Here is a 95,294-nt window from a genome sequence, read left to right on the forward strand (position 1 = left end):
CAGAATTTAATGTAATAAACCGTGGTGGTAAAGGTGTTAAAGTAGCTAAAGTAACTAAGAAAACAGGAAAAATAGTTGCAGTAAAATCAGTATCAGGAAATGAAGATTTAATGATAATGACTGATCAAGGAATAATAATAAGAATTGATGTATCTGCAATTAGTACATTAGGTAGAACAGCTACAGGAGTAAAAGTAATTAATTTAGTTGATGACCAAAAAGTAGCGACAGTTACACTAGCAGCTAAAGAAGAAATATACGAAGAATAATTTAAAGACAGCCATTTTATATGGCTGTTTTTTTGTGAATTAAAAGTGAAAAATTAATGTTTATTTGAAAATGAATTGTTTTATTGCAAAAAAAAATATATAATGGAATATGTAGTATTATTAATATTAAATTTTAGTTTATACTAATTAACTACATGTATATTAAATTATATACAAAATAAAAATAAAGAGGTATATCTTAATGCAAAGTATGAGATTAGAGAGTAACATAAATCAGAATATTGTAGAAGAAGAAATACAATTATTAACAGATATGTTACTTGAAGCAACTAAGAAAATAACTTCAACAGTTACATTTAATAAAATAGTTGAGTTAAAAAAATTAGCTGATAGTAAAAAATACGATGAGTTAAATGAAATTATAAAAACATTGAATCAAGAGGAAATGGAAATAATAGCAAATTTCTTCTCAACACTACCATTGCTTATTAATATTTCAGAAGATGTTGATTTAGCATTTGAAGTTAATTATAAAAATAATTCAGAAGAGTCATATGTTGGGAAACTATCTGATTCAATTAAGAATTTAAAGGATACTAATATTCTAAATAATATTAATGTAGTTCCAGTACTAACAGCTCATCCAACACAAGTACAAAGAAAAACTACATTGGATTTAACTGAAAATATACATAATTTATTAAGAAAACACAGAGATGTTAAAAATGGATTAATAAATAAGAGCAAATGGAAAGAAGATTTACAAAAACATATTGAAATATTGCTTCAAAGTGATATAATTCGTGAGAAAAAATTAAAAGTTGCTAATGAAATTACAAATGTATTAGAGTATTATAATAGATCATTTATTAAAGCAATAACAAAATTAATGATAGAATACAAGAAATTATTAAGAGAAAACTCTATTGATTTAGTAAATGAAACACCCATTACGATGGGTATGTGGATTGGTGGAGATCGTGATGGGAATCCATTTGTTACAGCAGATACATTAAAATTATCTGCAATGAAACAATGTGAGTTAATAATTACTTACTATATGAATCAATTAAACATTTTATATAGAACTTTTTCTATGTCGTCTCAGTTAATTAAAGAAAGTGAAGACTTAAGACAATTGGCTGACAAATCTAATGATTCATCAGTTTATAGAGAAAAGGAATACTATAGAAAAGCAATTTATTACATAAGAGAAAAATTATTAAACACTAAAAAATACTTACTTAATAATGAAGATAATGATGAAAAATATCTAACCGCAGAAGAGTTAGAACAAGATTTACTAATTATTAAAAATTCATTATTAGAAAATAACGGTGAAACATTAATAAAAGGTGATTTTGAAGAATTATTAAGTGCTGTAAAAATATTTGGTTTTTATTTAGCTAGTATAGATATGAGACAAGATTCAAGTGTTTATGAGGCTTGTGTAGCAGAATTACTTAAAAGTGCTAACATAGAAAATAATTATAGTGAGCTATCAGAAAGTGAAAAATGTGATTTATTATTAAATATACTAAAAAAAGATCCAAGACCATTAAGCATAAATGATGAAAGTAAACAATCTGAAGAATTAAAAAAAGAATTGTTAATTTTTAAAACAGCAAGAGAACTTAAGGATAAACTAGGAAATAATATAATAAAACAAAATATTATTTCACATACGACTAGTATTTCTGATTTATTAGAATTGGCAATTATGTTAAAAGAAGTAGGTTTAGTTGGAAGTGATTTTGCGAGATTACAACTAGTTCCATTATTTGAGACAATTGAGGACTTAGAAAATTCATATGAAATAATGGATAATTACTTGGCTTTAGATATTGTTAAAAAATGGGTAAAAGATAATAAAGATTATCAAGAAATAATGCTTGGTTATTCGGATAGTAACAAAGATGGTGGGTATTTATCATCAGGCTGGTCATTATATAAAGCTCAACAAGACCTTTCATCATTAGGAAATATACATGGTATAAAAATAACATTTTTCCATGGTCGCGGAGGAACAGTAGGTCGTGGTGGTGGACCAAGTTATGATGCCATAATTTCTCAACCTTTAGGAAGTGTTCAAGACAGAATTCGCTTAACTGAACAAGGAGAAATAATAGCTGCTAAATATGGTAATAAAGATGCCGCTTATTATAATTTAGAAACATTATTCTCAGCAGTAATCGAAAGAATGAATGCAGATATGGTTAATATAGATATTAGAGATATCCCAGAGATTAAGGAAATGATGGATGAAATTGTGGAAGATAGTTATAAAACATATAGAAAACTAGTTTTTGAAAATCCTAATTTTTATAATTATTTCTTCGAAGCAACACCAATTAAAGAAGTATCAAGCTTAAATATTGGCTCACGTCCTGCATCACGTAAGAAAATTACAGATATTGGTGGCTTAAGAGCTATTCCTTGGGTATTTTCTTGGTCACAAAGTAGAATTATGCTTCCTGGATGGTATGGTGTAGGTACTGCATTTTCTAATTTCATAAATAAAGAAAGTGGCAATATAGATAAATTACGTACTATGTATAAAGATTGGCCATTCTTTACTTCATTACTATCTAATGTTGATATGGTAATGTCTAAATCAGATATGGAAATAGCAAAAGAGTATGCTAATTTATGTAAAGATGATGAAACAAAAGAAGTTTATAATGAAATTTTAAGAGAATGGAAATTAACTAAACAAGTTGTATTAGATATTTCTGAGCATAAAGAGTTTTTAGAAGATAATACATATTTAACTAAGAGTTTAGAGAATAGATTACAATATTTCAATACGTTGAATCTATTACAAATAGAGCTTATAAGAAGAGCAAGAGAAGCAGAAACACTTGAATCTCAAATAAACACAATTCATATTACTATAAATGGAGTAGCGACAGGACTTAGAAACTCTGGATAAGTATAAAATAAAATTCTTATTAAAAAAAAGTGGAAATTATTTTTATAATTTCCACTTTTTTTACAATCTAAATAATTTTAATAGCTGAATATGAGTTTGGCGGCACTATCATTCCAAATGGTGTAGAGTAAATATCATTATTACCGAATAATTTTTCTCCATGATAATTTTCAATAAAGTGAGCTTTAGTATCAAGATTAATTACACAAAGTATATTATTTCTTTTGTATGCAACACAATTATCTTTTGTATAAACCCATTCAAAGTTTGTGACAAATTCAGATTTATTTTTATTACGGAATGAAGATAATTCAATATAATGATTTAGTAAATCTTTATCAATATTATCGTGAGTAAAACCTAATCTATTATAAGGATCTCTAAAACCGTACATACCAATTTCATCCCCATAATATATACAAGGAACACCAGGTAGTGTAAATTGAATAAAACTAGCAAATTTTAAAAGAGATTTAGCTCTTTGATATTGCTCTGTAGATAATTTATAAGTTGGACGTTGCTCCACTGGTACACTTTCTGGATTATTAAAAGCAAGTAATGTTAAAACACGTTCAGTATCATGACTATCTAGTAGGTTCATTATACAGTCAAGAGCAGGACGAGGGTAATTTTCTACTAATTTTAAAATTTCTGTTGTAAAACTAACTGCATCCTTATTTTTTACAAAGTTTATAATAGCATCCTTCCAAGGATAGTTCATAACACTATCGAGTTGTTTACCTAAAAAATATCTACGACGAGTATTGTAAGAAAATTTATTTGTTGCATCTTCCCATACTTCACCTATGATAAGTGCATCTTTATCATAATATTTGGCACTTTCCCTAATTCTATCTAGGAATTCATCAGGGAATTCGTCTGCAACATCTAGACGCCATCCAGAAATCCCTAGTTTTTGCCAGTAATTAACAACTCCTGTATCTTTGTTGTTGATAAAATCACTGTATTCTTTATTTTCTTTTTTTACTGTTGGTAAATTATCGAATCCCCACCATGAATGATATCCATGAGGAAAGTTATTAAAATCAAACCAAGGATAGTAAGGTGAATTTTGAGAGTTATAAGCTCCAACACTATTATAGTTATTGTATTTATTAAAGTAAATACTATCAGAACCGGTGTGACTAAAGACACCATCTAAAATTATTCTAATGTTATCTTTTTTGAAATCTGAACAAAATTTTTCAAATTGCTCATTTGTACCGAAATACGGATCAACATTAAAATAATCTGCTGTAGAATATCTGTGATTTTCAGGGCTTTCCATAATAGGATTTAAGTATATACTTTCTATATTTAGTTTTTTAAAATAATCTTTTTCTTCTTCAATACCTAAAAGGTTACCCATATAGAAATCTTTTGCACCATAATTTTCATGTGTAATAGAAGAGTGAGGAATGTCATTCCAATTATCATGGCGGATTCTTGTTTCTTCGTTTTTCGCAATAGTTGCTTTGTATTTATCACTGCGCTTGAACCTATCTGGGAAAATTTGATACATTATAGTACCTTTATACCAATCTGGGGTAGTGAAGTTATAATCATAAACTGTAAGTTGCCAATCAGGAAGTTCGTCAGAATTTTGAACCAATTTAGAATTTAAATTATCATTTTTTAGATAAGCTGTGAAACTATCAAAATGAACTTCAAAATGATAGTAATATAAACCTATATCAAAAGGATCTAATTTTATAGAATATTTAAGATAATCATTCTCAGTTTTTTCGACGAATTTCAAACTTTCTGATATATAGTTTCCAGTAAATTCATTTTTTAAAATAATACGTAAGTCATTAAAATAAAAATTCTCTTTAATAAAAATATCAAAATTTACAAAGTCTTTATTAGTGACTGCACCACTAGGTTTTTTGTTGTGAATAGGGTTATAGATTAACATAGCTATCTCCTAAATAATTATTATATAAATTAATTTCATATACATTGTATAATAAAAAAAGACGAATGTAAAACTTTTGAAATGTTAATATTTAATTTTATTATTATAGTGTTAATGTAAAGAATATAAAAAATTTTAATGTAAGTTAAGAAATTAATTTACTAAATATACTATGTATGTTATAATGAAAATGTATAAAGATAAAAGAAATGTTTTTATTTTTTTATATTTGATTTTTTTTTGAACGAAAAGAAAGCGTTCACAAAAAAAGAACTTTTATTTAATTTAGAGGGGGTTATACAATGAATAGTATGGCAGAATATCTATTTCACGAAGGAACAAATTATCATTCTTATGATTTTTTAGGTTCATTCTTGGTAGATGATAAATGTACATTTAGAGTTTGGGCACCAAATGCAAAAAAAGTATATGTGACAGGTGATTTTTGTGATTGGGATGCCAGAAAATATGAAATGTCACCAATAAATGATAAAGGTATTTATGAAGTTACTATTGAAAATATAAAGGAGTTTGACGCATACAAGTATGTAATAATATCTAGTTATGGACAGGAAATTTGGAAAGCTGATCCATATGCTGTACATGCTGAAACAAGACCGAAAACAGCTTCAAAAGTCTATTCTTTACCTGATTATACATGGAATGATGAGAAGTGGATGACTAAAAGAAGAGTTCCATATCATGAAGCTATGAATATATATGAAGTTCACATAGGCTCATGGCGTTATGATGAAAATGGAAATCCTTTAAGCTACCGCCAATTAGCAGAGGAACTTATTCCATATGTAAAAGATATGAGTTATACTCATGTTGAATTATTACCAGTTACAGAATATCCTTATGATAAATCGTGGGGTTACCAAGCTACAGGTTATTTTGCACCAACATCAAGATATGGTACACCAGAAGATTTTATGTACTTTGTAGATAAGTGTCATCAAAACAATATAGGGGTTATTTTAGACTGGGTTCCAGGGCATTTTACAAAAGATGCACATGGTCTTTATGAATTTGATGGTACATGCTGTTATGAATATTCTGATACTAGAAAAATGGAGCATAAAGGTTGGGGTACAAGAGTATTCGATTATGGAAGAAATGAAGTTATGTCATTTTTAACTTCTAGTGCTGTATACTGGTTAGAAAAATATCATATAGATGGTTTAAGAGTTGATGCTGTTAGCTCAATGATATTCTTAAATTATTGCCGTGAGGAACATGAATCAGCAAGAAATATACATGGAGGTTTTGAAAATCTAGAAGCAATAGAATTCTTAAAGAATTTAAATCTTTATGTGAAAGAAAAATATCCGGGTGTATCAATGATTGCTGAGGAATCAACAAGTTATCCAAAAGTAACTGCAGGTGTAGACCAGGGTGGACTAGGTTTTGACTTCAAGTGGAATATGGGATGGATGAATGATAGTCTTGATTATATAGAAGTGGATCCTTTCTTTAGAAAAGATTCACACAATAAATTTACGTTTTCTATGATGTATGCTTTTTCAGAAAACTATATTTTACCAATTTCTCATGATGAAGTAGTTCATGGAAAAAAATCATTAATTGATAAAAACCCAGTAGCGTACGAAGATAAATTCTCAAGCTTAAAAGCATTCTTAGGATATATGTATGCTCATCCTGGGAAAAAACTAGCATTTATGGGGATTGATATAGCTCAGTTTATTGAATGGGATGAAGAAAGACAATTAGATTGGTTCTTGCTACAATATCCTAAACATGGATTTACACACCGCTATGTGAAAGAATTAAATAAATATTATAAGAATACTGCAGCACTTTGGCAAAATGATTGTAACTGGCATGGATTCAGATGGCATGTAGTGGATGATAATGTTAATAATATATTTGCATTTTCTAGAATTGATAACAGCGGTAAAGAAGTTTTAGTAATTAGTAATTTCTCAGGTCAAAGCTTGCATTCTTATCCAATAGGAGTAAATACTTGGGGGAGTTATAAAATAGCATTAAATTCAGATGCTAAGAAATTTGATGGAAGTGCATTACAAAATAGGAATTTAAAAACAATTAATAAGAAAACTAAAGACTTTGAATATACATTAAATGTTAACATACCAGCATTTTCGACTATGTATATTGAGAAAAAATAAGAAATTTATAGAATGGGGGTCTAATTTATGGGACGTAAAAAAGAAATCGTAGCTATGTTATTGGCAGGAGGTCAAGGGACAAGACTTCAAGTTTTAACAAAGGATATGGCAAAACCAGCAGTTCCATTTGGAGGAAAGTATAGAATTATTGATTTTCCTCTTTCAAACTGTGCAAACTCAGGAATTTCAACAGTAGGAGTTCTAACTCAGTTTATGCCTTTAGAGTTAAACTCATATATGGGAAATGGTTCACCTTGGGACCTTGATAGAATGGATGGTGGGTTATCAATACTACCTCCTTATACAGCTGGAAAAACAGGTGAATGGTATAAAGGAACAGCTAATGCAATTTACCAAAATATTAAATATATTGAACAATATGATCCTGAATACGTACTTATATTATCTGGTGACCATATTTACAAAATGAATTATAAGGAAATGCTAAATTTCCATAAGGAAAAGGGCGCTGATTTAACTATTGCACATATTAATGTACCAATTGAAGAAGCAAGTCGTTTTGGAATTTTAAATACTGATGACAATTTAAAAGTTACTGAATTTTTAGAAAAACCAGAAAATCCAATCTCTACTAAAGCATCAATGGGAATTTATATCTTTAGTTGGAAACAACTTAAAGAATATTTAATTAGGGACGAAGAAAATGAATTAAGTGAAAAAGATTTTGGTAAAAATATTATTCCGATGATGTTAAATGAAAATAAAAATATTTATGCATACCCATTCTATGGATATTGGAAAGATGTTGGTACAATTGAAAGTTTATGGGAAGCTAATATGGATTTAATTAAAGCTAAAGAAAGTTTTAATATCGATGATAAATTATGGAGAATCTACTATCGTCATGCTGGTGTTATGCCACAATACTTAAGTGAAAATGCTAATGTTAAACGATCAATGATTTCTGATGGAACTAGTGTTTCTGGTACAGTTTTAGATTCTATTATTTCTTCTGGAGTTGTTATTGAAGATGGAGCAGAAGTAATAGGGAGTATTATAATGCAAGATGCTGTAGTTAAAAAAGGTGCAAAAGTTTACAATTCTATTATTGCAGAAGGTGCAATAATAAATGAGAATATAGAAGTTGGTAATAAAGAAATTACATTAGGGAAAGAACAAATTACAGTTATCGGAAAAGACGAGGTTGTTTCTAATAATATAAGAGTGGAGGGAAAATAATATGGTAAATGCTTTTTGTGTATTATTTGCAGATAATTATAGAAATGATGATTTACAAGGATTAGTGAGAAATAGAACATTAGCTTCATTATCAGTAGCCTCAAGATATAGAATGGTTGACTTTATGTTATCTTCACTAGTTAAAGCAGAGGTATCTAATATAGCAGTTGTAACAAACCATCATTATAAATCTTTAATGGATCACTTAAGTTGGGGGAAAGACTGGGATTTAAATAGAAAAAATAGTGGATTAAAATTTATAACGCCAATGTCAAATCACCTTTCTAACAGAGTAAATCATAATAAGATAGAGGCTTTGGAAGACACATTACTTTATGCAGATGGTTTATTAGAAGAATATTGTATATTAGCAGATGGAAATATCGTAGGGAACGTTGATTTTAAAGATATGTTAAGATATCATAAAGAAACACATGCAGATGTAACATTAGCATATACTTATAGAAAACCTCAAGCTTATGAATCACAAATTATTTTTGATGAAAATGGAAAAGTTTATGATTCAATGTACCATCCACAAGGATATAATGAAACATGTGCAACTCAAGTAAAAATTTATATTATGTCTAAAGAACTATTTAAAGAGGTTGCAAAAAAAGGAATTTCTTTAGGATGGGAAGATATATTAAAAGATTTTATTTCTAAAAATTTACATGGTTTAAATGTTTTCTCATATGAAATTAAAAATTATAATAGAACTATAAATAGTGTACAAGAATACTATAATTTTAATAGAGATCTTTTAAAACCTGAAATTTTAAGAGAACTATTCTTATCAGGAACAGATATACTTACAAGGGTTCAAGATAGTGTACCAACAACTTATGGAGAAAATGCTATTGTAAAAAATTCAATACTGGGAGATGGCTGTGAAATTAATGGTATTGTTGAAAATAGTATTCTATTTAGAGATGTTGTAATTGAAGAAGGTGCAGTTGTAAGAAATTCAATAATAATGCCTAATACTGTAATTAAAAAGGCTGCATATATAGATTATGTTATTTCTGACAAAGCAGCAGTAGTATCAGAAAAAGTTGAATTAAAAGGGACAGAAAATTGTCAAGTTATTATAGAAAAAAATAAAGTAGTAGAATAATAATTAGAGTTAGAGTAATAGGGAGCTTATAAATCTTCGATTTTATTATAAAAATACAGTATAATAAAAGAAGTAGTAATTTCGATTACTCTAACTCTAAATTTTTTAGGTAAAATATAAATAACGAATAAGGAGAAATTAAAATGAAAGTATTATTCGTAGCAGCAGAGGCAGCACCTTTTGTCAAAGTTGGAGGATTAGGTGATGTTATTGGATCTCTACCAAAAGCGTTACAAGATGAAAATGTAGAAGCAAGGGTTGTACTGCCATTGTACTCATCAATTGATAGAGAAAAATATAATCTTCAATACAAACAACATATATTTATTGATTTAGGTTGGAGACATATTTATTGTGGTATATTTGAAACAGAAGTTAATGGTGTAAAATATTATTTTATTGATAATGAACATTATTTTAATAGAAGTAGTGTATACGGACAAGATGATGATGGTGAAAGATTTGCATTCTTTTCAAAAGCAGCATTAGAAATACTACCATTTATAGACTATAAACCAGATATTTTAAATGCTAATGATTGGCACACAGCATTATCTATTATTTATTTAGATGATTTTAAATCAAGAGGATTAGATTTCTATAAAGATATTAAGAGTGTCATTTCTATTCATAATATAGAATTCCAAGGTAGATTTAATCCATATGAAATGGGTAATTTATTTGGACTAGATAATAAATATTTTGATGCACTTATTTATAATGGTGATTTGAACTTGCTAAAAGGTGCAATCCAATTATCAAATAGAATAAGTACTGTTAGTGAAACTTATGCACATGAAATATTAGATCCATATTTCTCTTATGGATTAGATAGCATTCTAAAAATTGAACAAGGAAAACTACATGGTATTGTTAATGGTTTAGATATAGATAAATTTAATTCAGAAACTGATGAGCATATATATAAAAACTTCAGTATAAGTACTTTAAAAGACAAAGTAGAAAACAAATTAAAATTTCAAGAAGAACTTGCCCTTGAAGTTAATGAGAATATACCGATGATTGGTATGGTTACACGTTTAACACATCAAAAAGGAATTGATTTAGTTTTACATGTTGCAGATGAAATATTAAAAACAGGTGCGCAGTTAGTAATTTTAGGAACTGGAGATAGTCATTATGAAGATGCACTTCGTGCATTAGAATATAGACGTCATGATAAAGTTCGTAGCTTAATAATGTTCTCATCAGCAATGTCGTCGAAAGTTTATAGTTCATGTGATATGTTCTTAATGCCGTCTAAGACAGAACCATGTGGTTTATCTCAGTTAATTTCAATGAGGTACGCTACTGTTCCTATCGTCCATAGAGTAGGTGGATTACGTGATACTGTAGAACCATTCGATGGTAAGAATGGAACAGGATTTACATTTGAAAGCTTTGATGCATATGATATGTTAGATGCAGTTTATAGAGCAACATATTGTTATTATCAAGAAAGACATAATTGGAACAAGATAATGAAAAACACAATGAAACAGGATGTAAGTTGGAAAAAATCTGCACTAAAATATATAAATATGTATAATGAAATAGTATAATTGTGGTACAATAAACGATAAAAAAATTATAGGAGAGAATTTTAATGAAGAATAAAAAATTCGTAGAAAAACTAGAGAAGTATCTTAAAAGACAATTTGGGGTAACTATCTCAAATGCAAGTAAACGTCAAGTCTATGAAGCATTAATGAGCACAGTAAGAGATGATCTATCAGAAAAGAAATTTTCTTATGAACAAGAGTTAAAAAAAACAAAACAAAAAAGAGCTTACTATATGTCAATGGAGTTTCTTGTTGGTAGAACATTAAGAAATAATTTATTTAATCTAGGATTAGAAAATGATGTTAAAGAATATCTTGATAAAAATAAATTTAATTTAGATGAGATTTATGACATCGAGCCAGATCCAGGATTAGGGAATGGAGGTTTAGGTCGTCTTGCTTCATGTTATTTAGATGCTTTAACTAGCAGTGATTATCCAGTGACTGGATTTTCTATATTATACGAATATGGTATTTTCAAACAAGTAATAAATAATGGTTGGCAACAAGAATTTCCAGATTATTGGTTAGATTTAGGTAAATATGGACTTGTATATCGTAATGATGAAGAGGTAGAAGTAAGGTTTTATGGAAGAGTAGAAGAAAAATTAACAGAAAATGGATTTGTAGTTGAACATAAAGATTATACTTCTATTCAAGCTGAACCTTATGATTTACTAATTTCAGGCTACAAAACTGATACAGTAAATACTCTTCGTTTATGGGAAGCAAAAGCAAAAACTGGTTTTAATATGAAATTATTTGAACGTGGTGAGTATTCAAAATCTTCTGAAGCGGAAGCAATTGCTTCATCAATTTCAAAATTATTATATCCAGCAGACAGTACAAATGAAGGTAAAGAATTACGTATTAAGCAACAATACTTCTTTATAAGTGCATCTTTACAACAACTTCTTAAAAATCATTATAATGAGTTTGGAACACTTGAAAACTTATCAGATCATGTTGCTCTTCATATAAATGACACACATCCAGCTATGGGTGTACCTGAACTTATGCGTTTATTACTAGACGAATATGGTTATTCATGGGATAAAGCGTGGGATATTACAACAAAAACATTCGCATACACTAATCACACAATTATGGCTGAAGCATTAGAAAAATGGTCAGTAGATCTATTTAGACCTTTATTACCACGTATTTACTCAATTATTGAGGAAATTAATAAGAGATTCTGTCAATGGGTAATAGATCAAGGTAAAGATTATACATTAGCAGAAACAGCAATTATTTATGATAATCAAATAAGAATGGCTAACCTTTCGATAGTAGGTAGTCACCATGTCAATGGAGTATCTAAGCTACACAGTGAAATATTAGTTGAATCTACTTTTAAAGCATTTTGTGAGTTATATCCTACTAGATTTGGAAATGTTACAAACGGTATTGCACATAGAAGATGGTTAGGTCAAGCAAACCCAGAGCTTGCTGAATATTTAGAAGAACTTATTGGAAATGATTTTATTAAAGATTTATCTAAAATAGATAAATTAAATAAATATAAAGATGATAAAAAAGTAACTAAAAAATTATTAGAAATTAAGAAAATTAAAAAAGAACAATTAGCTAAGTATATACAGAATACCACTGGTATAACTGTGAATACTGATTCAATATTTGATGTTCAAGTTAAGAGACTTCATGAATATAAACGTCAACTATTAAATGCATTACACATCGTTTATTTATACCGAGAAATTAAGTATAATGGACTACGTCCAGTGCCAAGAACATTTATATTTGCGGCAAAAGCCTCTTCAGGTTATCAAATGGCTAAAAATATAATTAAATTTATTCATTCAATATCACAAATGATAGAAGCTGATGAATTAGTACGTGAATACATAAAAGTTGTGTTCCTACCAGACTATAAAGTTACTCTAGCAGAAAAAATTATTCCTGCAGCTGATGTTAGTGAACAAATTTCTCAAGCAGGGAAAGAAGCAAGTGGAACTGGTAATATGAAACTTATGTTAAATGGAGCATTAACTCTCGGAACTCTTGATGGAGCGAATGTTGAGATACATGAAGCGGTTGGAGATGAAAATATATTTATCTTTGGTTTAGAAACTCCTCAAGTTGAAGAATTAAATCGTCAAGGATATAAACCTTGGGAATACTATATGAATTCAGAAAAAATTAAAAATACGTTAGATTTCATTAGAACAATGACTGTAGGCGGAATGAATTTTAGTTTCATTGTAGATTACTTATTAACTAAAGATAATTATATGTGTTTAGCTGACTTTGAGAGCTATGTAGCAGCACAAGAACGAGTTGCAGAAACTTATAGTAATAAAGAAAAATGGGGACGTATGAGTCTTATTAATACAGCTAATGCAGGTATATTCTCTGCAGACCGTTCAGTTGAAGAATATGCAAAAGATATTTGGAACATAAAAAAAGTAAAATAGTTATTTATAGAACTTAGTATAGCATTATGTTATACTAAGTTTTATATTTTATTTTATAGGGGTGAAAAAACAATTAAAAATAATAAGATACCTAAAAAAGGTAAAATTAGAAGAAAAAAATCAAAAAATAATAATATAAATCCAAATAAAACAAAAAAATATAATAATAGAGACAATAAGAGCAAGATTACTTTAATATTTACGGCAATCCTGTTGTTATTATGTGGAGCATTTTTGGTAGGGGAATATTATAATGGAAAATCTAAAATTATTATTCAAAGACAGTTAACTGGAAGTAATAATATAGAGAAAGCTTGGAATTTTTATATAGCGGAAGGATTTAGTAAAGAAGCTACAGCAGGAATATTAGGAAATTATATGAGAGAAAGTAAAATGGATCCTACAATTGAGGAGAAAGGAAATAATATAGGTTTTGGACTTGCACAATGGAGTTTTTCTAGAAGAACAGATTTGGAAAAGTGGACAAAAGAAAATGATTTTCTACCATCTAGTTTAGAGGGACAACTTAATTTTAGTCTCATAGAAATGGAAAAAATGAAATTTGGAAAATATAAATATAATGATTTTAAAAGAGTAAATAATGTAAAAGAAGCAACAATTTTATTTGAGAAATATTATGAAAGAGCTGGGGTAGTTGCTTTAGAAGAGCGGATAAAAAATGCTGAGGAAATTTATAAAAAATATTCATAAGTATAAATAAAATTAAAAACTATATGCTAAAATAGTCTTTGAGAAAACTATGATAATAGTAGAATTAACATCTATAAACTATAAATTAAGAAAAGTACACTAAAATTCTTAAATACATTAGAAATTGTAATTAAAAGAGACTAATTTAAAGTACTTTTAAGTTAATATTAATTAGAGATGATAGAATACTCTTATAATGATACGTTAGGAGTGATTACAATAAATATAAATAATATTAACATAAAAAAAAGAGGATTGTTTATAATAACTGCTTTTGTTGTAGCATTAAGTATGATAACGTTTACTAGTCAATATTGTGAAGCTAGAACAAAAGCAACTAATCAAACACAGATAGCAGCAAGTAATAATGTCGAAAAAGCGTGGAATTTTTATATTTCACAAGGATTTAGTAAAGAAGCTACAGCAGGTATATTAGGGAATTATATGAGAGAAAGCAGAATGAATCCATCTATTGTAGAAAGAGGAAATAATATTGGATTTGGAATTGCTCAATGGAGTTTTGCAAGAAGAATAAATCTTGTAACTTGGTTGAATAAAAACAATTATGCTGCATCTAGTCTAGAAGGACAACTTAGATTTAGTATTGTAGAAATGCAGAAAATGTCATTTGGAAAATATAATTATTCTAGTTTTAAACGAATAAATAATGTAAAAGAAGCTACAGCAGTCTTTGAAAAGTATTTCGAAAGAGCTGGGGTAGTAGCAATTGATGAACGAACTAAGTATGCTGAAGAAATTTATAGAAAGTATGCATAAAATAAAAATAGAGAAAACTTATTGTTAAACATATCGCGTTAACGATAAGTTTTTTATTTTAGATAAATTATTTTAAATTTTATTATTAAAATATCTTAACACATAGCGAAAAATATATTAATATGGTAAAATTAAATAGGTAATAATTATAATAATAAATGTAATAGGTAATAATTATAATAATAAATGTATTAGTAATTTAAAGAGGTATTTATGGCAAAAGAAAGAGCAGATGTCCTTTGTGTTAATCAAGGATTGTTTGAATCAAGAGAGAAAGCAAAAAGAGCAATTATGGCAGGGATTGTCTTTAATGATAATATAAGAATAGATAAGGCTGGAGAAAAAGTTGAATCAACAGCGGAATTAAGAATAAAAGGTAAACAAATGCCCTACGTTAGTCGTGGTGGATTAAAACTAGAAAAAGCTATAAATGAATTAGGATTTGATGTTAAAGATAAGGTAATGTTAGATATAGGATCTTCTACTGGTGGCTTTACTGATTGTGCTTTGCAAAATGGAGCAAAGTTTGTTTATGCATTAGATGTTGGAACTAATCAATTAGTTTGGAAATTAAGAACTGATGAGCGTGTGAAAGTAATGGAACAGACTAACTTTAGACATTCTGTGAAAGAAGATTTTGATGTTTTTGATATAGATATAGCATCGATTGATGTTTCTTTTATCTCATTATCACTAATCTTACCCAATCTTTCAGAGATAATTAAAGAAGGTGGAGAAGTTTGCGCATTAGTTAAACCACAATTTGAAGCTGGAAGAGAAAAAGTCGGTAAAGGTGGAATAGTAAGAGACAAAAAAACTCAAATTGAAGTAGTAGAGAAGGTGCTCCTTTTGGCGAACAGTGTAGGGTTTAGTATGATTAATTTTTCGTATTCACCAATTACAGGGGGAGAGGGAAATATTGAGTTTCTTATGATTCTAAAATATAATTCTGAAAAATTAATAGAAAATAAAAATATTAATATTGAGCATATTATCAATAATGCTCATAATCATTTTAAATAGGAGGTTTAGGTGTGCTAATTCAATTAAATATAAAGCAATTTGGAATTATAGAAAATGCTACTATAGAGTTGAAGAATGGATTAACTGTTCTTAGTGGAGAGACTGGTGCAGGGAAATCTATGATTCTAGCAGCTATTTCACAGTTATCAGGTCAAAGGACATCAACTTCTTATATAAGGTATGGTGAGGAAAAAGCAAGTGTAGAAGGAGTTTTTGATTTTCCTAAAAATAAAGCTGTTGTTAATATTTTTAAAGAGTTGGATTTGGATATAGAAGATGAAGTTATTATAATTAGAAGAGATATATATAGTAGCGGGAAAAGTGTCTGTAGAGTAAATGGGACAATAGTTAATTTATCAACCCTAAAAAGAATATCAGCATACTTACTAGATATTCATGAGCAGCATGATAATCAAATTTTACTGGTTGAAAAAAATCATCTTAATTTAATTGATTCATTTAATAAAGAAAATATTAATCCAATTTTTAAGAATTATCAAGAAAAATATAAAGAATACAAGTTAATTAATGAAAAAATAGAAAATTTAAAACAACAAGAAAGTGATGTCTTACAAAAGGTTGATTTTTTAAAATTTCAATATCAAGAATTAGCTCAAATGAAATTAAAGAAAGATGAAGATTTAGTCCTTGAAAAAGATATAGACTATTTGGAAAATTTTGAAAAAGTAAATACCTTGGCTTATAGTATTACTGATGGAATAGATGGAGAATATGGAATACTATCTAAATTAGCAGATATTAGATCTAAGTTAGGTGAATTAAGTAGATACAATTCAAATTTTGAAGAAAAATATGAAGAAATTACTAATTTATACTATATATTAGATGATTTAAAATATGAAGTCTCTAGCTATACAGATGAAATTGAATACGATGAAGAAAAATTAGATCAGTTTATATATCGATTGGATAAAATTAAAACTCTTGAGAAAAAATATTCTAAACCTTTGAATGAATTAATAGTTTTTAAAGAAACTATTAAAGAAGAGTTAGAAGAACTTGAAAATTATGAAGAAAATTTTGAAAATTATTTAGAAGATCGTAAAAGAATAGAAAAAGAATTAAAAGTAATAGCTCAAGATTTAACAAATATTAGAAAAGAAACAGCTCAAAATTTAGAGAAATTAATTCAAGAAGAATTAAAATTTTTATATATGGATAAAAGTACAATAAAAGTAAACTTTAGAGAAAAAGAGTTTTCTAATGACGGTCAAGATGAAGTAAAAATATTGATAAGTGCCAACTTAGGCGAACCATTAAAATCTTTATCTAAGGTTGCATCTGGTGGAGAACTTTCTAGGGTAATGTTAGCATTAAAAATAATTTTTTCTAGAAGTATTGAAGCTACATCTATTATTTTTGATGAAATTGATACAGGAGTTAGTGGTAGAGTATCGCAAAGAATGGCAGAAAAAATGTATCAATTAGGAGTTGATTCTCAAGTATTATGCATATCTCACTTACCACAAACTACTGCACTAGCAGATACCAATTTATTAATAAGTAAATCTGTAACTGATAAGAGAACAATTACTTCGATAAAAGAATTAAATAAAGAACAAAAAATTGAAGAAGTTGCTAGAATGGTTTCGGGTGACTCAATGACAAAAATTTCTGAAGAACATGCAATTGAAATGTTGAAGATAGCGGATAAAATTAAAGCGGAAATTAGAAGTAAAAGTATATAATATATTAAGTATAGGAGGATTAATGACTAAAGAAGGAAAAATATTAAAGGCATTAAGTGGTTTTTATTACGTTCAATGTGAAGAAGGACTTGTGACTTGCCGAGCACGTGGGAATTTTAGAAATGATAATATTACTCCACTAGTTGGTGATAATGTTATAATTCAAATGAGTGATAATAATACAGGTTATGTAATAGAAATTCTAGAGAGAAAAAATGAACTATTGAGACCTAAAGTGGCAAATATCGATTATAGTGTTATTATTGTATCTGTGAAAGATCCAGATTTCTCGAGTAAACTTTTAAATAAGATAATCTGTTTAAATGAAAATAGTAATGTTGAGATAATTATTATATTCACAAAGCTAGATTTATTGTCATCTGAAGAATTTGAAAATATTCAAAGAATAATGAACTATTATAAAGAAATAGGATATAACGTTTTTAGTAATAATGATGAAGATATTGATGAATTTAAAAATCTAGTTTCTCAAAAATATGTTTCAATATCAGGACAATCAGGAGCAGGTAAATCAACATTTATTAATAAAATTTCTAGTAATCTAGATATAGAAACAGGAGAAATCTCAAAACATTTAGGGCGTGGTCGTCATACAACAAGACATACAGAATTTTATAGAATAGATGATTTCTATATTGCTGATACCCCTGGTTTTTCATCGTTAGATTTAACATTTATAGAAAAAGAGGATATTCAATATTTATTTAAAGAATTTTCTAAATATGAATGTAAATTTAAGCCTTGTAATCATATAGAAGAAATACAATGTGGAGTTAAACATGCAGTAGAAGAGCAAGCTATACTACAAAGTCGTTATGATGATTATAAAGCATTATTTAAGGAAAAAGAAACACAAAAAAGAAAATATATAAAGGAGAAATAAAATGAAAAAAATACTACCATCAATTTTATCAGCTGATTTTGCAAATTTAGAAAGAGATATTAGTGAGCTTGAAGAAATAGGAATTGATATGTTTCATATAGATGTTATGGATGGGAATTTTGTTCCCAATATTTCATTTGGTTTTCCAATTATTGAGGCAATAAGACCTAAAACAAATAAAATATTTGATTGTCATTTAATGATTGCTAATCCTGAAAACTATGTTGAAAGATTTTGTCAAGCAGGCTGTGATATGGTCTCATTTCATATAGAGGCAACTAACCATGCTGATAGAGTGATTCAAGTTATTAAAAATTGTGGTAAAAAGGCAGGAATAGTTTTAAATCCACAAACTCCAATAGAGCAAGTTAAATATTTATTACCAAAATTAGATTATGTACTAATAATGACAGTAAATCCAGGATTTGGAGGTCAGAAATTCATCCCTGAAATGTTAGAAAAAATTGAAGAATTAGCTAATATTCGAGTGAAAAATAATTATGACTTTTTAATTCAAGTTGATGGTGGGGTAAATACGGAAACATCAAAACTTTGTCGTGACAAAGGTGCTGACTTATTAGTTTGTGGTTCATTTTTATTTGGAGCTGAAGATAAGAAACATACTTTAAGTGAGTTGTTAAAATAATGGGAAATAATAATGTAATGAACGTAATGTTAGGAGGGCAGTTCCCAGAAGAACTGCCTGAATCTAATTTATGGTGTGGAGTAGATAGAGGAGCTTTGTATTTAATTGAAAATGGAATTAAACCAGATATTAGCTGTGGAGATTTTGATTCTGTTAGCAATGAACAAATAAGTAGTGTAAAAGAATATTCTAAAAATTTTTTTGTAAAAGATAATCAAGACGAAACGGATACAGACTTTGCTTTAAAACAAATAATTAAGCTATATCCTGAAGTATCGAAAATTAATCTATTTGGAGCGACAGGTAAAAGATTAGATCATTTTTTTGGTAATATACTATTATTAAATAATAATTATGATAAATTAGATTTAAGAATAATGGATGATTATAATATTATTTTTGTATCAAAATGTGGAGAAAGTACGTTTTCAAGTAAAAAAAATTATAAATATTTTTCTATTGTTCCAATATATCAAGATACTATTATGACTATCAAAAATTCAAAATATGAAGCAGAGAATATGCTCTTAAGTTTCGATAGACCTAATGCAACGAGTAATGAATTCGTAGAAGGTAAGGATATAGTTTTAAATGTAAATAAAAAAGTATTGGTTATATATTCAAAAGACTAGATAAGTGAGGTTATTATGGTAGAAATTCTACAATTTATGGTTATAGCTATTCTGGCAGGATTTTTGGGATCCCTTGTTGGAATTGGAGGAGGAATGATAATAACTCCAGCTTTAACTATTTTGTTTGGTATAGATATAAAATATGCTATAGGAGCAAGTATTATTGCAGTAATAGCGACAAGTAGTGGATCAGCAATAGCATTTGTTAGAGACCATGTAAGTAATATGAGAGTAGGTATGCTTCTTGAAATATTTACAACTGCAGGAGGAATTGTTGGTGCATTAATGGCAGGAGTCTTTTCTTCAAAATTATTATATATCTTCTTTTCATTGATTTTACTTAATTCATTTTATGGAATGTTGAAGAAAACAGGATTAATTAGTAAGAAGAAAATTAAAGAAGAAGTTGTAAAAAATGATAAATATGCAGATAAATATCGATTAAACTCTGCGTATTACGATAAAGCTACTGGACAAATGGTAGAGTACAATGTAGATAATGTTCCACAGGGTTCATTAGTTATGTTTGGTGCAGGATTTGCCAGTGGTCTACTAGGAATAGGAAGTGGCGCATTTAAAGTAATTGCTTTAGATAATTATATGAAACTCCCAATTAAAGCGAGTACTGCGACAAGTAATTTTATGATGGGTGTTACTGCTACAGCAAGTGCATTAATATATTTTTTTAATGGGACAATTAATCCTATGATTGCTGCTCCTATAGCTGTAGGGACTTTAATAGGTTCAAGAACAGGAGCAAAAGTGATGCAACATTTAGAGGCGAAGTATATTAGATATATATTTTTACCAATTTTATTATTTACTATTGTTAATATGTTTTTAAAAGGAGTGGGGGTATTGTAAATGAAGAAAGAAAAAGATATTACAATTACAATCTCTAATATTTTAAAAGTTGGTGTGTATATTAGTTCGTTTTTAATATTAGTAGGTATTATATTAACATTTATATCAGGTACAGGAGAAAATCTATCGATAGAGAGATATACATTTCAAGAAATGATAACAGGTTTGTTTAAATTTGATCATTATTCATATATGATGTTTGGAATTTTTGTTTTAATACTAACACCAGTATTAAGAATTTTAGGATTACTTGTTGTATATTTAAAAGAAAAAGATTATAAATTTGTGTGTATTTGTATTATAGTGTTACTAATTTTGTGTATTAGTTTAGCCTTAGGTGTTACACATAATTAATTAAAATAATATGATTTAGCCTTAATAATTCAATATTACGACTGTTTGTGTCTAAAATGTGAACAAAAGATGTTAAAATGTAGTTTTATACTATATTTTAGCATTTTTTGTTTTGAAATATTTCATATATATTATACAATGATTATTGTAATATTTACTTAAAATATAATTTAAATCAAAAGGAGGTATGTTCATGTTGGATCCACTATTACTTGCTAGGATACAATTCGCAGCAACAACAGTGTTCCACTTCTTCTTCGTACCTATTACTATAGGTATGGTATTCTTAATCGCGATTTTTGAGAGTATTTATGTTAAAACAGGCGATGAGCATTACAAAAGAATAACTAAGTTTTTTGGGCACCTATTCCTAATTAACTTTGCAGTTGGTGTTGTAACAGGTATCTTGCAAGAGTTCCAATTTGGTATGAACTGGTCAGAATATTCTTCATTCGTAGGAGATGTATTTGGACCATCACTTGCGATAGAAGCATTACTTGCATTCTATCTTGAATCAACATTTATAGGTATTTGGATTTTCTCTTGGGAGAAAATTAATAAAAAACTACATGCAATGTGTATTTGGTTAGTAGGGATTGGTACAGTAATGTCAGCATTCTGGATTTTATCAGCTAACTCATTTATGCAACACCCAGTTGGTGTTAAATATGTAGAAAATAACGTAATTGGTACAAAAGCAGAGATGGTAGACTTCTTTGCAATTATAAAAAACCCATACTTATGGAATCAATTCCCTCACGTTATAACAATGGCAATAACTGTAGGTGCATTTACAATTGCTGGTATTGCAGCATGGAAAATGGTTCGTAAGCATGAAGTTGCAATATTTAGAAAAGCATTTAAAGTTTCAATAGTTGCTGCTTTAATAGGTTCTACAGGTTTACTATGGACAGGGCATTCACAAATGCAATATTTAGTAAGAGAATATCCTATGAAAGTTGCTGCTGCTGAGGCATTATATGAGGATACAGGAAATCCGGCACCATTCTCAGTATTAGCTAAAATTGATCAAAAACAACAAAAAGCTGATCACTATATGGAAGTACCTGGACTATTAAGTTTCTTATCATACGATAAGTTTGAAGGAAGCTTAAAAGGTATGAAAACTCTTCAAAAAGAAATGGATGAAAAATATTATCCAGTAGTTGGAAAGCATATTGATTATACACCACATGTTCCTACTATTTATTATACATTTAGAATAATGTCAGGATCAGCAGGTATTTTATTCTTAGTATCACTTCTTGGAACTATTTTCTCATTTAGAGGTACAGAAATTAAGAAACGTTGGTTCTTAAAATTAATGCCTTGGATGCTTTTAGTTGCTGAAGTTGCAACTGCTTGTGGATGGATTATGGCTGAGATGGGACGTCAACCATTCTTAATCTTCGGTGTAATGACTACTGAATCTGGAGTTTCACCAAACTCAGGAGCATCAGTACTATTCTCATTATCAGTATTCTGTGTATTATATACAATCCTTGGAATAGCACAATATGTTCTATTCAAACACATGATGAAGAAAAAAGAAGTAACTGTAAGGGAGGTAGCATAGTATGGATTGGTCAGTAGCATTACCAAATATATGGTTCTTACTAATTACAGTATTATTCACAGGGTTTTTCGTATTAGAAGGTTATGATTTTGGTGTTGGGGTACTAGCTCAACTACTTGGAAAAGATGATGTTGAAAAACGTGTTTATTTCAATACAATTGGACCTTTCTGGGATGCCAACGAAGTTTGGCTATTAACTGGAGGAGGAGCAATGTTTGCAGCATTCCCTATCTGGTACGGTAAATTATTCAGTGGATACTATATTGCCTTTGTTTTAATGTTAGTAGCATTAATCTTACGAGGTGTATCATTTGAATTTAGAGGTAAATTAGGGGATAATAGAAAATGGATTAAAGCTTGTGACTTCGCAATGTTTATTGGTAGCTTATTACCGCCAGTATTATGGGGTGTAGCTGTAGCTAACTTTATGACTGGTGCAAATCTTGACAAAGGAAAAAATCTTGTTGATGGATTCCTAGGTTTATTATCACCATTTACAATTTTAGGTGGAATAATGATGTTACTATTAATGTTAGTTCATGGAGCTCAATTCTTAGCACTAAAAACTACAGGTGAATTAAGAAATGCAGCTCGTGCTACATCAGCATTATTGTTCCCATTCGCGGCAATTGTAACATTGATATTTGCAATTTGGGCATTATTTAAAACAGATATTTTCACTGGAAATTACTACATTGGATTAATATTAGCTGTTATTGCAGTAGTATTTTTCGTAGTATCATTTGTATTAAACTTCCAAGGGAAAGATCTTAAAGCATTCTTATGTACTTCTGGTACATTAGCGTTCTTAACTTTAAGCGTCTTCGCTGGAATGTTCCCAAGAGCTATCATAAATAGTAATGATGTCACACAATCACTATTTATATATGATGCTGCTAGCGGAATTTATACACTAAGACTTATGACAATAGTTGCTTTATTCTTATTGCCATTTGTTTTAGGATACCAAGTTTGGTCATATTCTATTTTTAGAAAACGACTAACAAAAGAAGATGAATTGGAGTATTAGTCAATGAAAAAAAAGGAAGCAAAATTAAAACTTCCTGTTAAAAAAAGTCTTACATTGACACTATTAATATTATCAATAATGGAAGCAGCTTGTATAATTATACAAGCTGCTTTTTTAGCTAAAGCAATTGTAGGGCTTTTCTATAAAAATTTTGATAATGTTGTACGTGACAGTGTTCTTTTTTTAATAGGTTATACATTTAGAACTGTATTTTTACATTTACAGCAATATTACACAGAGAAACATGCTATTGATTTTGAGAAAGAACTAAGAAAAAAATTACTACAAAGTTATTTTAATTTAGGGCCTGATTTTGCTTCAAGAGAAGGTTCTGGGAAATTAGTTACTTTAGCTATTGATGGTATTGGTAAAGTAAAGCAATATTTTGAACTAAATGTTTCGAAACAAATTAGAGGAGCGATCATACCAACTCTTATAGTAATTTTTATATTCTATACAGATTATGTTTCGGCACTAATGATAATATCTGTTATACCAGTTATAGTAATTTTTATGATTTTATTAGGTATAAATGCCAGAGATATGGCGAATCGACAGTATAAAAAATATAGGGCATTATCTAACAACTTTATAGATACAATTAGAGGTGTTGAAACTCTAAAATTTTTAGGTGTAAGTAAAAACTACCTACCAATTATGGAAAAGAAAAATAAAGAGTATAGACAAAGTACAATGAAGACTTTAAGTGTGGCATTCTTAAATAGTTTTGCACTAGATTTCTTAACAACTATTGCAATTGCTCTTTTAGCTGTTAGATTAGGGATTTTACTTCTTGATGGGAGTACATTCTTATTACCCTCGTTAACCGTATTAATAATTGCGCCTGAGTTTTTCTTACCTATGAAACAGGCTGCAACCGACTATCATGCTACACTTGATGGTCAAATGGCATATGAAGATATTAATAGAATGATTATAGATAATGAAAAAAATATTAAAGAGAAAGTAACAATTGATAATGTAGAAAGCATTAAATTAGTAGATATCACCCTTGAAAAAGACGATAAAAAAATACTTGAAAATATTTCTATGTCTATAAATATGGGTGAGAAAATTTGTTTGGTTGGACAAAGTGGAAGTGGTAAAACTTCATTGATTTCAATATTATCTGGATTTAATGAACAAACTGACGGAGAAATATTAATTAACAATGAAAAAACTAATTTAAAAAATATTAATTGGGCAAATAATATTTCTTATATTTCACAGTTCCCATATATTTTTCCTGATACAATTCGAAATAATATTTTATTTTATTCAAATGAGGAAATAACTAATGAATTTTTAAATGAAGTAACTTCTTTAGTGGGATTAGATGAATTTATTAATAATCTACCTGAAGGTTATGAAACAAAGATAGGAGAAGGTGGTCAAGAATTAAGTGGTGGTCAAGCACAACGTATTGCTATAGCAAGAGCACTAATAAGTAATAGAGAAATTATTATACTTGATGAGCCTACAAGTCACTTAGACATAGAAACAGAATTCGAAATTAAAGAGAAGTTATTAGAATTATTTAAAGGAAGAACAGTTATTATAGCGACGCACAGACTGCATTGGTTGCATAATGTTGATTATGTTTTAAATTTAGAACATGGAAAAGTTGTAGATTTTGAAAAAGTTATAGATTTTAAAAATAGTCCTCGCTTTAAAAAATTAAAAAATAATTTAGTAGGAGGTGGCTACAGTGAAAAATAATTCTATTATTAGAAAAGAGTTAAAAAACAATAAAAATATGATGAGTGCTGTAGTCTTTTTAGGACTGATGTCAGTTGTTAGTGGAGCAGCATTAATGTATGTTTCAGGTTTTCTAATTAGTAAATCTTCTCTTAGAATTGGTAATATACTTATGCTGCAAGTACCAACAGTTCTGACTAGAACATTTTCACTAGCTCAGTCAACATTTGCCTATGTACAGAGGCTGCTAAGCCACAATTTAGTTTTAGGTATTATTGAAAAGATGCGTAGCAGAGTATATAAGATTTTGGAACCTAAGGCTTTAAAACTAAAAAAAGAGTATAAGTCAGGTGATTTATTAGGTTTAATATCTGAAGATATTGAACATATGCAAAATATTTATTTAAAAACTATTTTCCCTAGTATTATCTCATTAATATTATATGTAATTTTTGTCACAGTAATGTTTGGTTACGATATGAACTATGCAATATTAGCACTATTATTTGGATTATTCATTATATTTGTTGTACCATTTGCTTCACTAACTGTAACTAGAAATAATTTCCAATTAATGAAAGAAGCAAAATATAATCTTTACCGTGACTTTACAAGTGCAATTTTTGGATTAAGTGATTGGATTTCTTCTAATAAAGTAAATGAATTTATGGATGATTATCAGCTTAAAGAAGAGAAGTTACTAAAAAGAGAAAGAAAAATTAAAACTTTTGTACACTTAAGAGAAAACTTTGTTAATTTACTAGCAGGTATAACTGCATTTCTAATGATTTACAGTTGTTGGAACATGACTATAAATAATGTAATAGAAAATGTATATATTGCATCATTTTGTATGATGGTGCTTTCGGTATTAAGTGTTTCGGTAATGACTAGTGATGCCGTTTCACATATTCCAGGTTACGAAGTATCTATAAATCGTGTAAAAGATTTCTATGAACAAGAGAGTGATGAAAATAAAGAAATCATTGATTTAAAAAATACAGATGGTAATATTATTGATATAAAAGATTTATCTTTTGAATATGAAGAAGGAAAAAGTATCTTAAATAATATTTCATTAACAATTAAAAAAGGTGAAAAGGTAGCTATTCTTGGAAGAAGTGGAGTAGGTAAATCTACATTAGTCAAACTTCTTACAGGTACCTATTCTGACTATAAAGGTGAGATTATAGTACTAAACAAAAAACCTAATGAATCTATGTTAGGAACTGACATTTCATTATTAAATCAGAAACCATATCTTTTTGATATGACTATTAGAGAAAACCTTAAACTTTCTTTATTAGATTCAGATATCGATGAATCACAAATTGATCAAAAAATTAATGATAGTTTAGAAAAGTCACAGTTAACTAATCTAATTAATAATTTACCAGAAGGAATTGATACAAATGTTTTTGAAACAGGAAGTAGATTTTCTGGGGGAGAACGTCAGCGTATAGCTTTTGCTAGAAGTATTATTCAAAATAATGAATTATTATTATTAGACGAGCCTACTGTTGGACTAGATCCAAAAACAGAGCATGAATTATTAACTACTATTTTTGAATCTAGTAAAGACAAGACTATTGTTTGGATTACACATCATTTAAATTCAATTGAATATATGGATAGAATAATATTCATAAAAGATGGAGAAATTGAAATGGATGGTAGTCATAGAGAATTATATGAGAATAATGAAAAATATAAAAAATTATACGATATGGATAATATAAAATAAAGAGATATCAAGGTGAGACTTTGATGTCTCTTTATTCTTAAATTGGATTTAGTTTACTTATATATAATCTATATTTTGTGTTATAATATTATAGTTAGAATGAAATTTAATAATGTTTGTTAAATATTTACTAATAGTTAGAGGTAGCAAATGAAAAAGAAGAATAAAATAATAATACAAGGTGCAAGAGAAAATAATTTAAAAAATATAAATTTAGAAATACCTCGTGATCAGTTCGTCGTAATTACAGGACTTAGCGGGAGTGGGAAAAGTTCGTTAGCTTTTGATACTATATATGCAGAAGGACAACGTCGATATGTTGAAAGCTTAAGCGCATATGCTAGACAATTTTTAGGTAATATAGAGAAACCTGATGTTGATTTAATAGAAGGATTATCTCCAGCAATATCAATAAATCAAAAAACAACTTCGAAAAATCCAAGATCAACTGTGGCGACTGTCACTGAAATTTATGATTATCTTAGATTATTATATGCAAGAATTGGTGAAATTTATTGTCCTAATCATCATGAAAAAATCGAGAGTAGCTCAATAAGTCAAATAGTAGATTCCATTATGGAAATGCCTGAGAGAAGTAGAATACAAATAGTTTCACCAATTGTAAAAGAGAAAAAAGGAACACATAAAAAATTAATTGATAAACTAATTAAAGAGGGGTATATTAGATTTAAAATTAATGATGATTTGTATGAAGTTGGTGATATTCCGGAATTAGATAAAAATAAAAAGCACTCTATAAGTGTAATTATTGATAGAATAGTTATAAAAGAAGGTATAGAAACAAGACTAGCGGATTCACTAGAAACATCACTTAATTTATCTAACAATGATTTAGTTGAAATAGATGATGTTAAAGAAAATACGACCCAATTATTCTCAACAAAATATAGTTGTAAACATTGTGATTTTACTTTAGGTGATTTAGAACCTAGAATTTTTTCTTTTAATAACCCTCAAGGTGCGTGTCCTGATTGTGATGGTCTAGGAATGCATGAAACAGTTGATGTTAATAAAATTATACAGAAGGATTTATCGATAAATGATGGAGCAATTATAGTATATAATAATGCAACATCAACTTATTATCCTAGTTTAATAAAATGTGTATGTGAACACTTTAAGATAGATATGAATCTTCCTTTTAAAGAATTATCAAAAGAGAAACAAGACATTATTTTGTATGGTAATAAAAATGAGGAAATTAAACATACTTATATAAATGATGATGGTGTACAACGTACAAGATTTGTTTATTTTGAAGGTGTAGCAAATAATATTTTTAGACGCTACAAATCTGGTATGACAAAAGCTACAAGAGAAGCAATGTCTAAATATATAAAAGAAGATTTATGTAATAGCTGTAAAGGTCAACGTTTAAAACCTGAGATATTATCAGTATATGTTTCAGGAAAAAATATTGCAGATATTTGTAAGATGTCAATTCAAGATAGTTATAAATTTTTCAATGAGATTCAATTAAGTGAAAAAGATTATACTATTGCAAAATTAGTATTAAAAGAAATTAAATCAAGGTTGCAATTCCTAAATGATGTAGGACTAGATTATCTAACACTTGACAGAGCTTCAGGAACACTTTCTGGTGGTGAAGCACAGCGAATTCGACTTGCGACACAAATAGGTTCAAAATTAATGGGTGTAACTTATATACTTGATGAACCTTCAATTGGACTTCACCAGAGAGACAATGAAAAGCTTATTAATACTATGTTATCAATGCGTGATTTAGGTAACACTGTATTAGTAGTGGAGCATGATGAAGAAACAATGTTAGCATGTGATTATATAATTGACATAGGACCAAAAGCAGGAGAGCAAGGTGGAGAAGTAGTTGCAGTAGGAACACCAAAAGAAGTTATGAGAAATAAAAAATCTATAACTGGAGCATACTTATCAGGAAGAAAAAAAATTGAAGTTCCTACAGTACGTCGTGAAGGTAACGGAAACTTTATTGAAATTAATAGAGCTAAGAAAAATAATCTAAAAGATATATCAGTAAGATTTCCACTTGGTAAGTTTATTGGAGTAACTGGAGTTTCAGGTAGTGGTAAGTCAACATTAGTAAATGAAATCTTATTTAATTCTGTAAAAAATATTTTAAATAAAGAAAATATTGATTCAACAGTAGTTAAATCAGTTAAGGGTGTTGAGGGGAATATTGATAAAATTATTGATATTGATCAAAGCCCAATAGGAAGAACGCCAAGAAGTAATCCTGCAACATACACTGGAGTTTTTGACGATATTAGAGATTTGTTTGCAAGTACTAACGAATCGAAATTACGTGGATACAAAAAAGGTAGATTTAGTTTTAATGTAAAAGGTGGCCGTTGTGAGGCCTGCACAGGAGATGGTATTCTAAAAATAGAGATGCATTTTCTACCTGATGTTTATGTGCCATGTGAAATATGTAAAGGTAAAAGATACAATAGAGAAACTTTAGAGGTTAAATATAAAGGTAAGAGTATAAGTGACGTTTTAGACATGACTATAAAAGAAGCATATGAATTTTTTGAAAATATACCTAAGATTAAAAATAAGCTTGAAACACTTGTTAATGTTGGTCTAGATTACATAAGGTTAGGGCAAAGTGCTACGACCTTATCTGGAGGAGAAGCACAACGTGTAAAACTTGCAAGTGAATTGTATAAAAAGTCTACGGGAAAAACTCTTTATATACTAGACGAACCAACTACTGGATTACATATAGATGATATTAGCAGATTAATAAAAATTATAGATAAATTAGTTGATGGTGGTAATACGGTAATTGTCATTGAACATAACCTTGATGTAATAAAATGCTGTGATCATTTAATTGATTTAGGTCCTGAAGGTGGAATAGGTGGAGGAACAATTTTAGATGAATGCACACCGGAAAAATTAATTGAAAATAAGCAAAGTTACACCGGAAAATTTTTGAAAAATATATTGTAAAAAATATTAAATAATATTTTTTATTATAGTTTTTAAAGTCATAAATAAGTAAAATATTTTCTTGTTTATTAAAACCTATTTACATAAACAACAAATAATAAACCGAAAATATTTTTGATAAATATAGTATAAAATTAAATAAATTTTGATATTGTCTAAACAACTTAGTTATGGTAAAATATAAGTAACAACTGGAGCACATGTATGACTTGCTATACATTCGGGCCTAACACTTTTTAATAGGGAATGAGAATCGCTTATTAGTATAAAATGCTTCCTTGAGAAGACTTTAGAAGGTAAGGCTATCATACCCACCTGATTATATCAGGACCAATTAAGGCAAGATACTACGGTGCTTTGGTTTTTTTAGACTGGTAGAATAATCCGGTCTTTTTTAATTTTAAATAATATTAATGGAGTAAGAAATGTTACATCAATTTTCAAGAAATGAGTTAATTATAGGAACTCAAGGATTAGAGATATTAAAAGATAAAAGAGTAGGAATCCTTGGAATTGGAGGAGTCGGTTCATTTGCTGCAGAAGCATTAGCGCGTTCTGGGATAGGTTCATTAGTACTTATGGACAAGGATGATATCGATATAACTAATGTGAATAGGCAAATACATGCAACTACAAAAACTGTTGGTTGCAGTAAAGTACAAGAAATGAAAAAAAGAATACTTGATATTAATCCTGATTGTGAAGTTATTGCCATACAAGACTTTTATACTGAAGAAACATTCAATGTATTTTATGAAAAAAAATTAGATTTTGTTATAGATGCTTGTGATACTGTAACTTTTAAAATTCATTTAATCAAGTATTGTTTAAAAAATAATATAAAGTTTATAAGTGTTATGGGTTCAGCAAACAAAATGGATCCTACAAAATTTAAGGTAGCAGATTTACAAAAAACTACAGTTTGTCCACTAGCAAAAGTTATAAGAACAAAATTAAAAAAAGAAAGAGTGACAGGAAAAATACCTGTAGTGTACTCTACAGAAAGTCCAACAAAAGCCAATAAAGAATATTTAAGCAAAATAGGTAAACAGGATTCTGAAATTCGTAAGGCAAAAATACCTCCTGCATCAAATGCGTTTTGTCCATCTGTAGCAGGATTAATTGCAGCAAATTATGTATATGTTAATTTATTAGAAAATATAAAAATATTAACAATAGAAAAACCAGAATAAAAATTAAAAGCAACGCTTTCATTAGCGTTGCTTTTCTTTGGTTAAAGGTTGACATATACATCTTTTCGAGATTTTCTGTAAACTTTACATGAAATTCGAAAATAATATTATTTGCATTTTCATAAAAAAAAATCTCAAAAATTTATAATTTTATTTGATTTTTTATATCAAACATTGTATAATAATTATAGATGAGAAAGGAGGATTACTTTGAAGAATAAAGGAACATTACTGGCACAAAATCTTAAAAAGCTTCGAAAAATGAACAATTACTCTATGTCAGCGGTAGCAGATAAGCTAGAGTTGTCATCTCATGGTGTATATGCTAACTGGGAATACGGCAGAAACGAACCCAATGTTGCTACTCTAGTATCTATTGCGAAATTATATAATGTCACAATAGATGAGTTAGTGGGCTACAAAACTGAAAAAGTAGAACGTTCAGAGTTAGAAGGTACACACTTTGAAGTAATTGATATGATTAAGGCTTTAGATAGCGAAGATTGTAAACTAGTAGAAGAAGTTTTAAGAAGATTTAGGGGATATTCTTTTTCTAGGCACTTGAATCTATAAAATAAATTCAAATTACTTAGGCTATATGGGTTATATGTAGTATATTAAATTAATAGTTTGAGATATAGGCTAGGTTAAAAAAATAACTTAGCCTATATTTTCTTTTTCTTTAAGGATAAAGGGCGTGATAACTATAAATACAAAAAATTTGATGATGAAGATTTTAAATGAAGCCATAGAAAAGAAAGCCAGTGATATCCATATTTATCCGAATATAACAGGATATTCCTTTATAAAACTCAGAGTAATGGGGAATCTGAGTAAATATGAAAAATATTCTAATAGGGAGTTAGAAGCAGTTATTTCATTATTGAAATATAATGCTAATATAGACATTTCAAGAAATAAAGAACCACAAAGTGGTAAGTTTGTTTATAGGCTCTTAGGTAAAGAATATTATCTAAGAGTTTCTACTTTACCTTTAAGTGAATTATTTGAAGGTTGTGTAGTGAGAATTTTTACAAATGAAATTGAAGATGTTAAATATAGTATATTTTCAAAAGATAATATATTTATAGATAGACTTGCTTCAAAAGCAAATGGTCTTATACTCTTTTCAGGACCAACAGGGAGTGGTAAGTCAACATCAATGTATAAATTGGCAAGTAGATGTGCTCAATTAGGGAAACAAGTACTTACAATTGAAGATCCTGTAGAAAAAAATATTAATAATTTGATTCAAATGCAGATTAATGAGAAAGCAGGGATAACCTATGAAAATGCTTTGAAATCAATGTTACGATGTGATCCAGATGTTCTTGTAGTTGGAGAAGTTCGAGATTATAAAACTGCGGGACAAGTTATAACATCTACTTTTTCTGGACATTTAGTTTTGAGTACAATTCATGCAGAAAATTCTATAGGTGTGATAAATAGGTTAAGGGATTTAAATTTATCACATGAAGATATAAAACAAACTATAATCTGTATTGTCTCTCAAAGATTAGTTAGATTAACTAACAATAAAAGGGGATTAATTACCGAAATATTAACAAAAGAAGAAATTCAAAATTATATTGATAATAAAATTAGAAATAATAATTCTTTACAACATAAATTTAATATAGCCTATGAGAAGGAGATAATATCGCTTAATGAAAAAGAAAAATGGGGATATTAGCAAAATTCTTGATGAAGAGAATAAAATCTATTTTATTCAAAGGTTATCTGAATTAATCGAGCATGGTTATATGCTTGAAGATTCAATTGAATTTCTATTGTTTCAATATGATGTTTCTTTAGAAAAAATTGACAGTTTAAAATTAGAGCTCTCTCATGGTAAAAAATTATCGGATTTATTAAGATATCTAGGATATTCTACATTTGTTACAAGCAAAATGAAGTTTGCAGAAGATTATGGTAGCATAGAAGATATGCTTTTAGAAATTGAAAATTATCTAAGAATAAAAAAAGAACAAAAAGAAAAAGTAATAAAAACTTTAAGATATCCTTTAATTCTTACCATTGCATTAATTACTTTAATCATGGTATTTAACTTGTTAGTAATTCCGCAGTTTGAAAATATTTATACATCATCTAGTATAAAAATGGATATTCAAACGATTCTTCTAATAAAAATTATTTATTACACCCCTAAAATTATATCTATTATAGTGATCTTGTCAATAATAGTATTAGTTTATATGATATATATATATAAATATAGGAAGAATATATTTTTAAATACACTTATGTATATTCCAAAAATAAGAGTTTATGCTAGACTATATTATTCATATAAATTCACTTTGGAATTGAGTTTATTTCTAATGAGCGGTTTTTCATTAAAAACTGCATTAGAAGTTATTATAGAAGAAAACTATGACTATTATTTGACCTATTTTTCTAAAAAAATAATGAGAGATTTAGATAAAGGACTTAGCTTTGAAGAAGCAATTGCCAGTATTAAGTTTTTTGATAAATCAGTAGAAAAATTTGTAATTCATGGTATAAATAATGGATTAATTGATAGGGAGTTGAAATTGTTTAGTGAATTAATGTTAGATACTTTTTTAACATCACTAGATAAAATGTTAAGAAAATTTCAGCCAGTGTTATTTGCTATATTAGCATTTGTAATAATAGGTTTATATATGGTTATACTAATGCCTATATTTAATATGGCAAGTTCGCTGAAATAAGGAGAGAAATATGACAAAGAAAGTTCTTAAAATTAAAGGTAAAGAAGCTTTCACGCTTATAGAGATGTTGATAGTCTTATTTATCATAGCAATACTACTTATTTTAATTATTCCTAATATAACAAAAAATATAGATAGTGCTAAAGATAAAAGTTCAGAAGCATATGAAAAGACTGTTCAATCACAAGTTACTGCTTATGAAATTAATGAAAAAGATCCTGATGTAACATTCGATAAGTTAGTAAATAAACATTATTTAGAAGGCCCAGTAGAAAAGGCGAGTAAAGCCCCTAATGGGAAACAAATAATAATTTCAAATGGAAAAGCTACATTACAGAGATAATTCAGCATTTAGTTTAATTGAAATGATGGCTGTATTATTTATAGTAGGTATTTTAATAATCATTTTATCGATGATTACTATATCTAATTATTCTAAGTATAAGGATAGGATGGCGTTAAATGAAGTTATTTCTGATATATACCTCGTTCAAACAGACAGTTTAAAAAGTAACAATTCTTACATTGATTTTTTTACTAGAGATAATGAGTATATTGTTTATTCAAATGGCAAAAAAGTATGGAAAAAAATACCACGTGGTGGTAGGACATTACTTAATGGAAACACAATTAGATTGAAATATAGACATGGTAATTTGGTTTCAAAAGCTAATACTATAGATGTAAAACTATCATCATGTAAATATAGGGTAATAGTTCATTTAGATTCAGGATATATTACTGTAGATGAAGTCTAGAAATAATGGTTTTACATTTATAGAGATAATGGCTGCTTTGTTTATATGTTCATTAATATTTGTTTATTTGATACCAAATATGGTAAAACAATATTCTAATTTATCAAAAGCAGAAAAAGAATTAGAGATGCGAGAACTTCTTTATGAAGAAATAAGTAATCATAAAGGTCAGAAACATTTTAAAGTAAGAAGAGAAAGCTATGTGATAATAGTTAGTGGAAATAGAGCTGAAATATATGATGAGAAAACAAGGAATAAGATTAAGTATGGGTAGAAAAAATGATGGTTTTACTCTAATAGAATTGATAGTATCTTTATTTTTATTAACTATCTTATCAGTGCTTCTTATGTTAATATTAGAAACTACTGTTAAAACATCAAAAAGATTTATGAATTATACAGATTATGAATATGCTTTAGCACATAAAAAAATTTTTGAAATCTATAATGCAAGTAATGTGGTTGATAGGTTTAGCAATCACATCGTTATGGAATCAAAAGATAATAAAGAAGAAGTATTACTAATCTTTAGGGGAGATAGAGTATTCCTAGAAAAAAAGAAAAATACAAATTCGTATGTAGGCAATATTTTACTTTTAAAAAAATTAAAAGGGTATTCTATAAACCAAGATGGAAATTTATTAAAGATAAGTATAATTGATAGAAATAACAAAAAGCGTATTTTACATCTAAAATTAAAAAATAATAAATAAATATTAAACAACAGAATAAATAAGTAAAAATACTATTAAATAGAGAAGATTTAATTTAAGTAAAGTAAAGTGGTGGTACAAAAAACTTAAAAAATCCTCCCTAAATAAAGAACTCCAACACAAGAAAGAGATGTAAATATGAATAAAGAAGGAAATGCTATTATAATTTCAATAATGACATTACTTTTTGTCATAATTGTTATGTTTAGCATAATAGGAATATACATAAATAAATTTTATAGTATAAAAAGTTTAAATGATTATTATGATAAAAATATAGTATTACAATTGAAAATTAATAATTCTAAATAATGGAAAATACGGCTTTAAAAGATATAGGTTTTAAAGCTGTATTTTTTAATGATATCTAACATATATTTATTGCTTTGTTTAGGCAAATAGTTTAAAATGTTATTATATTATGTGTAATAAGTTAAAGGAGAATATTAATGAGTAAAAAATCTATTTTAGCATTGACAGTAGTAGGAATAGGTGCTTTAGCGACAGTAGCTATTTTTACTAAAAATGATCAAATCAATAAAGAAGATGAACAAAAAATAAAAGAATCAAAAGAATATCTTGAATCTAAGGGTTATGTAATTAGTAGAAATGGTTTTCCTATAAATGGATTTGATTTTCTTTCCGTTTCAAGTTTACCAACATATTATAAAGTAGCTAAAACAGTAGCTAAGTATGTATTATAGACTATGTTTATTCCAGAAAAGAATTATTCATTTTATGAAGCGGAACCTAAAGGTAAATTAACAATAAAAAAATTCTGTAAGGAAATGTATTATAGGATAATGTATGATGAAATTTCGTTATTATCAGCAAATTTGAGCTATTATTTTATATTATCTTTATTTCCTATGTTGATAGTTGCAGTGGCATTAACACCTTACTTTAACATAGATCAGAAGTTTTTACTTGATAAAATTCAAAGTTTTGCACCTGGTGAATTAGGTGATTTTATATTTGGAATGATTTCTGAAGTATTAAATAGTAAAAATAATAATACTATTATTACCTTAGGTATTGTATTTACCTTATGGTCTGCATCAAATGGTATTTATGGTATAATTATAGCATTTAACAATGCATTTAGAGTAAGAGACGGAAGGATATGGATAGTAACTAAGTTAATAAGTATATTATTTACTGTATTGTTTTTAGTAGGTATGTTTCTAGTTTTAGCTCTAGTGGTTTTTGGAAAACAACTTACATATTTACTATTTCATAAGTTAAACTTAGATGAAGGTTTTTATAATGTATGGTCATATTTGAGCTATAGTTTTCCAATTATGTTTACTTTTATAGTTTTCGTATTTTTATATATATTAGGTCCTAATTTACGCTTGAAATTAATTAGCATTTTCCCAGGAGCTGTATTTTCTACAATTTCTTGGACACTTGTCAGTAGATTATTTGGATATTACATTGATCATTTTTCAAGTTATATTAAAACCTACGGAACAATTGGAGCATTAATGGCGTTTATTATCTGGCTATATATTACAGGTTATATTTTAATTTTGGGTGCAGAAATTAATGCTATTTTTCATAATTATAAAGTTGAACACAGGGTTTTTGAAGAGACACATACGATCGAATAAAATAATGACAGGGTTGATTATTCAATCCTGTCATTATTCTTAAGGTCAATATTATGTTAAAATTTTTAAACTTATAGTATAATAAATTCATAACTAGTAATTAATTTAGTAATTATGAAAGGTAATATATAATATGATAAAAGAAGTATATTTAGCAGGTGGATGTTTTTGGGGAGTAGAAGGATATTTTGCTCAATTAAATGGTGTAATTGAGACAAAAGTAGGTTATAGTAATGGTCAGACAGAAAAAACAAATTATAATTTAATTAAGTCGACTGACCATGCAGAAGTTATTTACTTAAAATATAATGATGAAATACTACCATTAACTGATGTTTTACGTCATTATTTTAGAATTATTGACCCTACTAGTGTTAACAAGCAAGGGGGGGATGTTGGACGTCAATATAGAACAGGAATATATTATATTGACGAAGATACAGCTGAAATAGCAAGACAGTTTATTGATGAACTGCAGAAAAAAATTGATAAGAAAATAGTTGTTGAAGTTGAAAAAGTAAACAATTATATAGATGCTGAAGAATATCATCAAAAATATCTTGAAAAAAATCCAACAGGTTATTGCCATGTTGATTTAAGCTTAGCTAAGAAAAGTTTATAATTAACAGTTTAAAACTAAGAAATGTTTTGAAAAAAAATAAAAAAAAAGGTAAAATAATAGATAAGTATATTTAATAGAGGAGTTAAAAAATGACAAATATTTTAATTTTTGGACATAAAAATCCAGATACAGACACAATTTGTTCTGCTATCGTTTATAACAATTTAAAAAGACTTCAAGGTATGGATACAGAAGCAGTAAGACTTGGAGAATTAAATGATGAAACTAAATATGCACTAGAATACTTTGGTGTAAGTACACCTCGTCTAGTAGAAAGTCTTAAAGAAGGACAACATGTAATATTAGTCGATCATAACGAATTCCAACAATCAGCTAATGGAATTGAAAATGCAGTAATTCGTGAAGTTATTGATCACCATAGAATTGCTAACTTTGAAACTGCAGCACCATTATATTACAGAGCAGAACCACTTGGATGTACTGCAACTATCTTAAAGAAAATTTATGAAGAACAAAGTGTACATATAAATAAACAAATGGCTGGACTTATGTTATCAGCAATTATCTCTGATTCATTATTACTTAAATCACCAACATGTACATTACGTGATAAAGTTGCAGCAGAAGAATTAGCTGCTATTGCAGAGGTTAATTTAGAAGAATATGGATTAGCAATGCTAAAAGCAGGAGCGTCTACTAAAGATAAAAAAGCTGAAGAATTAATTTCATTAGATGCTAAAGAATTCATCTTAGGAGATGACAAACTGATCGTTGCGCAAATAAATACAGTAGATGAGAAAGAAGTATCTGAACGTAAAGAAGAACTAGTTAGTGCTATAAATAAAGAAATCTCAGAAAAAGGATTATCTGCATTTGTGTTTGTTATTACTAATATCTTAACTTCAAACTCTGAAGTTTTAGTACTAGGAGATAAAAAAGATAAAGTCGCTTCAGCATTTAATAAGGCTTTAAACAATGATTTTATGTTATTAGAGGGAGTAGTTTCACGTAAAAAACAAGTAGTTCCTCAAATTACAGAAGAGTTTACAAAATAATTTAGAATATTTTTGAAAGTGGGACTAGTTTCCACTTTCTGTATTATATGAGCTTAAAAGAATTTTAAGAATGAAAAAGAGGATTATAAATGAAAAATAGTAAATCTTTACTTTGGACTTTTATTAAGAGTACTGTAGTAAATTGCTTAATAGTTATTGCATTTTCAGGTCTATTTAATGGAAGTCTTAGGATTGATAAACCAATATACGGGTTCTATGGTGCATTGCTCTTAACTATATTGTATATGTTCATTAGACCGATAATATTGATGGTAAGTATAGTTCCAATTATTATGACTTTTGGTATTTTTATAGTTATAATTAATGCTTTATTGATTATGCTTGTGTCATATTTATTGTCACCCCATTTTGAAGTGGCGTCATTTGGCTCAGCATTTTTCTTAGCAATATTTATATCTATATTTAATGCATTATTAAATAGTAATGATAGAAAGATAATAATAAAAAAATTCTAAAGGTAGATAGATAACCTTAATATAATCTAAATAAAAAATAGTAAGGAAAACTAAATGAAAATAGTAACAACAAAAGATCTAATTGATAAATTAGATTTAGAAGTAATTAGTGGAGAAAAAGGGCTAGATAGGGAAATAACTACAGGGGAGTTGTCTCGACCTGCATTACAGTTGGCAGGTTACTTTTCACATTATAACCCCCAAAGAGTACAGATTCTTGGTACGAGTGAGTTATCTTTCTTTAAGTTATTAACTGACGCAGAAAAAAGTTCTAGAATGGGTATGTTATGTACAAGGATTACTCCTTGTATAATTGTTTCACGAGGTTTAGATATTCCTCATGAATTAATAGAAGCCTCTAATAAATATGATACTCCAGTACTACGTAGCAACTCTGAAACTACTAAGTTAATGGGATTTATTACATATCATCTGCAAAATATGTTTGCTCCAACTACATCGGTACATGGTGTATTTATTGAGGTTTACGGGATCGGCATACTATTAACTGGAGAAAGTGGTATTGGTAAAAGTGAAATAGCATTAGAACTAATAAAAAGGGGGCACCGCCTAGTAGCAGATGATAGAGTAGATATTAGGGAGCTTCAGAAAGATTACTTAATTGGAACATGCGAATCTCCTTTGATTAAGCACTTATTAGAAATAAGGGGACTAGGGATTATCAATGTAATGACATTATTTGGAACTGGGGCAGTTCGAAATGAGAAACGACTTCAACTAAATATTCATTTAGAAACATGGGATGAGTCTAAACAATATGATCGTATTGGTTTAAATAATGAAAAACAAGAAATATTAAGTTCTAAAATAGAGAAAAAAACTATTCCAGTTAGACCAGGACGAAACGTTGCAATTATTATTGAATCTGCAGCAATGAATTATCGTTTAAATCAAATGGGAACAAATACTGCAGAAGATTTTACTAGCAGGTTAAAAGAGGAAATAAAAAGAAATAACACAGAAAGTAGCAAAGGAGAATAAAAATGAGTTTAGGATATATTAATCCAATTGCATTTCATTTATTTACAAAACCTATTTATTGGTATGGAATTATAATTGCTACGACAGTGTTAGTAGCATATTTAATGGCTGAACGAGAAGCTTCAAAAAGAGGATTACCAAAGGATACGATGTTAGATCTTTTATTAATGGCTCTTCCAGTAGCTTTTATTTTCGCTCGAGCCTATTATGTTGTATTCAGATGGGATTACTATTCAAATCATAAAGATGAAATAATTGCAATATGGGACGGAGGAATAGCTATCTATGGTGGCCTATTAGGTGGCTTTATTGTATTATATTTCTTCGCTAGAAAAAGAAAAATTAAAATAATAAAGCTTTTAGATATTATTGCACCAAGTTTATTAGTAGGTCAAATGCTTGGACGTTGGGGTAATTTCTTTAATCATGAAGCTTTTGGTGGAGAAGTGAGTCGTTCATATTTAGAAGATAGATTTATTCCAAAATTTATAATAGATAATATGTTTATAGATGGAGCATACAGACAACCTACCTTTTTATACGAGAGTTTCTGGTGCTTTATAGCGGTAACTATATTATTAATATTAAGAAATAAATTATCTCAAAGTGAAGTGTTTGCTTCGTATATCATATTATATGGTGTAGAGAGATTTATCGTTGAAGGTATGCGAACAGACTCTTTATATATAGGTAGTTTACGTATTTCACAAGTACTTTCACTGGTATTTGTAGTTGGAAGTTTGATATACTTAATAGTGCTTAATACAAAGTTTAAAGACAAAAAAATATTGTATAAAGAATCATAAAAAGAGGGTGGAAACTATGACAGAAAAAATTTATGACTTAATTATTGTTGGAGCAGGTCCAGCGGGTATGACAGCATCAATTTATGCTTCACGTGCAAATATGTCTGTTCTAATGTTAGAGAGAAAGTATCCAGGTGGACAAATGCAATCTACAGAAGAAATTGAAAACTATACTGGGTATGAGCATATTACAGGACCTGAATTATCAGAAAAAATGTTTGAACATTCTAAGAAATTTGGTACTGAATTTGCATTTGGAAATATTACCAAAATAGAAGTAAAAGAAGATTTAAAATATGTTACTGCAGGATCTACAGTATATATAGCTAAAACAGTTATTGTTGCTACAGGATCTGAACATAGAAATCTTAATGTACCAGGAGAAGAAGAATTCTCAGGTAAAGGAGTAAGCTACTGTGCTGTTTGTGATGGAGCTTTCTTTAGAAATAAAGAAGTAGTAGTAGTTGGTGGAGGTGACTCTGCTGTTGAAGAAGCACTATATCTATCTAATCTTGTCTCTAAAGTTACAATTGTTCATAGACGTGATGAATTAAGAGCACAAAAAATCTTACAAGATAGAGCATTTGCTAAAGATAATATTGAATTTATTTGGGACAGTGTGGTCACTGAAATTAAAGGTGAAAGAAAAGTTTCATCAGTTGAGATTCGTAATGTGAAAACAGAAGAAATCAGTTCTATTCCTGCAGATGGGATATTCATATACGTAGGAATGATACCTCAAACTAATGATTTTACTGAGTTAGGAATTACAAATTCTTCAGGGTATATACCTACTAACGAAAAACTTGAAACGACAATTCCTGGAATTTTTGCAGCTGGTGATGTTAGAGAAAAAGAAATAAGACAAGTAGTAACAGCTACGTCTGACGGTGCAATAGCTGCACAAGGAGCATATAGTTTTGTAGAAAGCTTAAAATAAAAAATGGACTCAAGAATTTCTTGAGTCTATTTTTCTATTATAAATTCTGTTCTTAACGAAGAGTTTATTTCAAGTTTATCGTTAGTTACTGGATGATTAAATACAACCTTTAATGCACCAAGGTACATTTTATCATACTTATAACCATCGTGTGAATAGAGTTTATCTCCAATAATTGCGTTACCGATTGAAGACAAGTGAACTCGAATTTGATGAGTTCTTCCTGTATCTAGCGAAATTGTAACCATAAACTTATTTTGATCTATTTTTTCACAAGAGAGTATATTTGTTATAGCTTTTTTTCCTTTGTTTGTAACTGCCATTTTATTTTTTTCACGGCTATCACGACCTATATTATTTTTTATAGTCTGTGGTTTTATATTATTTTTTGTAAGTGCTGTATAATATCTTTTAATTTCCCGATTTTCTAACATATGATCGAGTTTTGATTTTATTAAGGGAGTTTTAGACAAAATTACCAGTCCACAAGTATCAATATCTAATCGATGAATTGGCTCTAGATATTGATAGTCAGAAATTAAATAATTAACTAATGTGTTATCTTCAGTACTAATATCATTTGGATGAGTTTTAATTCCAAATGGTTTTGAAACTACTAGTAGATATGAATCTTCATATTCTTTTATTATTGATAAGCTTTTATTTATTAAATAGTTTGATTTTGATAATTCTATATTTAGTTTAAGAATATCATTTTTCGATAATGGTGTGTTAAGTTTTGCGATATCATTATTAATTAAAATTGTATTTTTGTCTTGATGTGATTGCATTCTTATAATGTGAAGATTTTTCTTTGAAATTTTTAAAAATTTAACTAAATAATCCTCTACACTTTTATAATCATTTAAAACTTTAAAATGCATAATTGCTCCTTTTATAATTATTAAATATTGAAAATATAGTCGTAGTATGTTTTTAATAATACAATTGAGAATATTTTAGAGAATATTCATAATAACGTAATGTTCTTCTAGTTTTAGTAGCTTTAATTATATAATACTTTAGGTAATCAATAAAGTAAAAAGAGAGAATCATAAAAAGGTTATTTAGTATAATAATTTATATATATTATTATTACCTGTTGTTAAAGTGTAAAAGTTGAAAGTTATAAATTTATAAAAATATAATAAATTTAATTTATCTAAAGTATGATTATAACAATATTATTATAAGGTTAGTAACAGATTGGTCTACAACGGAAGAGGATATAGATAAGGTAATAAAATTATTTTAAAATTAAATTTTTAAGAAGCTAGGCATAAAGAACTAGTTTCTTTTTTTATCTATATATTTATAAATTAATGCATTAAAATTTAAATTTACTGTTGATTTTAAAGCTTATTTATAGTATTATTAAACTTGTATTTAGTAAAAGTAAACTAATAGTTTAATAACAGAATACTTTCAAGACAAAAAGTTTATTAATATTAAACCTTCATAACAAAAAGTAAGATAATAATAAACTTAGTAATAGCAATTTTGTTATTGTTAGGAAAGGAGATAAGATGTACTCAATAGGAGAAAGATTGAAAAGATTGAGAATTCAAAAAAATCTCACCCAAGAAGAATTAGGAGAACGTACAGATTTAAGTAAAGGATATATTTCACAAGTAGAACGTGACTTAGCTTCACCATCTATGGAAACATTTTTTAACATTTTACAGGTTCTAGGTTGTGCTCCAAAAGATTTTTTTGATAAAGAAAGTTCAAGTCAAAAAGTGTACTACTCATTAGAGGATCAAACTAGCTATGAAGAAACTGATGAAGGTTATGAATTAACTTGGTTAGTACCAGAATCTAATGAAAAAGAAATGGAATCATTAATTCTTAAATTAGAGAAAAATAGCAATTATAAAACTTTTTCACCTTCAGAATCAGAAACATTATGTTATGTTTTGCGAGGAAAATGTAAACTAAAACTTGGAGAAGAGGAATATATTGCTTCAGAAAAAGAATCATTTTATTTTTTAGCTACTTCAGAACACAGGTTATCAAATCCATTTGATCAAGAATGTGAAATTTTGATAGTAGCAACTAATTCGTATTTATAAGGAGAAAATAATGGCAAATATTGTTGAATTTAAAGATGTATCAATGTCGTTTGGTAATAATAAAGTTTTAAAAAATATTGATTTAGAAATTGAAAAAGGTAATTTTTATACTTTATTAGGACCAAGTGGTTGTGGTAAAAGTACAATTTTAAAATTAATAGGTGGATTTTTAAGTCCAACTTCAGGAGATGTACTATTAGATAATAAAGTGGTAAATGATTTACCGGCTAATAAACGTCAAGTTAATACTGTTTTCCAGGATTATGCATTATTTCCACACATGAATGTATTTGAAAACGTAGCTTTTGGTTTAAAAATAAAAAATGAAAAAAAAGAAGTTATAAATAAAAAAGTAAAAAAAGCTTTAAAACAAGTTAACCTTGTAGGTTTTGAAAAACGCGATATTAGTGAAATGAGTGGAGGGCAAAAACAACGTGTTGCAATTGCCCGCGCAATTGTAAATGAGCCGGAAATTATTTTACTTGACGAATCATTATCTGCTCTTGATTTAAAATTACGACAAGAGATGCAATATGAACTTCGTGAGTTACAACAACAAACAGGTATAACTTTCATTTACGTGACACATGACCAAGAAGAAGCTTTAGCAATGAGTGATTATATCTTTGTTATGAATAATGGTAAAATTGAACAAAGTGGAACCCCTCTGGATATTTATGATGAACCTGTAAACAGATTTGTTGCTGACTTTATAGGAGAATCTAATATTGTTAATGCAGTAATGATAGATGACTATTTAGTAGAAATTTACGGAAAACAATATGAATGTGTTGATGCTGGTTTAGATAAAAATAAACGAGTAGAAGTAGTAATTAGACCAGAAGATTTAGAAATTACTTCTCTTGAAAAAGGAAAAATCAACGTTGTAGTAGATACACAATTATTCAGAGGTGTACATTATGAAATTTGTTGTTTAGATGATCAGTATAACGAATGGATTGTACATTCTACTAAAGAAGCAAAACCTGGTTCTGCTGTCGGACTAAACTTTGATCCTGAAGCAATACATATCATGGTACCAGGAGAAACAGAAGAAGAATTTGACGCACGTTTAGAATCATATGAAGAGGAGGAATAATAATGTTTAATAAAAAAACACGCTCACTTTTCATGATTCCATATATAATGTGGATGTTACTTTTTGTAGTATTTCCAATTTTACTGATTGTTTATTATTCTTTTAGAGATATTAATGGTAATTTTACCCTTTCAAACTATCAAGTATTTTTTAGTAGCACATATGTATTAATGACGCTTTATAGTTTTTGGTATGCTTTTTTAATTACTCTAATTTGTTTAGTAATAAGTTATCCTTTAGCTTTTATAATTAGTAAAAGCAAATATAGCGAATTGCTACTTTTACTTATTATATTACCGACATGGATTAATATATTGTTAAAAACATACGCGTTCTTAGGATTATTTGGAGAATATGGAACAATTAACAGTTTCTTAGAATATATAGGAATAGGTACGCAAAGTTTATTATTCAACTCATTCAGTTTTGTATTTGTATCTAGTTACATATTCCTACCATTTATGTTATTACCAATTTATAACTCAGTAGTAGGAATTAATAGAAACTTGATAGAAGCTTCATATGATTTAGGGGCAGATTTTAAAACTACATTTAGAAAGATTATATTTCCTTTAAGTATTAATGGTGTAAAAACTGGTATACAGGTTACATTTATTCCAGCATTATCTCTATTTATGATAACAAGGCTTATTGCAGGTAACAAAATTATAAACTTAGGTACTGCCATTGAAGAGCATTTTCTTGTTACACAAAACTGGGGATTAGGATCTACAATAGCTGTGTTCTTAATAGTTGTAATGGGAATTATAATGGTATTAACAAATACTAAAGATAAAGTAACTATAGGAGGAAAAAAATAATGAAATTAACTTCAAAATTATATTTAATAGTTATTTTTGCAATATTATATATACCTCTAGTTTATTTAGCGTACTATTCATTTAACTCTGGAAAAACAATGATAGATTTCGAAGGATTCTCATGGAAACACTATGTAGAATTGTTTGAAAATACTCGTATGATGGTAATTGTTATTAATACTTTAGTAGTTGCTTTACTTTGTGGATTATTTTCAGCTGTTTTAGGAACATTAGGAGCATTAGGTATATACTCACTTAAATCTAACAAAAAGAAAAATAGCTTTTTAATTGGTAACAATATTTTAATTGTGAGTCCAGACGTAATAATTGGGTGTTCATTCTTACTTATGTTCACATTTATAGGAAAACAGTTAGGAATTGATAGTATTCAAGGTTTTTGGTCAGTTCTACTATCGCATATAGCTTTTAGTATACCGATAGTAGTATTGATGGTATTACCAAAATTATATGAGATGCCAAAATCTATAATTGATGCAGCTGTTGACCTTGGGGCAACATATCCACAAGTTTTAAGTAAAATCGTTATTCCGTATATTACTCCTGGAATTCTAGCAGGGTTCTTTATGGGACTAACTTATTCACTTGATGACTTTGCGGTAACTTTCTTCGTTACTGGTAATGGATTCCAAACACTATCAGTAGAAATTTATTCAATGGCAAGACAAGGAATAAACTTACAAATCAATGCATTATCAACAGTCTTAACTCTTTTTGTTGTAATTGCAGCAATTATATACTATATAATTAATACAAGTAAGTTGAAAAGGGAGGTAAGATAGTATGAAAAAATTACTTATTTCTGCTTTATCAATCTTAGTTATTTGTTTAGGATTATTATACAGTAGAGATTTCATTGATAGCTCAAGTAGTGGAGAAAAACAAACTCTTACAATTTTCAACTGGGGTGAATATATTGATCCAGACTTAATTAAAAAATTTGAAGCTGAAACTGGAATAAAAGTTGTTTATGAAACTTTCGATTCAAATGAGGCTATGCTAACAAAAATACAGTCAGGATCTACACCTTATGATTTAGTTGTACCTTCAGATTATATGATTAAAAAAATGAAGAAATTAGATTTATTAAAAAAACTAGATCATAGTAAACTAGAAGGTTTTGATAATATAGATAAACAATTTATAAATCTTTCTTTTGACCCTAACAACGAATACTCTGTTCCATATTTTTGGGGTACATTAGGAATAGTTTATAATAAGACAAAAGTTCCAAGTGATTTGAAATTTGAAAAATGGGATGACTTATGGGACGCTCGTTTAGAAAATAATATTCTTCTTATTGATGGCGCAAGAGAAATGATGGGAATTGCTTTACAATCTGAAGGTAATTCTGTAAATGATACTAATGAAGTTAATCTTAATTTAGCTGAGAAAAAATTAGAATTATTACATAAAAATGTTAAAGCAATAAATGCTGATGAGAAAAAAATGCTAATGATTAATAATGAAGCTTGGGTTTCAGTTGTCTTTTCAGGTGATGCATCAGCAATAATGACAGAAAATGAAAATATGGTATATTCAGTACCTAAAGAAGGAACAAACCTTTGGTTTGATAATATAGTTATACCTAAAACTTCAAAAAACGAAGATGCAGCTTATAAATTTATAAACTTTATGCTTAGACCAGAAAATGCAGCTCAAAATGCAAAATTCATTGGATACGCTACTCCAAATGAGAAAGCTAAAGAATTATTACCAGAAGAAGTTACATCTGATGAACAGTTCTATCCCGATTTAAGTAGTATAGGAAAAGCAGAAGTTTACGAAGATTTATCGCCAGCAATGCTTCAGTTATACAATGACTTATTCTTGAAATTTAAAATAAATAATAGAAATTAATATGAATTAAGATAAAGTAGATTATTTATAAAAAATGAAATCTACTTTATCTTTTTTATAGTTGTAATAACTAATCATCTTGTCATATAATAAATATAAATAGTAGAGAAGGGAGAATTATTATATGAAGAAAAGTACTGCACTATTAATTATAATATTACCAATAGAATTAATGACGTTATTGTTATTTTTTTTACCTGAAAGATATCTAGCAACTGGAACTATGATAATGGTACTATATTTTGGAATAATTTTTTTGATTTTAGGAAAATATATAAAAAGAGGAGATAATGCTCATTTGATTAATGGCATCGATATTAGTTTTGAAGAGGCAAAATTACCAGAAAATATTGAAAAGTATTCTAAAGATAGTAAGATTGTAGGAAATATATGTTTTGGAATGGGTAGTATATGTTTTCTTGTTGTAATAGTGTACTTTATTGTAATCAGTATTTAGTTAAAAGCATAGTGAAAAATTTTTCACTATGCTTTTTTTACTATAAGTAATATATAAAATATGGTATAATTATATAGTTAAGTTTATATAGGAGGATTGTATGTTTCAGGCTTTATATAGAAAATATCGACCACAATCATTTAAAGATATTGTAGGTCAAAATCATATAGTTTCAGTACTAAATAATGCAATTGAAAAGAATCAAATTAGCCATGCGTACTTGTTTTATGGACCTAGAGGAACTGGTAAAACTTCTGTTGCAAAAATATTTGCTAATGAAGTGAATAAAAATGAAGTATATCAAAAAGAAAATGTAGATATAATAGAAATTGACGCTGCAAGTAATAATGGTGTTGATGAAGTTCGTGATATTAAAGAAGCCATTAAATTTTTGCCAAGTGAAGGTAGATATAAGGTTTATATAATCGATGAGGTTCATATGCTTACAACAGCAGCATTTAATGCTCTGCTAAAAACGTTAGAAGAACCTCCAGCACATGTTATTTTTATTTTAGCTACTACTGAGATTCATAAAATACCAGCAACAATTTTATCAAGATGCCAAAGATTTGAGTTTAAAAATTTATCAGTTAAACAATTAGAGGATAGATTAAAATATATCTCAGAAAATGAAAGTCTAGATATAGAAGAAGATGCAATAAAGAAAATTGCAACCTTAGCTAAAGGTGGTTTGAGAGATGCAATAAGCATACTTGATCAAGTATCTAATTATTCTGAAAAAATCACTTTAGAAAATATCTTAGAAGTAACATCATCTATTAGTGAAGACAATATCTTAGAGTTTTATAAATATTTATTACAAGGAGATGTGACAAAATCACTACTTATGTATAATGATTTTGTCGCACAAGCTAAAGACACTAAACTTTTACTTAATGATTTAATAAATATTACAAGGGATATTGTAGTTTATAAAAATTTAAATAACACAAATTATACAAATTATAATGTGAAAATAATTGAGGATGTTGTAAAAGATGTTCCGTTTGATTATTTTTATAAAATAATTGAATATTTATCACAAACAGAGCAATATATAAGATTTTCAACTGAATATATGAGTTATATGCAAATATGTATAGTTAAAATATGTTCAAAAGCTAATTATAGCAATACTAAAGTAGATGTTGTATCAAATGAGGGTAGTAACATAGTTGTTAATACACAGATACAAGAACTAGAAAGTAGAATTATATTATTGGAAAAAAAATTACTACAGATGAAAAATCAAAAAGTAGAATTAAATAATAAGACAGAAAATTCAGATACTACTAAAGATTCATATTTATCTAACAATGTTGAAATAAAAGAGGTTATTATAAAAGATAAAAGTAAAATAGTGGAATTAATTAATAGTTCTAATGATAACTTTACTAATTATGCTTCTAATGTATTTGGTAGAATTATTAATGATAGTTTCTCTACGGATAACAATGAAATGTATGCTATGGGAGAGATATTTAAATCTTGTAAGTTAGTAGCTTCTTCGAAAATAGCAGGGTTACTTGTATTTAATGAAGCAGAAAGTATGATGAAAATGGCTCCAAATTCTAAATATAAGAAATATTTAGAGGAATTATTTAGAAGATATATTGGAGTAGATTATGCTATATATACTTTACAAGATCATCAATATAACACTCTACTAGATGAAATTAAAAATATTTCACCTAAGAAAGATAGTTTAGTTGAAATTAAAGAAGAACAAGAAGAGAAAGAAGACTCAAAAAACAAATCAAAAATTGAACAATTATTTTCAGATATTATAGTTGAAAAATAGAACTGAAATAAAATGAAAGATATTGAAAATTATTGACAATTTATGGGTTTTTAAATAGAATTATAATATAACAAGATATTTAGGAGGAAATAATATGCGTGGAATGGGAAATATGCAACAAATGATGAAAAAAATGCAAAAAATGCAAAAGGATATGTTAGCAGCCCAAGAAGGATTAAAAGATCAAACAGTTGAAGGTACAGTTTCTGGAGGAATGGTTACTGCAATAGCTAATGGAGATGGGAAAATTTTAGATATTAAAATTAAAGAAGAGGTAGTTGATCCAGAAGATATCGAAATGTTACAAGATATGGTTTTAACAGCAGTAAATGACGCATTAGAAAAATCTACTCAACTTAAAGAAGAAACTTTAGGTAAATTTACAAATGGATTAAATATTCCGGGACTATAAGATGCAATATCCAAAACCAATATTAGACTTGATAGATAGTTATTCACTTTTACCTGGAATAGGGAGAAAAACAGCCATTCGTCTTGCGTTTCATACGTTAAAGATGAATGATAATGATATAAATAATTTTGCTAAATCTTTAGTGGAATTAAAAGAAAAACTTACAAATTGTGAAGTTTGTCATAGATTATCTGAAACATCTGTATGTGATATTTGTACAGATAATTCACGTGATAAATCAACAATATGTGTTGTGGCTAACGACAATGATTTAGTTGCTATGGAAAATATGCAACAATATAGAGGAGTCTACCACGTTTTAGATGGCTTGATATCCCCTATGGATGGTATCGGTCCTTTAGACATTAATATTAAATCATTGTTTGAAAGAGCTCAAGATCCAATTGTTAAAGAAATAATTCTTGCGACAAATTCATCTCCAGAAGGAGAAGGGACAGCAAGCTTTATTTCAAAATATTTGAAGAATACGGATATAAAAGTAACTAGAATTGCTCAAGGAATATCATTTGGTAGTGATATAGAATATGTAGATGAGGTAACATTATCTAGAGCAATTTCTGGTCGAATAGAAATATAATTTTAGGAGGGCATAAATATGTCACAAAAATCAGTAAATGCAATTAAAGTTTTGGGTGTAGATGCTATTAACAAAGCAAAATCAGGGCATCCTGGGGTAGTAATGGGAGCTGCACCTATGGCCTACTCACTATTTGTCAATCATTTAAGAGTAAATCCAAAAAAAGAAGATTGGATTAACAGAGATAGATTTGTTTTATCTGCTGGTCATGGTTCAATGTTACTATATTCATTATTACATCTTTCTGGATTTGAAGATGTTTCATTAGAAGAAATTAAAAACTTTCGTCAATGGGGATCAAAAACTCCAGGGCACCCAGAATTTGGACACACAAAAGGTGTAGATGCGACTACAGGTCCATTAGGTCAAGGAGTATCAACAGCTGTAGGAATGGCTTTAGCTGAAAGATATTTAGCAGCTAAGTATAATAAAGAAGGATATAATTTATTTGATCACTACACATATGTAATTTGTGGTGATGGTGATATTATGGAGGGTGTTGCCTCTGAAACAGCAAGTTTTGCAGCAATTCAAAAATTAAATAAATTAGTAGTACTATATGACTCAAATGATATTTGTTTAGATGGTGAAACAAAAGATGCATTTTCTGAAAGTGTTCGTGCAAGATATGAAGCTTATGGTTGGAACACAATTCTAGTAGAAGAAGGATCTAATGTTGATGCTATAAGTAAAGCCTTAGAAGAAGCAAAAAAATCTGATAAACCAACTCTTATTGAAGTTAAAACTATTATAGGTGCGGGTTCACCTAATAAACAAGGAACAAATGGAGTTCATGGTGCTCCATTAGGAGAAGAAGAAACTGCATTATTTAGAAAAGAAATTGGTTGGGAATATGATCCATTTGAAATTCCAACTGAAGTATATGCAGACTTTAAAGAAAAAGTTGCTGATCGTGGAGAAGCTGCTTATAAATCATGGGAAAAATTATATGATGACTATAAAGCTAAATATCCAGAATTAGCATCTGAATTAGAAGAAGTATTATCAAGAAAAGATATTGAGCGCTTATCTAAAGAAAGCTTTGGATTCAAGAATGTTGGAGAAGCTCAAGCGACACGTAATTCATCACAAGATGCAATTAATAGCATAGCTGCAGTTTTACCTACATTCTTTGGAGGATCAGCAGACCTTTCTCACTCAAATATGACATTTATAAAAGGAGAAGGGCTTCAAGATAATGAAAATAGAGTAGCACGAAATGTACAATTTGGTGTACGTGAGTTCGGTATGGCAACTATCCTAAACGGATTAATGTTACACGGTGGAGTTCGTGTATTTGGAGGTACATTCTTCGTATTCTCTGATTACCTAAAAGCTGCACTAAGATTATCAGCTTTACAAGGACTTCCAGTAACATATGTATTTACTCATGATAGTATTGCAGTTGGTGAAGATGGTCCTACACATGAACCAATCGAACACCTAGCTTCATTAAGAACAATTCCAAATACTTATGTATTTAGACCAGCAGATGCAACTGAAACACAAGCTGCATGGTATTTATCACAAAAAGTTAATAATAAACCAACTTCATTAGTATTAACTCGTCAAAATCTTCCAGTTTTAGAAAATACTTCATTTGAAAAAGTATCTAAAGGTGCATATGTTGTTTATGAAACATCTTCAGATTTTGATACAATTTTAATAGCTACAGGATCAGAAGTTGCATTAGCAGTCGATGTAGCTCGTGAACTAGAAAAAGAAGGTTCTAAAGTACGTGTAGTAAGTATGCCATCTGTAGAATTATTTGAAGAACAATCTAAAGAATATAAAGAAGGATTATTACCACGTAATGTCCGTAGACGTGTATCTTTAGAAATGGGTAATACAGCTTTATGGTACAAATATGTTGGATTAGACGGATTAGCTATAGGTATCGACAATTTTGGTGCTTCTGCTCCAGCAAATAAAGTAATTGAAGAATATGGATTTACTGTAGCAAAAGTAGTAGAGAGAATAAAAAATGAGCTATAAAGAGATTGCACCCGGAGATATAATCAAGGTTAAAGTTACTGCTGTAAAACCATATGGAGCATTTATTGAAACTAGAGATGGTCAGGTTGGATTAATTCATATTTCAGAGATAACAAATTGTTTCATTTTTGATATTAGTAGTTATATTAAACAAGATGAAATTTTAGAAGTTAAAGTATTATCAATTAAAGATAACAAAATAAATGCTACTCTAAATTTCAAACAAAAAAAATCATCAAATAAAAAAGAAATAAATAGTCTAGATACTCTTAATTTTGTATATGGATTTGATACAATAAAGAGAAATATGAAGTTTTGGCAGAAAAAAGCAATGATTGAAATGAGAAATTCAAAATAAATCTATTGACAAATTTATTACAAATGTATATAATGAATTTACATATCAAATGAAGTTTAGGAATTGAAAGTAATTAAATATTATTTTCAGAGAGAGTCTAGCGGTGAGAAAGATTCATAATATTACTTTGATGCTACCTATATTTCACTTCATCGGCAGCTAAGCCGTTATAAACACTAATGAGGAGTACAAAAAATACTCGAATTAGGGTGGTAACACGATTAAGGTCGTCCCTTGTGTAATTAATTTTACACAAGGGACTTTTTATTTTTATAATTTAAGGAGAAAAAAATGAAACAATTAACATCAACAGAAATAAGAAGAATGTTTTTAGACTTCTTTGTAGTAAAAGGACATAAAATAGAACCTAGTGCTTCACTAGTTCCAGTGGATGACCCTACATTATTATGGATTAACTCTGGTGTAGCAACTTTAAAGAAATATTTTGATGGACGTGTGATACCTGAAAATCCTAGAATTACAAACTCACAAAAGTCAATACGTACTAATGATATTGAGAATGTAGGTAAAACAGCTCGTCACCATACTTTTTTTGAAATGTTAGGAAACTTTTCAATTGGAGATTACTTTAAACCTGAAGCAGTTGCTTGGGCTTGGGAATTTTTAACATCTGAAAAATGGTTAGGTTTAGAGAAAGAAAAATTATCAGTAACTATACACCCTGAAGATACTGAGGCTTACGATATTTGGCGTAATCAAATTGGATTACCCGAAGAAAGAATTATTCGTATTGAAGGTAACTTCTGGGATATAGGAGAAGGACCATCAGGGCCTAATACTGAAATTTTCTATGACCGTGGTGAAGAAACAGATACAAAATCACCAAAAGAAGAGATGTATCCAGGTGGTGAAAACGAAAGATATCTAGAAGTTTGGAATGTAGTATTTAGTCAATATAACCATAATGCGGATGGTACTTATACAGAACTTCCTGCCAAAAATATTGATACAGGTATGGGACTTGAAAGAATAGCTTCTGTATTACAGGATGTTCCAACAAACTTTGATACTGATTTATTTATGCCTATAATAAATGAAATTGAAAAATTATCTGGGAAAAAATATGGTGTTAATAATGAACAGGATGAAGCATTTAAAGTTATTGCTGACCACATTAGAACAGTTGTATTTGCTATTGCTGATGGAGCACTTCCATCTAATGAAGGTAGAGGATATATTCTAAGAAGATTACTTCGTAGAGCTGTTAGATATGCAAAAGTTTTAGAATTAAATAATTCATTTATGTATAAACTAACTGATGTAGTTGCAGAAATAATGAATGATTATTATCCAAATGTAAAAGAATCAGCTGATTTTGTTAAAGATGTAATTCTAAAAGAAGAAGATAGATTCCATGAAACTCTTAATGAGGGAGAAGCTATTTTAAATGGTATTGTTAGTGAAGTTAAAGATACTACAAAAATCATTTCAGGTAAAGATGCATTTAAGTTATATGATACTTTTGGTTTCCCAATTGAATTAACAGAAGAATATGCTGAAGAATATGGTTTAAAAGTTGATATCGATGGATTTAATGAAGAAATGGAAAAACAAAAAGAACGAGCAAGATCATCAAGACAAGATGATTCATCAATGCAAGTTCAATCAGATTTATATAGCAGAATTATTGGAAATAGTGAATTTATAGGATATACTCAATTTGAAGTATCTTCTAAGCTATTAGCTATAGTTGATAAAGAAGATAATTTATTAGATAAATACTCTGACGAAGAAGTTGTAAAAGTTGTATTTGAAAAAACACCATTTTATGCAGAGAGTGGAGGTCAAATTGCGGACCATGGTGAAATCTTAGCTAATGGATTTAAAGCCAAAGTACTTGATGTTAAAAAACTACCTGATAAACGTCATATTCACTTTGTAAAAGTACTAGAAGGTGAATTTGAAGTTGGAAAAGATTATGAACTAATCGTAAGCAGAGACTTTAGATTGAATGTTGAGAAAAACCATACAGCTACCCACTTATTAAATGAAGCACTACGACATGAAGTAGGTTCACATATAAAACAAGCTGGATCTCTTGTAACTGATGAGAAACTAAGATTTGACATTACTCATTTTGCACCTTTAACAAAAGAAGAAATTGAAAAAGTAGAGCAAGAAGTTAATAAACAAATTTGGAATGCTTTAGAAATTAAAACTGAAGAAATGCCAATTGCTGAAGCAAGAAAATTAGGAGCTCAAGCATTGTTTGGTGAAAAATATGGGGATATAGTTCGAGTTGTCTCAATTGGTGATTATTCAATAGAATTATGTGGTGGTACACATAATTCAAACAGTAGCGAAGTAGGAATTTTCAAAATTGTTTCTGAAACTGGTGTTGCTGCAGGGGTTCGTAGAATAGAAGCTTTAACTGGAAAAGCTGCTTATGAATATTTAAGACAACAAGAAGAGACACTTCGTACAGTTGAAAAATTAACAAAAGCTAATGCTTCAAATGTTGTAGAAAAAGTAACTAATTTACAAACTGAAATTAAAAAACTTTCTAAAGAAAAAGAAAGTTTACAACAAAAAATTGCTAATGCAGAGTTAAATAATTTAGTAAACAATATTAAAGAAGTTAATGGTATAAACGTACTTACAAGCGTTGTAGAATCTGAAAATATGAATCATTTAAAACAACTTGTAGATAATGCTAAATCTAAATTAGAAAATTATGTTATTGCCTTTGCTTCAATTAATGATGATAAAGTTAACTTTGTAGTTGCAGTAGATAAAGCTATTACAGATAAATATAATGCTGGAAAACTTGTAAATGTTTTAGCAACTGTATGTGAAGGTCGAGGCGGTGGACGTCCAGACATGGCACAGGCTGGAGCTAAGAATAAAGACAATATAGATAAAGCATTTGAAGAATTAATAGCTAATATTTAATATTATATTGCCTTACCTTACCTTAAGAACAAGGGTGCTATAGTTTTAATTATAGTACCCCTTGTTCATTTTTTATAATATAAATAAATATGTTATTTTACTCCCTTTTTTTATGAAAATATGGTATAATGGTGTAGATTATTATGGATATAATAATCTTTATAGTAATTTAATTTAACAATAAATTATTATAGTATAGATTATTTAAGATAAATTAGGAGGTTTCTTAATATGGAAAACAAAAAATTAGGAAAAGTAGAAATTAATCCAAGTGCTTTAACTGTTATTGCAAATATTGCAGCAAGTGAAGTTGAAGGTGTATCAAAATTATTAGGAAAAAAAGTATACTCTAAAGGAGTAGAACTAGAATTCGTAGGTGAGGAATTACTTATCGATGTATACTGTAATTTAAAATCAGGATATTCAATTGCTAAAACTGCAAGAAAAATTCAAGAAAATGTGAAAAATTCTATTTTTAATATGACAGAAATCAATACTAAAACTGTTAATGTGAATATTATAGGAATTGATTTTTAATTAGGAGATACTAATGAAAAGTAGACATGAATTAAGAGAATCAGTATTTAAAATTTTATTTCAGGTAGAAAATACAGATTTAGATTATAGAGAATTATTAGAGTTTGAAGTGGACGATGTTTCAGGTAGTGAATATGTAACTAGAACTTTAGATGATATTTTTGAGAAAAAAAATGAAATTGATGAAATAATAACTAATAACTTAAAAGATTGGAAGTTAGAACGTTTATCAAAAATGGATAGACAAATTTTAAGAATATCTACATATGAAATTTTATTTACAGATATTCCTTACAAGGTTTCTATAAATGAAGCTGTAGAACTTTCAAAAAAATATAGTGAAAAAGATGATAGCTATAAATTTATCAATGGAGTATTAAAAGGTATAGTTGAAACTTCAACTAAATAAGAGGTAATATTATTGGAAGAAAAAGCATATTTAACTGTTACGGCATTAAATAAATATATTGAGAAAAAGTTTATTTTAGACCCTTATCTAGGTGAAATAAATATAAAGGGCGAGATATCAAATTTTAAACTACACAATAATAACAATATTTATTTTTCTATTAAAGATGAAAATACAAGAATAAATGCCGTTTGGTTCGGTGCTAAGAGTCGTGAGTTTAAAGACGGTGATACAGTTTTAATTAAGTCTAAAATAAACTTTTACTTTCCAAGAGGTGAACATAACCTAATAGTTATCGATATGAAAAAAGATCGTATTGGTGAACTATATCAGAAGTTTTTAGAATTAAAAGAAAAGCTTGAAAAAGAAGGATTATTCTCGTCAGAGTTTAAAAAGGATATTCCAAAATTTAGTCAAAAAATTGCTTTAATAACAGCAAAAACAGGTGCTGCTATACAAGATATGACTAGAACAATACAAAGAAGATTTCCAATTGCTAAAATTAATGTTTATTCAACGTTAGTTCAAGGAGAAAACTCAGTTGAAGATATTGTAAAAAATATTGTTCTTGCTGATAGTGAAGATAATGATGTAATTATATTAGGACGTGGTGGAGGATCGATTGAAGATTTGTGGAGTTTCAATACTGAAGAAGTTGTCCGAGCAATCTTTAATTGTAAAACTCCTATTGTAACAGGAATTGGCCATGAGACAGATACAACGTTATCAGATTTTGTATCAGATGTTAGGGCATCAACGCCGACTGCTGCTGCAGAATTAGTAACCCCAAATATAATTGATATAAAAAATAGATTATCTTTTAATAGTGATAAATTAAATAGAAGAATGTCTTATATATTGGAAGAATATAGAACTAGGATAGCAAATAGTAATTCAAATCCTTACTTTAGAAATTACACAAATATTTATAATATTTATAAAGAAAAAGTTTGTTTATTAGAGAAAGAATTATCCAAAGGGTTAAATAACTTACTTAAGGAAAAGAAATCTGAATTAACTATTTCTAAAGAAATATTCCAAAAGATAGATGTTATAGGTCCATATAAAGAATATTTCATTAAAAAAGTTGATAGCCTTGAGGCGAATTCTCCTATTAATATATTAAAAAAAGGATACTCAATTACATATTTAAATGATAATAAAATTACATCAGTAAAAAGTGTTAACAAAAATGATAATATATCTGTAAGGCTTTCAGATGGTTTATTAGAATGTAATGTAATTGATACAATAGAAGAAGGAGTAGAGTAATGGCTAAAGAAAGTTTTGAGTCGAATTTAATTAATCTTGAAAAAATTGTTTCTGAATTAGAATCAGGACAACTCTCATTAGAGGAATCGTTAGAAAAATACAAAAAAGGTATAGACCTAGTAAAAAAATGTAATACAATTATAGAAAATGCAGAAAAAGAAGTTCAAAGACTAACTGAGGATATTAAAACAAATGAATAGTTTCGAGCAATTTATAAATGAAAATAGAAATTCTTTAAATATTTATGCAAAAGAATATATTGAAAACCTAGAAATTCCTGAATTATTAAAGGAATCAATTATTTATTCGTTGGTTAATGATGGGAAAAAAATAAGACCATTATCGTTTTTATATTTATTAAAATTTTATAAAATAGATTATAAAGAATATTTTGATGTTGCATTAGCAATAGAATTAGTACATACTTACTCATTGGTTCATGATGATTTACCTGAAATGGATAATGACGATTATCGCTGGGGAAAACCAACTAATCACCGAGTATATGGACAAGATATTGCAGTTCTAACTGGTGATTCAATGCTAACATTAGCATTTGAAGTGTTAAGTAAAGCAAATATAAATGATACTCTTAAAGTTAATCTTATCCAACAATTTGCTAATTATTCTGGAGCAATGGGAATGATTGCTGGTCAAGTGTACGATGTTAAGCAAAAAAACTATCAAGTTGATGCTAATTATCTAAAATTGATGCATAGTTTAAAAACAGGTAGACTAATAGAATTACCGCTTGATTTTGCTTGTAAAATAGCTCGAAAAGAATCGGATTTAGATTATATAAGAAGTTTTGGTAAAGAGCTAGGTATAGCGTATCAAATAAAAGATGATATTTTAGATTATTATGGTGAATTTGAAAAAATAGGTAAATTACCAAGTGATGAAGATATGATTACTTATCTTAGTTTTTATGGAATAGATGAATGTAAAGAGTTACTAGAAAAACACACAACAAATGCAATAGAAATTTCAAGAAAATTAGAAAACAATTTATTGGAAGATTTTGCTAATTATTTATTGAAAAGAGATAAATAAAAATAACCACGGTAGTTTAGGGGTAAACTTCCGTGGTTTTATACAGTAAATATTAACGTAGGGTGGGCACTGGAATTTCTATGTACTATGTTAATATATAATTTTAATCATATAAATTGTAGTTACTGGCACAAACATGAGGATTACTGTTAATTGTAAAACTAAAAGTAGTTTGTTAAACAATATATATAATTAAGACTGTATGTTATTAATCATAATGATTAAATATGTAGTATTTAACTCTATAGTAAGAGTTTTAAATAATTCCAGGTTGTAAGCCCAAATAAAGTCAAACAACTTTACATAAATATTATACTAAAAAAATCATGAAATTTAAAGTATTTGTGTAAAATTAATAAAAGTTTTTTTACTGATTAAGATGGAAATCTAAATTAAATTAATGTATAATAAAAAATTAACGAAGTAAAAATAATTAAGGTGGAAGTTATGAAAATATTGGTAGCTGTAAATGAATTTAAAGGTTCATTGACCTCAAGGGAAATAGCAGATTTAATTTCAAAATTAGCTAATAGTAGGTATAAAAATATAGAAATAGTACCTGAAGTAATTGCGGATGGTGGAGACGGTTTTTTAGATATTTTTAATAATTTTTCTAAAAAAGAAGTACTAGTCACTAATGCTATGGGTGAGAAAATTAAAGCTAGTTATTTAGTTGATTATAATAATAAGAAAGCAGTTATAGAAGTAGCAGAAATAATTGGTCTAAAAAAAGTAAGTGAAAAAAATCCGTACCTAGCAAGTACTTATGGTTTAGGAGAAGTAATAAAATCATTACTCCAGGAAAATATTAGAGATTTTATTATAGGCCTTGGAGGAAGCGCAACTAATGATTGTGGCATAGGCATGCTAAGTGCTTTAGGGTATAAATTCTATGATAAAAATAATAATGAATGTATACACGGTATAAATGCCTTAAGTAAAATAAATAGGATTGATGACTCTTATTTAAATGAAAATCTAAAAAATGCTAAGTTTACACTCATCAGTGATGTTGAAAACATTCTATGCGGCCAAGAAGGAGCTACATATGTCTTTTCTAAACAAAAAGGTTTAAAGGAAGAAAATTTTCAGATTGTAGACGATTATGTTAATAAATTTACAAGAATAGTGTATAATAAGTACAATACAAATTATTCAAATATTTTAGGTAGTGGTGCTGCAGGTGGTTTAGCTTATGGTTTTCTAACTTTTACAAACTCTGAAATAAAAAAAGGTTCTGATTTTATGATAGAATATCTTGAAATAGAAGAGAAAATAAAAGAGATAGATATAGTAATTACTGGAGAAGGTAAATTAGATTTGCAAAGCTTTATGGGAAAAGCACCTATTGAGATAGCTAGAGTAGCAAAAAAATATAAAAAGAATGTAATATTTTTAGCAGGAACTATTGTAGATAAAGAAATAGATACACTTGACACTAATACTAAGAGCATTATAGACGCTTCTTTTTCTATATTGAGAGGGATTTCAACTCTAGATGAAGCTATGAATAAAAAAATTGCAATTTCAAACTTAGAAAATACTGTGTCTCAAGTTTTTAATTTATTGGAGATTTTTAAGAATGAATAATAGTAATATTTTAAAGGGAATATTTTGTATAATAATTGCTGGATTTGGATTTGCATTAATGTCTTTGTTTGTTAAATTATCTGGTGATTTACCATCCATGCAAAAAGGTTTTTTTAGAAATATAATAGCTGTATTTATATCTTCGATACCACTTATTAAACATTGGAAAGTTATAAATATTCCAAAAAATAAGACTGGATGGTTAGTACTAATTTCAAGAAGTGTATTTGGAACTATTGGATTGGTTTTGAATTTTTACGCTATTTCACATATAAGCCTAGCAGATTCTTCGATTATTCAAAAACTGTCTCCTTTTATTATTATAATACTATCATATATATTTTTTAAAGAAGAAATGACTAGATTTCAATTTTTCTCAATAATTATTGCTTTTATTGGGATTATATTAATAATTAAACCAAGTGGTAATGATATTATTAGTATGGGGGCATTAGCTGCATTATTAGGTGCTTTATGTGCGGGTATTGCATATACTTGTGTAAGATACTTAGGAACACATAATATATCGGGTGAGTTTATAATATTTTTCTTTTCTAGTTTATCGTCATTAATGTTATTACCATATCTAATTTTTGATTATAGATCGATGTCATTATATCAATTATCAATGTTATTATTAGCAGGTATTAGTGCTACAATAGGTCAGTATGGTGTAACGTTTGCATATAAATTTGCAGCAGCGAAAAATATTTCAGTTTTTGATTATTCACAAGTATTATTTTCTGGTATTTTTGGATATATGTTTTTTGGAGAATTTCCAGATTTTCAAAGTTTAATAGGATATATTATAGTAATATCAGTAGGTATAGTTTTAGTATTGAGATCTAAGTAAGGAGGTAATATGAAGAAAAAATATTTAATTATCTTAATAAGTATACTAGGAATAATTATTTTTTGTTTTGGCATAAAAAGTATAAATGAATTTTCCGTGAGTAGTAACAAAATAGAAGAAAAAAATAAAAATTCTTTAAAATCGAGAGATGGAATAGTGGGAGTTAAACAACCGTTTCCTTTCTTAAAAAATAGTAAAGAAGTTGAAAATAATCTACTAGAAAATGCTAAATATAGCATAGAAGATCAATTTATCCTTCTACAAAAAGATAAATTACCAGTAGCAGAACAAAAACTTTTTGCTAATAATAAAGATTCAAAACAATATATACTAGGTTATTTAGCAGGAAAGAAATCAAAACCTTATGAGGAAGGAGAAACTGTTGAGTTAAATAGAAAATATCCTTATTATGTTCAGTGGGATAGAAGATGGAGCTATAATAAACTTGGAGACATAAATATAGCAATTGGGGGCTGTGGTCCTGCTACAGTATCTATGGCTATAAGTGGTTTATTAAATGATAATACTATAACTCCAGATAAAATTGCAAAAATTGCTGATGAAAATGGATATTTTACAGATGATGGAATAAAATGGAGTTTCTTCGATTTTATAACAAAAAAATATAATTTGCAGACGAAAAATGTTTCAATAAGTAAAAAGTCAATAGATGATGTTTTACAAAAAAATAATCCTATTATAACTTCAGTAAAACCAGGTAAATTTACAACAGTAGGCCACATTGTACTAATTGTAGGGAAAGATAATGACGGTAATTATATAATAAATGATCCAAATAGCTATGGGAGAACATTAAAAAAATGGAGTTATGATGAGTTGAAAACAGAAATTAAGTCTATGTGGGAAGTATCAAAATAATTTATTAATACAAGCAAAATAAACGAATTATATAGTTTTAATAATTATATAATTTGTTTATTTTTTATTAGTAAAAACTAAAATAATTATAGTTGCTAATAAATGGAAATAGACCAATAATTTGCTAAATATATAGAAAAATATTATAATAAATGGTATGTTAAAGGCTTAATAAAGCGATATTTAAATAATATTAAATAGAAAACCTTAAATAAAATTTATAAATGGAGGAATAATAATGTCTGTTCTAGATATAAAAAATTTAGAAGTATCGATAAATGATAAGAAAATATTAAAAGGTCTTAATTTAGAAATAAAATCTGGGGAAATTCATGCAGTAATGGGGCCTAATGGGGCAGGAAAATCTACATTAGCGTCAGCTATTATGGGACATCCTAAATATGAAGTTGATGGAGGTAGTATTTTACTTGATAATGAGGAAGTGCTAGATATGGAGGTAGATGAGAGAGCTAGAGCTGGATTATTCTTAGCTATGCAATATCCTTCAGAAGTTCCTGGAGTACCAACATCTGAATTTATTAAATCAGCTATAAATGCAGGTAGAGAAGAAAGTATTCCACTTATGCAGTATATTAAAAAGCTTGATAAAACTATGAACTTTTTAGAGATGGATTTAAAAATGTCTCAACGTTATGTGAATGATGGATTCTCAGGTGGTGAGAAAAAACGTAATGAAATATTACAAATGATGATGTTAGAACCAAAATTTGCTATTCTTGACGAGATTGACTCTGGATTAGATATAGATGCATTAAAGATTGTATCAAAAGGAGTTAATAAAATGCGTGGAGAAGATTTTGGTTGTTTAATTATTACTCACTATCAACGTTTATTAGATTACATTGAACCAGATTTTGTTCATGTGTTAATGGATGGGAAAATAGTTAAAACAGGAGGACCAGAATTAGCACTTCGCTTAGAAAAAGAAGGATATGATTGGTTAAAAGAAGAGGTTTAATATGGAAAATAATAAATTAAAACTTAGTATAAAAACATTACAGAATATTTTTTCTGATACTAATGAACCTGAGTGGTATTTAAATACAAGAAAATTGGCTTTATACAAGAGTTATACTTTACCTTTTCCTAAATTAGAATCAATGAATTTAGAAAATTGGAATCTTTTTAATGTTGATTTTAGTAAATTGCGTATTGTAGAAAATACCATTAATATTGAAGAAATATTAGAAAAATATAATGTAAATAGGGATGATTTTGTAGTTATTCAAAAAAATAACACTTTGGTTTATGTGAATATACCGGAAAAATATGAAAATAAAGTAAAAATAAAAAATATATTTTCTGCTATGAATGATGATCATATTAAAGATAGTTTTATGAGCGTTGTAGACTATGCAGAAAGTAAAGTAACGTCAGTACATTATACATTATTAAACGCAGGATTATATGTAGATGTAGTTGATAATTCAGAAATTGATGAACCTTTACAATATATAGTTATTTCAGATGGTGAACAAAGCTTGTTTAATCATGTTACGTTACAAGTTGGAAAGAATGCTAAATTCAACTTTATTGAAAATTATATAAATAATATTGAAAAGGATAGTGAACCATTCAATATCGTTACAGAAGTAGTAGCTCATGATGGAGCAAAGATAAATTATAGTTCAATAACTAATCAGCCTGGAGCAAAGAGAGGAACTATTTTAAGACGTGGTTTAACATATAGAGATGCATTAATTAACTGGAATGTTGCAGCAATGGATGAGGCTAATGTGTATCATGATAATACAACACATATTCTAGGTGATGGTTCAGAAGCAAATCTGAAAATTGTTACATTAGGTGTTAAAGAACAGAAGACATATTTTAATAGTGAAGTTGTAAATCAAGGATTAAATTCAAAAGGAGATATTCTTCAACATGGTGTTCTTCTTGATAGATCACATATAGTATTTAACGGTATTGGTTTTATTGTAAAAGGTGCGACTGGATCTAATGCTTATCAAAGCTCTAGAATGTTAACTTTATCTTCGGATGCTAAAGCTGATGCAAATCCAATGTTATTAATTGATGAAAATGACGTTATGGCAGGACATGGGGCTTCTTTAGGGCGTATCGATGAAGAACAATTATATTATTTACAGAGTAGAGGATTGACTAGAAAAGAGTCTAGTAGACTACTTGTTCATGGATTCTTATCGCCTGTAATTACTGAATTAACTGTTGATAAAATAAAAGACTTAGTAACAATTCTTATTGATGAGAAAATAAATAATAATGAGAGTGAATAAAAATGAAAGATTTAAGCATTTATAGAGATGATTTTCCAATACTAAAAAGAAAAATCAAAAATAATGATTTAATATTTTTTGATAATGGAGCAACAACTCAAAAGCCTATTCAAGTAATTGATGCAATAAGTGATTATTATAAAAACTATAATTCTAATATACATAGATCTGTTTACACTCTTGGAGATGAGTCAGAAAAGATATATGAAGAGTCAAAACATTTAGTTAAAGAATTCATAAATGCTAATAGTCATGAAGAAATTATTTACACTAGCGGAACTACGGAAAGTATGAATTTTATAGCAAGAATAATTGAGCAAGATGTTGAAGATGGAGATGAAATTATTCTTACATATATGGAACATCATGCAAATCTTGTACCATGGCAACAATTAGCGATTAGAAAAAATTTAACTTTAAGATTTTTAGATTTAGATGAGTTAGGAAGAATTAATATTAACCAATTAAAAGAGTTAATAAACGATAAAACAAAAATAGTTTCTATTTGCCATGCATCTAACGTATTAGGAAATATTAATCCAGTATATGAAATAGGTAGTTTATTAAAAGATAAAGATATATATTTTGTAGTTGACGCTGCACAATCAGTTCCTCATATGAAAATTGATGTAGTCAAAATGAATTGTGACTTCCTTGCATTTAGTGCACATAAAATGTGTGGACCAACTGGAATAGGCGTCTTATATGGAAAAAAGAATCTATTAGAAAAATTTGATCCAGTAGAATTTGGAGGAGGAATGATAGGAGTTGTTGAAGAAAAATCATCAACATGGGCAATTCTTCCAGATAAATTTGAAGCAGGTACTCCTTTGTTGGCTGAAGCAGCAGGACTAGGAGCAACGATAAAATACTTAGAAGATATAGGTTTAGAAAATATCGAGAGTTATACTAAAGAATTAACTAAGTATTTATATGATGAGTTATCTAAAATAAGTAATATTAAAATATATGGAACAAATGAGATCAGTGATAGAGTATCATTAGTATCTTTCAATTTAGAAGGAGTTCATCCACATGATTTAACTAGTTTTTTAGATGAAAAAGGAATCTGTATAAGAGCTGGTCATCAGTGTACTCAGCCATTGCTTGGTAAGTTAGGCACATATTCAGTAGCAAGAGCTAGTCTATATTTTTATAACACAAAAGAAGAAATAGACTTCTTTATTCAAGTGTTAAAAGAAACAAAGGAATTTTTTGAAAATGAGTTTTAATGGATTAAAAGATTTATATAAACAAGTTATTTTAGATCACAGCAAATATCCCCGTAATAATGGTGAAGTTGTTGATGGATACAAATTAGAAATGTTAAATCCGTCATGTGGTGATAAAGTTACTGTTAGTATGGATATTGAAGATAATATAATAAAAGATATTAAATTTGTTGGAACAGGATGTTCTATTTCATTAGCATCTGCTTCTATGTTAACTGAGGAACTAAAAGGATTATCTGTTTCAGAAGCAAATTTAAAAATTAAAGATTTCCTTAATATGATAATGGGAAATGATTTTAACGAAGATAATTTAGAAGACAGTCTAGCACTTCAAAATATATCTCAACTACCAGCAAGGGTAAAATGTGCTACACTTGCGTGGAAAATAACTGAAAAAATATTAGAAGAAAACAATAAATAGAAGAAGGAGTGATAGTGTTGAATAAAAACGAAGAAATGTTTACCGAGTATCAGTATGGGTTCTCAGATAAAGATGTATCTATTTTTAAAACTGAAAAAGGACTAACTAAAGAAATAGTTGAAACTATCTCCAAAAGAAAAGAAGAGCCACAATGGATGTTGGATTTCCGCTTAAATGCATTAAAAGAGTTTTATAGAATGCCAATGCCTACATGGGGTGGAGATTTATCAGAAATTGATTTTGAAGACTTAACATACTATGTAAAACCATCAGAAAAGACGGAACGTTCATGGGATGAGGTTCCTACTGAAATAAAAAATACATTTGAAAAATTAGGTATTCCTGAAGCTGAGCAAAAATATCTTGCTGGGGTTTCTGCTCAGTATGAATCTGAAGTTGTTTATCATAACATGCATAAGCAGTTTGAAGAACAAGGAATTATATTTGAGGATACCGATACAGCTTTAAAAAACCATGAAGAAATTTTTAAAAAATATTTTTCTAAAGCAGTCGACTTTAATGATAATAAATTTGCTGCATTAAACTCGGCGGTATGGTCAGGAGGTTCATTTATATATTGCCCTGAAAATGTCTCTATTGAAGCACCGCTTCAAGCATATTTTAGAATTAATAGTGAAAAAATGGGGCAATTTGAGCGTACACTTATCATTATTGAAAAGAATTCTTCTTTACATTATGTTGAAGGATGTACAGCACCTACATATTCTGCAAGTTCCCTTCATGCAGCAGTAGTTGAAATTTTTATTAAAGAAAACGCAAGATTTAGATATACGACAATTCAAAACTGGTCAACTAATGTATACAATTTAGTAACAAAACGTGCAATAGTTGAAAAAAATGGTACTATGGAATGGGTTGATGGAAATCTAGGTTCTAAACTTACTATGAAGTATCCAGCATGTGTATTAGTAGGTGAAGGAGCTAGTGGTAGCACGTTATCTATTGCAATGGCAAGTGAAGGTCAAGTACTAGATGCTGGTTCTAAAATGATTCATTTAGCTCCTCGTACTTCATCGACTGTAGTTTCAAAATCAATGTCAAGACGCGGAGGAAAAGTTAACTATAGAGGTTGGATTAATTTTGGAAAAAATTCAGAAGGTTCTCGTTCGAATATCGAATGTGATACACTAATTTTAGATGAATATTCAACTTCAGATACTATTCCATACAACATTATTAAAAATTCTGATGTTTCTTTAGAACATGAAGCTAAAGTATCTAAAGTTTCTGAAGAGCAATTATTCTATCTTATGAGTCGTGGTTTAGATGAAGGTCAAGCTACAGAAATGATAGTAATGGGATTCATTGAACCATTTACAAAAGAATTACCAATGGAATATGCTGTAGAATTAAATAGATTAATTTCATTTGAGATGGAAGGATCAATTGGGTAAATAATAAGAGCTTTTTATAAGCTCTTATTTTTTATGTAATTCGTTTTCATTACTCTATAGAAATTTTCAATAAAATATGATAATATAGTATGTAATAAATATTGAAGAGGTACATTATGAAAAGAAGAAGAGATTATAAAGAGAATTTTGGAAGTAACAATCAAAATAGTAATTCTAATAATCAACAGTATAATGAAAATTATGAAAACTACAATAATGGAAATTCATATGAAGATAATCAGAATTATGGCAATTATAATAATGGAAATCTATATGAAAATAATCAGAATTATGGCAATTATAACAATGATAATTCATATGTAAATAACCAAAATTATAGTGATAATTCATACAACAACTATGATAACTATAATACTCAACAGTATAATAACTATGGAAATAATGAGTACTCTAATTATGAGAATAACAACTCATACAATAATTATGAAAATTATAATTACGATCCTAACTTATCGGATGAATATTATGATGATACGCAAAATGAGTTTTATGAAGAAGAACCTGAAGAACAGAAACCAAAGAAAAATCTATTTCTAATTTCATTTCTAAGTGCACTTGCTATTTTACTAGTTGCTGGGGGAGCTTATTTCGGTTATACAAAATTTATAAAGGAATCTAAGCAAACTGTCGATTTAAGTCAATATGAAATAGAGTTTTCTCCGTATGGTGAAGATGGTGAGGGAAAACCTTCTGCTGATATTAAAAAAATTCCAAGTGTTGAATCGAGCGATGCATCAGTTAAAGAGTTCTTACAAGATCCAGCAATTACTTATAATAAAAATAACAACTTAAGAAATGGGGACAAAGTTGAAGTTAGCATTACCTTAAGTAAAGCAACTGCTAATTCAAAAAAATTAGAATTAGTAGGAGAATTTAAACGAAGTTATACAGTAAAAGGACTAACGCAAAAACAGAAAGATAATACAGTAGTTAAAGAAGAAAATAATAAGAGCAGTAGTACTAGTACAAATACATTTAGAGAAAATAGCTCTGTAGATACTAAAAAGCTTTCTGAATCTGATTTGGAAACTTGGGCTAAAACAATTTATATTAAAGATAATAACAGGAATTCGACTAGATCAGATTACTCTGCAGATGTATGGTTAGGTAACGATAATCTTGCATATGTAAATGTAAAACGCGGGGATAATACAGTTGCGAAATATCGTGTAAATAGTCGTGGTCAATTGGAGCAAAATTCTAGTGGTTCTAGTTGGAGCGTTGTAAGTAGTGTATATACAGAGTAATTTAAATATTTTCTTATAGTCAAATAATAAAAAAAACTAATAATAGGCAATGTATAGGCATTCAATTATTAGTTTTTTTATTAATTTTTTTATAAAAAACTTTAAATAACTCTTGTAATTAAATAAAAATAATGAGATAATATAATATATAATGTAAAATAGTAAGAGGAGACATACACATATGACAAAGATACTAGCTATTAACTCAGGGAGTTCATCTTTAAAATTCCAATTATTTGAAATGCCTGAAGAAAAAGTTATTACAAAAGGATTAGTAGAAAGAATAGGAATTGAAAATAGTGTGTTCACTATTGAATTTAATGGTGAAAAAAATAAAGAAACTGTAGACATTCCTAACCACGATGTAGCAATTGAAATGTTATTATCAAAATTAACATCATTAGGAATTGTTTCTGATGTAAAAGAAATTGAAGGAGTAGGACACCGAGTTGTTCATGGTGGAGAGTTTTATGATGCATCAGTTTTAGTAACAGATGAAGAATTAGCAAAAGTTGACTCTATTGAAGACTTAGCACCATTACATAACCCTGCTAACATTAAAGGTGTTCGTTCATTCCAAAAAGAATTACCTGGGGTACCTAACGTACTAACATTCGATACTGCCTTCCACCAAAGTATGCCAAAATCAACTTATATGTATGCAGTACCAAGAGAATTCTATGAAAAATATGGAGTTCGTAAATATGGTGCACACGGAACAAGTCACAGATATATTGGTGAAAAAGTTGCTGAAGTATTAGGTAAAGATCCAAAAGAATTAAAAACTATTTCATGTCACATTGGAAATGGTGCTTCAATTTGTGCCATTAAAAATGGTAAATCATTTGATACTTCAATGGGATTCACTCCATTATCAGGTTTAGTAATGGGAACTAGAACAGGGGATATTGATCCAGCTACAATCCCTTATATTGCTGAAAAAACTGGTCTAACTCTAAACGAAATTTTACGTATCTTTAACTTCGAATCAGGATTAAAAGGAGTATCTGGTATTTCTTCTGATTTACGTGATGTTGAGGATGCAAGATTCACAGACCCACACGCAGCTGAAGCTATCGATGTTTATATTAATAGAATTAAACAGTATGTAGGAGCTTATGCGGCAGCAATGAACGGAGTAGATGCTATTGTATTTACTGCGGGTGTTGGTGAAAACGCAACTTGGGTACGTGAAGAAGTATTAGAAGGAGTTTCATTCTTAGGTGTAGAAATTGATAAAGAGAAAAACAATGTTCGTGGAAAACTAACAGAAATCTCAACTCCAAATTCAAAAGTAAAAGCATTTGTAATTCCAACAGATGAGGAAGTTATGATTGCTAGAGATACTTATAACTTATCTAAATAATTTTAAAAAATACAAGGCTGGGGATTAATTCTCCAGCTTTTCTATTTAGAAAGGATTATATGGAAACAAAAAGCTTTAAAGAAAAATTTGGAACAGCAATCGAAGTGCTAGAAATAATAAATAAAGCAGGATTTGAATCATACTTTGTAGGTGGTTGTGTAAGAGACTATATATTAAATAAAAATTTTTCAGATATAGATATTACAACAAATGCATTACCAGAGGAAATAAAAGAAATTTTTTCAAAAACAATTGATACAGGGATTCAACATGGTACGGTTACTGTTTTATACAAAAACAATTCATATGAAATAACGACGTTTAGAACAGAAGACAACTATAGTAACCACAGATCACCTGATAAAGTTGAATTTGTAAATAACTTAAAAGATGATTTAGATAGAAGAGACTTTACTATTAATGCCATGGCCCTTGATATAAAAGGTTGCATTTATGACTTTCATTCAGGAGTTAATGATATAACAAATAAAATTATAAAAACTGTAAATAATCCTAATGAACGATTTTTTGAAGATGCACTTAGGATGATAAGAGCATTTCGCTTTTCTTCTAAATTAGGGTTTAGTATTGAAAATAACACATTTAATGCTATTTGTAAAAATTCAAAATTAATAGAGTATGTATCGATTGAAAGAATTATTACAGAGTTTAAAAAGCTATTTGAAGGAATGGGTAATAAAAAAAGTTTTGAATTACTATTGAAAAGTGGGATAAACATTTATATTCCTTTTTTTAAATATGTAAAAAAATATAATGATTTTTCTAAGTATACATTTTGTCAGATTATGTATTACCTAATGTTTTTTAATAAAATACCAATTTCTGAATTGAAAAAATTAAAATTATCTAATAAAGAAGTTTCAAAAGTTAAAGAATATGACTTAATATACAGTAATTTCAACTTAAATATACCAATAGAAAAAATTCTTTATCAATATAGTTTAGAAGACGTATTATTTATTTCAAGATTATTTAATTTTATGGAAGACAGGAAGATTTTGAATACAAAGCTAAATATAAGAAGTTTTAATGATGTCAATATTACTTCAAAAGAGATTATTGAATTAGTCAATAAGACACCTGGTCCATGGATAAAAGATATAATAAAAAAAATTGAAAACAATATTTTATTAGGTAGACTAAAAAATGATAATAATGAAATCATTAAATTTATTAAAGAATTAAATTAATATTAGTATTTTATAGAAAGTGAGGTGAGAGAATTTGAAAAATAAACCTTTTTGTGTAGTTGATATTGAGTTAACTGAAGATAAAGAAATTATACAATTTTCTGCAACAAAATTATCAATTGATTTTAAAAAGATTTCAAGTATAGATTATTACGTTAAACCCAAAAAAGAAATATCTAGTTTTGTTTCAGAATTTACAGGAATAACACCAGAAATGCTTGAAGATAAACCACTCTTTAAAGAAATTGCTTATGGTATATATGAGTATATAAAAGATTGTACATTGGTTTGTCATGGATTGCAGTCTGATTATCTAGTAATAAAAAAGAACTTTATGAAGGTGGGTATAAAATATATACCTTATAGAACAGTTGATACAGTTGAACTTGCTAGGATATTATTTCCAACTCAAAAGAGTTACAGATTGGTAGATTTGTCTAATTCTTTAAACCTCTACTCTGGTACAGGGTATCATAATGCACTAATTGATGTTGAAGTTACAGTTAACTTGCTAAAAAAAATTGCTGAAAAAATACAATATATAGATGAGAGTAACTATTTGAAAGTTAAAGAGATTTTAAAAAGAAAAGAAACGGGATATTTTGAATTCTTTAATTTATGTAGGAAAGATAAGTTTGAGGATTCAGAGGATAATTATATTATATTTGATGGAATAAAATTCAAAAAAATTAGAAATAATAATCTAAAACCTATAGAAAAAGGTAATATTTTATTCTCATGTATTGATGAGTATGATTATATAAATATTAATAATATAGATAATTATGAAGTTCTTAAGCAAAAAAACGAATATGTCCCATTAAATATATTTTCTATGTTCTCTAAACATAGAAATTCAAATTTAGATAATTTGTTAATTAAACTGTATATTTGGGTGTTAGAAACTGAATCCGGAGATTTATCAGAATTAAATCTATTATCTTCTGAACTAAAATTGTTAGAAGACATTAAAAATCTGATAAATATTAGTTCTAAATCATACTATTTTGAGAAAAAATATATTGCATCTAAGTCTAAAGAGAATATTGTAACAAATCATAAAAATATAGAGTTTCTCTTTAGTAAAGATTATTTTAATAAATATAAACTTATTTTTGATGATAAGAAGATTCTTGGAAGGGAATTAAATATACTTAATGTAGAATATTATCATTATAGACAAGTAATTACAGAGTTGAATATTGTTATTTCTCAAAATCCTGCATTAAAATACTTAAGAGAAATTCAAAATAATTTAAATAGCTTAGTAAAATTTCTTCATGAAATGTATATTTCTGAAAGTTTATATTTATATAATGATAGTTTAGATTTTATTGTTCAAGATATAGATGAAATTATTAAGGTAGTAAAAAAATATTCAAAAAAAATTCCGTTAACAAAAGTATTTTTAAATAACCTTAAAAAAACATTAACTAATGAAAAAAATAGTTATAAATTCGAAATTATTGATCAAGAAAATAGTCTATTTTTAAAAGTTATAAATGAAAAAAATGTAAAGAATATAATTAATACTATCCATACTAGAGATACTAAATATTTAAGAAAAAAAACTAAATTATCAATTTGTTATTTAGATAATTTAAATGAAATAAATACTGCTAAAACATTAGGGAAAATTTTATATGTATTTAAGAGTGATAAATATAGAGACTTATTTTTTAGCAGAAGAGAAAAAAAATCGAATGTTAAATATGTGAATTTCACATCAACAGATTCATTTAGTGAACTATTTACTGATGTTAACAAAAATATAAAACCAAGTTATATATGTTTTGCTACCAAAGATATATTATATTATAAGTATTATTTAAACAAAATTTTTGATAATATAATTGTGCTAAATAATGCAGAACTATAATTATTTAAATACTTATAAATTATTTTGTGACGAATATTTTAAAATATAAGATTTTATGGTATAATTTTAATAGTTTTTATATTATGATTATACTGAATAATAAAGAATAATCAAGGAGGAGTATTAGTTTGAATATTAATAATTTAAAAGAACAACTAGGAAAAACAGTTACTCTTGGTGCTTGGATTGCAAACAAGAGAAGTAGTGGGAAAATAGCATTTTTCCAATTACGTTATGGAACAGGTTTTATACAAGCTGTTGCATTAAAAGAATCTTTAGGGGAAGAACGTTATCAACAACTACGTCATTTACCTCAAGAGTCATCAATTAAGGTGACAGGATTAGTAAAAGAAAATGATCGTGAGTTATCAGGAATTGAATTAGAAATTCAAGATTTTGAAGTAGTTTCTGAAGCTATTGACTATCCAATAACACCAAAAGAACATGGGGTTGAATTTTTAGCTGATAATCGACATATTTGGATTCGATCAAAAAAACAACATGCAATTTTAACTATTCGTAATCAAATAATTAAATCTACGTATGACTTTTTTGAAAAAGAAGGATTTATTAAAACTGATCCACCAATTTTAACATCATCTGCTCCAGAAGGGACAACAGAATTATTTAATACTAAATATTTCGATGAAGAGGCTTATTTATCTCAATCTGGGCAATTATATTTGGAAGCTACAGTAATGTCATTTGGTAAAGTATTCTCGTTTGGTCCGACATTTAGAGCTGAAAAGTCTAAAACTCGTCGTCACCTTATTGAGTTCTGGATGATTGAAGCGGAAATGGCATTCTGTAATCATGACGAAAGTTTAGCGATTCAAGAAGCATATGTTAACTACCTACTAACAGAAGTTATTGAAAAATGTCAAGAACAACTAAAAATCTTAGGACGTGATCTAGAATCTCTTAATGCTGCTCGTGGAGAGTTTCCTCGTATTAAATACAAAGATGCTATTAAACTATTAAAAGACAATGGATTCGATGATATTGAATATGGTGATGATTTTGGATCACCACACGAAACATTTATTGCTAATAGCTATAATAAGCCAGTATTTATTACTCACTGGCCATTGGATATTAAGCCTTTCTACATGATTGAAGACCCTAATGAACCAGGCGTAGTGTTATGTGCTGATTTAATTGCACCAGAAGGATATGGTGAAATTATTGGTGGCTCTCAACGTATAGATGACTATGATAAATTACTTGAAAATATTAAAAAACATGATTTAAATCTTGATGCATATGGATGGTATCTAGATTTAAGAAAATATGGTTCTGTGGAGCACTCAGGATTTGGATTGGGATTAGAAAGAACAGTAGCTTGGATTACAGGAAATGGACATGTTCGTGAAACTGTTCCATTCCCAAGATTATTAAACAGATTAACACCATAGGAGCTTAAAAATGATCAATATCAATACAAATGGATTATTAATTGATACTGATTTTCTTATGAATTATAAAAAGCATAACTTATCTGGAGAAGAGGCTTTGTTTCTTCTTCAGATAAATTATTTAACAGAACAAGGGAAAAAACTCTTCTCTGTAAACTCGTTTTCTGCAGCATTAGATATGGCAGAAAATGAGGTTTTTGACAAGTTAAATATTTTATTAAGAAAAGAAGTAATTAAATTAAGTAAAGACAACAGAATTTACTTTACAATTTTCTCAAATGAAGGATATTATTCACTTAGAGAATTGTTAAAATTAGTAGAAAGAGTTTCTTCTAAAGTTATGACATCTAAGGAGATAGATATTGTAACTTCGTGGTTTGATAAGAAGTATACAAAAGCAGAAATAGATGAAGCATTAAGCATTTCTACTAATATTAATTATGTTAATGGAATATTAAATAATAAAAGTATAAAAGAACAAAATATAAATTATGAAAGTGACGATAATTTAGGATATGACTGGTTTGGTAGATAAAGATTTACAAAATAAAGTTAAATTAATTACACAATATCTTGATAAAAACTTCCCTAATGTAGATTGTGAACTTAATTTTTCAAATAATCTTGAATTAATTATTGCGGTTTTATTATCAGCCCAATGTAAAGATGAGTATGTTAATAGAGCTACAAAAAAATTATTTGAAAAATATAAAACTATTGATGATTATGCTGATGCAAAAGTTGAAGATATTGAAAAATTAATAAAAACATTAGGGTTATATAAGGCAAAATCAAAGAATATTGTTGGTATGGCAAATATGTTAAGAGATGTGTATGATTATAAAATACCTACTACTCGTGAGGAACTTATAAAGCTACCTGGGGTAGGGAGGAAGACGGCAAACGTTGTATTATCAGTTGGTTTTAATATACCGGCAATAGCAGTAGATACTCATGTAGAAAGAGTAGCTAAAATGTTTGGTTTGGCAGATAAAAATGATAATCCGCTTCAGGTTGAAAAAAAATTAATGGAATTATTTCCAATGAAAGACTGGGGAAAAATACATCATCAGTTAATCCATCTAGGACGTTATAAACTTCCTGCGAGGGGAGAAAAAAATTTAGATGCTGAATTAGAAAAACTACTGGTAAAAAATTAGAGGAGAATTATATGTTATTTATATTTATAACTGCATGTTTTTTAATTTTATTGGATCAACTTAGTAAAAATTTTATAGTGAATCATTTTACGTTAGGAGAAAGTAAAGAAATAATTTCAAATTTTTTTAATATTACATCTCATCGTAATAGAGGAGCAGCATGGGGAATCTTACAAGATAGTAGGCTGTTCTTTATTGTAGTAACTTTAATTTTTATGACTATCTTATCTTATTATTTATTTAAACATAAAGGGAAATTAACTAATTTTGATAAAATTACTTTTTCACTAATTTATGCAGGAGCTATAGGTAATTTTATTGACCGTTTAACACGTCATGAGGTTGTTGATTTTCTAGATTTTAGAATTTTTGGATATGACTTTCCTATCTTTAATTTAGCAGATTGTTTTATTTGTGTAGGTGTGTTTTTCCTAATGTTAAAAATTTATAATGAAGAAGATAAAAATGTATAACAGGAATGACTTAAAATGAGTTATTCCTTTTTTTCTTGTAATCTTATATAATAATAATGTATAGTTCTCTAGTTTTAAAGGAGTAAAAAATTATGTATTATCATATATATAAAAGTGAAATAGGTAAAATATATTTAGTTTCAAATGGCCACGCTTTATGTGGATGCTATTTAGAAAATCAAAAAAATTTCCCAAAAGAAATATTAAATTACCAAAAAGATGCTTCATTAAAAATATTTAATGAAGCAACGAATTGGTTAAAAAGGTATTTTAAAGGAGAAAATGTAGAAAATAATGAGATATTATTAGAAGTGAATGGAACAGATTTTAGAAAAAACGTTTGGAATATTATAAAAGGTATTCCTTATGCAAATACAGTTACATATAAACAAATAGCAGATACTATTATTAAAAATAATAAATTAAAATCTATGTCATACCAAGCTATAGGAAGTGCTGTAGGTTATAATCCATTGTTAATCTTCATTCCATGTCACAGGGTAATAAGAAGTGATGGAAATATAGAAGGCTATTCTGCTGGAAACGAAATTAAAAAGTTCTTATTAAACCTAGAGTGTGATAATAATAAGAAATTATAATAATGGCGGTATATAGAAGAAATTTCAAAATTATGGTATAATAATAAGGATTAAATTGTTTATAGGAGAAACAAATGAGTAAGAAGAAAATAGTTTTTATGGGAACACCAAAATTTGCAGTTCCTATTTTAGAGATGTTAATAGAAAATTATGGTGTTGATTTAGTAATTACTCAACCTGATAAAAAAGTTGGTAGAAAAAAAATATTAACACCACCACCAGTTAAAGAAGTTGCTGTAGCTCATGATATAAGAGTTCTACAACCAGAAAATATTTCTAAAGATGAAGATACATTAAATGAATTAAAGCAATTAAACCCTGATATTATTATTACAGCGGCCTATGGACAGTTAGTTCCTGAAAGTATCTTAGAAATTCCAAAGTATAAATGTATTAATGTTCATGGTTCATTGCTACCAAAATTACGAGGAGGAGCACCTATACAGTATTCAATTATTGAAGATCATAAGAAAACTGGAATTACGATAATGTATATGGTGAAAAAACTTGATGCAGGTGATATGATATCGAAGGTTGAAGTAGATATATTAGATAGTGACAACTACGAAACTTTACATGATAAGTTGTCTATTACAGGACGAGATTTATTGAATGAAACACTACCTAATATTTTCTCAGGTAATATTTCACCCGAAAAACAGGATGATAATGAAGCTACGTTTGCTAGTAACATATTACGTGAAGACGAAAAGATTGATTGGAACTGTACAGCAAGAGAAATATTTAATAAGGTTCGTGCTCTTGATCCAATGCCGGGTGCATTTACGCACTTAGATAATAATATATTAAAAATATGGAGTAGCGAAGAAACTTCATTAAATGAAGAAATACCATTTGAAGCTGTTGGTACAATAATCAAACAGGATAAAAAAAATATTTATGTCTTATGTGGTAATAACACGGTTCTAAAAATTAAAGAATTACAAGTATCTGGAAAAAAACGTATGCCAGTAACTAACTTTTTATCAAATAAAAAGAATTATGTAGGTATAACATTAGGAGAAATTAATGAGTAATATAAATGCCAGAAAAGTTGCGTATGATACGTTATATGAGATATTTTATAATGAGGCATATAGTAATATTACACTTAATAAATTTTTTAAACAAAATAGAATTGAAGAGCAAAACAAAAGATTTATTAGTGAAATAGTTTATGGTACATTAAAGAATAAATTATTTTTAGAACATATTTTAAAAACATATAGCAAAGGCAGAGTAAAGCCTAAAGTAAAAGTAATATTATTAATGAGTATTTACCAAATTAAATTTATGGATAAGACTCCTAATTTTGCTGTAATTGATGAAGCGGTAAAACTATCAAAAAAAATTGCTGGTAATATTACAGGAAAATTTGTTAACGGAATATTGAGAAATATTGAAAGAAATATTAATGATTTAGCATTAAAGTACAAAAATAATGAAGAACAATTTTGCGTTGAAAATAGTTGTCCATTTGAGTTATATAAAATTTTAGTAGATCAATATGGAAATAATAAAGCAAAAGCTATTATTGAATCTTTTAATAATAAAAGTGAAAATAGTATCAGATATAATCCCATTAAAGTAACTAAGAAGGAATTACTAGACATCCTTGGTAATGAAGCTAAAGAAAGTACTATTTGTGAAGATAGTATAATTATAGATAAATTAGACATTAACGGCAAATATTTTAAAGAAGGATATTATATTATACAAGATGAGGCCAGTGCCTTAGTAGCTTGCTCTATTGGTGAAAATATTGAAGAAAAATATAAGATACTTGATACATGTGCTGCACCTGGAGGAAAAAGTTTACATATTGCAAGTAAATATTTAAATTCTACTTTAATTTCATGTGATAAATATATACATAAATTAGCTTTAATTAAAGATAATATTACAAGACTTGGTATTACTAATATAAATGTAAAAGAACAAGACGCAACTAACATGAATAGTAATTTTATTAATAATTTTGATATAGTAGTTTGTGATGTACCATGTTCGGGTATTGGTGTTATAAAAAACAAACCAGAAATAAAGTATAAAATTACTAATAAATATATAGAGGATATCTCTAAATTACAATATCAAATATTAGAAAATAGTAAAAACTATGTAAAAAAAGGTGGAATACTTATGTATTCTACTTGTACGATAGATAAGAGAGAAAATATTGAAAATATAGAGCGCTTTTTGAAAGAAAATAAAAATTTTGTATTAGATAAAATTAATCTAATAAATAGTGACGTAAAAGTAAACGACAATGGCGTATTAGAAATATTGCCTGATGATTATAATTGTGATGGTTTTTTCATTGCAAAACTTAGAAAACTGGAGGAAAAATGTTAATATCAGATTTTAAAGGTTATAAGAAGTCTAGATGGCTAAAAGATTTTGAAAAAATGTCTATATATTCTATAAGATTAGATCAACTTGAAGAATATATGATAAGCATTGGAGAAAAGAAATTTAGGGCAAAACAAATATTTGATTGGTTATATAAAAAGAGAGTTACTGATTTCTCAGAAATGAAAAATATACCAAAATCATTACAAGAAAAACTAAAAGATGAGTTTGAAATAACAACCCTAAATACTATAATAAAACAAGAATCAGCTGATGGTACTATGAAGTTCCTATTTGAGCTACAAGATAAATTCACAATAGAAAGTGTTTTAATGAGAAATAAATACGGTAATTCTTTATGTGTCACAACACAGGTAGGTTGTCGTATAGGGTGTACATTTTGTGCATCAACACTTGGAGGACTTAAAAGAAACTTAGAGGCTGGAGAAATTGTATCTCAAGTTCTTAAAGTTCAACAAGAATTAGATAAAAAAGGTGAGCGTATTTCAAGTATTGTAATAATGGGAATTGGTGAACCATTTGAAAACTATGATGAAATGATGGATTTCATCAAAATAGTCAATAGTGATGAAAGCTTTAATATTGGAGCAAGACACATTACAGTATCTACATCAGGAATTGTTCCAAGAATTTATGATTTTGCAAATGAGAATATTCAAATTAATTTTGCTGTTTCTTTACACGCACCTACTAATGAATTACGAAGTAAAATAATGCCGGTTAATAGGGCGTATAATATAGATAAATTAATGGAAGCATTAAGATATTATCAAAAAACAACAAATAGACGTATTACTTTTGAATATGGTTTAATGGGGAAAGTAAATGATCAAAAAGAACATGCAGAAAAATTATCTGAAATTATTAAAGGGATAAATTGTCATGTTAACTTAATTCCTATTAACTATGTACCAGAAAGAAACTATGTAAGAACAAGCAAAAATGATATTTTCGCTTTTGAAAAAATTCTTAAAAAGAATAAAGTTAATGTAACTATTAGAAGAACACAAGGTGATGATATTGACGCTGCGTGTGGACAATTAAGAGCAAAAGAACGTAAAGACGAGGTAAAAGGAGGAATTCCAGATGCCACTAGTATATTCGTATAATAGTAATAAAGGTAGAAAAAATAAAAATGAAGATGCGGTAAGTGTCGTAAAAAATAAACAAGCTGAAGCTTTAGCTATAATATGTGATGGAGTTGGAAGTCACAGTAATGCTGCATATTCAAGTAATTATATAGTATCTACTTTAGAAAAAGAGTGGAAAGATATAACTTTTGCTAATTTTAATAATATGAAAAATTGGCTGTATGATAAGATTGAAAAATTAAATAAAGAGTTATTTGAAAAATCACAATCAAGCAATAAAAAAATGGGTACAACTATCGTTGTTTTAGCAACATTTGGTGATAAATTTGTTGTTTATAATATAGGTGATAGTCGTGCGTATGGAATAACTAATGACGATGACATGAAAGTTATTACTGTAGAGGATTCTTTTGTTGGTGCGTTAATAAGTGCAGGAGCTATAACTGAAGATGAAGCTAAAACTCATCCAGAAAAACATGTACTTACTCAAGCACTTGCAACAAAAGAAAAAATTAATTTACATACATTTATAGACGAATTAGAAAGTTATGATTATTTTATAATTTGTTCAGATGGATTAACGAATATGATTGAAAAAGAAGAGATAAAAGATATTATACGTAATGAAGAATTATCTGTTGCTGTTGAAAAGTTAATTGATCTAAGTGTAGAACGTGGAGGAATTGATAATATTTCCGTTGCGATCTTAAATAATTTAAGGGGTGATAGTAATGATAGACAAAATGATATGTAACAGATATAAAATTATAGATCATCTAGGTACAGGAGGGATGGCCACAGTTTGGCTAGGTTATGATACTATCCTAGATAGAAATGTTGCTATAAAAACTTTCAAGATTGATGCAAATGATGAGGATGCGGTAAAAAGATTTAATAGGGAAGCCAAAGCAGTGACAAGCTTATCACATCCTAATATAGTATCAATATATGATGTTGAAAATGAAGGAGATTTCTATTATTTAATTCTTGAATATGTTGAGGGGATGACACTTAAAGATTATATGATGAAAAATCCTAAAATGCCAATTGAAACTATAGTACATATATCTAAACAAATTGCAGACGGATTATGTCACGCTCACCAAAACGGGATTATTCATAGAGATATAAAACCACAGAATATATTAATGAATGAAAATCTTACATGTAAAATTACAGATTTTGGAATAGCAAGAGCTTATGGAGATACTACTCTTACTCAAACTAATCAAATGCTAGGAACAGTTTATTATTTATCACCTGAGCAAGCTAGAGGGAATGTAGCAACAGCACAAAGTGATATTTATTCTTTAGGTATTTTAATTTTTGAAATGATTACAGGACAAATTCCATTTAAAGGAGAATCAGCAGTAGCAATTGCATTAAAACATCTTCAAGAAGAGTTACCTGATATTGATAAATTTAGAGAAAATGTTCCACAAAGTGTAAAAAATATTGTTCTTAAGGCAACAATGAAGAATCCAAATGAGAGATACATTAGTTCTAAAGAATTAGCTGAAGATTTAGAGACAGTATTAAATCCGGAAAGATTATACGAAAATAAATATACTGGCTTTAGAATACCAGAAGAAAATGCCAGTGCTGCATATAATCAAACTCAATATATAGATACTCGTAATATTGAACCATATTATGAGCCTAATTATTCAGAAACTGGTCAGTATAATAACTATCCTGATGAGAATTATAGAAACAATAATAATTATAATAATAACAATAATAATATCCCTAATAACAATAATAATAGTGGGAAAAATCAAAAAAATAGCTATAGTAATTTAGGGAATAAAGAGAAAAAACAACCATCTAAAGTAAAACATGTTATTTTAGCGTTGTTAGCTATTATATTTATTGTAGTTGGAGCTTTCTTCGCATATAACTATATTGTAGGTGCTGATAGTGTTTCTGCTCCTGAAGTTCGTAATAAAACATTAGAAGAAGCTAAAGTAACGATTGTTAAAGCAGGATTAGAAGTAGGGGATGTTACTGAAGTAGCGAGTGATGATGTAAAAGAAAATACTGTTATCGATAGTGATCCTAAAGCAGGTAAAAAGGTTAGAAAAGGTTCTAAAGTGGACCTAAGGGTTTCTTCAGGTAAGAAAACAGTAGATATGCCAAACTATGTTGGATTAGATGAAGATACTGCTAAAAGAAATGCATCAAAATTAGGATTTAAAAATGTTACTGTTGAGAAAGTAGAAAGTAATAATTATGATAGTGGTAAGGTAGTAGCCCAAAACATTTCTGCTGGTTCAGAAATTGTACCAAATGAAAAAGAACTTATTTTACAAGTCTCATCTGGTAAGAAAAAAGTTACTATGCCTAACTTGGTTAATCAATCTAGTCAAGTAGCTCAAAGTACAATAGCATCATACGGCTTTAGAAATGTAACTTATAAAGAAGAGTACTCAGATAAAGAGGCTGGAACAGTAATATCTCAAAGTATTAGAAGCGGAGCAAGTATCGTTCCAGGGGAAGAAAGTTTAGAAATTGTAATTTCTAAAGGTAAGAAACCATCAACTAATACTAATACTAATTCTAATGATAAAGATGATTCATCTAATAACAAGAATACAAACAATTCTACTAACGATAAAAACAGTACTACTAATAATAATTCAAATAGCAATAACAACAGTAGTAATAGTAACAATAATTCAAATAATAAAAATAACAAAGATTAATAATAGTGGAGTAGGGTTATATTATCCTACTCCATAAATTCTAAGAATTTAACGTGGTAATTATATATGAATATGACATTAAAAAAGAAATTAGAGTTTTTACCGGATAGCCCGGGCTGCTATATTTATAGAGATAATATAGGTGAAATTATTTATGTAGGTAAAGCAAAAAATTTAAAAAATAGAGTTAAAAGTTATTTTACAGGAACGCATAATAAAAAAACTCAAGTATTGGTATCTAAAATCGAGGACTTAGAGTATATAATAGTTAACTCTGAAAAGGAAGCATTAATTCTAGAAAATAATTTAATAAAAAAATATAGACCGTATTTTAACATTAGATTAAAGGATGATAAGAGTTATCCATATTTAATGATTACTAAGGAAGAAAATCCTAGACTTCTTATGACTAGAAAATACAAAAAAAGTAATAAGAATATTTATTTTGGGCCATATGTTGATATAAAATCAGCGAATGAAGTGAAAAAAATTTTAGATAAAGTATACCCTTTACGCCGCTGTAACCCTATTGAAAAAAGACCATGTATGTATTATCAAATAGGTGAATGTATAGGTCCTTGTGCAAGAAAAGTATCTCAGGAAGAGTATCGTGAAAGAATAAATAAGATTAAATCTTTTTTAAGCGGTGATACTTCTGAAATTCTTGAAGATTTAAATAAAAAAATGAAAGAGCATATTCAGAATCTTGAATTTGAAGCGGCACAACAAATACATAGTTATATAAAATCTATAGAAATTTCTATTCAAAAACAAGTTATTACCGATAGTAAAAACATAGATAGAGACTATATAGGATTCAGCTATAATAAAGAATATATATGTATTCAAATTTTCTTATCACGTATGGGGAATATTATTGAAAGGAAAGTAGAGTATTTTAACTTATATGATACTCCAGAACAAATACTATATTCATATCTAATTCAATATTATACATTAAATAAATTACCTAAAGAAATATATGTTGATGGTTTAGATATAGATTTATTAAATGAGATTTTTTCTTCAAAAGTAATTTCTCCAAAGCGTGGAAATCATAAAAAAATACTAGATACAGTTGTAGAAAATGCAAATTACTTTTTAAATAATAATTTAGAAGTAGAAGAACTAAAATCTAGGAAATTGCAAGTTACACTTAATAACATTGCAGAGAAATTAGGAGTTAAATCAATAAATAGTATAGATGCATTTGATAACTCAAATATTATGGGAGTGGATGCTGTTTCTGTTAAGGTTAATTTTACAAATGGTAAGAAAAATACGTATAATTATAGAAAATTTAAAATAAAAGAAACTGTTGGTATTAATGATATAGAGACTATGAAAGAAGTTCTTTATAGGAATTATAAAAATAAGAAAACAAATACTGAATTAATCATAGTAGATGGTGGTAAAAATCATCTAAATGCTGCTATAGAAATTGTACACGAGAAACTTGGGTTAAATCATATTAAAATCATTGGATTAGCTAAAAATGATAAACATATTACAGAATATATTATAACTGATGATTATGAAATATTAGAATTTCCAAAAACCTCAGCTGAATATTTGTTTTTAAAACAAATACAAGATGAAGTACATAGATTTGCAATAACATATCATAGAGCGACTAAAACAAAAAATATGTTTAATTCTAGCTTAGATAGTATAGAAGGTATTGGTAAGGTAAGAAAGAATATATTATTAAAATCATTCGCGTCTATTGAAGAAATTAAAAATGCACCAGAAGAAAAATTAATAGCTTTAGGAATTCCTAAAAATACTATAATTAAATTAAAAAATGAATTATAAAAATTAAGTTATCCATATTTATAAATAAAATAATACGGATAACTTAATTTTTTTGTAATAATCTATAGTAATATCATAAAAAGTATGGTATAATAACTTAAAAGATTATAAAAAAGTCGAGGAGGCAACTATGAAATTTTTATCGTTTAGTTATAACAATGAAGAACTATATGGAGTAAAAGTAAAACGTGAAGAAAGTGCATGGAATTTAATTAAAGTATTAGAAGATTTTGATAATGAAAATGTTATCCCTAAAACATTAAGAGAAGCTATTGAAGTATATGGAGTTTCTTTTATTGAAAAAATTAGAAAAGTTTTAAAAGTTGTAGAAGAAAGTGGAAATGCTGAAAAATATAAAGTTTCATTTGATGAAATTATTTGGCGTTCACCTATAACAAGAACACCTAAAAATGTACTTTGTGTTGGACATAATTATGAGGCACATGTTAATGAATTAGGAGATGAGTTGGCAAAAACTCCTAAAGATGTACTTATTTTTACAAAATCACCAACAGCACTAGCTGGTAATAATGAAGTAGTTCCATCTCATAAATCAATAACAGATAGTTTAGATTTTGGTGGGGAGCTAGCTGTTGTTATTGCTAAACCAGGTAAAAATATTCTTAAACCACTTGTATTAGATTATATTTTTGGTTATACAATTATGAATGATATTACAGCTACTGATCTTCAGTACAAACATGGACAATTTTTCTTAGGGAAATCATTAGAAAAATCAGCAGTTGTTGGTCCATATTTAGTTACTAAAGATGAAGTAAGTTCTCCTGAATCTATGAGTATTGTTACAAAAGTAAATGGAGAAATTAGACAAAATGCAATGACTTCTGAGATGTTATTTAGAGTAGATGATGTATTATCAGAAATTAGTAAGATTGTTCCATTAGAAGCAGGTGATATTATTGCTACAGGAACACCAGCAGGAGTTGGTTCTGCACAAAATCCTCCTAAGTTTTTAAAACAAGGAGATGAAATTAAAATAACAGTTGAAGGAATAGGGACTTTAACTACAGTTATTGGCGAATAGAAGAAAGGATAAATCATGGCTAAAAAAGCAAAAGACAAACAAGTTACACATATAGAAAAAGAAGATTTAAAAGCACGTCAGGCTGCAATTAATGAAGCAATTAAAGTTATAGAAAAAGAATATGGTAAAGGTGCTATAATGGATATTTCTTCAGAAAATCCAATTAAAGTAGAGGCAGTTTCTTCTGGTTCTCTAGCTATAGACTCAGCACTAGGAATAGGTGGATATCCAAAAGGAAGAATAGTGGAAGTCTATGGACCAGAGTCTTCTGGGAAAACAACTATAGCTCTACATGCTATCGCAGAAGTTCAAAAAACTGGAGGAATTGCAGCATTTATCGATGCAGAGAATGCACTTGATATTGAATATGCTAAAGCTTTAGGTGTTGACTTTACACCAGGTAAATTCTTCTTATCTCAACCTGATAGTGGTGAGCAAGCATTAGATATTGCTGAAAAATTAATTTTATCAGGTGCAATTGATATTATAGTTATCGACTCAGTAGCTGCATTAGTACCAAAAGCAGAAATTGATGGTGTCATGGGAGCAAATCATATTGGTTTACAAGCTCGTCTTATGTCACAAGCATTAAGAAAATTAACTGGACAAATAAATAAAGCTAATACAATTGCTTTATTTATAAATCAACTACGTGAAAAAGTTGGAGTAATGTTTGGGAGCCCTGAAGTTACAACTGGAGGACGTGCATTAAAATTCTACTCAACAGTAAGAATTGATGTTCGTAAAGGAGAAGCAATAAAAGGTGCTGACAGTGAAATATTAGGAAATAGAACAAAAATTAAGATAGTTAAAAATAAAGTTGCTCCTCCATTTAAAATTGCAGAAGTTGATATTATGTTTGGAGAAGGAATATCAAAAATTGGTGAAACACTTGACTTTGCTGTGGATTTAGATATTATTAATAAATCTGGATCATGGTTCTCATATAACGGAGAAAGACTAGGTCAAGGTAGAGAAAATGTAAAAAAAGTATTTGAAGAAAATGAAGAGTTATATAATGAAATTTATGATTTAGTAAGGGCAGAAATATTGAATAAAACAGGTAATAAAGAAACTTCAACTGAAGATGTTGAAGCTGATGAACTAGATTTAGGGATTGAAAATTTAGGTGAGGTAGAATAATAGATATATGAATAAAAGATTATTTAAAATAGTATTATGGTTGATGATATTTGCAATATTGGCTAGTGGATTTATTTCTGCAATTGCAATATTTCTATAATACAATAAGGTTAATGATAAGAACTCAGAGCTATTCTGAGTTTTTATTTTGAAAATGTGATAGAATATAATTATATAAAAACTAGGAGAAATACAGTGAATTTAGTACAAAATATGAATGAAAATCAATTAAAGGCTATACTAAAAACTGAGGGTGCTGTTATGGTAATAGCAGGAGCTGGAAGTGGAAAAACTCGTGTTCTGACAAATAGGATAGCATACTTAATTTCTGAAAAAAATGTTTTAGAAAGTAATATCTTAGCAATTACATTTACCAATAAAGCAGCAAAAGAAATGAAAGAGAGAATCTATAGTCTTGTTGGAGAAACCTCAAAGTATATTTGGATTAATACTTTCCATTCAATGTGTGTAAGAATTTTAAGACAAAATATAGAATTGCTTGGATACAATAAAAATTTCACAATATTAGATGTAAGTGAGCAAAAATTAATTATTAAAAATATACTAAAAGAGTTAAATCTATCAGAAGATTCATATCAACCAAATAACATATTAAAAATCATATCAAAAGCTAAAAATAATATGACAAGTGTTAGCGATATGCGCAGCCAGTCTAGATTTGGTTTTATGAAAAATGTAGCTGAAATTTATGGACATTATCAAAACTATTTAAAGAAAAATAGTGTATTAGATTTTGATGATTTAATGCTAAAAACAATAGTCCTTTTTGAAAAACATCCTGAAGTACTAAGTATTTATCAAAATAAATTCCAGTATATTCATGTTGATGAGTATCAGGACACTAATGTTATACAATATAAACTTATAAAAATGTTATCAGCAGTACACAAAAATGTTTGTGTAGTTGGTGATGATGATCAAAGTATTTATAGCTGGCGTGGAGCCTGTAGCGATAATATTATAAACTTTGAAAAAGATTATGATAATGTTGAATTAATATTCTTAGATCAAAATTATCGTTCTAATTCAACTATTTTAGATGCCGCTAATGCAGTGATAAAAAATAATACTGAACGAAAAGAAAAAGCATTGTGGTCTGAGAATAAAAGTAATAGAAAAATATCTATTTATGGTGCTTTAAATGATAAAGATGAAACAGATGATATAGCTAGAAAAATATTAGAATTAAATAAAGAAGGCATAAAATTTAGAGATATGGCAATTTTATATCGAGCTAACTTTTTATCGCGTTCAATGGAGAATTCATGTTTATCGTTCGGTATACCATATAAGCTTATAGGGTCATTAAAATTCTTACAACGTCAAGAAATACGTGACTTATTAGCGTATTTAAATGTTATAGTAAATAGAGATGATGAATTTAGTTTAAGAAGAATAATTAATGTTCCTAAAAGAGGAATTGGGGCAACCTCAATGGAAAAAATAGATAAGTATGCTAATGAATATGGACTATCATTATTTGAAGCTCTAGAAAATATTGATATGATTGGAGTTTCTAAAAAGATAACTACTAATGTTCATTTATTAACTAACTTAATAAAAAAATACTCTAATACTGAAAATTATTCAATTGATGAACTTATTATTGGAATTTATAAGGATTCAGGTTATGAAAATATGCTTAAAGAATCATCGGATCCTTACGCAGAAAGTAGAATTGAAAATATATCAGAGTTAGTTTCATCTGCGAAGCAGTTTTCAAGTATGAATGATAGCTTAATAGATTTTATATCAGAAATGTCACTGACTTCTGATGCTGATGATGAAAATATTGAGGATGCTGTAGTTTTATCAACTATACATGCAGCTAAAGGACTTGAATATGATGTAGTATTTATAATGGGACTTGAAGAAAGTTTATTCCCGTCTATAAGAGATGCAGATAGTAGTGAAGATGAAAGGAATAAAATGGAGGAAGAACGTCGATTAGCATATGTTGCAATAACAAGAGCTAAGGAAAGATTATTTATGTCTTTTGCAAACAGACGTATGCAATTTGGTTCAATAAAAATGAATAGGAAATCACGATTTATTGATGAAGTACCAAAGGAACTTACTCATTTCGAGTCCGCTTTTGGCTCAACTTCATCAGATAAAAAAGATTCAAATATTGAACAAGCAAATAGATTTATAAGTAATCTTAGTCCAAAAATTAATATTACTAAAAAAACTAAACTATCAAATGACATGAACTATAGCACTGGTGATATAGTATTACATAAGAAATTTGGTGAAGGAAAAGTATTAGACATAAAAACTGATAGTGTAAAAGTAGAATTTGATGAAGTTGGTGTTAAGATACTTCTTATAGAATATGCTAATTTGACTAGAAAGGACTAGTACTTAAATGAAAGAAATAAAAGAAGAGATTTATAAACTAGTAAAATTATTAAATAAGTATTCTTATGATTATTACGTTGAGGATAATCCTCAAATAAGTGATACTGAATATGATACACTTTATAAGCAACTCGAAAAACTAGAGAAAGAATATCCAGAGTTAATTCAAGAGAATTCACCTACACAAAGAGTAGGAGATGTTGTGTTATCAGAATTTGAGAAGGTCACACACAAAGTCCCTATGTTAAGCTTGTCAAATACTTTCTCTACTGAAGATTTAAGGGACTTTGATAATCGAATAAAAAAAGTAGTAGCAGATAGAAAAATAGAATACATTTGTGAATTAAAAATTGATGGTCTTGCAATTTCAATAAACTATGAAGATGGAAAATTAATAAGTGCAGCAACTCGTGGTGATGGTACAGTTGGTGAAGAAGTTACCGAAAATATTAAGACTATATTTTCTATCCCAAAAGTATTAAAAGACAAAAAAACTTTTGAAGTCAGAGGCGAGGTATATTTACCTAAGAAATCATTTAATCTTTTAAATGAAGAACGTAAAGAGAATAATGAAGTATTATTTGCAAATCCAAGAAATGCAGCAGCAGGTTCATTAAGGCAGTTAGATTCTAAAATTACTGCCCAAAGACGATTATCAGCCTTTATATATTCAGTAGTAGGAGATAATACTATTGAATCACAATTACAAGCATTGAAAACTGCTGAAGAATATGAATTGCCTGTAAATAATAATTATAAGCTTTGTAAAAATATTGATGAAGTAATAAATTATATAGAATATTGGGATTTAAATAGAAAAAATTTACCTTATGAAATTGATGGTATTGTAATAAAAGTAAATTCATACAGTCTTCAAGAAGAGATTGGTTATACTCAAAAAAGTCCTAGATGGGCAACTGCATATAAGTTTCCAGAAGAAGAATTAGCTACAAAGTTATTAGATGTAGAACTAAGCGTGGGACGTACTGGAATTGTTACACCTGTAGCACAACTAGATCCTATTGTAATTTCTGGTTCTACTGTATCTAAAGCATCATTGCATAATAAAGATGTAATAGATGAATTAGATATTCATATTGGAGATATGGTAATTGTAAAAAAAGCAGGGGAAATAATTCCAAAGGTTGTTAGAGTATTAAAAGAATTAAGATTAGAAAATTCAGAGAAATATATAATGCCTAATCGATGCCCTTCTTGTAATAGTGAACTTGTCTCAAAGAAAGATGATCCATTTATTAGGTGTGTTAATCCTGAATGTCCTGAACAAAATATAAGAAAGATTATCCACTTTGCATCGAGAGATGCTTTAAATATTGAAGGATTGGGTGATAAAGTAGTAGCTACTCTTTATGAGCAAGGTATTATTTCTCATACAATAGATTTATTTTATTTAGAGAGAGAAAAATTAATTGATTTGGACAGGATGGGAGAAAAATCTGTAGATAATCTATTAACAGCAATTGAAAACTCAAAGAATAGTTCTTTAGATAAGGTTATTTATGCACTAGGTATATTAAATGTTGGTAAAAAGGCTGCTAAAATACTTGCTGAAAAGTATTTAAACTTAACAACTTTAATGACGGCGACTGTTGATGAATTAATTAATTTACCAGATATTGGTTTAATCACAGCAGAATCAGTTATTGACTTCCTATCTAATGAAATAAATATAAAATTTATAAACGATTTAATTTCAATAGGTATGGATCCTCAATATGAAGTTCAAAAAATTGAAGATGATAATATATTTAGTGGGAAAACAATTGTTTTAACAGGAAAATTGGTTGAATTAACACGAAATGAAGCAAAAGAGTATCTGGAAAAATTAGGAGCAAAAGTAACAGGAAGTGTAACAACAAAAACAGATTTAGTTTTAGCAGGGGAAAAGGCAGGTTCAAAATTAGCAAAGGCAGAACAATTAGGTATTCAAGTAATAAGTGAAGAAGAGTTTATTTCTATGTTAGGAGAGAAGAAAGTAAATGGATAATAAATTACCGTATAAAGTCTTTGGTTTGGTAATAGCATTTGTTTCAATAATTACTTTTTTTATAATGAATTATAATGCTGTTCCCGTATCATTTATATTTTTTACATTAAAACTCCCATTAACACTAGTATTTTTTACATGTTTCTTTTTGGGAGCAATTATAGCAAGTATTTTTTGGTACCAAAGATATAAAACATTAGAGAGAAAATATGAAAGAACATCTAAATTATTATTTAGTAAAGAAAAATTAGAAGATGAATAGTTATTTAATTATTATGATAGATTAGGAGAATAGAGGCGAAAAAATGGGACTTAAATATAATTGGAATTATCCTCAATATGATGAAACTTTTTTGAATGATTTAAAAGAATATAATATATCGGAAAATATTGCTAAAATACTAAATTCTAGAGGTATTAATAAAATTGAAGAAGTAAAGAAATATTTTTCTGATAATTATGAGGAAGGTTATGATCCTTTTTTAATGCATGATATGAAACGAGCAGTTGAAAGAATAAATAATGCTATAGAAAATGAGGAAAAAATCCTTGTTTATGGTGATTATGATGCTGATGGAATTACTTCTACTGTTCTACTAGTAGAAACTTTAGTTTCGCTAGGAGCTAATGTATCTTCATATATTCCAAATCGTTTTGAAGAAGGGTATGGTCCTAATAAAGATGCTTTTTCTAAAATAATTAAATCAGGAATTAGTCTTATAATTACTGTGGATAATGGTATAGCAGGAGTGGATGAAGTAGAATTAGCAAATAACCTTGGTTGTGATGTTATTATTACTGATCACCATAAAATTCAAGATGAAATTCCAAAAGCATATGCAGTTATTCATCCAGAGCATCCAGAGGGGCAATATCCATTTGGTAAATTAGCTGGAGTAGGTGTGGCTTTTAAATTGGCACATGCATTATTAGAAATATATCCAGATTTTTTACTAGATTTAGTAGCTATTGGAACAGTTGCAGATATGGTTTCTCTTACAGATGAAAATAGAATATTTGTAAAGCAAGGAATAGAGTTACTAAATGAAGATCCACGTATTGGAATTAAAATGTTATTAGAATTATCTAATATTACAACCAATATTGATGAACAAACTATCGGATTTTATATTGCACCTAAGCTGAACTCAATAGGAAGAATGGATAGTGCAAAGGTAGGATTGTCATTTTTAATGGCAGAAGATATTTCTGTTGCTAAATCTTTAGCAGAACAAATCGAAGAGTATAATGTTCAAAGAAAAGAGGTAACGGAAAATATTGTTAAGGATGTTATTGAAACAATAGAAAACAACGATATAAAAAATAAGAGTGTAATAATGGTCTCTGGAGATTATCATGAAGGAGTACTAGGTATTGTTGCTTCTAATATTGTTGAGCAATATCAAAGACCTGTACTTATTATGAATAATAAAGAAGGGATTTTAAAAGGCTCAGCAAGAAGTGTATTTGATTTTAATATATACACTGCAATTAATAAAATAGGAGATAAATTTATTGCTTATGGTGGGCATACACTCGCAGCTGGATTTTCTTTTGATGAGCAGAATTTTAAAGAAATAGAAAAAGCATTATGTGATGAGTTTGATGAATATAAGAATAATAATGAACTAAAATCAACCAAAAACATAGATATAGTGAGTAGCTTAGAAGAAGTAAGTTATCAATTTTTAAATTCATTGGAAGTATTAAAACCATTTGGAATGGATTTTGAGAAACCAAATATTTTATTAGAGAATGCAAAGGTAATAGAAAAAGTTTATTTTGGTGCAGATAAACAGTATTTACGTTTAACTATTGCTGATGAAGTAGGAAACTTAGAATGTATTAGTTTTAAGGATAATATGATATTTAAGGATGTAAATGTCAATGATACGATAGATTTACTTTGTACTTTAGATAAAAATTATTTTAATGGTAGAACGAAATTACAAGCACATATCATTGATATGCAAATTAAAGAGTTCCTTTTTGAGGATTTAAGATATACTAACTTTGATGAAACGACAATTAGTATAGATTCATTAAAATTATCTAAAGATATTGATAATAAACAAAGTAATTATTATTGTTATAAAGATTTAGATAATATCGATACAGAATATTCTAATATTTACCTTTTAGATATTCCACATTCACTAGAAGATATTAACAAAATTTTAGAATTAAAACCTAAAAAAATATACTTGATTTGTAATGATAAACAAATTATGTCAGAAGTTTATAAAATTGATAAATCAAGATTAGTGAAGCTGTTTAATATTGTATTAAATGCACCAAATAAACAAGTAAATATTACTCAACAATTAGATTATTTACTAAGTATACTTAAGACAAATATTAATAGTTTAAAGATTATGATTCAAATTTTTCAAGAATTGAATCTTGTAAAAATTGAGAATAATATAATAATATTAAATCCTAATTACGAAACCGTAGATCTTAGAAAATCATCAATGTATGTAAAAATGGAAAATATTTTTGAAGTTGAAAAATTACTTTTAAAAGATAGTATTATTAATATAAATAAAAAGTTTGAAAAATAGCTATTAATGTATAAGAAAAAGGATTAACTAAAATATTTTTAGTTAATCCTCAGATTGTTGACAAAAATACCGAAATATCAAGCTAGTATTGATGTTATGGTATTTTTTTTCAAAAAAAATAAGCCTTAAGGCAAAAATCCAGTAGTATTAAGAGGTTTTATACCTCTCTTAATGCTATTGTTTTCATATTTTGAACGCAACAAGACAGCCAAGCGTACGACTGTACTTTGGCTTTTCCTCTATATTGTGCATACCTGTATCCGTGATTTTGTTTAGAATCCGCAAAGCTACGTTCTATTGTTTCTTTTCTTCTCTTATACAATAGTTTTCCTTCTTTTGATATACGTCTTAACCTAGCTTCATCATAATAATCCGCATTTATATGGCGTCTTATTATTTTCTTCTCGTT

The 95,294-nt window shown here is 28.0% G+C and carries 86 protein-coding genes and 1 other RNA gene (1 of these 87 only partly in view); 84 read left to right on the forward strand and 3 right to left on the reverse strand.

Annotation, left to right across the window (positions count from 1 at the left end; genetic code table 11):
• On the forward strand, positions 1-269 hold the end of the coding sequence (gene gyrA, locus T369_RS0103505; RefSeq protein ID WP_031551786.1) for a DNA gyrase subunit A. 2,176 nt of this gene lie to the left of the window's left edge; the window shows 269 of its 2,445 coding nt (coding positions 2,177-2,445); the start codon falls outside the window, past its left edge; its stop codon occupies positions 267-269.
• A 202-nt stretch (positions 270-471) separates the two neighbouring features.
• The gene (gene ppc, locus T369_RS0103510; RefSeq protein ID WP_031551788.1) at positions 472-3,162 is read left to right on the forward strand and encodes a phosphoenolpyruvate carboxylase; all 2,691 of its coding nucleotides are present in this window, start codon (positions 472-474) and stop codon (positions 3,160-3,162) included.
• 67 nt (positions 3,163-3,229) lie between these two features.
• Here the strand turns inward: ppc and T369_RS0103515 are convergent, their stop codons facing one another.
• Positions 3,230-5,080, reverse strand: coding sequence for a glycoside hydrolase family 13 protein (locus T369_RS0103515; protein ID WP_031551790.1), 1,851 nt, complete (start codon positions 5,078-5,080; stop codon positions 3,230-3,232).
• A gap of 302 nt (positions 5,081-5,382) precedes the next feature.
• Here T369_RS0103515 and glgB point away from each other — a divergent pair, with 302 nt between their 5' ends.
• The 36 genes from glgB (at position 5,383) to trxB (ending at position 42,047) form a co-directional block, all read left to right on the forward strand.
• Positions 5,383-7,233 carry a 1,4-alpha-glucan branching protein GlgB gene (glgB, locus tag T369_RS0103520; protein ID WP_031551792.1) on the forward strand — a complete coding sequence of 617 codons (1,851 nt, stop codon included), beginning with the start codon at positions 5,383-5,385 and terminating at the stop codon, positions 7,231-7,233.
• A 27-nt stretch (positions 7,234-7,260) separates the two neighbouring features.
• Positions 7,261-8,433, forward strand: coding sequence for a glucose-1-phosphate adenylyltransferase (locus tag T369_RS0103525; RefSeq protein ID WP_031551794.1), 1,173 nt, complete (start codon positions 7,261-7,263; stop codon positions 8,431-8,433).
• A gap of 1 nt (position 8,434) precedes the next feature.
• Positions 8,435-9,550: a glucose-1-phosphate adenylyltransferase subunit GlgD gene (glgD, locus tag T369_RS0103530; protein WP_031551796.1), complete on the forward strand. Its 1,116-nt coding sequence runs from the start codon at positions 8,435-8,437 to the stop codon at positions 9,548-9,550.
• 143 nt (positions 9,551-9,693) lie between these two features.
• The gene (glgA, locus tag T369_RS0103535) at positions 9,694-11,112 is read left to right on the forward strand and encodes a glycogen synthase GlgA (RefSeq protein ID WP_031551799.1); all 1,419 of its coding nucleotides are present in this window, start codon (positions 9,694-9,696) and stop codon (positions 11,110-11,112) included.
• 44 nt (positions 11,113-11,156) lie between these two features.
• Complete coding sequence (locus T369_RS0103540; protein ID WP_031551802.1) at positions 11,157-13,550, forward strand: glycogen/starch/alpha-glucan phosphorylase; 2,394 nt, start codon at positions 11,157-11,159, stop codon at positions 13,548-13,550.
• Between the two features lie 234 nt (positions 13,551-13,784).
• The gene (locus T369_RS0103545; RefSeq protein WP_231366917.1) at positions 13,785-14,261 is read left to right on the forward strand and encodes a phage tail tip lysozyme; all 477 of its coding nucleotides are present in this window, start codon (positions 13,785-13,787) and stop codon (positions 14,259-14,261) included.
• A 255-nt stretch (positions 14,262-14,516) separates the two neighbouring features.
• On the forward strand, positions 14,517-15,038 hold the full coding sequence (locus T369_RS0103550; protein ID WP_233417877.1) for a phage tail tip lysozyme: 522 nt from the start codon (positions 14,517-14,519) through the stop codon (positions 15,036-15,038).
• A 213-nt stretch (positions 15,039-15,251) separates the two neighbouring features.
• Positions 15,252-16,061, forward strand: a complete 810-nt coding sequence (locus tag T369_RS0103555) for a TlyA family RNA methyltransferase (RefSeq protein ID WP_031551811.1) — start codon at positions 15,252-15,254, stop codon at positions 16,059-16,061.
• Positions 16,062-16,072: 11 nt separating this feature from the next.
• Positions 16,073-17,770, forward strand: a complete 1,698-nt coding sequence (gene recN / locus T369_RS0103560; protein WP_031551814.1) for a DNA repair protein RecN — start codon at positions 16,073-16,075, stop codon at positions 17,768-17,770.
• A gap of 22 nt (positions 17,771-17,792) precedes the next feature.
• Positions 17,793-18,674, forward strand: a complete 882-nt coding sequence (gene rsgA / locus T369_RS0103565; protein ID WP_031551816.1) for a ribosome small subunit-dependent GTPase A — start codon at positions 17,793-17,795, stop codon at positions 18,672-18,674.
• Position 18,675: 1 nt separating this feature from the next.
• Positions 18,676-19,320 carry a ribulose-phosphate 3-epimerase gene (gene rpe, locus T369_RS0103570; protein ID WP_031551820.1) on the forward strand — a complete coding sequence of 215 codons (645 nt, stop codon included), beginning with the start codon at positions 18,676-18,678 and terminating at the stop codon, positions 19,318-19,320.
• Positions 19,320-19,952, forward strand: a complete 633-nt coding sequence (locus T369_RS0103575) for a thiamine diphosphokinase (protein ID WP_031551823.1) — start codon at positions 19,320-19,322, stop codon at positions 19,950-19,952. Before rpe ends, T369_RS0103575 begins: the two co-directional genes overlap by 1 nt.
• A 15-nt stretch (positions 19,953-19,967) precedes the next feature.
• Complete coding sequence (locus T369_RS0103580) at positions 19,968-20,816, forward strand: sulfite exporter TauE/SafE family protein (protein ID WP_031551826.1); 849 nt, start codon at positions 19,968-19,970, stop codon at positions 20,814-20,816.
• Positions 20,817-21,170, forward strand: coding sequence for a DUF1634 domain-containing protein (locus tag T369_RS0103585; protein WP_031551829.1), 354 nt, complete (start codon positions 20,817-20,819; stop codon positions 21,168-21,170). It abuts the gene before it with no gap.
• Between the two features lie 193 nt (positions 21,171-21,363).
• Complete coding sequence (locus tag T369_RS0103590; RefSeq protein WP_035496344.1) at positions 21,364-22,746, forward strand: cytochrome ubiquinol oxidase subunit I; 1,383 nt, start codon at positions 21,364-21,366, stop codon at positions 22,744-22,746.
• 1 nt (position 22,747) lies between these two features.
• Entirely contained in the window at positions 22,748-23,776 is a 1,029-nt protein-coding gene (cydB, locus tag T369_RS0103595; RefSeq protein WP_031551833.1) for a cytochrome d ubiquinol oxidase subunit II, read from the forward strand.
• A gap of 3 nt (positions 23,777-23,779) precedes the next feature.
• The gene (gene cydD, locus T369_RS0103600) at positions 23,780-25,495 is read left to right on the forward strand and encodes a thiol reductant ABC exporter subunit CydD (RefSeq protein ID WP_031551835.1); all 1,716 of its coding nucleotides are present in this window, start codon (positions 23,780-23,782) and stop codon (positions 25,493-25,495) included.
• Positions 25,485-27,218 (forward strand): thiol reductant ABC exporter subunit CydC, encoded by a 1,734-nt coding sequence (gene cydC / locus T369_RS0103605; protein WP_031551837.1) that lies wholly within the window; start codon positions 25,485-25,487, stop codon positions 27,216-27,218. The genes cydD and cydC overlap by 11 nt, the downstream gene beginning before the upstream one ends.
• A gap of 150 nt (positions 27,219-27,368) precedes the next feature.
• On the forward strand, positions 27,369-30,194 hold the full coding sequence (gene uvrA / locus T369_RS0103610; protein WP_031551839.1) for an excinuclease ABC subunit UvrA: 2,826 nt from the start codon (positions 27,369-27,371) through the stop codon (positions 30,192-30,194).
• Between the two features lie 185 nt (positions 30,195-30,379).
• Positions 30,380-30,562, forward strand: a non-coding RNA gene (gene ssrS, locus T369_RS09085) — 6S RNA.
• A gap of 57 nt (positions 30,563-30,619) precedes the next feature.
• Positions 30,620-31,387, forward strand: a complete 768-nt coding sequence (locus tag T369_RS0103615; RefSeq protein ID WP_031551840.1) for a tRNA threonylcarbamoyladenosine dehydratase — start codon at positions 30,620-30,622, stop codon at positions 31,385-31,387.
• 210 nt (positions 31,388-31,597) lie between these two features.
• On the forward strand, positions 31,598-31,960 hold the full coding sequence (locus T369_RS0103620) for a helix-turn-helix domain-containing protein (protein WP_006364880.1): 363 nt from the start codon (positions 31,598-31,600) through the stop codon (positions 31,958-31,960).
• A 124-nt stretch (positions 31,961-32,084) separates the two neighbouring features.
• Positions 32,085-33,080, forward strand: coding sequence for a competence type IV pilus ATPase ComGA (gene comGA, locus T369_RS0103625; protein ID WP_031551844.1), 996 nt, complete (start codon positions 32,085-32,087; stop codon positions 33,078-33,080).
• On the forward strand, positions 33,055-34,101 hold the full coding sequence (gene comGB / locus T369_RS0103630; RefSeq protein WP_031551847.1) for a competence type IV pilus assembly protein ComGB: 1,047 nt from the start codon (positions 33,055-33,057) through the stop codon (positions 34,099-34,101). The genes comGA and comGB overlap by 26 nt, the downstream gene beginning before the upstream one ends.
• A gap of 10 nt (positions 34,102-34,111) precedes the next feature.
• The gene (comGC, locus tag T369_RS0103635) at positions 34,112-34,444 is read left to right on the forward strand and encodes a competence type IV pilus major pilin ComGC (protein ID WP_031551850.1); all 333 of its coding nucleotides are present in this window, start codon (positions 34,112-34,114) and stop codon (positions 34,442-34,444) included.
• Complete coding sequence (locus tag T369_RS0103640) at positions 34,419-34,859, forward strand: prepilin-type N-terminal cleavage/methylation domain-containing protein (RefSeq protein WP_031551853.1); 441 nt, start codon at positions 34,419-34,421, stop codon at positions 34,857-34,859. The genes comGC and T369_RS0103640 overlap by 26 nt, the downstream gene beginning before the upstream one ends.
• A complete protein-coding gene (locus T369_RS0103645; RefSeq protein WP_031551856.1) occupies positions 34,849-35,133 on the forward strand; it encodes a type II secretion system protein in 285 nt (94 codons plus the stop codon). The genes T369_RS0103640 and T369_RS0103645 overlap by 11 nt, the downstream gene beginning before the upstream one ends.
• Entirely contained in the window at positions 35,126-35,572 is a 447-nt protein-coding gene (locus T369_RS0103650) for a prepilin-type N-terminal cleavage/methylation domain-containing protein (protein WP_233417878.1), read from the forward strand. Before T369_RS0103645 ends, T369_RS0103650 begins: the two co-directional genes overlap by 8 nt.
• Positions 35,573-36,021: 449 nt before the next feature.
• Positions 36,022-36,276 carry a hypothetical protein gene (locus tag T369_RS0103660; RefSeq protein ID WP_031551860.1) on the forward strand — a complete coding sequence of 85 codons (255 nt, stop codon included), beginning with the start codon at positions 36,022-36,024 and terminating at the stop codon, positions 36,274-36,276.
• A 3-nt stretch (positions 36,277-36,279) separates the two neighbouring features.
• Entirely contained in the window at positions 36,280-37,185 is a 906-nt protein-coding gene (locus T369_RS0103665; RefSeq protein WP_031551862.1) for a YihY/virulence factor BrkB family protein, read from the forward strand.
• Between the two features lie 133 nt (positions 37,186-37,318).
• Positions 37,319-37,807 (forward strand): peptide-methionine (S)-S-oxide reductase MsrA, encoded by a 489-nt coding sequence (msrA, locus tag T369_RS0103670; protein WP_031551864.1) that lies wholly within the window; start codon positions 37,319-37,321, stop codon positions 37,805-37,807.
• An 89-nt stretch (positions 37,808-37,896) separates the two neighbouring features.
• On the forward strand, positions 37,897-38,823 hold the full coding sequence (locus tag T369_RS0103675) for a manganese-dependent inorganic pyrophosphatase (protein WP_031551866.1): 927 nt from the start codon (positions 37,897-37,899) through the stop codon (positions 38,821-38,823).
• An 89-nt stretch (positions 38,824-38,912) separates the two neighbouring features.
• On the forward strand, positions 38,913-39,299 hold the full coding sequence (locus T369_RS0103680) for a phage holin family protein (protein ID WP_031551868.1): 387 nt from the start codon (positions 38,913-38,915) through the stop codon (positions 39,297-39,299).
• Positions 39,300-39,353: 54 nt separating this feature from the next.
• Entirely contained in the window at positions 39,354-40,301 is a 948-nt protein-coding gene (gene hprK / locus T369_RS0103685) for an HPr(Ser) kinase/phosphatase (RefSeq protein WP_031551872.1), read from the forward strand.
• 2 nt (positions 40,302-40,303) lie between these two features.
• Positions 40,304-41,107: a prolipoprotein diacylglyceryl transferase gene (gene lgt / locus T369_RS0103690; RefSeq protein WP_031551875.1), complete on the forward strand. Its 804-nt coding sequence runs from the start codon at positions 40,304-40,306 to the stop codon at positions 41,105-41,107.
• Positions 41,108-41,123: 16 nt separating this feature from the next.
• Positions 41,124-42,047: a thioredoxin-disulfide reductase gene (gene trxB, locus T369_RS0103695; protein WP_031551878.1), complete on the forward strand. Its 924-nt coding sequence runs from the start codon at positions 41,124-41,126 to the stop codon at positions 42,045-42,047.
• 26 nt (positions 42,048-42,073) lie between these two features.
• On the opposite strand, the gene T369_RS0103700 is transcribed toward trxB, so the two are convergent.
• Positions 42,074-42,931 carry an RluA family pseudouridine synthase gene (locus tag T369_RS0103700; protein WP_031551880.1) on the reverse strand — a complete coding sequence of 286 codons (858 nt, stop codon included), beginning with the start codon at positions 42,929-42,931 and terminating at the stop codon, positions 42,074-42,076.
• 642 nt (positions 42,932-43,573) lie between these two features.
• Between T369_RS0103700 and T369_RS0103705 the strand changes: the two genes are divergently transcribed.
• The 46 genes from T369_RS0103705 to recJ all read left to right on the forward strand — a co-directional run bounded on the left by T369_RS0103705 (position 43,574) and on the right by recJ (position 94,885).
• On the forward strand, positions 43,574-44,119 hold the full coding sequence (locus tag T369_RS0103705) for a helix-turn-helix domain-containing protein (RefSeq protein ID WP_031551883.1): 546 nt from the start codon (positions 43,574-43,576) through the stop codon (positions 44,117-44,119).
• A 10-nt stretch (positions 44,120-44,129) separates the two neighbouring features.
• Positions 44,130-45,218, forward strand: coding sequence for an ABC transporter ATP-binding protein (locus tag T369_RS0103710; RefSeq protein ID WP_031551885.1), 1,089 nt, complete (start codon positions 44,130-44,132; stop codon positions 45,216-45,218).
• Between the two features lie 2 nt (positions 45,219-45,220).
• The gene (locus tag T369_RS0103715; protein ID WP_031551888.1) at positions 45,221-46,039 is read left to right on the forward strand and encodes an ABC transporter permease; all 819 of its coding nucleotides are present in this window, start codon (positions 45,221-45,223) and stop codon (positions 46,037-46,039) included.
• On the forward strand, positions 46,039-46,839 hold the full coding sequence (locus tag T369_RS0103720) for an ABC transporter permease (RefSeq protein ID WP_031551890.1): 801 nt from the start codon (positions 46,039-46,041) through the stop codon (positions 46,837-46,839). The genes T369_RS0103715 and T369_RS0103720 overlap by 1 nt, the downstream gene beginning before the upstream one ends.
• Position 46,840: 1 nt before the next feature.
• The gene (locus T369_RS0103725) at positions 46,841-47,917 is read left to right on the forward strand and encodes an ABC transporter substrate-binding protein (RefSeq protein ID WP_031551892.1); all 1,077 of its coding nucleotides are present in this window, start codon (positions 46,841-46,843) and stop codon (positions 47,915-47,917) included.
• Positions 47,918-48,041: 124 nt separating this feature from the next.
• Positions 48,042-48,374, forward strand: a complete 333-nt coding sequence (locus T369_RS0103730) for a hypothetical protein (protein ID WP_031551896.1) — start codon at positions 48,042-48,044, stop codon at positions 48,372-48,374.
• Positions 48,375-48,474: 100 nt separating this feature from the next.
• On the forward strand, positions 48,475-50,175 hold the full coding sequence (gene dnaX / locus T369_RS0103735; protein ID WP_031551899.1) for a DNA polymerase III subunit gamma/tau: 1,701 nt from the start codon (positions 48,475-48,477) through the stop codon (positions 50,173-50,175).
• A 94-nt stretch (positions 50,176-50,269) separates the two neighbouring features.
• On the forward strand, positions 50,270-50,587 hold the full coding sequence (locus T369_RS0103740; protein WP_031551902.1) for a YbaB/EbfC family nucleoid-associated protein: 318 nt from the start codon (positions 50,270-50,272) through the stop codon (positions 50,585-50,587).
• A 1-nt stretch (position 50,588) separates the two neighbouring features.
• A complete protein-coding gene (gene recR, locus T369_RS0103745) occupies positions 50,589-51,185 on the forward strand; it encodes a recombination mediator RecR (protein ID WP_006364998.1) in 597 nt (198 codons plus the stop codon).
• Between the two features lie 18 nt (positions 51,186-51,203).
• Positions 51,204-53,180 (forward strand): transketolase, encoded by a 1,977-nt coding sequence (gene tkt / locus T369_RS0103750; protein ID WP_031551907.1) that lies wholly within the window; start codon positions 51,204-51,206, stop codon positions 53,178-53,180.
• Positions 53,170-53,538: a S1 RNA-binding domain-containing protein gene (locus T369_RS0103755; protein WP_006365000.1), complete on the forward strand. Its 369-nt coding sequence runs from the start codon at positions 53,170-53,172 to the stop codon at positions 53,536-53,538. The genes tkt and T369_RS0103755 overlap by 11 nt, the downstream gene beginning before the upstream one ends.
• A gap of 291 nt (positions 53,539-53,829) precedes the next feature.
• Positions 53,830-56,451 carry an alanine--tRNA ligase gene (alaS, locus tag T369_RS0103760; RefSeq protein ID WP_031551909.1) on the forward strand — a complete coding sequence of 874 codons (2,622 nt, stop codon included), beginning with the start codon at positions 53,830-53,832 and terminating at the stop codon, positions 56,449-56,451.
• A 231-nt stretch (positions 56,452-56,682) separates the two neighbouring features.
• A complete protein-coding gene (locus T369_RS0103765) occupies positions 56,683-56,988 on the forward strand; it encodes an Asp23/Gls24 family envelope stress response protein (RefSeq protein ID WP_031551911.1) in 306 nt (101 codons plus the stop codon).
• 13 nt (positions 56,989-57,001) lie between these two features.
• Positions 57,002-57,397, forward strand: a complete 396-nt coding sequence (gene nusB / locus T369_RS0103770; RefSeq protein ID WP_031551913.1) for a transcription antitermination factor NusB — start codon at positions 57,002-57,004, stop codon at positions 57,395-57,397.
• Between the two features lie 12 nt (positions 57,398-57,409).
• Entirely contained in the window at positions 57,410-58,669 is a 1,260-nt protein-coding gene (xseA, locus tag T369_RS0103775; RefSeq protein WP_031551925.1) for an exodeoxyribonuclease VII large subunit, read from the forward strand.
• Entirely contained in the window at positions 58,669-58,869 is a 201-nt protein-coding gene (gene xseB, locus T369_RS0103780) for an exodeoxyribonuclease VII small subunit (RefSeq protein WP_031551928.1), read from the forward strand. The genes xseA and xseB overlap by 1 nt, the downstream gene beginning before the upstream one ends.
• Complete coding sequence (locus T369_RS0103785; protein ID WP_031551931.1) at positions 58,862-59,722, forward strand: polyprenyl synthetase family protein; 861 nt, start codon at positions 58,862-58,864, stop codon at positions 59,720-59,722. Before xseB ends, T369_RS0103785 begins: the two co-directional genes overlap by 8 nt.
• 447 nt (positions 59,723-60,169) lie before the next feature.
• Positions 60,170-61,312 (forward strand): glycerate kinase, encoded by a 1,143-nt coding sequence (locus T369_RS0103790; RefSeq protein WP_031551934.1) that lies wholly within the window; start codon positions 60,170-60,172, stop codon positions 61,310-61,312.
• The gene (locus T369_RS0103795) at positions 61,305-62,165 is read left to right on the forward strand and encodes a DMT family transporter (RefSeq protein WP_031551937.1); all 861 of its coding nucleotides are present in this window, start codon (positions 61,305-61,307) and stop codon (positions 62,163-62,165) included. Before T369_RS0103790 ends, T369_RS0103795 begins: the two co-directional genes overlap by 8 nt.
• 9 nt (positions 62,166-62,174) lie before the next feature.
• Positions 62,175-63,044 (forward strand): C39 family peptidase, encoded by an 870-nt coding sequence (locus T369_RS0103800; protein WP_031551939.1) that lies wholly within the window; start codon positions 62,175-62,177, stop codon positions 63,042-63,044.
• A 238-nt stretch (positions 63,045-63,282) separates the two neighbouring features.
• Complete coding sequence (gene sufC / locus T369_RS0103805) at positions 63,283-64,023, forward strand: Fe-S cluster assembly ATPase SufC (protein WP_031551942.1); 741 nt, start codon at positions 63,283-63,285, stop codon at positions 64,021-64,023.
• Position 64,024: 1 nt separating this feature from the next.
• Positions 64,025-65,320 carry a Fe-S cluster assembly protein SufD gene (sufD, locus tag T369_RS0103810; RefSeq protein ID WP_031551945.1) on the forward strand — a complete coding sequence of 432 codons (1,296 nt, stop codon included), beginning with the start codon at positions 64,025-64,027 and terminating at the stop codon, positions 65,318-65,320.
• A 2-nt stretch (positions 65,321-65,322) separates the two neighbouring features.
• Positions 65,323-66,552, forward strand: coding sequence for an aminotransferase class V-fold PLP-dependent enzyme (locus T369_RS0103815; protein WP_031551949.1), 1,230 nt, complete (start codon positions 65,323-65,325; stop codon positions 66,550-66,552).
• Positions 66,542-66,973 (forward strand): Fe-S cluster assembly sulfur transfer protein SufU, encoded by a 432-nt coding sequence (sufU, locus tag T369_RS0103820; RefSeq protein ID WP_031551952.1) that lies wholly within the window; start codon positions 66,542-66,544, stop codon positions 66,971-66,973. The genes T369_RS0103815 and sufU overlap by 11 nt, the downstream gene beginning before the upstream one ends.
• A gap of 35 nt (positions 66,974-67,008) precedes the next feature.
• Positions 67,009-68,388: a Fe-S cluster assembly protein SufB gene (sufB, locus tag T369_RS0103825; protein WP_031551954.1), complete on the forward strand. Its 1,380-nt coding sequence runs from the start codon at positions 67,009-67,011 to the stop codon at positions 68,386-68,388.
• 116 nt (positions 68,389-68,504) lie between these two features.
• Positions 68,505-69,656 (forward strand): DUF4366 domain-containing protein, encoded by a 1,152-nt coding sequence (locus T369_RS0103830; protein WP_051618961.1) that lies wholly within the window; start codon positions 68,505-68,507, stop codon positions 69,654-69,656.
• A 181-nt stretch (positions 69,657-69,837) separates the two neighbouring features.
• Positions 69,838-71,022: an acetate/propionate family kinase gene (locus T369_RS0103835; protein WP_031551959.1), complete on the forward strand. Its 1,185-nt coding sequence runs from the start codon at positions 69,838-69,840 to the stop codon at positions 71,020-71,022.
• Positions 71,023-71,081: 59 nt separating this feature from the next.
• The gene (locus T369_RS0103840) at positions 71,082-72,233 is read left to right on the forward strand and encodes a CCA tRNA nucleotidyltransferase (protein ID WP_031551962.1); all 1,152 of its coding nucleotides are present in this window, start codon (positions 71,082-71,084) and stop codon (positions 72,231-72,233) included.
• A gap of 34 nt (positions 72,234-72,267) precedes the next feature.
• Positions 72,268-74,112, forward strand: coding sequence for an exonuclease domain-containing protein (locus T369_RS0103845; RefSeq protein WP_031551965.1), 1,845 nt, complete (start codon positions 72,268-72,270; stop codon positions 74,110-74,112).
• Positions 74,113-74,240: 128 nt separating this feature from the next.
• On the forward strand, positions 74,241-75,527 hold the full coding sequence (gene asnS / locus T369_RS0103850) for an asparagine--tRNA ligase (RefSeq protein WP_006365020.1): 1,287 nt from the start codon (positions 74,241-74,243) through the stop codon (positions 75,525-75,527).
• 10 nt (positions 75,528-75,537) lie between these two features.
• Positions 75,538-76,062 carry a DnaD domain-containing protein gene (locus T369_RS0103855; RefSeq protein ID WP_006365021.1) on the forward strand — a complete coding sequence of 175 codons (525 nt, stop codon included), beginning with the start codon at positions 75,538-75,540 and terminating at the stop codon, positions 76,060-76,062.
• Complete coding sequence (gene nth / locus T369_RS0103860; RefSeq protein ID WP_051618962.1) at positions 76,043-76,687, forward strand: endonuclease III; 645 nt, start codon at positions 76,043-76,045, stop codon at positions 76,685-76,687. Before T369_RS0103855 ends, nth begins: the two co-directional genes overlap by 20 nt.
• Before the next feature lie 11 nt (positions 76,688-76,698).
• Complete coding sequence (lspA, locus tag T369_RS0103865; RefSeq protein ID WP_031551973.1) at positions 76,699-77,160, forward strand: signal peptidase II; 462 nt, start codon at positions 76,699-76,701, stop codon at positions 77,158-77,160.
• 92 nt (positions 77,161-77,252) lie between these two features.
• Positions 77,253-77,759 (forward strand): methylated-DNA--[protein]-cysteine S-methyltransferase, encoded by a 507-nt coding sequence (locus tag T369_RS0103870; protein WP_031551976.1) that lies wholly within the window; start codon positions 77,253-77,255, stop codon positions 77,757-77,759.
• Between the two features lie 74 nt (positions 77,760-77,833).
• Positions 77,834-78,796: a methionyl-tRNA formyltransferase gene (gene fmt / locus T369_RS0103875; RefSeq protein WP_031551979.1), complete on the forward strand. Its 963-nt coding sequence runs from the start codon at positions 77,834-77,836 to the stop codon at positions 78,794-78,796.
• On the forward strand, positions 78,789-80,114 hold the full coding sequence (gene rsmB, locus T369_RS0103880; protein ID WP_031551982.1) for a 16S rRNA (cytosine(967)-C(5))-methyltransferase RsmB: 1,326 nt from the start codon (positions 78,789-78,791) through the stop codon (positions 80,112-80,114). Before fmt ends, rsmB begins: the two co-directional genes overlap by 8 nt.
• Entirely contained in the window at positions 80,108-81,241 is a 1,134-nt protein-coding gene (rlmN, locus tag T369_RS0103885) for a dual-specificity RNA methyltransferase RlmN (RefSeq protein WP_031551985.1), read from the forward strand. The genes rsmB and rlmN overlap by 7 nt, the downstream gene beginning before the upstream one ends.
• Positions 81,219-81,977 carry a protein phosphatase 2C domain-containing protein gene (locus T369_RS0103890; RefSeq protein WP_031551988.1) on the forward strand — a complete coding sequence of 253 codons (759 nt, stop codon included), beginning with the start codon at positions 81,219-81,221 and terminating at the stop codon, positions 81,975-81,977. The genes rlmN and T369_RS0103890 overlap by 23 nt, the downstream gene beginning before the upstream one ends.
• Entirely contained in the window at positions 81,955-83,928 is a 1,974-nt protein-coding gene (gene pknB / locus T369_RS0103895) for a Stk1 family PASTA domain-containing Ser/Thr kinase (RefSeq protein WP_035496351.1), read from the forward strand. Before T369_RS0103890 ends, pknB begins: the two co-directional genes overlap by 23 nt.
• Before the next feature lie 66 nt (positions 83,929-83,994).
• On the forward strand, positions 83,995-85,743 hold the full coding sequence (uvrC, locus tag T369_RS0103900) for an excinuclease ABC subunit UvrC (protein WP_031551994.1): 1,749 nt from the start codon (positions 83,995-83,997) through the stop codon (positions 85,741-85,743).
• A gap of 130 nt (positions 85,744-85,873) precedes the next feature.
• Positions 85,874-86,788: a fumarylacetoacetate hydrolase family protein gene (locus T369_RS0103905; RefSeq protein ID WP_031551998.1), complete on the forward strand. Its 915-nt coding sequence runs from the start codon at positions 85,874-85,876 to the stop codon at positions 86,786-86,788.
• 15 nt (positions 86,789-86,803) lie between these two features.
• Entirely contained in the window at positions 86,804-87,931 is a 1,128-nt protein-coding gene (recA, locus tag T369_RS0103910) for a recombinase RecA (RefSeq protein WP_031552001.1), read from the forward strand.
• 195 nt (positions 87,932-88,126) lie between these two features.
• Positions 88,127-90,313 carry an ATP-dependent helicase gene (locus tag T369_RS0103915; RefSeq protein WP_031552004.1) on the forward strand — a complete coding sequence of 729 codons (2,187 nt, stop codon included), beginning with the start codon at positions 88,127-88,129 and terminating at the stop codon, positions 90,311-90,313.
• A gap of 7 nt (positions 90,314-90,320) precedes the next feature.
• Positions 90,321-92,321, forward strand: coding sequence for an NAD-dependent DNA ligase LigA (ligA, locus tag T369_RS0103920; RefSeq protein WP_031552006.1), 2,001 nt, complete (start codon positions 90,321-90,323; stop codon positions 92,319-92,321).
• The gene (locus tag T369_RS0103925) at positions 92,314-92,583 is read left to right on the forward strand and encodes a LapA family protein (RefSeq protein WP_006365036.1); all 270 of its coding nucleotides are present in this window, start codon (positions 92,314-92,316) and stop codon (positions 92,581-92,583) included. Before ligA ends, T369_RS0103925 begins: the two co-directional genes overlap by 8 nt.
• Positions 92,584-92,626: 43 nt before the next feature.
• Positions 92,627-94,885 (forward strand): single-stranded-DNA-specific exonuclease RecJ, encoded by a 2,259-nt coding sequence (recJ, locus tag T369_RS0103930; protein ID WP_031552009.1) that lies wholly within the window; start codon positions 92,627-92,629, stop codon positions 94,883-94,885.
• A 157-nt stretch (positions 94,886-95,042) separates the two neighbouring features.
• Here the strand turns inward: recJ and T369_RS0103935 are convergent.
• A partial coding sequence (locus tag T369_RS0103935; protein WP_031552012.1) for a transposase occupies positions 95,043-95,294 on the reverse strand: 252 nt, incomplete at its 5' end.

This window comes from Gemella sanguinis ATCC 700632, from assembly GCF_000701685.1.
Taxonomy (GTDB): Bacteria; Bacillota; Bacilli; order Staphylococcales; family Gemellaceae; genus Gemella; species Gemella sanguinis.

Excerpts from the sequence above, each read along its gene's own strand:
- hprK (WP_031551872.1), top strand. The coding sequence starts at position 39,354 with ATGAAAATAGTAACAACAAAAGATCTAATTGATAAATTAGATTTAGAA.
- T369_RS0103855 (WP_006365021.1), top strand. The coding sequence starts at position 75,538 with ATGATCAATATCAATACAAATGGATTATTAATTGATACTGATTTTCTT.
- recA (WP_031552001.1), top strand. The coding sequence starts at position 86,804 with ATGGCTAAAAAAGCAAAAGACAAACAAGTTACACATATAGAAAAAGAA.
- T369_RS0103815 (WP_031551949.1), top strand. The coding sequence starts at position 65,323 with ATGAAAGATTTAAGCATTTATAGAGATGATTTTCCAATACTAAAAAGA.
- T369_RS0103680 (WP_031551868.1), top strand. The coding sequence starts at position 38,913 with ATGAAAAATAGTAAATCTTTACTTTGGACTTTTATTAAGAGTACTGTA.
- sufB (WP_031551954.1), top strand. The coding sequence starts at position 67,009 with ATGTTTACCGAGTATCAGTATGGGTTCTCAGATAAAGATGTATCTATT.
- T369_RS0103640 (WP_031551853.1), top strand. The coding sequence starts at position 34,419 with ATGGAAAAGCTACATTACAGAGATAATTCAGCATTTAGTTTAATTGAA.
- T369_RS0103725 (WP_031551892.1), top strand. The coding sequence starts at position 46,841 with ATGAAAAAATTACTTATTTCTGCTTTATCAATCTTAGTTATTTGTTTA.
- sufC (WP_031551942.1), top strand. The coding sequence starts at position 63,283 with ATGTCTGTTCTAGATATAAAAAATTTAGAAGTATCGATAAATGATAAG.
- sufU (WP_031551952.1), top strand. The coding sequence starts at position 66,542 with ATGAGTTTTAATGGATTAAAAGATTTATATAAACAAGTTATTTTAGAT.
- T369_RS0103615 (WP_031551840.1), top strand. The coding sequence starts at position 30,620 with ATGTTACATCAATTTTCAAGAAATGAGTTAATTATAGGAACTCAAGGA.
- ligA (WP_031552006.1), top strand. The coding sequence starts at position 90,321 with ATGAAAGAAATAAAAGAAGAGATTTATAAACTAGTAAAATTATTAAAT.
- recR (WP_006364998.1), top strand. The coding sequence starts at position 50,589 with ATGCAATATCCAAAACCAATATTAGACTTGATAGATAGTTATTCACTT.
- T369_RS0103540 (WP_031551802.1), top strand. The coding sequence starts at position 11,157 with ATGAAGAATAAAAAATTCGTAGAAAAACTAGAGAAGTATCTTAAAAGA.
- T369_RS0103925 (WP_006365036.1), top strand. The coding sequence starts at position 92,314 with ATGGATAATAAATTACCGTATAAAGTCTTTGGTTTGGTAATAGCATTT.
- T369_RS0103585 (WP_031551829.1), top strand. The coding sequence starts at position 20,817 with ATGAAGAAAGAAAAAGATATTACAATTACAATCTCTAATATTTTAAAA.
- ppc (WP_031551788.1), top strand. The coding sequence starts at position 472 with ATGCAAAGTATGAGATTAGAGAGTAACATAAATCAGAATATTGTAGAA.
- rsmB (WP_031551982.1), top strand. The coding sequence starts at position 78,789 with ATGAGTAATATAAATGCCAGAAAAGTTGCGTATGATACGTTATATGAG.
- T369_RS0103790 (WP_031551934.1), top strand. The coding sequence starts at position 60,170 with ATGAAAATATTGGTAGCTGTAAATGAATTTAAAGGTTCATTGACCTCA.
- T369_RS0103835 (WP_031551959.1), top strand. The coding sequence starts at position 69,838 with ATGACAAAGATACTAGCTATTAACTCAGGGAGTTCATCTTTAAAATTC.
- trxB (WP_031551878.1), top strand. The coding sequence starts at position 41,124 with ATGACAGAAAAAATTTATGACTTAATTATTGTTGGAGCAGGTCCAGCG.
- T369_RS0103890 (WP_031551988.1), top strand. The coding sequence starts at position 81,219 with ATGCCACTAGTATATTCGTATAATAGTAATAAAGGTAGAAAAAATAAA.
- T369_RS0103575 (WP_031551823.1), top strand. The coding sequence starts at position 19,320 with ATGGGAAATAATAATGTAATGAACGTAATGTTAGGAGGGCAGTTCCCA.
- T369_RS0103705 (WP_031551883.1), top strand. The coding sequence starts at position 43,574 with ATGTACTCAATAGGAGAAAGATTGAAAAGATTGAGAATTCAAAAAAAT.
- lspA (WP_031551973.1), top strand. The coding sequence starts at position 76,699 with ATGTTATTTATATTTATAACTGCATGTTTTTTAATTTTATTGGATCAA.
- T369_RS0103740 (WP_031551902.1), top strand. The coding sequence starts at position 50,270 with ATGCGTGGAATGGGAAATATGCAACAAATGATGAAAAAAATGCAAAAA.
- cydB (WP_031551833.1), top strand. The coding sequence starts at position 22,748 with ATGGATTGGTCAGTAGCATTACCAAATATATGGTTCTTACTAATTACA.
- T369_RS0103650 (WP_233417878.1), top strand. The coding sequence starts at position 35,126 with ATGGGTAGAAAAAATGATGGTTTTACTCTAATAGAATTGATAGTATCT.
- T369_RS0103785 (WP_031551931.1), top strand. The coding sequence starts at position 58,862 with ATGAATAGTTTCGAGCAATTTATAAATGAAAATAGAAATTCTTTAAAT.
- tkt (WP_031551907.1), top strand. The coding sequence starts at position 51,204 with ATGTCACAAAAATCAGTAAATGCAATTAAAGTTTTGGGTGTAGATGCT.
- dnaX (WP_031551899.1), top strand. The coding sequence starts at position 48,475 with ATGTTTCAGGCTTTATATAGAAAATATCGACCACAATCATTTAAAGAT.
- pknB (WP_035496351.1), top strand. The coding sequence starts at position 81,955 with ATGATAGACAAAATGATATGTAACAGATATAAAATTATAGATCATCTA.
- comGC (WP_031551850.1), top strand. The coding sequence starts at position 34,112 with ATGACAAAGAAAGTTCTTAAAATTAAAGGTAAAGAAGCTTTCACGCTT.
- T369_RS0103515 (WP_031551790.1), bottom strand. The coding sequence starts at position 5,080 with ATGTTAATCTATAACCCTATTCACAACAAAAAACCTAGTGGTGCAGTC.
- rlmN (WP_031551985.1), top strand. The coding sequence starts at position 80,108 with ATGTTAATATCAGATTTTAAAGGTTATAAGAAGTCTAGATGGCTAAAA.
- T369_RS0103905 (WP_031551998.1), top strand. The coding sequence starts at position 85,874 with ATGAAATTTTTATCGTTTAGTTATAACAATGAAGAACTATATGGAGTA.
- T369_RS0103645 (WP_031551856.1), top strand. The coding sequence starts at position 34,849 with ATGAAGTCTAGAAATAATGGTTTTACATTTATAGAGATAATGGCTGCT.
- T369_RS0103665 (WP_031551862.1), top strand. The coding sequence starts at position 36,280 with ATGTTTATTCCAGAAAAGAATTATTCATTTTATGAAGCGGAACCTAAA.
- T369_RS0103795 (WP_031551937.1), top strand. The coding sequence starts at position 61,305 with ATGAATAATAGTAATATTTTAAAGGGAATATTTTGTATAATAATTGCT.
- T369_RS0103870 (WP_031551976.1), top strand. The coding sequence starts at position 77,253 with ATGTATTATCATATATATAAAAGTGAAATAGGTAAAATATATTTAGTT.
- rsgA (WP_031551816.1), top strand. The coding sequence starts at position 17,793 with ATGACTAAAGAAGGAAAAATATTAAAGGCATTAAGTGGTTTTTATTAC.
- glgB (WP_031551792.1), top strand. The coding sequence starts at position 5,383 with ATGAATAGTATGGCAGAATATCTATTTCACGAAGGAACAAATTATCAT.
- T369_RS0103830 (WP_051618961.1), top strand. The coding sequence starts at position 68,505 with ATGAAAAGAAGAAGAGATTATAAAGAGAATTTTGGAAGTAACAATCAA.
- uvrA (WP_031551839.1), top strand. The coding sequence starts at position 27,369 with ATGAAAAAGAAGAATAAAATAATAATACAAGGTGCAAGAGAAAATAAT.
- T369_RS0103660 (WP_031551860.1), top strand. The coding sequence starts at position 36,022 with ATGAGTAAAAAATCTATTTTAGCATTGACAGTAGTAGGAATAGGTGCT.
- glgA (WP_031551799.1), top strand. The coding sequence starts at position 9,694 with ATGAAAGTATTATTCGTAGCAGCAGAGGCAGCACCTTTTGTCAAAGTT.
- T369_RS0103730 (WP_031551896.1), top strand. The coding sequence starts at position 48,042 with ATGAAGAAAAGTACTGCACTATTAATTATAATATTACCAATAGAATTA.
- fmt (WP_031551979.1), top strand. The coding sequence starts at position 77,834 with ATGAGTAAGAAGAAAATAGTTTTTATGGGAACACCAAAATTTGCAGTT.
- T369_RS0103525 (WP_031551794.1), top strand. The coding sequence starts at position 7,261 with ATGGGACGTAAAAAAGAAATCGTAGCTATGTTATTGGCAGGAGGTCAA.
- nth (WP_051618962.1), top strand. The coding sequence starts at position 76,043 with ATGACTGGTTTGGTAGATAAAGATTTACAAAATAAAGTTAAATTAATT.
- T369_RS0103765 (WP_031551911.1), top strand. The coding sequence starts at position 56,683 with ATGGAAAACAAAAAATTAGGAAAAGTAGAAATTAATCCAAGTGCTTTA.
- nusB (WP_031551913.1), top strand. The coding sequence starts at position 57,002 with ATGAAAAGTAGACATGAATTAAGAGAATCAGTATTTAAAATTTTATTT.
- T369_RS0103840 (WP_031551962.1), top strand. The coding sequence starts at position 71,082 with ATGGAAACAAAAAGCTTTAAAGAAAAATTTGGAACAGCAATCGAAGTG.
- xseB (WP_031551928.1), top strand. The coding sequence starts at position 58,669 with ATGGCTAAAGAAAGTTTTGAGTCGAATTTAATTAATCTTGAAAAAATT.
- T369_RS0103720 (WP_031551890.1), top strand. The coding sequence starts at position 46,039 with ATGAAATTAACTTCAAAATTATATTTAATAGTTATTTTTGCAATATTA.
- recJ (WP_031552009.1), top strand. The coding sequence starts at position 92,627 with ATGGGACTTAAATATAATTGGAATTATCCTCAATATGATGAAACTTTT.
- T369_RS0103590 (WP_035496344.1), top strand. The coding sequence starts at position 21,364 with ATGTTGGATCCACTATTACTTGCTAGGATACAATTCGCAGCAACAACA.
- T369_RS0103710 (WP_031551885.1), top strand. The coding sequence starts at position 44,130 with ATGGCAAATATTGTTGAATTTAAAGATGTATCAATGTCGTTTGGTAAT.
- T369_RS0103555 (WP_031551811.1), top strand. The coding sequence starts at position 15,252 with ATGGCAAAAGAAAGAGCAGATGTCCTTTGTGTTAATCAAGGATTGTTT.
- T369_RS0103700 (WP_031551880.1), bottom strand. The coding sequence starts at position 42,931 with ATGCATTTTAAAGTTTTAAATGATTATAAAAGTGTAGAGGATTATTTA.
- comGB (WP_031551847.1), top strand. The coding sequence starts at position 33,055 with ATGAAAAAGAAAAATGGGGATATTAGCAAAATTCTTGATGAAGAGAAT.
- T369_RS0103755 (WP_006365000.1), top strand. The coding sequence starts at position 53,170 with ATGAGCTATAAAGAGATTGCACCCGGAGATATAATCAAGGTTAAAGTT.
- T369_RS0103675 (WP_031551866.1), top strand. The coding sequence starts at position 37,897 with ATGACAAATATTTTAATTTTTGGACATAAAAATCCAGATACAGACACA.
- T369_RS0103800 (WP_031551939.1), top strand. The coding sequence starts at position 62,175 with ATGAAGAAAAAATATTTAATTATCTTAATAAGTATACTAGGAATAATT.
- cydD (WP_031551835.1), top strand. The coding sequence starts at position 23,780 with ATGAAAAAAAAGGAAGCAAAATTAAAACTTCCTGTTAAAAAAAGTCTT.
- glgD (WP_031551796.1), top strand. The coding sequence starts at position 8,435 with ATGGTAAATGCTTTTTGTGTATTATTTGCAGATAATTATAGAAATGAT.
- T369_RS0103715 (WP_031551888.1), top strand. The coding sequence starts at position 45,221 with ATGTTTAATAAAAAAACACGCTCACTTTTCATGATTCCATATATAATG.
- uvrC (WP_031551994.1), top strand. The coding sequence starts at position 83,995 with ATGAATATGACATTAAAAAAGAAATTAGAGTTTTTACCGGATAGCCCG.
- lgt (WP_031551875.1), top strand. The coding sequence starts at position 40,304 with ATGAGTTTAGGATATATTAATCCAATTGCATTTCATTTATTTACAAAA.
- msrA (WP_031551864.1), top strand. The coding sequence starts at position 37,319 with ATGATAAAAGAAGTATATTTAGCAGGTGGATGTTTTTGGGGAGTAGAA.
- alaS (WP_031551909.1), top strand. The coding sequence starts at position 53,830 with ATGAAACAATTAACATCAACAGAAATAAGAAGAATGTTTTTAGACTTC.
- rpe (WP_031551820.1), top strand. The coding sequence starts at position 18,676 with ATGAAAAAAATACTACCATCAATTTTATCAGCTGATTTTGCAAATTTA.
- sufD (WP_031551945.1), top strand. The coding sequence starts at position 64,025 with ATGGAAAATAATAAATTAAAACTTAGTATAAAAACATTACAGAATATT.
- T369_RS0103580 (WP_031551826.1), top strand. The coding sequence starts at position 19,968 with ATGGTAGAAATTCTACAATTTATGGTTATAGCTATTCTGGCAGGATTT.